Source organism: Alloyangia pacifica (assembly GCF_020524285.1).
GTDB lineage: Bacteria > Pseudomonadota > Alphaproteobacteria > Rhodobacterales > Rhodobacteraceae > Salipiger > Salipiger pacificus_B.
The window spans coordinates 281,010-390,891 of sequence record NZ_JAIVKX010000004.1; the positions used below are offsets into that span (position 1 = coordinate 281,010).

Here is a 109,882-nt window from a genome sequence, read left to right on the forward strand (position 1 = left end):
CCACCCGCCCCGGTTGCGGCAGACTAACCCTCGTATTTTTGCACGAAGTCCATTTTCAGGAGAGATAGTCATGGCAGGTATTGCCACCAACGCGGGCATGCGTCCGCATACGGCCCCCATTGCATCGCACGACATCCTTGGCGCCTTCGAGGCGCTGCGCGGCGATCTCGGCACCATGCAGCACCCCGCGCCGGCGCTGCAGGTCGAATTCGTCATCGCCAATGACACCGAACTGACCTGGCGCCTCATGGGAACCGCCCTGCATGCCGGTGAATGGCTCGAAGGCGCCCTGCCGCCCGAGCTGATCTCGCGCTTCGAGGCCGTCGGCGCCACCGCCGAGACCCACAGGGGCGGGGTCGGCGCCTCGCTCGGCTTCCGCCACGATTTCCACGATGCGCGCGCGGGCCTGCTCAGCGCCTTCTTCGTCGTCTTCGGCGCCAGCCCCCAGGCCACCGCGGACCGGGTCGAGCTCTATGCCGGCGTGATGCCCAAGGCCGCGCTCGACGGTATGGCCCACGACGGCGACGAATTCGTCATGCGGATCGGCGAGAAGCTGGAAGACCGCGGCGGCGCACGCCGGGCGCAGCACACGCATATCACGCTGGGCAATCTCGACCTCGTGCTGACCGCCACCTATTCCGGCACCGAGCCGGGGGTTGTCGAACTGGCGGTCACCCACGCCGAGGTCTGAGCGACCGCCTCCATCGCGAGCACAGCCTGAACAAACCAAAAGGAGCGGGGCCGGGCCCCGCTCCTTTCACATTCGGTTGCGCTGCGGATCAGAGCTGCGCCATGACCTCGTCGGAGGCTTCGAAGTTAGTGGTGACGCGCTGCACGTCGTCGTCGTCTTCCAGCGCATCCACCAGCTTCATCAGCGTCTGCATGGAGTCGAGATCAAGCTCGGTGGTGGTGGTCGGCTTCCAGATCAGCTTGGTCGACTCCGACTCGCCGAGATCGGCCTCGAGCGCGGTGGCGACCTCGTTCAGGTCGGTGTCGGCGCAGTAGATGACGTGGGATTCCTCGTCGCTCTCGACATCCTCGGCACCGGCCTCGATCGCGGCCATCATGATGGTGTCGGCGTCGCCGGCGTCAACCTTGTAGACGATCTCGCCCTTGCGCTCGAACATGAAGGCGACCGAGCCGGTCTCGCCGAGGTTGCCGCCGTTCTTGGTGAAGGTCGAGCGCACGTTCGAGGCGGTGCGGTTACGGTTGTCGGTCATCGCCTCGACGATCACCGCCACGCCGTTCGGGCCGTAGCCCTCGTAACGGATTTCCTCGTAATCCTCGCCGTCGCCACCGATGGCCTTCTTGATGGCGCGCTCGATATTGTCCTTCGGCATGGACTGGCTCTTGGCTTCCTTGACGGCAAGCCGCAGGCGCGGGTTCTTTTCGGGATCGGGATCGCCCATCTTGGCGGCGATGGTGATCTCCTTGGAGAATTTCGAGAAGAGCTTGGCGCGCACCGCGTCCTGACGGCCCTTGCGGTGCTGGATGTTTGCCCATTTGGAATGGCCGGCCATGTGGACCCCTTGCCTCGTCTAAGTAGTGAATGTGGAATATCGCGGTCTCATACCGCACAGCCCCCTGCCCCCGCAAGCCCGCTGCCCCTGTTTTGCAGGGAGATGGGCGCGGCCTCACCCGAGCCGCCGCAACACCGGCCGGCCCCGCCCCGCGCTCAGAGCGGGAAGAACAGCGGGATCAGAGCCGAGGCGAGGATGCCCATGGTCAGGTTCAGCGGCACGCCGACCTTGAGGAAGTCCGAGAAGCGATAGCCGCCGGGGCCGTAGACCAGCGTGTTGGTCTGGTAGCCGATGGGCGTCGCGAAGCTGCAGGAGGCCGCCACCATCACCGCCACCACCAGCGGGCGCGGATCGAACCCGAGGTGATGCGCGAGGCCGATAGCGATCGGCGTGACGACCACCGCCACGGCGTTGTTGCTCACCGCCTCGGTCAGCACCGAGGTCATCAGGAAGACCGCCCAGATCAGCAGCGGCCCCGGCAGGCTCTCGAGCAGCGGCGCGATGGCGCCGACGATCAGTTGCACCGCCCCCGAGGCCTCGAGCGCCGCACCGATGGCGAGCATGGCGAAGATCAGCGCCAGGAGCTGACCCTCGACGAACGAAAACGCCTCGTCGCTGTCGATGCAGCGGGTGAAGAGCACCACCGCCACGGCAATCACCGCCAGCGCGAGGATCGGCGCGACACCGAGCGCCGCCAGCACGACGATGCCGCCCATGGCACCGATGGCCACCGGCGCATGGCCGCGGCGAAAGGCGCGCACCGAGGGGCGCGAGACGTCAACGAGGTCCATTTCCTCGGCGAGGCGCTTGATGTCCTCGGGCGCCCCCTCGAGCAGCAGCGTGTCGCCGACGCGCACCACGAGGTCGTCGATCTTGCGGCCGATGTTCTGGTTCCGCCGGTGCACCGCCAGCGGGTAGACCCCGAAGCGGCGGCGCAGGCGCAGCCCGCCGAGGCTGCGTCCGACCATCTTGCAGCCGGGCGAGATCAGCACCTCGACCGTGGTGGTCTCCTTGGCGGAGACCTGGTCGACGCGCTTGAGCGACCTGTTGCGCTGCAGCGACAGAAGCTCGGTCATCTGGGTGCGCAGCACGACACGGTCACCGACCTCCAGCGTCACCCCCTCGAGGTTGCGGCGCAGCGACTCGTCGCCGCGCACCACGTCGATCAGCCGCACGCCCTCGCGCTTGAAGAGCTGCACGCCCAGAACCTCGCGGCCGATCAGGTCGCTGTCGGGCGGCACCACCGCCTCGGTGAAGAACTTCATGCGCGAGCGGTCCGAGAGCATGCCCGCCATCGAGTGCCGGTCGGGAAGCAGGAAGCGCCCCACCACCGTCAGGTAGAGCATGCCCCAGGCCACCAGGATAATCGCCAGCGGCGTGACCTCGAAGATGCTGAAGGCCTCGAGCCCCTGCGCCCGCGCCACGCCGTCCACCAGCAGGTTGGTCGAGGTCCCGATCAGCGTGGTGGTGCCGCCGAGGATCGCCGCGTAGCTCAGCGGGATCAGCAGCTTGGAGGGCTGCAGGCCGAGCGATTTCGAGATCTGCACGAAGACCGGCAGCATCAGCACCACCACCGGCGTGTTGTTCATGAAGGCCGAGGCGACGATGACCACCGCCATGATCACCGCCATCGCCTTCTTCGGGCGGCGCTGCACCTGCGCCTGCGCGTAGGTGGCAAAGGTGTCGAGCGCGCCGGTGCGCACCAGCGCCCCCATCACCACGAACATCGCCGCGATGGTCCAGGGCGCCGGGTTCGACAGCACGGTCAGCGCGTCCTGGTAGGGCAGCACGCCCACGGCCAGCAGGAAGGCGGTGCCGCCGATGGCGACGACCTCGGTCGGATAGCTCTCGCGGACGAACAGGATGAACATGGCCAGCACCGTGCCGATGGTCACCCAGGCCTGCGCCGTTTGGCTCAGCTCGAGAAAATTCATGCTTTTTTGTCGCCTGTTAAGTCGCCAGTCACTGCGCGCCCGACCTTTCGAAGTGCGGCTCATTCTTAGCGGATGTCGCGGCGCTGACAAGCAAGCCGCGCGGGCGCGGCTGCACCAGCGCCATGCCTGCCAACATCATGAGCAGCGCCCCCCAGATCGCCCCGGTGTAGCTCTCGCCAAGGAAGAGCATGGCCCAGAAGAGGCCGAAAAGAGTTACCAGGTAGCTGACCTGCACGGCAAAGACCGTCCCCGCCGAGGTCACCACCGCCACGTAGCCCGCATAGGCCAGCGCATGGATCGCCGAGCCCGCCAAGACCGCGAGATCCGGCGCCCCCCAGGGCGGGCGCGGGTCAATGAACTGGCCGCTCAGCAAGGCCAGCGGCAGCGCGATCACGGCGCCAAGGGCCGAGGCCCCGGCGAGCAGCTTCACCGGATCGAGTCCGCGCGTGCTCCAGCGCCCCACCACGTTGCCCTCGAGCGCGTAGAAGACCGAGGAGATCAGCGCCACCGGGATCCAGCGCGCCATGCCGGGCTCCGGCAGGCTGGTCTCCGGAAGAACCAGCAGCGCCACCGCGCCCAGCCCCAACGCCAGCCCCGCCAGGCGGCGCCAGGAGAACCGGTCGTTGCCGAGCGCCAGTGCCAGCGGGAAGGCGAACATCGGCACCGCCGAGAGCAGGATCGAGATCAGCCCCGAGGGCAGGTGCACGGCGGCGGTGTAGGAAGAGATCCCGGGCAGGACCGTGCCCGCAAGCGCCACGAAGAGTAGCAGCGGCAGGTCACCGCGCCTGAAGCGCAGGCTGCGCCCGCGTAGCAGCGTCATCGCCCCGAGCAGCAGCGCGCCGAGCGCCAGTTGCCAGAACAGGATGCCGACATGGCGATAGCCTTCGGAAACGGCGGTCTTTGCCAGCGGCTGGCCCGCCCCCCAGAGTGCGCCGACCGCGATCAGCGCGAGAAAGGGCATGGCCCGGCGCATCAGGGGCCGGCCTGCTCCAGCCGCCCGCCCTGGCGCACCATGCGCACCGAGGTCGCCTTGCCGGTGCGGTCGTCGGTCTCGACCAGCACGCCCGAGAGCGTCGCCTCGCCGAGCGCCGGCTGGAATCGGGTCTTGCCCATGCCGGTGACGAAACGGCGCATGGGCTCGGCCTTTTCCATGCCGATCACCGAGTTGTAGTCGCCGCACATGCCGGCATCGGTCAGGTAGCCGGTGCCGCCCGGCAGGATCTGCGCGTCGCCGGTGGGCACATGGGTGTGGGTGCCGACGACGAGGCTGGCGCGCCCGTCGCAGAAATGCCCCATGCCCATCTTCTCCGAGGTGGCCTCGCAATGCATGTCGACGAGGATCATCTGCGCCTGCCCGCCCAGCGGATGGCGCCGCAGCACCTCGTCCACCGCCGAGAAGGGATCGGCGAAGGCGCGCTTCATGAAGACCTGCCCCAGCACCTGCAGCACCAGCACCTTGCGCCCGCGGCGGTCGGTGAAGAGCGCGGCGCCCCGGCCCGGCGCCTGCTTCGCGAAGTTCAGCGGCCGGATGATGCGCGGCTCGCTCTCGATGAAGGTGAGCATTTCCTTCTGGTCGAAGGCGTGGTCGCCCAGCGTCACCACGTCGGCCCCGGCCTCGAGAATCAGCTTGGCATGGGCGCCGGTGAGCCCGGTGCCGCTCGAGGCGTTCTCGCCGTTCACCACGACGAAATCGAGTTTCCAGTCTTCGCGCAGGCGGGGCAGGGTTTCGGCGATGGCGGCCCGCCCGGCGCGGCCCATCACGTCCCCAAGAAAGAGTGTTCTCATGTGAGCATGGGTACGCGCGGCGGGCGGGAAAGCAAAGCCCCTTTTGAGCGCGGCGCCCTGCCCCGGCGACGCACCGGCGGCACGCCTGGGACCGCCTCCGGCGGGCGTATTTGGAAAGAGAAGAAGGGAACCGCCCCTGCGCTAGCGGCAGCGCAGCGCCGCCTCGGACCCGGCCTGCGACCACGGGCCAAGATCCTGCAGTGCGATCTCTGCCCCGCGCAGCCGTGCCGAGACCAGCCGCGAGAAAGAGCCGTCGGCCAGCACCATCTCGGGGCCCGCGCCGCAGTCGCGCAGGCCGCCCGAGATGAAATCCCAGCCAATGCGGTGGTTGGTCAGACCCGGCCGCGCCGCGACCTCGCGCAATTGCGGATCGCCGGGACGGTAGCGCACCACGCGCAGGGTCTTTGCCAGATGCGGGCGGTCGACATAGGCCAACTCCAGCGCGCCATCGTCGTCGAGATCGGCGCCGCCCAGCGGGGCGAGCCAGCGGTAACGCTGGCCGATGAAACCGGTCGCGGCGAGCAGGCCCGCGTGGGTGTAGAGCGCCAGCCGGGCGCCTTTCGAAAGATCGCTCTCGACCACCAGCGCGGCCCAGCCACCCTCGGGCAGCGGCACGACGCGCGGGGCGATGTCCTCGAAGACGCGGGTGTCCGGCAGGCGCAGGAGCACCGGGCCTTGGGGACCGTCGAGCCGCAGCGCGCCCCATTCCACCGCATCCCCGAGCACGCCGTGATCGTAGCGGGTGGTGGGCTCGGCATAGCTGGCGGCGGGGGATGTCTCGGCGCGGGCAACGCCGAAAGAAGGGCTCAGCGCCAGCCCCGGGACGATCCACAGGGCCAGCGCCGCAGCACACGCGCGGATCAGCTCGCGCGGGGATCCGGGCGCGCGGCTCAGATCTGCTTTTCCGGCATCTGCACGATCAGCCCGTCGAGCGCGTCGCTCACCTTGAGCTGGCAAGTCAGGCGCGAGCGGTCGGCGTCGGGCTGGAAGGCAAAGTCGAGCATGTCCTCTTCCATGTCGTCCTTCGGCGGCAGCTTCTCGACCCAGTCGGGATGCACGTAGACGTGGCAGGTCGAGCAGGCGCAGGCGCCGCCGCAATCGGCCTCGATGCCGGGGATGTTATTGTCCCGCGCGCCTTCCATCACGGTCAGGCCGTTCGGAACCTCCACGACATGCTCGGTGCCGCCAAACTCGATATAGGTGATCTTCGCCATCGGCCTTGTCTCCATCATTCGTCAGGGCGCGTTGTAGCCTTCGTCGTGGGGGCGGGTCCAGAGGCCAGCACTGTGCTTTCCGTGCCGAAAGCAAAGCCCGCGCCCTGCAGATCATCCGGCAGGCAGCGCCCCGCCCTTCCCCGGTTCCGCGGCACTTGCTAGGGTCCGCCGCAAAAGACGACTTGAGACCCGAGCCATGCCCCTCTCCCTGCCCCGCGCCCGCCTATCTCGTGCCTGCCTGCCCGCCCTGCTTGCAGGGCTCGCCGCCTGCACCGCGCCGCAGGCGCCAGGCGAGCAGGCGCCCCTGCCCCCCGAGCGCGCCGCGGACGGCAGCTGCTGGGCCCGGGAACACATCCCGGCGGTCTACGAGCAGGTGCAGGGCGAGGTGCTGGTGGTCCAGGCCGAGATCGCCGAGGACGGCACGGTGCTGCGCGCGCCGATCTATCGCCGCACCAAGGTGCCCAAGCTGGTGCGCCCGCGCGGCGAGATGCGCTTCGAAGCCCCCTGCCCGGCGCAGACGACCCCCGAATTCATTGCCTCGGTGCAGCGTGCGCTGGCCGCGCGCGGCGAGTTTTCGGGCGCGGTGACCGGAGAGATGGACGCCCCGACCCGTGCCGCGGTGCGCCGCTACCAAGCGGCGCGCGGGCTCGACAGCGGGCAGATCTCGCTCGAGACCGCGCGGGCGCTCGGCCTCGTTGCCGTGGACCTCTCGGAGCTTGAGGATTCGGCCACTTAGCGCGGAATGAGGATCGCCTGACCGCACAAGCGAGAGATCGCCGCCGGTTTCGCCAAGAGGAAATGCCGAATTTTTAGTCACTTGCCGACGTTTATGGATGCGAATTCCGGAACGTAAAGAGAACAAGTAAGCGGAAATCCGCCGGTTCCAAAACAGTCACCATTTCTTCGATTTTTTGAAAGCGCCGTGTTAACCATTCTTCTCCCGAGGCCGCCGCGGGAACAGTGGCGCCGAGCAGAACAACAAGATTTCGAGGGACACATGCGCGTGGAAAACGCCACCCTGAAGTCGCGGGCCATGCCGGTCGCCTGCGCGCTTCTTCTGATGATCACCGCCGCCTGCTCCAGCACGCCCGAGATCCAGCGCCTGTCTGATCTCGAGCTGAGCCCGGACCGCCAGGAGCTTGCCCTGCGCGAAGCGCAAAAGCTGCAATCCAAGGGCCAGCGGGTCTGGTGCGTGCCCTACGCGCGCAATCTCAGCGGCATCAACATCCGCGGCAATGCCGAGACCTGGTGGGGCCAGGCCAAGGATCTCTACCAGCGCGGCAAGCAGCCGGCGATCGGCGCGGTCATGGCGTTCAGCAAGACCTCGCGCCTGCCGATGGGCCATGTTGCGGTGGTCTCGGAGGTGGTGTCGCCGCGCGAGGTGATGGTCGATCACGCCAACTGGCACCGCAATCAGGTCTCGCTGAAGATGGCGGTGGTCGATGTCTCGCCGCGCAACGACTGGTCCGAGGTCCGGCTCGAGAGCAACCCCGGCGCGCTCGGCAGCATCTACCCGGTGACCGGCTTCATCTACCCCAGCCGGCTGAACTGAGCTCTCTCGACCTTTCCCGAAATGACGAACGTTCCGAAATGACGAACGTTCCGAAATGACGAACGGCGCGGCCCAAGGGACCGCGCCGCGTTGTTTTCGGGGGATGCGCCGCCCCCGTGGGGGCGATGCACCAGACCTCAGTCGTCAGCCACGCAGAGCTGCTTCTGGGTGCCGAGCCCTTCGATGCCCAGCTCGACCGTGTCGCCTGCCTTCAGGTAGCGCGGCGGCTTGAAGCCGAGACCGACGCCCGGAGGCGTGCCGGTGGAGATGATGTCGCCCGGCTCCAGCGTGAAGAACTGCGACAGGTAGGAGACGAGGAAGGGCACGCGGTAGACCATGGTGGCGGTCGAGCCGTCCTGCACGCGCTCGCCGTTCACCTCGAGCCACATGCCGAGGTTGTCGAAATCGCCCACTTCGTCGGGGGTCACCAGCCAGGGGCCGGTCGGGCCGAAGTTGTCCGAGGACTTGCCCTTCACCCACTGGCCCGCGCGCTCGGCCTGAAACTCGCGCTCCGACACGTCGTTGATCAGGCAGAAGCCCGCGACGTGGTCCATCGCATCCTCTTCCTTGACGTATTTCGCGGTCTTGCCGATGACGAAGCCGAGTTCGACCTCCCAGTCAGTCTTGACCGAATTGCGCGGGATGATGATCGGGTCGTTCGGGCCGCAGATCGCCGAGGTGAACTTGGCGAAGATCACCGGCTCCGGCGGCACGTCCATGCCGCTCTCGGCGGCGTGGTCGGCGTAGTTGAGGCCGATGCAGATGAACTTGCGGGTGCCGCCGACGCAGGCGCCAAAGCGCGGTTCGCCCTCGACCAGCGGCAGCGAGGCCGGGTCGATCGACTTCAGCGTGTCGAGGTCGGTCAGCACACCGCCCGCGATGTCCGAGACGTGGCCCGAGAGGTCGCGCAGCTTGCCGTCGGCGTCGATGAGGCCGGGTTTCTCGGCGCCGCGTGCGCCGTAACGTGCGAGTTTCATGGGGAGTTCCTTCTGAAGTCTTAGGTGGTCCAGCCGCCGTCGATGACGTGGGCCTGACCGGTGGTGAAACCGGATTCGTCGGAAGCGAGATAGGCGACCAGCGCGGCCACCTCGTTCGGGTCGCCCACCCGGCCCATCGGCTGGCGGCCGATGAAGGCCTTGAGCGCGCCCTCGTAGTCGCCGGTGTCGCGCAGGCGCTGGTGCAGCGAGGGGCTGTCGACCGTGCCCGGGCAGATGGCGTTGCAGCGGATGCCCTGGGTCACGTAGTCGGCGGCAACCCCCTTGGTCAGCCCGACGACCGCGGCCTTCGAGGCCGAGTAGACCAGACGGTTGACCGGCCCGGTGATCGGCCCCGCGACCGAGGACATGTTGATGATCGAGCCGCCGCCGCGCTCCAGCATCCCGGGCAGGAAGGCGCGGATCATGCGGAACTGCGCCTTGGCGTTGAGATCGAAGGCGAAATCCCATTCATCCTCGGTGGCTTCGAGAAGCGTGCCGGCGTGCACGATGCCGGCGCAGTTGAACAGCACGTCGACCGGGCCGACCTCTTCGGCAAAAGCCGAAATGGCTGCGCCGTCGAGCACGTTCAGCGCCTTCGCGGTGATGCCCTCGATCTTGCCGAGCTCTTCCAGCGCCGCCTCGTTGATGTCGGTGGCGATGACCTCGGCGCCCTCGGCGGCGAAACGCTCCGCCGTGGCCCGTCCGATCCCCTGCCCGGCGGCGGTGATCACCGCTTTCTTGCCGGCAAGTCTTTGTTCCAGGTTCATTCTTCCTCCTTGATCCCTCATGCGTGCATCACGCGGCCGGCAGACAGGCCGGACCGATCGGCTCGAAGCTCTTGTAGGTCAGGATAAACTCCCGATGCCCAAGAGCCTCGGATTTGGTCAAAGCGCCTCCTGCCACCGCGACCACGAGATCGCGGATCTCGCGGCCCACCTCCTCGATGCTGCGCTTCCCTTCTATGATGTCGCCGGCGTTGACGTCCATGTCCTCGGCGAGGTTTCTGTAAGTCTGCGGGTTCGCGCAGATCTTGATGACCGGAGAAATGGCGGAGCCGACCACAGAGCCGCGCCCGGTGACGAAAAGCGACAGATGCGCGCCGCTGGCGATCATCTCGACGATTTCGGCATTGTCCGAAATGTTCGGGAAGCCGAAGCGGACGTCGCCGTCGGGCACCACGTCCATCAGGTAGAGCCCGCCGCGCGGCGGCACGTCGCCGGGCTTGATCAGCCCGGAGATCGGGCTGTCGCCGGATTTGACGTAGGCGCCGAGGCTCTTTTCCTCGATGGTCGACAGCCCGCCCGCAGCATTGCCCGCGGCGAAGCTGCCGTAGCCCAGGGTGGCGTAGTAGCGCTCGGCCTTCTGCACGCTGTCGCGCAGCGCCCGGCCCAGTTCGGGGGTCACCGCGCGCGCGGCCATGATCTCCTCGCAGCCGATGAGCTCGCCGGTCTCCTCGAAGATGCAGGCGGCCCCCTCCCCCACCAGTAGGTCAAAGGCCTTGCCCGCCGCCGGATTGCCGGAGATGCCCGAGGTGCCGTCGGAGCCGCCGCAGACCGTGCCGATCACCAGTTCGTCCACGCCCATCCGCGCCCGCGGCACCTCGGCGACCTCTGCCAGCGCGCCGCGCACCCAGTCGCGGCCCATCTGCACGGTCGAGGCGGTGCCCCCGGCCTTCTGGATCACCAGCGTCTTCACCGGGCGGCCCGAGGCCGAGACGGCCTCGGAGGCGCGCACCTTGTCGAAGCTCTCGCAGCCGAGGCTGACGAAGAGCACCGCGCCGACGTTGGGATGTGTGCAGAGCCGGTCCATCATTCGCGCCGCGTACTCATTGGGGTAGCAGCCCGGGAAGCCGATCAGTTGCACGTCTTCTTCGGGAAAACCCGAAACGATCTTCGAGGCCACGAAATGCGCGCATTCCACCAGGTAGGCGACGATCACCGTATTGCGGATGCCTTTGCGCCCGTCCTGCCGCAGCCAGCCGTTCATTGCGCCACCCCCGCCGAAAGACCGTCGGCGTCCTGCAGCATATGCGTCGGCGTATAGGCCGAGCGGATGTTGTGCACGTGCACATGCGCGCCCGCCGGGATGGCCTCGGTCGCGATGCCGATGGGCATGCCGTATTTCAGGATGCGATCTCCGGCTGCGATGTCGTGGCGCGCGATCTTATGGGCCAGCGGGATTGGCCGCGCGAGCATCACCGCCCCGCCCTCGAGCGGCACCTCGGTACCTTCGGGGGCCCTTTCGCGGGCGACCAGCACATTGTCCGAGGGGCTGAGCAGCAGAAAGGGGCCGCGCATGGCGCTACCCGGCTTCGGGGCGGTGTCAGTCATGGTGAAAGACCTCCTGGGCCTCGGCCCACCACTCGCCCTCCTGCCGGGTGTCGAGCGGGCGCTGCAGCGGCATGCAATGCGACCACCAGTCCTGCGTCACCGGGTCCGCCGCCATCTTCGCCATATCCGCCTCGAAGGCGCTTCCGATATACTCGAAATAGGCGAAGAGCAAGTTCTCCGGCTCCTTGAGGAAGATCGAGTAGTTGCGGATGTTGCAGGCGGAAATCATCTCGAGCACCTGCGGCCAGACGGCGGCGTGCAGGCGCTTGTACTCGGCGATCCCCTCGGGATCGACGGCAATGATCTGGCCGTGGCGTTGGACGGTCATGTCGGCTCCTGTGGGTAGCGCGGGCAGCGCGGGGAAGGCAGCGTCCGACCCTCGCTACGCTCGGCGTTATTCATATCCGGATGCATCATTTATATCTAAACACCACTGGCCGAACCTGTCAATTCGGGGCACTCCGGAATGTTGGCGCTCACAAAGGCAGATGTCGCGATGCGGCGGGCCGGGGATGCCTCCGGCGGGGATATTTGGGCCTGGAAGAAGGGCGGAGGTGGCGCGTCGGCCCGAGGCCGTGCCTCGCGGGATCGGCGCTGCAGGCACGAAAAAGCGCCCCGGCATCGCGGGGCGCTTGATGGAGATCGCTTGGGCTTGTGTCCCCGTGGGGACAGCGTGTCAGCCCTCGGCGGCCTTGCGCATCTCCTCGCCGAACTGAACCCGCAGCTTCTTGCGGATCGCCGCGGCGCGGTGGCGCTTCTTCTCGAGCTCCGTGGTCACCTCGAGATCCGGCACCTCGGCGGGCCGTCCTTCGTCATCCACCGCGACCATGGTGAAATAGCACGAGTTGGTGTGCCGGCGGGTGCGCTTGCGGATGTCCTCTGCCTCGACGCGGATGCCGATCTCCATCGAGGTGCGGCCCGCGTGGTTCACCCGCGCGCGGAAGGTCACCAGCTCGCCCACGTTGATCGGCTGCTTGAAGGTCACCTGGTCCACGGAAAGCGTCACCGCGTAGCGCCCGGAAAACCGCGAGGCACAGGAAAAGGCCACCCGGTCGAGCAGGTTGAGCAGCGCGCCGCCGTGCACCTTGCCGCTGAAATTGGCCATATCCGGCGTCATCAGCACGGTCATCTCGAGTTCGCGGGGATCCATGGCTTGCTCCATCACTGGCCTTGTTGTCCGAAGCTCAGCGCTAGCACAGCGCCGGGACCGGATGCCGCAACATTCGAACGGACCACGGCGGATTCCGGCGTGCACGGGCATCCGCGCATCGCAGTGCACTTTTAGCGGGTGCCCCCTATGGGCATTCTCGCCAAGGGTAGCGGCGGTGCGGGTCGCCGGCCCTCGTCGCGCCCCGAGAGGCCGAAACAGTGGCCTTTTGGCCACCGCCGGGAAACCCCACACATTCCCCCCGGCTTATCCACGTGGACGCTACGTAAACCTCGGGATGACTCGGTTGAGCGGCGCGCTTCGGATCGCCATCCTCGGCACTTCAGACATCACCGCAAAAGGAGTGCCTCATGGCCCGGATTCTTCTGATCCTTCCCGACCAGGACCAGCGCAGCGCGCTGGATCGCATCCTCGCCGAGGGCGGCCATGATGCCTTTCAGACCGCCACTGCCGTGGATGCCCGGCCGCTGATCGAAAGCGGCCAGTATGATCTGGTGATGCTGGATCCGGAACTGCCCGACCAGGACGGGTTCGACTTCCTGCGCGACCTGCGCGCCGGCAACACCCGGCAGCCGATCGTCGTGCTGAACCGCTACGCACGGGTCGCCACCACGCTGATCGCCAAGGCGCTCGGCGCGAGCGGCATCCTGACCATGCCCTTCACCCGCGGCGAGTTCTTCTCGACCATCGACGACGCCATCGCGGCCTGACGCCGCCCTGCGGCAGGCCGGCGGCCCTGCCTGCCGCCCTGTCGAGGAGGAGAGGCGCAAGCCCTGCGCCCCACCTAAGCGTCATCGCCCTCAGACAGAATTTTGAAGCCCGCCGCGCCGCGCCCGGTGCAGACAGCAGACCGAGCGGGCAGTGCAGAGCACCCGCCCCCCGACTGAGGCTGAAGCCCGGCCTCAAAGCCGCGGGAGCGGCGCTCTTCGAAACGCGATATCGCAGTTCTTTGCGATGCTGGCTTCTTCCAGCGCATCCATCCTGCCCTTCAGCCGCGCGACCTCGGAGGCATTCGCGTCGTTGCCCCCGACAAGCATTGCGGCGGGCCAGAACAGCACGATCGCAACGCTCGCCACGACGGCGTCGTTGCGCGCCTTGCGGTTTTGAAGGCTGAAGGTCTGCGCGGAGCGTTCGGAGATGCGCAGCGCCTCCTGGGTGACCTGGCTGCAGGAATACGACTGGAACTGCAGCGGAGAAACATACTGACCGGAAATATACTCAGACTTCGTCGCACAACCCGAAGTTACAACACAGGCAGCGAGCCAAATGGCTGCAAGCTTGAAGTTCATATCTTCATTCCCTTAACAGATAGCCCCCACAAAAGGCGGATTTCCGCTCATGAAATCAACCTTGCGTAGTTTTTGCTTTCACTTCTCTCGCGAGGGATGTGCCCCTACGGCAACAGCCCCTATCAGGGACATGGGCGCCCATTTGCCGTCGAGACCGCGAAGACGACCGCATTGAATATTGGGGAAAATTGGGTTTACGCCGCGCTGCAGCGGTCATGCGCGATCCCCCTCCCTTCTAGGGGCGACCATCGCACGCCGCCAAGACGCCGAGGGCCCGGGCCCCTCGCGGGACCCAGGACACATGCAAGTTTCAAGCCAGTGATGAACCCGGATGCCTACGTCGCCTCGGGCAAAGGCGCCTTGCGGAATTCCAGCCCGCAGTCCTTCTGAATACTCGCGCTTTGCAGGGCATCCATCTGCCCCTTGAGGCGCGCCAGTTCGGCGGCATTCGCACCGTTCCCGCTGACGAAGAAGGCCGCGGGCCAGAAAAGCACCAAGGCGACGCCGGTCGCGACAGCGTCACTGCTGGCTGTTTTGTTCTGAACGAGCATCGCACGCGCCGAATATTCGGAAACACGCTGCGCTTCCTCGGTGATCTGGCTGCAAGAGTATGACTGGAATTGCATCGGCGACACATATTGCGCCGCGATATCTGTGGATTTCTTCGCGCAACCCGAGATCGCAACACACGCAATTAGCCCAAGGGCGACATTCAAATAACTCATATTAAAATTCCCAGAAATGGACATATTCAAAATAAACGTGGACCAATAGCCACGTTTTCAAAGCCTTGCCCTAGGATCATATGCGATTTTTGACATGATTTCACCATATTTCGCACATGCGTCCTGATCGCGCACGCAGAAGAGTGATGCGCGACCATGTGGCCCGAGGCGCGCTGACGCAGGGGGCGGCGTTTTGCAACTGACGGGGGCCGGCAGCGAAACGCTGCCACGCATACGGGAGCCCCCGCACGGATGTCTGGGCTCAGCCGCTCATCACCTGAGAGCGTGACGTATTCGACTGCTGTGACACCAGCCAGTCACCGAAAAGCCGCGCTTCTTCCGAGGCGCCGGGATGCAGCTTGAGATAGAACGGCTGCGGCGCGGCAATGCAGTCTTCAACCAGCGGCACGAGCTGACCGCTCTCGAGCAGCGGACCAACGAGGCCGTCCCAGCCGAGCACGGCCCCCGCCCCGTCCTGCGCCAGCTGCAGCGCGATCATGTAGTTGTTCACGCTGACCTTCCGGCCCCTTGGTGCCGGTTGCCCGATGGCTTCGAACCACTCTGTCCAGCCGGTCCAGCCGGGTTCGGCGACGAGATGGATCAACGGCGCGGTGCGCAGCCGGTCGATCCCGAAAATCCCGTGGGTGTCGGCAAACCCCGGCGCGCCGAGCGCGAGGATCCGATCGCGGAACAGCGGCCGATAGTCACCGTTATCGTCCGGCACCTCACCGTAGTGCAGGCTGATGTCCAGGCGCTCCGCCCCCCGCCCCACGTCGCTGACGGACTGCGAGATGACGATGTCGGGATTCTCGCGCCAGAAGCCGCTGATCCGAGGTGTCAGCCAGAAGGCGCTCATCGCCGTGGTCACCCCCACCACCACATCCTCGCGCTCTGCGCGGTGGCGCATGTCGCGGACGGTGTCCGACATGCCCTCGAGCCCCTTGCGCACCGAGACGAAGAGGTAGGCCCCGACTTCGGTCAGCTCGACCCCGCGGTGACCGCGATCAAAGAGCTTCCGGCCGAGATCGGACTCCAGATGCCGGATCTGGTGGCTGACCGCCGTGGGGGTGACATTCAGCTCTGCCGCGGCCTTCTTGAAGCTCAGATTTCGCGCAGCCGCCTCGAAGCAGAGCAAGGAGGTCATCGACGGAAGGTCGTAGGGACGCGCCATGGTGTCGCCTTTGGGACAGAAGATGTCGGAAACGGGAAGAGATGATTTCATCTCATCCCAGTTGAGAATTTATGCCATTGAAAGGTCGGCATTTGAAAGAGGAAAGACGAGAAGACTTCACCTCAAAAAGTAGGCTGCCGATGACCTCGCCCCTTTCCGACCTGCTCGCCCGCCGCCAGCCCGGTTATGCTCTGGAAGGCCCGTTCTATTCCGACCCGGAGGTTTACCAGCGCGATCTCGAGACGCTCTTCTACCGCGAGTGGCTTTTTGCCATTCCCGCCGCGCAGCTCACCAAGACCGGCGCCTACACGCGCATGAAGATCGGCGCCTATGACGTGATCCTGGTGAAAGGCGCGGACGGCGAGATCCGCGGCTTCCACAACTCCTGCCGTCACCGCGGTTCGATGATCTGCAAGGGCCGCGAGGGCCAGGTGGCCAAGCTGGTCTGCCCCTACCACCAGTGGACCTACGAGCTTGACGGCCGCCTGCTCTGGGCGCGCGACATGGGGCCGGAGTTCGATCCCTCGAAGCACAATCTGCGCCCCGTGCACGTGCGCGACCTGTGCGGGCTGATCTACATCAGCCTCGCCAAGGACGCGCCGGACTTCGCGCCCTTCGCCGCGCTCGGCACGCCCTACCTGCAGGTGCACGACCTGCACCGCGCCAAGGTCGCCCACCAGTCGACGATCATCGAAAAGGCCAACTGGAAGCTGGTCTGGGAAAACAACCGCGAATGCTACCATTGCGCGGGCTCGCACCCGGCGCTGTGCAACTCCTTCTCGCTCGATCCCGAGATCGCCGGGGTGAATCCCGACGGCTCGATCTCGCCGAAGCTGCAGGGTCATTTCGACCGCTGCGCGGCGGCCGGCGCCCCGGCGCAGTTCGAGATCGACGCGGGCGGCCAGTTCCGCTTTGCCCGCATGCCGCTGCAGGAAACCGCGGTGAGCTACACGATGGACGGCAAGGCGGCCTGCGCCCGGCCGCTGGGCCGCGTCGCCCTGCCCGACGCGGGCTCGCTGATGGTCTTCCATTACCCCTCGACCTGGAACCACTTCCTGCCCGACATCTCGATGACCTTCCGCGTCACTCCGATCGGCCCGGAAGAGACCGAGGTCACCACCACCTGGCTCGTTGACCGCGACGCGGTCGAAGGCGTCGACTACGACCTGAAGCGCCTCACCGAGGTCTGGCTGCACACCAACGACGAGGACCGCGAGATCGTCGAGGCCAACCAGCAGGGCGTCAACTCGCCGGCCTACGTCCCCGGCCCCTACAGCCCGGTCGAGGAATCCGGCGTCGCCCAGTTCATCGACTGGTACGCCCAGAAGATGCAGCGCGGCCTCGCGCCCACGGCGCTGGCGGCAGAGTGATGGGCTTCGCACGGCAAGAGCCCAGGCTCGCCTTCTGGACCGATACGGAGGCGCTTGAATGCGTCTCCTACCTGCCGGAAACGCCGGGCACGGCGACCTTCACCTTCCAGGCACCCTCGGGTGCGCTCTTCAGCTACAAGCCCGGGCAGTTCATCACCCTCGAGCTGCCAGTGCCCGGCGGGCCGCTGCACCGCACTTACACGATCTCCTCCTCGCCTTCGCGCCCGACCTCGCTGACGGTGACCGTCAAGGCACAGCCGGACTCCCTCGGAACCCGCTGGATGCTCGACAACCTGCGCCCCGGCATGCGCATCAAGGCCAGCGGCCCGCGCGGCGAGTTCACCTACTTCAACGCGCCGGGGAAGAAATACCTCTTCATCTCCGCCGGGTCGGGCATCACCCCGATGATGTCGATGACGACGCATATGTACGACGGCGGGCGCGACGCTGACGTCGTCTTCGTCAACTGCGCCCGCCGCCCCTCGGAAATCCTGTTCCGCGAGCGGCTCGCGCACATGGCGTCGCGCATCTCGGGCATCGAACTTGCCTGGGTGGTCGAAGGCACCGACCGCTTCCAGCCGTGGACCGGCTACAAGGGCCTGTTCAACCAGTTGATCCTCGGCCTCGTGGCGCCCGACTACCTCGAGCGCGAGGTGTTCTGCTGCGGCCCCGAGCCTTTCATGCAGGCGGTGCGCGAGGCCCTCGCCGGGCTCGGCTTCGACATGGATCACTACCACCAGGAAAGCTTCGGTGCGCCCGAACCCGTCGCGCTGCCGCTCCCGGACGATGACCTGCCCGAAGACGGCGTCATGGCGGAGATCCATTTTGCCGCCTCCGACGTGACAAGCACCTGCGCCGAGACCGAAACCGTCCTGTCAGCGGCCAAGGCGGCGGGCATCAGTATCGCCTCGGGCTGCACCTTCGGCATTTGCGGCACCTGCAAGGTCCGCAAGACCGAGGGCGAGGTGCACATGGTCCACAACGGCGGCATCACCGACGACGAAATCGAGCAGGGCTACATTCTGGCCTGCTGCTCGAACCCCAAGGGAAAGGTCTCGCTCGACCTGTGACCCGGAGCCGGGCGCGCCAGCCCCGCCCCGGCCCGCCCCCGACCGCGCGAGCCTGCACAAATCCGCGGACGCCTGACAGCCGGCCTACTGACCTTTTGCCCGGTACCCGATGCGCGCCATGAAGCGCTCCATTTCCTGCTGCGGCGGGCGCTTGCCGGTGTAGATTTCGACGTAGCTCGGGAAACGGTCCAGGCGTTCCTCGACCGGCTCGTCGACCCGCATCGAGATATAGCCGACCTGCACAAGGTAGATGGTCCGGGCACGCACGTCGGCATCTTGCTCCCCGTGCCCCCAGGCCAGCAGCATGTCGCGCAGCGCCGCGAGCCGCTCCGCATCCGCACGTTGCACCCGGGCCAGCACATCCGGATCCTGCTGCGCCCAGGCCCGCACGGCCAGCTCCAGCCGGGTGTCGAAGACCGCATCCGACAGGAAGGTGCTGATCACGTTCAGCATCGCCTCTGTCTCGGTTGCGGCATAGTCACGGCTCGCCGCCAGCAGCGCGCCGGTGGTGCTGGCCTCCCAACGGTTCAGCAGCATTGCGAGCAATTGCCTGCGGTCCTTGAAGAACCAGTAGAAGCTGGTCCGCGAAAGGTTCAGCGCGGTCGCCAGCGGCATGATCTTCACCGCGTCGACGCCCTTCTCGATCAGGGTCTCATAGGCCGCATCGAGCCAGAGCTCTGGAGAGCCGCGCCAGCCGCGGTCGGGGTGTGATTCTTGGGTCATGGGGCTCCGATATGCGCAGAAGGGCCGGCATCACAGCCCGCGTTAGCACAGCCGCCCATTAAATGTACATAACTGTCATCCCCAATCAAGCTCCTCCCCACGACATTCGAGTTCTCGACTGGAGAATGCCCGAGCCAAAATTGACCAACATTGTACAAAATTAACTAATTAAATCATATACTAAACACCTAGATTCCGCCATCCTTCCGAGATCGACGCGGATCCACAAGGCATCATGAGCCAAAATCACTCGTGATCTTAATATTGACACCTATGCACATTTTGTAAAAGTCAGGGTCAGGCACTCAGCAAACGCCCCTCCGCAGAAGGCACCCAACATGTCGAACGATCCGCTCCTGCAGCCGTACCAGCTCAAGCACCTGACGCTGAAGAACCGCATCATGATCACCAGCCACGAGCCGGCTTACCCCGAGGATGGCATGCCCAAGGAGCGTTACCGCGCCTACCACGTGGAGCGGGCGAAAGCGGGCGTAGCGCTGACCATGACCGCAGGCTCGGCTTCGGTCGCGCGCGACAGCCCGCCGGTGTTCAACAATATCCTGGCGTGGAAGGACGAAGTCGTCGGCCATATGGCCAAGCTCGCGCAGGAATGCCACGACGAGGGCTGCGCGGTGATGATCCAGCTCACCCACCTCGGCCGCCGCACCCGCTGGGACAAGGCCGACTGGCTGCCGGTGGTCTCCACCGGCCACGAGCGTGAAGCTTCGCACCGCGCCTTCCCCAAGAAGATGGAAGACTGGGACATCGCACGGATCATCGAGGACTACGCCGAGGCCGCAGAGCGCATGCAGGCCGCCGGCCTCGACGGCATCGAGATCCAGGCCTACGGCCACCTGATGGACCAGTTCTGGTCGCCGCTGACCAACGAGCTCGACGGCCCCTACGGCGGCAGCCTCGACAACCGCCTGCGCTTCACCTTCGACATCCTGTCGGAAATCCGCAAACGCTGCGGCGACGCGTTCCTCGTCGGCGTGCGCTATACCGGTGACGAGGACCTGCCCGGCGGCCTCACCCGCGAGGATGGGCTGACCATCTCGCACAAGCTCAAGGACAGCGGGCTGGTCGACTTCCTCAACGTGGTGAAGGGCCATATCGACACCGACCCGGGGCTGACCGACCTGATCCCGATCCAGGGCATGCGCAACGCGCCGCATCTCGACTTTGCCGGCGACATTCGCGCTGCGACCAACTTCCCCACCTTCCACGCCGCCAAGATCCCCGACGTCGCCACCGCCCGCCACGCCATCGCCAGCGGCAAGCTCGACATGGTGGGCATGACCCGCGCGCAGATGGCCGACCCGCATCTCGTGCGCAAGGTGATCGAGGGGCGCGAGGATGACATTCGCCCCTGCGTCGGCGCCAACTACTGCCTCGACCGCATCTACCAGGGTGGCATGGCGCTCTGCCTGCACAACCCCTCGACCGGGCGCGAGATCGAGCAGCCGCACACCATCGAGAAGGCCGAGGTGAAGAAGCGCGTGACCATCGTCGGCGCCGGCCCGGCCGGGCTCGAAGCCGCCCGCGTCGCCGCCGAGCGCGGCCACGCGGTGACGGTCTTCGAGGCCGCCGACCAGCCCGGCGGACAGATCCGCCTCACCGCCCTGCAGGAACGCCGCCGCGAGATGTCCTCGATCGTCGCCTGGCGCTTCGACCAGTGCGAGAAGATGGGCGTTTCCTTCAACTTCAACACATTCGCGGATGGGGCCGACGTGCTCGCGAGCAATCCGGACGAGGTGATCATCGCCACCGGCGGCCTGCCCCACACCGAGGTGCTGAGCGCCGGCAACGAGCTGGTGGTGTCCGCCTGGGACATCCTGTCGGGCGACGTGAGGCCGGGGCAGAACGTGCTGGTGTTCGACGATGCGGGCGACCACGCCGGCCTTCAGGCGGCGGACCTGCTGTCCGAGGGCGGCGCACGGGTCGAAATCGTCACCCCCGACCGGGCCTTTGCACCCGAGGTCATGGCGATGAACCTCGTGCCCTACATGCGCAACCTGCAGAAGCGCGACACCACCTTCACCGTCACCTGGCGGCTGAAGTCGGTCACCCGCGAGGGGAACCAACTGAAGGCGGTGCTCGGATCGGACTACGGCGATGTCACCCGCGAACGGCTGGTCGACCAGGTCGTGGTCAACCACGGCACGCGCCCGCTCGACGACGTCTATTTCGAGCTGAAGCCGCTGTCGCGAAACCTCGGCGAGGTCGATTACGACGCGCTGGCGACGGGCGGCCTGCAGGCGGTCGAAAGCAACTCCGAGGGCCGCTTCCGCGTCTTCCGCATCGGCGACGCCGTCTCTGCCCGCAACACCCACGCGGCGATCTACGACGCGCTGCGCCTCACCCGCGGCCTCTGACCGGCCAAACGCCCTCGCGACACATCAAGGCAGACTGCGGGCCGGCCCAGGACGGGCCCGCAGTCTCTACATATGGAAGCATTGTCCGAAGTGGCGCCCTATAGCAGCATTGGTCCCCGTCATACGGGTGATCGAGCACGATGGAAGGTTCGTCTCTTCATCTGCCGCCTCCAGAGGAGCGGTCACGACCTTATCTTCGCGTCGACGGAAGCGGCAGCAGGCCACTCTCCCCCTCCATCCTCCTGCCTAGCTGCACAGAAAAGCGCCTGACCTCACACGACAAAAGACCCCGTCATCATGCTCAGCGCATGCGGGAAGTGGTCAGCAAACAGGGTGAGATAGGTGGGGCACTTACGGGGGCATTTCTACCGCCCTCGGGCCGGAAGTCTCGTAACTTCGGTATGTTAGGAGATATTGGCTGGGGCGGTAGGATTCGAACCTACGGTGCGCGGTACCAAAAACCGGTGCCTTACCACTTGGCTACGCCCCAACCGTGGCGCGGGATTTACGCCAGCCTCCGGGAGGGCGCAACCCCCTTCTGGGAAAAATCCTGCACTTTTTTGCTTCACCTCGGGGAACCCTCCTCCGGGCCTCGGACGGAGCCGCCCGCTGCCCGTCGCTCGGGTCCCTTTTCCGCACTTTCGGGGTGATGAAACGCGTATTGCCCGCGCCCGGCTCTCTTGGCGGCATAGAGCGCGACGTCGGATGCCTCGAGCACTGCCTCGGCGGTGCTGAGGCGCGCACCTGCCTGCCTCAGGGCGATCCCGATGCTGGCGGAGACCCGGGCCGCCCTGCCGTGAGCTTCGGCCTCAAAGCCGATCGGCGCCTCCAGCCGCGCGATGAGCCGCGCCGCCAGTTCTCCGAGCCGCACCCTGTCGGTCACGCCGACAAGGACAATAACAAACTCGTCGCCGCCGATCCGCGCCACCGTATCCTCCTGCCGGGTGACCTCGAGCATGAGCGCCGCGACCCGGGCCAGGACCCTGTCGCCCGCGCCGTGGCCCAGCGTGTCGTTCACCTGTTTGAAGAAATCGAGATCCACATGCATCACGGCAAAATCCATGTCGCGCCGCAGGAGGTCGGTGAGCGCCCGGGTGAGCGCCCGGCGGTTTCGAAGACCGGTCAACGGGTCGGTGAAGGCGCGCTCCTCGGCCGCGAGCATGGCGCCGCGCAGGCGTCGATTGAGGGTGCGCGACGCTTCCATTGCGGCGGATTTCGCCTCGACCAGGTAGAGCATGTCGATCGCCAGGTCGGTGGCGGCGAAATCGCTGCTGGTGAGCGCGTGATCGCGCACCGCCTCGACCAGGCCAAGGCCGAAGGAGAGGTTCAGCACGGCACCGCCGGCGCCATCGGGCACGGCAAGCCCGCGCAGCGTGTCGCCCTGCCCCGCAAGCCGCAGCTGCAGACGCCGCCCCGCAAGCGACAGCAGGTCGGGCAGGGTCGCCACCGTGCGCGGACGGAACACCACGAAGACCCGGGAGAAGTGCGTATCGCGAAGCTCCTGCCCCGCAAGCACCCGCTGCAGGGTCGGCCCCAGCCCCTGCACCCGCCCCGAAGCGTCGAGCCGGGCATGCATGGGGCACAAAATGTCGAGACTTGCCTGGTCCATGAGGAGCGGCGTCATTTCCGCCCTGCCCCCGGCCCGCCAGGCTGCCGTCCCGCCCCATGCGCGCCGAGATCAAAGGCCCGCCCCTCGGAATAGGCGGTCTCGATCACCGCGATCTGAATCACCTCGGCCTCCCCCGGCCCCTCCTCCAGCTCAAGCAGGACCAGCGCACCGTAATCGTCCGCCATGGCACGCAGGACCCCGGCCAGCACGCGGGAATAGCCCCGGTTCGTCGGCCCCTTGCAGCGGCAGACAAGGGTGAAGCGGCGCGGTGCGGTCTCGGTCAGTTCCAGCGGCGGCAGGTCGAGGTCGGGCACCGCCAGTCGGGCCCGCCCGGGCAGCTCCTCCAGCGAGTGCAGGAAGTCGATGAAATCCTCGCCGCCGTAGCGCATCAGGCGGCGCAGCCGCTCGTTGTGGGGGTGTGCCATGAGATAGGTCCCGATATCCTCGAGAATCGCCGCCCGCGACTTGCCGAGCTCCACCTCGGCACGGGTCAGGATCTGGCCGATGAGCTGCGACTCATAGTCGAGCATCGCCTCGAACTCCGGCAGATCGAGATGCGCCGCATCGGCCACGTTCTGCCAGCAGTCCTGCCCGTAGGTGTCCTGCACGAAGCATTGCAGCGTCCGCGCGACCAATCCGTGCATGCGCCGTTCCATAAGCAGCCCCCCGGACCCCAGGCCAATCGCCTTGCCCATAGCCGCGTGCTGCAGACCGTGAACCCTGCCACGTCTCCCTATCGAAGAACCAAGACGCAGCCTTCCGCGTCACATCCGCTCAGCATCATGACCCGGCACGGCGCGCAGCTCAGCCAACCGTTCCAGTGGCGCGCACCGTTGGGCCAGCCCTGTCAGGCTAGCGCGGGGCTCTTAAGATTTTCGCAATGGATAAAATACGAGAGGAATTCCGCCTCAAGCCTCGATGGCGCAGAGCCAGCGCGGCAGATGCCCGATGTCGGGAAGCACCACATCCGCGAGGTGACGCAGCTCATCGGCTTCGGCGGGCCCGGTCAGCACGCCGACGGTCATCATCCCCGCCGCACGCCCGGCCTGCAGGTCGTGGGTGCTGTCGCCGACCATCACCACCTGCCCGGGCGGCAGACCGATTGCCGCGGCGAAGGCGAGCAGCGGCGCGGGCGAGGGCTTCGCGCCGTGGCCGCTGTCGAAGCCCGCAACGAAGTCGAACCGGTCGCCAACCCCGACCTGCGCGAGGTGCGCATGGGCCACGGCCTCGTTGTCGTTGGTCATCACGCCAAGGCGCAGCCCAGCCCCGCGCAACGAATCCAGCAGTGGCGCCAGCGGCACCGCCTCGGCCAGCGGCGCCCGCGCCGCCTCTTCGGACAGGAAGCGCTCGAGGGCATCGGGATCGGTCCGCCCCAGCGCGCGGCACAGGCTGTCCGCCGCCTCGCGGCTGGTGCCGGCGATCACCGGGCTGTCCTTGAAGAAGACCCCTTCCGCCAGATCGAAGCGCAGCGCCTGCGCCATAGCCTCGACCAGGTCCGCATCGCCCCCGGCAAGCTGCCGCATGACTTCCTGCAGCCAGGCGCTCCAGGTCCGGGTGAAATCGAACAGCGTGCCGTCCTTGTCGAACAGCACCGCCGCGGCGCGCATGCGGGGCGTAGTGCTCATGTCCAGTGCACCTCGCCGCCGCCCGGCAGGTGCTGGCGCGCCTGGAACGGCAGGTCATAGGCCAGCCCCGCCTCGTCGCAGAATCCGCGCACCCAGGCGTCATCCATCAGCAGGAAGTCAAGCACGGCGCCCTGGAACGCCGGGTCCGACAGGCCGGTGCGGAAATCCTCGGCTGAAGCGCCGGTGGCGCCCAGGAAAACCGGGAGCAGCTCGTCGTTCGCCGCCAACCAGGCCGCCGCCTGCAGGCCGATCAGCTCGGCCTCGTCACGCCCCACCATCTTTGCAACTCCCCGTATTCAGAAAGGCTTTCTTAACCGGTTCTCATAAAGACTGAGCGGCGAAACGGATGCAAGCCCGGGCGGGGCGGCGCGACAGGCACGGGCACGCGACAAGCGTGAGCGCGGGACTGAAAGCTGTGCTCGGAAGGCTGTGTTCGAAAGGCTGTGCTGGGAAGGCTATGGCCCGAAGGCTGCGGCAGGAATTTGGCGTCAGAAGGACGCCGACGAGACCAGGAAGGCGACGTCAGGAATGGCAGGACGCATACTTATCGTCGAAGGCACGGCGAGCCACAGGATCCTGTTGCGGGCCAGGCTGACCTCCGCCTTCTATCAGGTACTCTCGGCACAAAGCGGGCACGAGGCATTGCACATGTTGGGGAAAGCCCGGGTCGACCTCGTGCTCGCCGCGGCCGATCTGCCGGACATGTGCGGCAGTGGCTTCTGCACCCGCCTGCATGCCTTGCCCGGCCAGGCGGAACTGCCGGTGGTCCTGCTGATCGACGACGACCGGATCGAGGAGCGGCTGGCGCTGCTCGCGGTGGGGGCCGACGATGTCCTTGCCCGTCCGGTCGAGGATATCCTGCTGCTTGCGCGGATTCGCAGCCTGCTGCACCGCAGCCGGGCGCAGGACGAGCTGCCGCTGCGCGCCGACGCGCGGCGCGCGCTCGGCCTGTCCGAGGCCCCGCCGAGCTTCGACCGGCCCGCCCGCATTGCCCTTGTCCCGCTGGATCGAACCCGCGACCTCGGCGCCATGGCGGCGCGCCTGCAGATCGCGCTCGGCGCGCAGGTCAGGCAGGCGGAGCCGGATCAGCTGTTGCGGCGCGATGCCGCCTCGGCAGAGGCGGTGGTCCTGGTCGACTCCGATGCCGATCCGGGCGCAGGGCTTGCGCTGCTGTCGCAATTGCGCACCGCCCCGGCGCAACGCCGCGCCGCGCTGCTCTACGTCACGCAGCCGGGCCGCGATACCACCGCCGCGCAGGCGCTCGATCTCGGCGCGGATGACCTGCTGCGTGCGGGGCCCGACGCGCTGGAGCTCGCGCTGCGCCTGCCCCGGCTGATCCGCCGCAAGCGCACCGCCGAGCGGCACCGGGCGGCCCTGCGCAGCGGGCTGCGCGCGGCGATGATCGACCCTCTCACCGGGCTCTACAACCGCCGCTACGCCCTGCCCGAGGTGAGCCGCAGGGCGCAGCTGTCCATCCAGCGCGGCGGCCAGCTTGCGCTTCTCGTCGCCGATCTCGACCACTTCAAGCAGGTGAACGACCGCTGGGGACACAGCGCGGGGGACAAGGTTCTGACCGCAACGGCGCAGGCGCTCATGGCGCAGCGCCGCGGCGGCGACCTCGTGGCGCGCCTCGGCGGAGAGGAGTTTCTCATCGCTCTGCCCGACGCCACGCGGGAGGACGCTCTCGAGACCGCGCGGCAGCTTTGCGAGACCGTGGCCCGGCTCACGTTGCCGATGCCCGGCCCCGAGACCCCTGCACATCTGCTGTCGCCGACGGTCAGCATCGGGATCGCGATGATGGAAGAGCCCAGCGAAGCGGTCTCCACCGGCCTCCTGCGCGCCGATCGTGCGCTCTACGCGGCGAAGCGCGCAGGGCGCAACCGGGTCGAAATCGCTCCAAAGCAGGGGTTTTGGCAAGGGCCGCAGCTCTGCGCCGCCCCTGACCCGTCGTGCCCGCCGGATCAGTCCGCCGGTTTGCGCGGGATTCGCCGGGCCAGTTCGTCGAGCTCCGCCTCGAGCCGGTCGGCGTAGGCCAGGCGCGCCTCCGGCGACAGGGCGGAGACATAGTCCACCAGCACCTGCTGGCCCATCTTCTGCCGTTCCGCCGCGCGGGCATCCTGCGCGCTCAGCATCTGCGCGAATGCGGCACTGTCGAAGGGCTCGGCCCGCAACATCTCGAGCGCAGTCCGGTAATCGCCAAAGGGTTTGGGCCGCGGCCGGTCGCCCTGCTTGCGCTGGAAGGAGCTGAACAGCTCGCGCCCCAACTCGCGCCGCTGGTCCTGCGAGAAGGCCTGCGTGTAGGGGGTGATAAAGTCGCGCCCCCGCGGCGGGCCACCGCGCTCGGGTCCGCCGTGCCGCAGCAGGCCGCCGGCGACCACGCCGACCACCGCCAGGTTGAGCGCCAGGGACGCCAGCAGGAGCCAGCGCATCCACCTTGGAGACCGCACGGGGCCCTGGCTGCCGGGGGCCTGAAGGGGTTCATTCGTCATCGTCAAAGTCCCAACATCGCGTAGTCAAATCCGCTCGCCGGATCGAGGGCCGAGAGCGTGTTGCCGCTGTCCGCCGACAGCAGCGTGGTCATGGTCTGCGGCGAAGCGACGCCGATCCAGACGCCCGCCGCGCAGGCCGCTGCGAGCCCGGCCAGGGCCGGCCACCCACCGAAGGCGCGCAGCGCCTCGCGCCAGCCGCCGCCACGGAGGCGGGGCATCGGCGCGGGCGCCGGGCGCGGCGCGGGCTGCTGCTCGAGCGCCATCGCCTCCATCCGGGCCAACCAGTCGCCGGAGGGCAGCGGCGCGGTTCGCCGCTCTGCCTCGAACAGGCCGTCCAGCATCGCCTCTTCCGTCTTGGACCGATCAGTCATCGTCATACCCCAGCTCTGCGCGCCGCCCGGCCAGCAGGCCCTCCAGCGCCTTGCGTCCGCGCGCGGTCAGACTTTCCACCGCACGCACGCCCAAGTCCATGATCCCGGCGATTTCCGGGTTCGAAAGCCCCTCGAGATGCCGCAGCACCACGGCCTGGCGCTGCCGCTCGGGCAAAGCGTCCAGCGCCTCCTGCAGCGCGCCGCTCCGGGCGCGGCCCTGCAACGACGCCTCGGCGCCGGGTCCGGGATCGGCGGGCTCGGCGATCTCGTCGAGATCCACCGTGCCGCCACGCCGCTTGCGAATCCGGTCGATGCAGAGATTCGACACCACCCGGTAGAGCCATGTCGAGACCTTCGCCTCACCCTCGCGCCAGCCCGGCGCCGCGCGCCAGAGCCGCAGCAACGCCTCCTGCGCCACGTCCTCCGCCTCGGCCCGATCGCCGCCGAGCATCCGCACGGCATGGCCAAAGGCGCGCGGACCCAGGCGCTGAACCAGCGCCCGCGCCGCAGCCTGATCGCCCGCGGCATAGGCCGCGAGCAAGCTCTCGTCGCTTTCCGTGCTCATCGCGTCATAGGGCATCCGGTCCATCCCTTGCGCTAGCCCGATGTTCCGGGCTGCGCAAGGACCGGGCCGCATCGCGCGGCCCGGTCCTCGGGTCCTCAGTACTGCCAGAAGTCCTGCATGCCGCCACCGCGCGGGCCCTGCCCGTCGCGCGGGCCGTCACCGTTCTGCGGGCCGCGCTTGAAGCCCTGGCCACCGCGATCGTGGTCGCGATCCCCGTGCCACTGGCGCTGGTCACCGTCGTGGCGCATCATGCGATCGCCCTTCGGGCCCATGTTCTGCTCCACGCCGCGCTGCGGGCCGCGCATCGGGCCAGCCGCAGCCAGCTCATCGGCGCTCACCTGCCCGTCTTCATCTGCGTCGAAACGGTCGAAGAACCCCATCGGCCCCCGCGCCTGCATCTCCTCGAGGCTCAGCTTGCCGTCCTCGTCGGCATCGAAGCGCTCGAGCATCCGCTGCTCCATGCGGGCCTGGCGCCGTTCCAGCTGCTGCGCCTCACGCGCCGCCTTGCGGGCATCGGCAAAGGCGATCAACTCATCGCCTTCCAGCAGGCCGTTGCCGTCGGCATCCGCCACGGCATAGGCATCGGCAAACCCCGCGGCGGGCCCATGCGCCGCGAATTCCTCGCGGCTGATCGCGCCGTCGCCGTCGGCGTCGAAGCTCTCGAACATCTGCGTCATCGGCGCCGGGCGCTCGCCGCGCGGCCCCATGGGCTTGGCGTCGGTTGCAGCAAAGGCAAGGCTCGCCGTTCCCAGGACCACCAGGGCGGCACCGGTCATCAGTTTGTTCATGCGTGTCATCGCTGCGATCTCCTTATTCCATCGCGTCTCATGCCGGCGGCCTCCTTGCCGTCCGATCACTAGCTTTCACGCAGGGCGCCGGAACTTCCGTCGCCGGAGGACAGATTTTTTTCGCCCGTCGCCCCGCAGCGATCCGCGCTGACCAAAACCTCCGTCAAAAACCCGCTGCCAATCACCGCCCGCAACCACCGCCGAAAACCTGCATCCGCAAGACCGCTTTGCGACATCACGCCGCTGCGCGCTCCTGTCCTCTTTAAATGACGCGGCGCTTGCGTCACCTTTCAGGGCATGACTTCGAAGGTGCCCCCGATGACTGAGCTATCGCCGGACCGTAAGGCCGAGCAGGAGACCGAGCGCGAGACCTGGCCCGCCGTCTGGCGCGGCTTCCGCGGCCGCTGCCCGAGCTGCGGCAACGGCCCGATCCTGCGCTCCTACCTCAAGGTGCGCGACCATTGCCCGGTCTGCCGCGAAGAGCTGCACCATCACCGCGCCGACGACGGACCGGCCTATCTGACCATCCTCATCGTCGGCCACATCATGGCGCCGGCGCTGCTCTGGGTGTTCACCACCTGGCGGCCCGAGCCGCTGATCCTGATCACCATCTTCCTTATTGGCTGCATCGGGCTTTCCCTCTACCTTCTGCCGCGACTGAAGGGGGCGATCGTCGGCTTCCAGTGGGCGCGCGAGATGCACGGCTTCTCACGCGAACACTGACACCGCGGCGCGCCTCCCCGACGCAGACACAAGACGCAGGGGAATGCGCATGAGCAGCGACAAGACAGCCATCCGCGACGCCGCCACGGTGATCGTGCTGCGCGACCGTGACAGCCGCCCCAGCGTGCTGATGGGCCAGCGCGGCGCGGGCGCGGCCTTCATGCCCAACAAGTTCGTCTTTCCCGGCGGCGCGGTGGATGCCGCCGACGCCGAGGTGAAGCTCGCCGCCCCCTTGCCCGCGGTCTGCGCCGCGCGGCTGGCCGAAGACGCCCCCGCGGGCCGCGCCCCGGCGCTGGCGGCAGCGGCGATCCGCGAGCTCTGGGAGGAGACCGGACAGATCCTCGGCTGGCCGGGCAAGTGGCCGGGAGCGCCCGAGGACTGGGAGGGGTTTGCCGAGACCGGTCACCGCCCCGACGCCTCGGCGCTGCAGTTCGTGTTTCGCGCGATCACCCCGCCGGGCCGCCCGCGGCGCTTCGATGCGCGTTTCTTCCTCGTCGATGCCGAGGCGCTGAAATCCGATCCCGACGATTTCTCCGCCGCCTCGGACGAGCTGTCGCACCTGCAGTGGGTGCCGCTGGAGGAGGTGCGCCGCCTCGACCTGCCCTTCATCACCGAGGTTGTCCTGGCCGAGGTCTCCGCACGGGTTTCCGACCGACGTGCCCCGAGCTCGGTGCCCTTCTTCCGCAACGACGACGAGGAAAGCCTGTTCCTGCGACTCAATGGCCGTGCGCCCGGCGCGCCGGACGAGAGCAGGCCGAAGCGTCAGCTGCGGATCAGAAGGTAGTAGGCCCCGGCAAGCAGCGCCGCGAGCAGCGCGAGGTTGAACATCAGCCCCGCGAGCACCCCCAATTGCCAGTAGCGGCGACGTGCCTTTGCGTCGATCGCTTCGAGGTGACGGGCGAGACGGTCCTCGGCGCGGGCCAACGCCGGCGTGTCGAGCCGCATGGCGAGCTTGGGATGGCCCGTCATCCCCTGCGCCGCGCGCAGCGTGGCAAGGTCGCGCCGGGCCCACCTCGGCAGCCGGTGCGCCGCGCGCCGGGCGCGCGCCTCGAAGCTGCCCTTGCCGAGGCCGAGGCGGCTCTCGAACAGCGGCATCAGCCGCGCGCCGATCTTGGGGTCTGTCTCCATGGCGCAAATCTCCGGCATTTGCCGGCCGCGCGCAAGCGGCCGCCGGCCCGCGCGGGCAAAACGGCAGGATTTTCATCGGGCGTGACGGCCAACCTCCTTCGAAGGAGGTTGCAAATCTCTTCGAAGAGATTTGCCCCAGACCCCCGGCGTTTTGCTCTTTTCGGTGCCGCGCCTGCGGCCTAGACAGGGCGCATGCTGAACATGATCCGCCACGGCTCTGCCACCGACCAACCGCCGCTCCTGATCGTCCACGGGCTTTTCGGCTCCGCCCGCAACTGGGGCGTGATCTCGAAACGGCTCTCGGACCAGCGCGAGGTCATCGCGGTGGACCAGCGCAACCACGGCGAAAGCCCCTGGAGCGACCGCCACGGCTACGAGGACATGGCGGCCGACCTCGCCGAGGTGATCGAGAGCCTCGGCAGCCGCGCCGACGTGCTGGGCCACTCCATGGGCGGCAAGGCGGCCATGGTGCTGGCGCTGACCCGGCCCGAGCTGGTCAACCGGGTGATCCTCGCCGACATCGCGCCGGTGACCTACACCCATGACCAGAACCAGAATATCGCTGCCATGCGCACGGTCGACCTGGCCACGGTCGAAAAACGCTCGGATGCCACCGACCAGCTCGCAAAGGTGATCGGCGATCCCACCCTGCGCAGCTTCTTCACCCAATCGCTGGACCTGAAGGAAAAGCGCTGGAAGCTGAATCTCGACGTGCTCGAGGCCGAGATGCCCAAGATCATCGGCTTCCCGGAGATCGAGGGCCGCTTCGAGCGCCCCGCGCTGTTCCTGTCGGGGGCCGAGTCGGACTACGTCCGGCCCGAGCACCGGGACCGCATCCGCGCGCTGTTCCCGAGTGCGAAATTCGCCAAGCTGCCCGGCTGCGGCCACTGGCTGCACGCCGAGAAGCCGCGCGAGTTCGAGGCGGCGGTGCGCGCCTTCCTCGATCTTACCGCCTGAGACAACCCGATCGGGCGGCGACCGCTGCCCATTCAACAGGCTGACGCAGCGTCGGATTTTTCTTTTCCGAAGCGGCGCTTTCCTGTTTTGAAATCCCCCGGCTGAGCACTTGCGCGAAGCGCCCCTGCGTCCCTTCTAGTTTCCGAAATGCTTATGTTCCGGACAAGCGAAGGGACGCCGTGACCACCGACACTCACAGCTCACACCGCCAGGGCTCACTCCCCGTCGAGCAGATGCAGCTTGCCCTCGAGCCAGGGCAACTGGCGCTGCGCCGGGGTGATCACCAGCTCGCTGACCAGCTGGCGCATGGTGTGCGCCACGTCGCGCGGCACCCGGTCGGCCCAGTCGGCGGCGGCGAAGAGCGAGATGGTGCGGGAAAACGGCGTGATCGGCAGCGGGTGCGCCTCGATGCGGTCATGCACGCGGGCGGCGCGCATGTAACCGAGCGGCGTGGTGATGCCCCAGCCCACGCCGCGGGCCACCAGCGTCATCAGCGACAGGTGCGCCCCGATCTCGAAACGCTCGGCGAACTCCAGCTTGAGCCGCGACAGATGCGCCTCGATCTGCCGTCCGATCATCTGGTCGCGGTCGTAGCGCAGCATCGGCAGCGCAGACATAAGCGCCTCGGTCCCGCCCGCCTCGCGCGCCCGGCCGCGCGGCGCCACCAGCAGGAAGGGATCGCGCACCAGCGGGTATTCGATCACGCCCGGCGTGGCGGTTCCGGGGCTGGCAGCGATGGCGATGTGCAGGTGGCGGTCGACCATCGACTGCATGATCTCATGGCTCGGGGCGGTGACCAGCTTGAAGCGGCAACGGGTCATGTTCTCGGCAAGGATGGTCACCAACTGCGGCGTCAGGTCGTTGTCGAAATCGTCGATCACCCCGAGGTTGAGCTGCGACAGATGCGTGAGATCCATCACCGTCAGCTCGTTCTGCGCCAGCCGCAACTGGCCCAGCACCGCCTGCGTCCGGATCAGGAAGGAGCGCCCCGCCGGGGTCAGCTGCATCGGGCGCCGCCCGTGATCCACCAGGTCGACGCCGAGCGCGCCCTCGAGATTGCGCAGCTGCTGGCTCACCGCCGGCTGGCTCAGCCCCGTGCGTTCGGCCGCCTGCGCCACCGAGCCGTTTGCTGCCAGCGCCTCGAAAACCTCGAGACCGCGCAGGCTGATCCCCTTCATCAGCATAAAGCCATTCCTCACCTGTTGCGGGACCTGTCCCGGTCCGCCGTGCCCTGCCTCGCCGGGACGATGCCACAGATTCAGCTTTTCCGAAACTCCTCAAGATCAGGCAAGATCCCTTCCCCATGACCGTGACCCATCTCAAGCCCGCCCCGGGCCTGCCGCCGCAGGCCGCCACCGACACCGCCGATATCGTGCAGATCATGCTCGCCCGGCTGCGCGCCGAGGGCGAGGCGGCAGCGCTCGACTATGCCGCCCGGCTCGATGGTTGGGACGGCGAGATCGTTCTGCCCGCCGCCAGGCTCGCCGAGGCGCAGCGCGCGCTGCCGGTCACGCTGGTCGAGGACATCGCCTATGCCCACGCCAATATCCGCGCCTTTGCCGAGGCGCAGCGGGCCTCGGTTCAGGAGTTCGAGGTCGAGCTGCGTCCCGGGCTGCGCGCCGGGCAGCGGCTGATCCCCGTGGGTTGCGCCGGATGCTACGTGCCGGGCGGGCGCTACGCGCATATCGCCTCGGCCCTGATGACCGTGACCACGGCGCGCGCCGCAGGCGTGGACCGGGTGATCGCCTGCTCGCCGCCGGGCAAGGAGGGCCTGCCGCCCGCGATCCTGCACGCGCTGCATGTGGCGGGCGCGGATGAAGTGCTGGCGCTCGGCGGGGTGCAGGGCATCGCGGCCATGGCCTTCGGGCTCTTCGGCCTGCCGCAGGCGGATATCCTCGCCGGGCCCGGGAATCAGTTCGTCGCCGAAGCCAAGCGGCAGCTTTTTGGACCGGTGGGGATTGACATGGTGGCGGGGCCGACCGACGTGATGATCCTGGCCGATTCCAGCGCCGACCCCGAGCTGGTGGCGCTGGACCTGCTGGGACAGGCCGAGCATGGCGGCAATTCGCCGGTCTGGCTGGCCACCGATCACCGCCCGCTGGCCGAGCGGGTGCTCGCCCGCCTGCCGGGGCTGGCCGAGACCTTGCCCGAGCCCAACCGCACCGCCGCCCGCGAGGCCTGGGCGCAGCTCGGCGAGGTGATGCTCTGCGGCAGCCGCGAGGAGATGGCCGCCCTCGCCGACCGCTATGCCCCCGAGCACCTGCACGTTCAGGCGCGCGACCTGGCGTGGTGGCGGCAACGGCTGCGCGCCTATGGCTCGCTGTTTCTCGGGGCAGAGACCACCGTGGCCTTCGGCGACAAGGCCGCCGGGCCGAACCACGTGCTGCCCACGGGTCGCGCCGCGCGGCACACCGGCGGGCTGTCAGTGCACAAGTTCCTCAAATGCGTCACATGGCAGGAGGCGGCGCCCGAGGCCCTGCCCGACCTCGCCCGTGCCAGCGCCGGGATCAGCCGTGCCGAGGGCATGGAAGGCCATGCCCGCAGCGCCGAGGCGCGGCTGGCGCAGAAACCCTGCCGGGCGGCGGGCTGAGGATCGAGGTGGATCGCCGGGCTCAGGGCCCGCTACGTCAGAGACCGGTGCACATGCGCTCGGCGCGCGACACGAAGGCCGAGTAGCGGCGCCAGAAGTCCCGGTCGGAGTTGCGGTCCGACTGGCGCACTTCCTGCGCCGAGTGCGGGTCGCGGTAGAAGCGCACCGCGCGGCGCTGGTCGCCGCCGCTCAACTCGTCATCCGCGGCCGCCTGGATGCAGCCGCAGAGCGCGTCGTTGCGGGCCTTGCGATCCGAGGACATGCAGGCCTTGCTGACCGGTCCCGTCGCGTAATACCTGCCGGAGTTCGAACCGCCACCGCAGCCCGCCACCAGCGCCAGAATCGTCACCAGGTAAATCGGTTTCATCCGCCTGCTCTCTCACTGCCCTTTGCGCCGCGGGTCTTGCGCCCGCGCTTTCGGAATTTGACCAAGAATGCCCCAAGCGCGCGACGGTTTCAATTCACCGATTCGTTGCTGGACAGGCGCTGCCGCAACGCTAGGCGCCGCGCGGGATCACGCGCGGAGGAAGAAGTTGCAGAAGGGGCGCTGCCTCTTTTTGCCTGCGGCCAATTCACCCCGGCGTATCTGGCCGGCGTATTTGGAAGGGGAAGTCGGGCGCGGGGCGGAACGGGAAAGCGCCCGGTTGCAGCGCGGTGGCCCCCGTTCCGGCAAGGCTGCGCCGGTGTCTCGGGCGGGCGGAAGCGCGGATGCGGGCGGCACTTCGGCGCGGCGATGCCGCCTGCCCTTCGATCCGGCTTGACCGGACGCCAAAAGCCTTACATATCGGGCCAATCATGACCGATCTCGCGCATATCCGTAACTTCTCCATCGTCGCCCACATCGACCACGGGAAATCCACCCTGGCCGACCGGCTGATCCAGCTCACCGGCACCGTCGCCGAACGCGACATGCAGGAGCAAATGCTCGACTCGATGGATATCGAGCGCGAGCGGGGCATCACCATCAAGGCCAACACCGTCCGCATCGAATATCCGGCGCAGGACGGCGAGACCTACGTGTTGAACCTCATCGACACGCCCGGCCATGTCGACTTCGCCTATGAGGTCGCGCGCTCGATGCACGCGGTCGAGGGCTCGCTGCTGGTGGTCGACGCCACCCAGGGGGTCGAGGCGCAGACGCTGGCGAACGTGTACACGGCGATCGACGCCGACCACGAGATCGTGCCGGTTCTGAACAAGGTCGACCTGCCCGCGGCGGAACCCGACCGGGTGAAGGAACAGATCGAGGACGTGATCGGCATCGACGCCTCCAACGCCTGCCTGATCTCGGCCAAGACCGGCATCGGCATCCCCGATGTGCTGGAAGCCATCGTGCAGCGCCTGCCCGCCCCGGCGGAAGGCGACCGCAACAAGCCGCTGAAGGCGATGCTGGTGGATTCCAAGTACGACCAGTACCTCGGCGTGATCTGTATCGTGCGGATCATCGACGGCGTGCTGAAAAAGGGCGACCGCATCCGCATGATGAAGACGGGCGGCACCTATGATGTCGACGACGTCGGCGTCTACCGCCCCAAGATGACCAACGTGAAGGAGCTCGGCCCGGGCGAGATCGGCTATCTCAACGCCTCGATCAAGCAGGTCCGCGACACCCGCGTCGGTGACACGATCACCCACGAGAAAAAGCAATGCGCCGAGCCGCTGCCGGGCTTCAAACCCTCGGTGCCGGTGGTCTTCTGCGGCCTCTTCCCGGTCGATGCGAACGACTTCGAGGACATGCGCGACGCCATCGAGAAGCTGGCGCTGAACGACGCGTCGTTCACCTTCGAGATGGAAACCTCGGCGGCGCTCGGCTTCGGCTTCCGTTGCGGCTTCCTCGGGCTGCTGCACCTCGAGGTGATCCGCGACCGTCTCGAGCGCGAGTATGGCATCGACCTGATCACCACCGCGCCGTCGGTGATCTACCACCTCTACACCAAGGACGGCGAGCGCCGCGACCTGCACAACCCCGCCGACATGCCCGACATGTCGACCGTGGACCACATCCAGGAGCCGCGCATCAAGGCCACCATCATGGTGCCCGATGAGTATCTCGGCGACGTGCTCAAGCTCTGCCAGGAGCGCCGCGGCATCCAGATGGACCTGACCTATGTCGGCGGCCGCGCGATGACCGTCTACGACCTGCCGCTCAACGAGGTGGTGTTCGACTTCTACGACCGGCTGAAGTCGGTGACCAAGGGCTACGCCTCGTTCGACTACGAGATGATCGGCTACCGCGAGGACAACCTCGTGAAGATGTCGATCCTGGTGAACGACGAGCCGGTGGACGCGCTGGCCATGATGGTGCACCGCGAGCGCGCCGAGATGCGCGGCCGCGCCATGTGCGAGAAGCTCAAAGAGCTGATCCCGCGCCACATGTTCAAGATCCCGATCCAGGCGGCGATCGGCGGCAAGGTGATCGCGCGCGAGACCCTGTCGGCGATGCGCAAGGACGTGACCGCCAAGTGCTACGGCGGCGACGCCACCCGGAAAAAGAAGCTGCTCGAGAAGCAGAAGGCCGGCAAGAAGAAGATGCGGCAGTTCGGCAAGGTCGAAATCCCGCAGGAGGCCTTCATCTCCGCACTCAAGATGGACAGCTGATCCGGGCAATCCGGGTTCGCAGCAGATGGCAGGCCGGGGCAGATGCGCCCCGGCCTTTCACGTTGGGGCCTTTCTCGTTGCGGCGTGCGTGCCCCCCTCTTCACCGCATATCCGCATGGGAGCTTTCCGATGCCCGCACCGAAGACATCTCTCGCAGCGCTGATGCTGCTGGTTTCCGCCCCGTCCCTCTCGGCCGCGATCTGCGACTACCGGCCGAGCCGGCTGGTCGGCGACACGGTGAGCGGCGCGGCGGCCGCCGCCACCGGCGCGGTCGCGCAGGTTACTGGTCACGTCACGGGCCAGCACCGCGGAGACGGCGGCTTCTACACGCTGGTCAATGCCACCAACGGGCTCACGCTGCTGAGCGGCAAGCTCGCGGCCTCGGGCGGCGCAGCGGGGCTGCTGGAGGGCGGCAGCGCAGCGGCGGCGGCGGCCATGGCCAACCCGATGGTCTGGGTCCCGGCGCTGATCCTTGGTGCCGGAGGCGCAGGCTACGAGGCGACCTGCGCCTATTTCGTCGACGAACGGATCACCGATTACGAGCACGTGCTGATGATCATGCGCGACTTCGAGGCGCATTCCGACCCGAGCTACTTCCGGCTCGAAGAGGACACGCTGAACCCCTTCATCGAGATCCACGACGAGGCGGGCACCCGTGCCACCTATCGCATCGAGGATCTCTACATCGTCGACGGCATGCTCAAGCACCGCAACTGGGGGCCGAACCGCAAGATCGGCCGGGTTGTCTTTGTGCCCAACGACGCGCCCAGCGAGGCTGTGCCCGAGGGATCGGTGGTCGAGATGCCGGCGCCGGCTGTGACGACGCCCGATGTGGCGGCCACCGAGGCCCCGGCCCTCGAGCGGCCGGCCACGGAACCCGCAATGCCAAGCGCGCCCGCCGCAGCTGCCGCGCCCGTCGCGGACGAGCCCGCAACCGAGTAGAGCGCCAGACACCCCAACGAAAAGAGCCGCCCCCGAGGGGGCGGCTCCAGGATGACCGTGTATGAGGGGGATCACTCGGTCATCGTCTCGGGACCGGCGGGCGCGCGCTCTTGCAGCATCGCGAGGATGCGCTCGTTGAGCTCGGGGTCGGCCTGCGCCGCCTGGCCGATCTGGTTGTAGGTGTTCACGTCCATGCCCTCGGTCTCGTTGACCGCGTCGGCCATTTCGGCCTGGGCTTGCTCGACCAGCGCCTGCTTGCCCTCGGGCTCTTCCTCGGCGTCGATCTGGGTCATGTAGTCCTGCTGGACCGCCTGAACCTGCGACGCCGCGTCGACGAAGGCGCTCAGCTGCTCTTCGCTGAACTCCAGCGATGGTGCGGCGGGGGCCTCGACAGGCGCTTCGGGAGTCGCGGTCTGGGCCATCACCGGTGCCATGGGCGCGGCGACGAGAGCTGCGATGACGGTCGACTTAAGCAGGGTGCTCTTGAGGTTCATAGAAGTCTCCTTCCGTGGGTCTTGGCGCGGGAGCATCCCGCGACTTCTCCCCAGAGCTAGGTGGGCCCGGTCGCTGCCGCAATGCGGCGAGGCGAAATCTGCGCGTGCAGGCAGGGACTTGCCGGGATCGTCCCACAAAGGCAGCGGTGAGCCGCCCGCCAAATTCGCCCCGCGGAACCCCGCCGGACAATCAGCGCCGAAAGGCAAGGATGCGCCTGTCGCATCACCCGTGCGTGAGCCGCCCTTTTCCCGTGCTACACTCTATCCCGTTCAAGGGAGGATGACTCATGAAACATCTTGCCGCCGCGCTGGCGCTCTGCCTTGCCGCATCACCCGCCCTCGCCTTTCACTGCCCCGCCGACATGTCGAAGATCGACGCCGCACTCGACGCGGGCCCCGAGCTATCCGATGCGGAGCTTGCCCGCGTCCGGCAGCTGCGCGCCGAGGGAGCACGTCTGCACGCCGCCGGGCAGCACCAGCAATCGGTCGACACGTTGGCCGAGGCCATGCGGATCCTCGGCATCCAGTGACCCGAGATCGCCCCGGGCGCGCGACGGAAAGCGACGAAACCCCTTCCTCCTCAGCCGCTTCGGGTCCATGGTGAACCCCTACGGCCCGCCGCGCCGGGCCGCCGCAGATGCAGGGAGGGCATCTTGGACCCACGCGCCGCCACAACCGTCTACGCCCGCTGGGCGCCGATCTACGACCAGACCTTCGGGGCAATCACCCAGGCCGCCCGCCGCGCCGCCGTGCGCAAGGTCACCGGCCCGGAGGGCGCGAAGGTGCTCGAGGTCGGCGTCGGCACCGGCCTGTCCCTGCCGCTCTTGCCGCGCCACATGCGTATCACCGGTGTCGACTACAGCGCCGAGATGCTCGCGCAGGCCCGGCGCCGGGTGGCGCGCATGAACCTGCCCCACATCGAGTCGCTGCAGCAGATGGACGCGCGCCAGCTCGGCTTTGCGGATGCCAGCTTCGACCGGGTGGTGGCGATGCACATGATCTCGGTGGTGCCCGAGCCCGAGCGGGTGATGCGCGAGATGGTCCGGGTGCTGAAACCGGGCGGGCAGCTCATCATGTCGAACCACTTCGCCCGCAAGCAGGGGCCGCTGGCACATCTGTCGCGCCGCACCGCGAAACTCGCCGACCGCATCGGCTGGCATTCGGATTTCGACATCTCGGTGGTGCTGGACACGCCCGGGCTGAGACTGCTCGAACGCCGCGCCCTGCCACCGGTGGGGATGATGACGCTGCTTGTGCTGGAGCGCACCGATGCCGTGCCGCCGGCGAACAGCCCGGTGCGGCCGAGCGCCTGAGCTTCCAGATCAGGTGAGCACGATCAGACCGGCACGATCAGACCGGCGCAACCAAACCGGCGCGATCAGACCGGCGCGCGATCAGGCCAGCATCTGCCCGTCGCCGCAGACCGAGACCGCCTGCCCCGAGATCGTCCGTCCCCGCGGGCTCGCAAGAAAGAGGATCTGATCGGCGATCTGCTGCGGCGTCACGTATTCCTTGAGCGAGGTGTAGGAAAATGCCGCCGCCTCGACCTCGTCGAAGCTCTTGCCGAGCCGCTGCGCCTTGGCCTCGAGCACCCGACGCTGGCGGTCCCCGGCGACGATGCCCGGCAGGATCGCATTGGCGCGGATGCCGTCCTTGCCCAACTCGATCGACAGCGACTTGGTAAAGCCGATCACCCCCCATTTCGCCGCCGCATAAGGTGTGCGCAGCGCGAAGCCCACCCGCCCCGCCATCGACGAGAGGTTGAGGATCGAGGCATTGCCACTGGCGCGCAGCGCGGGCACCGCGTGACGCACGCAGTGGAACTGCGAGGTGAGGCAGACCGAGAGGCAGCGCTCCCAGTCCTCCGGCGCGATCTCTTCCACCGGGCTTGTCGGCCCGGCGATCCCGGCGTTGTTGACCAGCACGTCGAGCCCGCCGAGGTCGGCGATGGCCGCCTGCATGAAGGTCTCTATCTGCCCGGCATCGGAGACGTCGCAGCGCTGCTGCCACACCTCGGGCGGCAGCCCTGCCAGCGCGGCCGCGTCGATGTCGCAGGTCGCGACGCTGGCGCCCTCGGCGAGGAACCCCTCGACGATCGCCCGCCCGATGCCCTGCGCCCCGGCGGTGACGATGACCCGCGCGCCCTCGAGACCCAGATTCACGGCAGGATCCTCCGGCGGCTGTCCTCCATCTCCTCGGCGGCATAGGCGCGGATCAGCTCGGCGGCGACGCGGATGTCCTCGGTCACCGCCTGCGCCGCCGCCGCGCCGTCGCGGAGGCGCAGCGCCTCGCAGAGCTGGCGGTGGTGGGCGCGCGAGTGGTGGGTGCGCGAGCGGCCGAGTTCCTCTTCCACCGGCATCTCCGCCTGCACCCCGATATCGTAGTTGATGATCGGCCCGGCCTTCAGCCAGAGCATCGTGATCACCTCCATCAATATCTGCGAGCCCGCGGCGCGATAGAGCGCGAAATGCAGGTCCTTGTTGGCCGCCACCGCCTCTGGGCTGCCGTAGGCCGTGTCGAGCAACGCCTCGAAGCGCTCGGCCAGCTGCAGGATCTCCTCGATCTGCTCCGGCGTGGCGCGGTCGGCGGCGAGCCGCGCGGCCTGCGCCTCGGCGAGGATGCGCATCTCGGTGAGATCGGCGAATTCCTCGGCGCTCATCAACGGCACCTGCACCGCGCGTTTCGGCTCGACCAGCAGCGCCCCGCCCGCGGCGAGCCGGCTCACCGCCTCGCGTACCGGCATCATCGAGACACCCAGACGCTCCGCGAGATCGCGCAGCGAGATGCGGTCGCGCGGCTTGAGCTGCCCCGAGAGCAGCATCTCGCTGAGGGTTTCATGCACCTGTTCTGACAGTGTGCGGGGGCGCGCCTCCGGCGGCCGCTCGTGAGTTTCAACCATTTTCCCCGGCTCTCCCCGTTGACTCTTTGCGAGTCCTTCTGCAACTGTGATCTCAGATCACACCAGAACGGGCAAGACCGCAACCGTTGATCCCGCGGCAAGGGAGGAATGACTGCCACGGGAACTCGGGTCACCAGAATCTGGTGTGATCTTTGCACCATAGCCGCTGCAGGCCTGAAGGGGGAGGATCACAATGCATCTGAAACAGGACCATGTCCGTCCACCGGCCCGCCCGGCGCCGCGGACCTGAGCCGGGACAGCAGCATGGCAAAGACCCGCAAGGTGATCGTGACCTGCGCCGTGACCGGCGCGATCCACACCCCCTCGATGTCGCAATACCTGCCGGTCTCCGCCTCGGAGATCGCCGAGGCCGCCATCGGTGCCGCCGAGGCGGGCGCCGCGGTGGTGCACCTGCATGCCCGCGATCCGAGGGACGGCCGCCCCGACCAGACGCCCGAGGCCTTCACGCCCTTCCTGCAGGTGATCAAGCAGGCCTCGAACGTGGTGGTGAACATCACCACCGGCGGCGCCCCGACGATGACCATCGAGGAGCGCATCTGCCCGGCTCAGACCCACCGGCCCGAGATCGCCTCGCTCAACATGGGCTCGATGAACTTCGGCCTGTTCCCGATGCTGCAGCGCTTCCCGGACCTCGAGCACCAGTGGGAGCGCGACTACGTCGGCAACAAGGACATCATCTTCAACAACAGCTTCGGGCAGATCGAGCATATCGTCACCACGCTCGGCGCGCTCGGCACCCGCTTCGAATTCGAGTGCTACGACACGGCGCATCTCTACAACCTCAAGCACTTCCTCGATCAGGGGCTGGTGAAGGGACCGCTGTTCATCCAGACCGTCTTTGGCCTGATGGGCGGGATTGGCGCGCATCCGGACGACGTGCTGCACATGAAGCGCACCGCGGACCGGCTCTTCGGTGACCAGTACCGCTGGTCGGTGCTCGGCGCCGGGAAGAACCAGTTGCCCATTGCCGCCATGGCCGCCGCGATGGGCGGGCACGTGCGCGTCGGGCTCGAGGATTCGCTCTGGGCCGGACCGGGGCAGCTGGCGCGCAGCAACGCCGAGCAGGTGGCCAAGGCGCGGCAGATCATCGAGGGGCTGGGCCTGGAGCTGGCGACGCCGGAAGAGGCCCGCGAGATCCTCGACACGAAAGGCGCGGAGGCGGTCGGTTTCTGAGCCGGTCCCGCGCGGTCATCCCCCCGGGAGAGAAGCATGCTCCCAGACTGCCCCCGTCGCCCCTCATAGCGCCGGGGGCTCTTTTTGTCTGGTTCAGTGAACCGAGCCGCGCGGAATCAAGGTCGAAGGCCGCCGGGCAAGCGCCAGCCCGTCCCGGCGGGTTGGCGCACTTGCCACCGGGCACCGCGTTCGGACGGCACACGGAGTTGGCTGGAATAAAGTGCTGACTACAATCGTCTTGGCGCCACCCTAGGGGCAGGCTCCCGCCCGACGCACGTAGCCCCCTGCCCTCAGGGTTTCCGGAACAGCCGCGTCAGCTCGAACAGCTGGTCCAACCGCTCGAACCGCTCGCGCGCATCGGGCCAGCGTTCCTCCTGCGCAGCGGCGACCAGCGCCTCGACCAGCGACAGGGTGGAGATGTTCGAATCCCAGGCCGAGGGGATCTCGACCCAGCAGTTGAACGCATGCTCGGCGACGCTGGCGATCGGGCTCGACCACTGGTCGGTGATCAGGATCACGTGCATTCCGCGCGCCGCGGCGATCTCGGCCAGCCGCTGCAGGTTGTCCTCGTAGCGGCGGATGTCGAAGATCAGCAGAGTGTCGCCCTCCTCCATGTCCAGCACGTAGTGCGGCCATGTGGCGGACGACGAGGTCAGATGGGTGACCCGCGCCCGGATCGCCTGGAAATGGGTGAAGGCATATTCCGCCAGCGAGCGGGTGATCCGCCCGCCGACCACGTAGAGCCGCCCCTCGGTCGAGGCCAGCCGCTTCGCCGCCGCGTCGAACTGCGCGGCGTCGATATTGGTGAAGGTCTGCCGCAGGTTCTGCGTCACCGCCTCGGCGAAGCGGTTGAGCAGGTGCGACTCCGGCGCCTCCGAGGCCCAGACCGCGCGCCGCGCCTCGGGGCCCGAGACCTTGGCCTGCAGCTCCGAGAGCAGCGCCGCGTGAAAGGCCGGGTAGCCCTTGAACCCCAGCTTCTGCACCATCCGCGCGACGGTGGGCGTCGACACACCGGCGTTCGATGCAGCCGCGGTGATCGAGGCGATCCCCGCGCCGGGGTAATCGTCGAGCAGCGCCTGCGCGAACTTGCGCTCGGAATTTGTCAGCTGCGCGTAATGCTCGCGGATGAGCTGGCGCACGGTGCCGGACGGGCTGGTGTCCACGGGCGTCCCTTCGTCTCCGGTCCAAAATTTGAGCAGATTTCGGCACCACTTAGCGGCAGGTCACATCCGCCGAAATCCTCTTTGGAAAATTATTGACGCATTATCCATCGCGTGGAAAGGTTTTTCCAAACGCGAGGAGGCAGACGTGTCGCAGGAAGACGCCAGTGCATTTGAAGTGAGCAGAGCCCTCGGCAAGGGACCGGCACTGTTTCTCTGCGAGCATGCTTCGAACAGGATTCCCGCGCGCTACGACGGGCTCGGCCTGCACGAGGAAGACCAGCGCAGCCACGCCGCCTGGGATCCGGGTGCGCTGGCACTGGCGCAACGGATGGCCGAGGCGCTCGACGCGCCGCTGGTCGCTGGCACGGTCTCGCGCCTCGTCTACGACCTGAACCGCCCGCCCGAGGCCGTCTCGGCCATGCCCGGCAAGACCGAGACGGTGGACGTTCCGGGCAACATCGACCTCTCGCCCGAGGAGCGCGCCCACCGCACCCGCGAGATCTACGACCCCTTCTGCGCCGCGGTGACCGGCACCGTGGTGACCCGCAAGACCCTGGGCACGCCCTTTGCCCTGATCACCGTGCACAGCTTCACGCCGACCTGGTTCGACATTCCCCGCGAGGTCGAGATCGGCATCCTGCACGACGCGGACAGCCGCCTTGCCGACTACATGCTCGACGAGGCAACCCGCCTGCCCGGCCGCCGCATCGCGCGCAACGATCCCTACGGTCCAGAGGACGGCGTGACCCATTCGCTGAAACTGCACGGCATCGAAAACGGGCTGCCGAACGTGATGATCGAAGTGCGCAACGACCTGCTCGCCGACGAGACCGGGATCGAGATGATCGCCGGGGAACTGCTGACCCTGCTGCGCCCGGCGCTGGCGGGTCTTGGACTGATGGAGGCCGGACATGCCTGAGGCCATGGTCTGTTACGTGCGGATAATCGACAAGATGAATCGCGCCATCGGGCGCTTCGCCATGTACCTGCTCTTTGCGCTGATCGGCGTGCTGATCTGGTCCTCGGTGTCCAAGACCTTCTTCACCCCCACGCTCTGGACGCTGGAGACGGCGCAATTCATCATGGTCGCCTACTACGTGCTGGGCGGCCCCTACTCGATCCAGATGGGATCGAACGTGCGGATGGACTTCTTCTACGGCGACTGGTCGCCGCGCCGCCGCGCCATCGTCGACGTGATCACCATCTGGTTCCTGCTGTTCTACCTCGGCGTGCTGCTCTGGGGGGCGATCAGCTCCACCGCCTACAGCTTCGGCTATTTCGGCACCGAGCCCTTCAAGTTCTTCGGCGAGCTGATCTGGGCCTTCGTCACCGGCGGGCCCGACGCGGCGGGCGAGCTGATGGGCTATCTGGAACGCAGCCCGAGCGCCTGGCGCCCCTACGTCTGGCCGGTGAAGGTCATCCTGTGCTTCGGCGTCACGCTGATGATTTTGCAATGCGTCGCCGAGTTCTTCCGCGACATCGCCCGCATCCGCGGAGAGGACATCTGATGTCGCAAGACCTGATCGCAATCGTCATGTTCTCGGGCATGCTGGGCCTGCTGCTGACAGGGCAGCGCGTGTTCGGTGCCATCGGGTTCGTCGCCGTCGTGGCCGCGCTGTGCCTGTGGGGCGACCGGGGCGGCTTCGACCTGGGCTTTGCCGCCTCGATCAAGCTGATGAAATGGTACCCGCTGCTAACCCTGCCGATGTTCATCTTCATGGGCTACGTGCTGTCGGAATCGAAGATCGCCGACGACCTCTACAAGATGTTCCACGTCTGGATGGGCGGCCTCTCGGGGGGCCTCGCGGTGGGCACCATCGGGCTGATGGTGCTGATCTCGGCAATGAACGGCCTGTCCGTGGCGGGCATGGCCATCGGCGCGACCATCGCCCTGCCCGAACTGCTGAAGCGCGGCTACGACAAGCGCATGGTCACGGGGGTGATCCAGGCGGGATCGAGCTTGGGCATCCTCGTGCCGCCCTCGGTGGTGCTGGTGCTCTACGCGATGATCGCCCGCCAGCCGGTGGGTCAGCTCTGGCTCGCGGGCATCATTCCGGGGCTCATCATGGCGGCGGCCTTCATCGTCTACATCGTCATCCGCTGCAAGCTGAACCCCGAACTGGGTCCGATCCTGCCCAAGGCCGACCGCGACATTCCCATGGCCGAGAAGCTGCGCCTGCTGCGCGCCGGGCTGCTGCCTCTGGTGATCTTCTTCGTGATGATGGTGCCCTTCGTGCGCGGCTGGACCTCGCTGGTGGAAAGTTCGGCCATCGGCGCCGTCGCCGCCTTCGTCGCCGCGGTCATCAAGGGCCGGATGACCCGCGAGGTCTTCGAGAACTCGGTGCGCAACACGCTCGGCGTGTCGTGCATGTTCATGTGGATCATCCTCGCCGCCCTCGCCTTCGGCGCGGTCTTCGACGGGCTCGGCGCGGTCAGCGCCATCGAGGAGCTGTTCACCGAGAAGCTTGGCCTGTCCCCCTGGATGATCCTCATCCTGATGCAGCTGAGCTTCATCGTCATGGGCACCTTCCTCGACGACACGGCGATGCTGGTGATCGTGGCCCCGCTCTACGTGCCGCTGGTCGGACACCTCGGGTTCGACCTTGTGTGGTACGGTGTGCTCTACACCATCACCTGCCAGATCGCCTACATGACCCCGCCCTTCGGCTACAACCTCTTCCTGATGCGCGCCATGGCCCCGCCGCAGATCGGCCTGCGCGACATCTACACCTCGATCATCCCCTTCGTGGCGGTGATGACCGTGGTGCTCGCCATCATCATGATCTTCCCCGAGCTGGCCCTGTGGCTGCCGGACCTCGTCTACCAGAACTAACAACGAGACCCCCGCAAAGAGGGGCACAGACCTCAACCACGCAACAGGAGAGACAAGATGACACTGACACGACGCAAGATCCTGAGCGGTGCCGCACTGGCCGCTCCGGCTGCGCTCGCGGCGCCCTCCATCGGCCGCGCGCAGGAGCCGATCAAGTGGCGCTTCCAGACCTACGCGGGTGCCGCCCTCGGCGAACAGGTGACCAAGCCGATCGTCGACTACATCAACACTGCCGCCCAGGGCGAGCTGGAGATCGAGCTCTACTACGCCGACCAGATCGTGCCCACCGGCGAGCTGTTCCAGGCGCTGCAGCGCGGCACTATCGACGCCGTGCACTCGGATGACGACTCCATGGCGTCGCCGACCCCGATGCGCGTCTTCGGCGGCTACTTCCCGTTCGCCACCAAGCACATCCTCGACGTGCCGGTGCTCTTCGAGCAATACGGGCTCGCCGACATCTGGCGCTCGGAATACGAGAAGGTCGGCGTGACCTGGCTTTCCGCTGCCGGTCAGGATCCGTGCAACTTCAACACCAAGAAAGAGATCACCAGCCTTGCCGATCTCGACGGGCTGAAGCTCTACACCTTCCCCACCGCGGGCCGCTTCCTGAGCCAGTTCGGCGTGGTGCCGGTGAACATCCCCTACGAGGATGCCGAGGTCGCGGTGCAGACCGGCGAGCTCGATGGCATGGCCTGGTCGGGCATCACCGAGGACTACACCGTCGGCTGGGCGAACGTCACCGACTACTTCCTGACCAACAACATCTCGGGTGCCTGGATCGGCTCGATCTTCGTCAACCAGCAGCGTTGGGCCGACCTGCCCGAGCACCTCAAGACGCTGGTGATGTCGGCGATCAAGGCCGCCGACACCTACCGCAACCAGTGGTACTGGGGCGGCGAGGCCAAGCTGCGCGCCACCGGCGACAAGCTGCAGCTGCGCTCGGTGCCGCCGGAAGAATGGGCCGAGGTCGAGAACGCCGCCAAGGAGTTCTGGAAGGAGATCGCCCAGGAAAGCGAAATCCACGCCAAGGTCGTCTCGATCTTCGAGGAGTACAACGGCGTCATCAACCAGGCGGGCCCGCCCTACACCTTCTGAGGCCAGATGCCCTAGCGACACCCGGCCTCCGCGCAGCTTGCGCGGGGGCCGGACCTGTAGAAGAGTTTGATCAAATCTCCGCGCCCGCCGCGCGGCCCAAGGACAAGACCAGCAAGGAGCACGCGGAATGACCGCCCCCCTGACCTTAGACGACCTGAAGAACGCCGCCGCTTCCGGCGAGATCGATACCGTCCTCGTGTGCGTGGTGGACATGCAGGGCCGTCTGCAGGGCAAGCGCTTCCATGTCTCCAACTTCCTCGAGCATGCGATCGAGGAGACGCATTGCTGCAACTACCTCTTCGCCACCGACCTGGTGATGAGCACCCCCGAGGGCTTCGCCTCCACGAGCTGGGCCTCGGGCTATGGCGACTACGTGATGAAGCCCGACCTCGCGACGCTGCGCCGCGTGCCCTGGCTCGAGGGCACCGCGATGATCCTCTGCGACGTGATGGACCACCACACCCACGCGCCGGTGCCGGAATCCCCGCGCCAGATGCTGCAGAAGCAGATCGCCCGCGCCGAGGCCATGGGCCTCACGCCGATGATGGCAACCGAGCTGGAATTTTTCCTCTACGCCCGCTCCTACGACGAGATCCGCCACAGCGGCTGGCGCGATCTGGAAACCCTCTCGCCCTACAACCAGGACTATTCCATCCAGCTCACCAGCCGCGAGGAATACGTCATGCGCCCGGTGCGCAACCACCTCTACGCCATGGGCGTGCCGGTGGAATGCAGCAAGGGCGAGGCCGAGCACGGCCAGGAAGAGCTGAACATCCGCTACGCCGACGCGCTGACCTGTGCCGACCACCACGCGATCTCCAAGCACGCGGTCAAGGAAATCGCCCACCAGCAGGGCCACGGAGCGACCTTCATGGCGAAGTGGCAGGCCGACAAGGTCGGCAGCGCGGCGCATATCCACCAGTCGTTGTTCAAGGGGACGGAAAACGCCTTCTACGACAAGGACGGCGCGCATTGCATGTCGCAGACCATGAAGCACTACGTTGCGGGCCTGCTGAAATACGCCCCCGAGGTGACGCTCTTCATGGCGCCCTACATCAACAGCTACAAGCGCTTCGCTCCCGGCACCTTCGCGCCCACCAAGACCGCCTGGTCGGTGGACAACCGCACCGCCGGCTTCCGTCTCGTCGGCGAGGATACCAAGGGCGTGCGCATCGAGTGCCGCATTCCCGGCTCGGACATGAACCCCTACCTCGCCTGCGCCGCGCAGCTTGCTGCAGGGCTTGCCGGGATCGAAGAGAAGCTGGAGCTGCCCTCCCCCGCCCAGGGCGACGTCTACGGCATGGATGACGTGCCGGACGTGCCGAACACCCTGCGCGCCGCGATCGACGCCTTTGCCGGCTCGGACATGCTGCGCGCCGCCTTCGGCGAGGATGTCATCGAGCATTTTGCCCATGCCGCCCGGATCGAGCAGGAAGACTTCGACCGCGCGGTCACCGACTACGAGCTGGCGCGCGGCTTCGAGCGCGCCTGAGGAGGCTCTCATGACGACACTGAACAACATTTCCCCCATCGACGGCTCGGTCTTCGCCTCGCGCGAGACGCTGCCCCTCGACATGGCGCGCGAAGCCGCGAAATCGGCTCGCGCCGCACAGGCCGCATGGGCCGCCCGCCCGCTGGCCGAGCGCGTCGAGCTGGTGATGAAGGGCGTCGCCGAGATCGGCGCGCAGAACGAGGCGATCGTGCCCGAGCTGGCGCAGATGATGGGCCGGCCGGTCCGCTACGGCGGCGAGTTCGGCGGCTTCAACGAGCGCGCCTCCTACATGGCCGAGATCGCCGAGGGCGCGCTGGCCGACATAGAGGTCGGCGACAACGCCACCTTCAAGCGCTACATCAAGCGCGTGCCGCATGGCGTGGTCTTCGTGGTCTCGCCCTGGAACTACCCCTATATGACCGCGATCAACACCGTTGCCCCGGCACTCATCGCCGGCAACACCGTGGTGCTGAAGGGCGCGACGCAGACGCTGCTGGTCGGCGAGCGGCTGGCCAACGCCTTCCACAAGGCCGGCGTGCCCGAGGCGGTGTTCCAGAACCTCTATCTCGACCATGACACGACCTCGGCGCTGATCGCCGAGGGCGCCTTCAATTTCGTCAACTTCACCGGCTCTGTCGGCGGCGGCAAGGCCATCGAGCGCGCCGCGGCGGGCACCTTCACCGGGCTCGGGCTCGAGCTCGGCGGCAAGGATCCGGGCTACGTGATGGAGGACGCGGATGTGGAGGCCGCGGTCGACACGCTGATCGACGGCGCCATGTTCAACTCCGGCCAGTGCTGCTGCGGCATCGAGCGCATCTACGTGCACGAGAGCCTCTTCGACGCCTTCGTCGAGAAGGCCGTGGCAGTGGTGAAGGGCTACAAGCTCGGCAACCCGCTCGACACGGAGACCACCATCGGCCCGATGGCCAACGTCCGCTTTGCGCAGGAGGTTCGCGCGCAGATCAAGGAGGCGCTGGAGATGGGGGCCAAGGCCCATATCGACACCTTCCCCGAGGACGACGGCGCCGCCTACCTGACGCCGCAGATTCTGACGAACGTGACCCACGAGATGCGCGTCATGCGCGACGAGAGTTTCGGCCCGGTCGTCGGCATCATGAAGGTGAAGGACGACGCCGAAGCGATTGCCCTGATGAACGACAGCCCCTTCGGCCTCACCGCCTCGCTTTGGACGCAGGACGTGGCGCGTGCGCAGAAGGTCGGCGACGCCATCGAGACCGGCACCGTCTTCATGAACCGCGCCGACTACCTCGATCCCGGCCTGTGCTGGACCGGCTGCAAGCAGACCGGGCGCGGCGGCGGCCTGTCGGTCATCGGCTACCACAACCTCACCCGCCCAAAATCCTACCATCTCAAGAAGGTGACGAAATGAGCCTCACCGCCAATTGGTCCTACCCTACCGCCATCAAGTTCGGCGCGGGCCGCATCGCGGAACTGCCCGCCGCCTGCGCGCAGGCCGGCATCACCAGGCCGCTGCTGGTCACCGACCGCGGCCTCGCCGCGCTGCCGGTCACCGAGAGCACCATCGCCGTGCTTGAAACCGCCGGCCTGCATTGCGGTCTTTTCTCGGATGTCGATCCCAACCCCAACGAGCGCAACCTCGCCGCGGGCGTCGCGGCCTACAACGCGGGCGGCTACGACGGGGTCATCGCCTTCGGCGGCGGCTCCGGCCTCGACCTCGGCAAATGCGTGGCCTTCATGGCAGGTCAGACCCGGCCGGTCTGGGATTTCGAGGACATCGGTGACTGGTGGACCCGCGCCGATGCCGACGCCATCGCCCCCATCGTCGCCGTGCCGACCACCGCTGGCACCGGCTCGGAGGTCGGGCGCGCGGGCGTTCTGACCAACTCCGAGACCCACGAGAAGAAGATCATCTTCCACCCCAAGATGCTTCCTGCCGTGGTGATCTGCGACCCCGAACTGACTGTCGGCATGCCCAAAGCGATCACCGCCGGCACCGGGCTCGACGCCTTTGCGCATTGCGTCGAGGCCTTCTCCTCGCCGCACTACCACCCGATGAGCCAGGGCATCGCGCTCGAGGGCATGCGGCTCGTGATCGAGTACCTGCCCCGCGCCTATGCCGACGGCACCGACATTGAGGCCCGCGCCCAGATGATGAGCGCCGCGGCCATGGGCGCCACCGCCTTCCAGAAGGGCCTCGGCGCGATCCACGCGATGAGCCACCCCATCGGCGCACACTTCGGCACCCATCACGGCACCACCAATGCCGTCTGCATGCCCGCCGTGCTGAAGTTCAACGCGGACGCCATCCGCGACCGCTTCGACACCGCGGCAAGCTATCTCGGCATCGAGGGCGGCTTCGACGGCTTCTGCGCCTTCGTGGACCAATTCAACGACAGCCTCGGCGTGCCCAAGGGGCTGACCGCGCTCGGCGTGACCGAAGAGTCGATCCCCGAGCTGGTGAAAGGCGCGATCAAGGATCCGTCCTGCGGCGGCAACCCGATCGAGCTGACCGAAGAGAACCTCGAGGCGCTGTTCCGCGCCGCGATGTGAGGCTCTTGATTTGAGCAACGCGGGCCGGGGCGCAAACTCCGGCCCTTTTCGTCTCCGGGCGACGGGAGCAGGCGCCGGGCGAGCGCCGGCCCGTGGGATGGCGCCGCCACATTTGAGGTCAGCGCTTTATTCCGGCCAAGCCCGGAAGACACTCGAACCTCGTGCTTAATGACCAAAGCGCCAGCCCGCCGGGACGGGCCGGCGCTCACGACACTCTCTTCGCCGTCTCCACACATTGCGCTACACTGGACACATTGCGCTACACTGGCGCCACCCACCGGGAGGATCCGCCCATGCATGCGCCCACGCCCTTCACCCTCATGGCCCGCAACAACGCCTGGGCGAACGAGACGCTCTACACCGTGCTCGCGGCGCTCACCGAGGAGGAGTTCACCGACCCGCGCCCGGGTTTCTTCCCCTCGCTCAGCCAGACGATGAACCACATACTGCTGGTGGATCTCTACTACATCGACGCGCTGGAGCGCGGCGGGCTCGGACTCTCGCTCTACAACCGCGCGCAGATCGACGACCCGGCGCAGCTCGCGGAGATGCAGGCCGCGACCGACCTGCGCCTGCTCGCGCTCTGCGAGGCGCTCACCCCCGCCATGCTGCACGAGGAACGGCTCACCCAACGCCGCTCCGGCCCGGTGCACGAAAAGGTCGAGCCGTTGCTCCTGCACCTCTTTCAGCACCAGATACACCATCGCGGCCAGGCGCATGTGCAGTTGCAGGACACCGGCTACGCACCGCCGCAACTCGACGATTTCTACCTCGAGCACGGCCGCGTCGCCTCGGCCAAGGCCTGGTTCCCGCACTAGGCCCCGGCGTCACATATCGCACCCAACCACCGCGGCGCTCTCGCCCCGGGCCGCGCGCCGTGGTATCCGCCGCGCAATGACGCTCCTACCCTTCCTGTCCCGCCACGCCCGCTGGCTGATGCTGATCGGCCTCGCCGTCGGCATTGCCCTGCCGCAGCTGGCGCAGTTCGTGCGGCCCTGGCTGTCCGAGCTGGTGGCGGTGATGCTTTTCGCCGCCGCCCTGCGCATCGGCCCGCGTGCGGCGCTCGGTGCCATCCGCGACCTGCGCGGCTCGATCGGCGCGCTGCTGGTCTTCCAGCTTCTCTGCCCAATGGCCCTGATCGGACTCGCCGCTGCCGCCGGCCTGCTGGCCAGCCCCGCGGCGCTGGCGCTGATCCTGATGCTGGCCGCCGCGCCCCTGGCCAGCAGCCCGAACCTGACGCTGATGGTCGGCGGCGATCCCGGTCCGGCGCTGCGCATGCTGATCCTCGGCATGCTGATCCTGCCCACCACCACGCTGCCCGTCTTCGCGCTGCTGCCCGCTTTCGGCGGTGCGGCGGGCATTTTCGGTGCCGCGCTGAAGCTCCTCGCGGTGATCCTTGCGGCGACCGGGCTGGCCTTCGCGCTGCGCCCGCGTCTCCTGCCAGCCCCCGGCCCCACGGCCCTGGCGCAGATCGACGGCGCCTCGGCGCTGCTGATGACGGTCATCGTGCTCGCCCTCACCTCCGAGATCCGTCCTGCCCTTCTGGAGCGCCCGCTGGAACTGCTGGGCTGGATGGCGCTGGCCTTCCTGGCCAACCTCGGCCCGCAGATGCTGACCCTCTGGCTGCGCGCCCGCGGCGGACGCAGCGAAGCGTTGGAGGCGCTGGCGATGATTTCCGGGAACCGCAACATCGGGCTCTTCCTCGCCGCGCTGCCCGCCACGGTGACCGACCCGCTGCTGCTGTTCATCGGCTGTTACCAGGTGCCGATGTTCCTGACACCGCTGATCATGACACCGCTCTACCGCCGCGCCCGCCGCCGCGCAGCAGAGGCCGCCCCCGGGCTTGGCTTCGCCGGTGAGCACGCTATCACAGGCGCAGAGAACGGAGACCGCAATGCCCCTGAATCCCGCCGATGACGCCTTTGCCGAGACCCTGAGCCGCGCGCTGCCCGGCGGCACGCTGCGCCGCGCCGAGCCGCGCTACCTCGAAGAGCCGCGGGGACGCTGGCAAGGAATCTCGGGCTGGGTGGCGCTGCCGCGCAACGTCGAGGAGGTCTCGGCCATCGTCCGCGCCTGCAACGACGCCCGTGTCGGCCTGCTGCCCTATGGTGGCGGCACCGGGCTCGTTGGCGGGCAGATCGCCCCCGAGGGCCCCGCCCCGCTGGTCCTCTCGCTCGAGCGCATGTCGGCGGTCCGCGCCACCTACCCCGAGGAAAACGTGCTGGTGGCCGAGGCCGGCGCAGTGCTGGCCGACGTGCAGGCCGCGGCGCTGGAGGCAAACCGACTCTTCCCGCTCTCGCTCGCCTCCGAAGGCACGGCGCGCATCGGCGGGCTGCTCTCGACCAACGCCGGCGGCGTCAACGTACTGCGCTACGGCAACGCGCGCGAGCAGGTGCTGGGGCTCGATGCGGTGCTGCCCGACGGGACGATCTGGCACGGGCTGAAACGCCTGCGCAAGGACAACACCGGCTACGACCTGCGCGGGCTGCTGCTCGGCGCCGAGGGCACGCTGGGGGTGATCACCGCCGCTGCGCTGAAGCTCTCGCCGGTGCCCGCCGCCACCGCCACCGCGCTGCTGGCCGTGGAAAGCCCCGCCGCCGCGTTGTCGCTGCTGGCACTCGCCCGCGACCAGCTCGGCGAGATGGTCAGCGCCTTCGAGCTGATCGGCCGCATGGGGTTCCGCTTCCTCGCCGAGGCGCTGCCCGAGGTGCGCCAGCCCTTCGCCGAGGCCCCCGCCTGGTGCGTGCTGGTGGAGCTCGGCCTCGCGCAGGGCATGGACCCCGAGGGCGCGCTTGAGACCCTCTTCACCGCGGGCATGGAGGCCGGGCTCATCAGCGACGGGCTGGTGGCCCAATCCGAGGCCCAGGCCCTGCAGTTCTGGGAGATCCGCGAGCGCATCCCCGAGGCCAACCGCCACATCGGGGCCATCGCCAGCCACGATGTCTCGCTGCCGCTGAGCGTCCTGCCCGCCTTCATCGACACCGGCCTGGAGCGGCTCGCGCAGGTCGGCGATTTCCGGGTGAACTGCTTCGGCCACCTTGGCGACGGCAACCTGCACTACAACGTCTTCCCGCCGCAGGGCCGGAAGAAACAGGACTACCTGGACGTGCGCGCCGGGGTGCAGCGCTGCGTGCACGATCTGGTCAACGAGATGGGCGGCTCGGTCAGCGCCGAGCACGGCATCGGGCGGCTGAAGGTCGATGATCTGGAGCGCTATTCGGATCCCGCCAAGCTGGCGGCGATGCGGGCCATCAAGGCGGCGCTCGACCCGAAGGGGATCATGAACCCCGGCGCGGTGATCCGCGCCTGACAGCCGCAGACCTGACAGCGGGGCGGCGCAGCGCCGCCCCGGCGCTCTTCACGCGGGCGACTTGTACGCCTGCGCCGCGCTGCCGGCCTTCTTCTGTATCTCCATCAGCTCGTCGGCCGAGAACGCCCGGACGGTCTGGATATTGCTCACCATGCCCGAGGCCCCGACGCCCATCAGGCTGGCCAGCAGGTCGTGCACGTCGCTCGTCTCGACGATCACCATCCAGTCGGTCGGGCCGGTCGTGGCGTAGTAGGACAGCATCTTGCCGCCCGATGCCTCGACGACCGAGCGCGCCCCCTCGGCGCGGTCGCTGGGATTGGCGATCATGCCCTTCAAGGCCGCCGCCGTGTAGCACCCTGTCACTATGAATATCGGCATAACGAGTCCTCCCGGGTAGGATCCTCGGGTCGTCCTCTGCACCACGCAGGCCGGTCCGGCCCGCATCCTCCCGGTCACAGGATACCACAGGCTGCCGGATCGGCGGTGACCTGAAGCGTGTCAGATGCCGAGGCTCAGCCGCACGAGCGGCTGCCGGTGCGCGCGGCGCGTTCCGAGCGGATCACCTCGAGCCCTTCCTCGACCGCGGTGCCCGAGTAGACCGCCGCGTCGACGGTGACGTCATCCCGTGCGTTGCGCTCGCGCAGAACCCGCGCCGCATCCATGGTCCTGCCCGCGTTGCGCAATACCACCACGCGCTGCAGCTCGGTCGTGCTGGTGCTGCCGCCCTGCGCCGCCTCGGCGCCGTCGAGGGCGACCAGCGCCTCCTCGTGCCGGCACGCGATGGCGAGCTCCGTCACCTCGGAGAACACCAGCGGCGAGACATTGGGGGCGGCGGGCGGCGGCGCCGAATGGGTGCAGGCGGCCAGCAGGAGCGGCCCGAGGACCATGCAGGCCGGCACGCCGGCAATCCGGGACAGGAGGGGCATGGACATGGTCGGTTCCTTCTCTGAGATTGTCCTGCGGCACGCATCACGCGGGAGCGCATCGGATCATACTGCATCATACCGGATCATAGCGGGCCTCGCCCATCCGCGCAGCCGATCGCTCGATGCTGCGCAGGTTTCGCGCCCAGTTCAAGGCTTTGGGCGCCCGCGGCACCGGGTCGGCGCGCAGGCGTGGCCCGGCTACACCGCTGCGTGCGCTGCCCCGTCCGCGCCACGGGCGCGCGTCAGCCCCACCACGGGCCGTGGTGCACGTCCTTGCCATCGACGCGGTCGAAGCCGTGACGCCCGAAGAAGTCGCGCTGCGCCTGGATCAGCGCGGCGGTGCCGCGCGGCTGGCGCAGCGTGTCCCAGAACGACAGCGCGGCGCCGAGCACCGGCAGCGGGTAGCCCGCCGCGATGGCCTCCGACACCAGCCGCCGCAGCGCCGGGATGCCGCGCTCGAGCACCGGTGCGAAGCGCGGCGCGAGGAAGAGCTGGCCCTCGGGCGGGCTCTCGCGGAAGGCGTCGGCGATGTCATCGAGCAGCCGCGCCCGGATGATGCAGCCGGCGCGCCAGATCTCGGCGATACGCGCGAAATCGAGCTGCCAGTCGTATTCGGCCGAGGCGGCGGCGAGGATGCGGAAGCCCTGCGCGTACTCGAGGATGCGCGCCGCCAGCAGCGCCGCTTCCAGTTCCTCGACGTCCGGCGTGAACCCGCTGCGGTCCGCCCCGAGCGTCGCGCCCGCGACCTCGCGCAGGTCCTTCTCCGCCGACCACGCCCGCGCCGCGACGGCGCCCTCGATCATCGTTGCCGACTGCCCGAGCTTCACCGCCTCGATGGCGGTCCAGCGGCCCGTGCCCTTCTGCCCGGCCTTGTCGAGGATGGCGTCCACCATCGGCCCATCGCCCTGCGGGTCGTCGTAGGACAGCACCTTGCCGGTGATCTCGAAAAGGTAGCTCTCCAGCGCCCCCTCGTTCCAGCGCGCGAACTGCGCGCCGATCTCGGCGGGCGAGTGCCCCGCGCCGTGGCGCAGCAGGTCGTAGACCTCGGCGATCATCTGCATGTCGGCATATTCGATGCCGTTGTGCACGGTCTTGACGAAGTGCCCCGCACCATCGGGGCCCATGCGGTCAGCGCAGGGCGCGCCGTCGAACTGCGCGGCGATCTTCGACAGGATCGGTTGCAGACCGGCCCAGCTTTCCTCGGAGCCGCCGAACATCATCGACGGGCCATGCCGCGCGCCGTCCTCGCCGCCCGAGACCCCGAGGCCGACGAAATGCAGCCCGTGTTCGGCGAGCTGCGCGCTGCGCGCACGGGTGGCATGGAAATCGGCGTTGCCCGCGTCGATCACCGTGTCGCCCTCCGACAGCAGCGGGATCACCTGCTCGAGGAAGGCATCCATCGGCGCGGTCGACGGGATCATCGCCAGCAGCAGTCGCGGCTCGGGCAATGCGTCGATCAGCCCCTCGAGCGTGTCCAGAGCGGTGACGTGATCCGCAAACGGCGCGGCCCGGGTCACGAATTCTGCAATCGGCTCCGGGCTGCGGTTCGACACCGCGATGTCGATGCCACTGTCGGCCATGTTGAGCGCCAGCGCCGCCCCCATCGTGCCCAATCCGTAAATGCCGATCTGCGGGTCTGCCATGCCAGCCTCCTGTGTCTCTACCGCGAAAGCTAGCGATAACAGGCGCCAAGGCAAGCTGGCGACCCGCGCGTCCATCGCACAGGCGCTGTGCATCCTCGATACGCAGGGAGGCACCGCCCCCTGACACCAAAGAAGCCGGGCGCTGCCGCCCGGCTTCTTCTTTTTCAACATGCGCCCGGGCGAGACCCGCCGCCAGGCGGGCAGGGCCGGAGTCCCCCACGCCCCCGGCTCAGCCGCCGAGGCACCAGCGCATGATCGCCTTCTGCGCGTGCAAACGGTTCTCCGCCTCGTCCCAGATCACCGACTGCGGTCCGTCCATGACCTCCGAGGTGACTTCCTCGCCGCGGTGCGCCGGCAGGCAGTGCATGAAGAGCGCGTCCTTGCCGGCGGCTTCCATCAGCTTCTCGTTCACCTGGTAGGGGCGCAGCATGTTGTGGCGGCGTTCCTTGGCGCTCTGCGCGTCATGCATCGACACCCAGGTGTCGGCGACCACGAGATCGGCGCCCTCGACCGCCTTGAAGGGATCCCGCTCGATGGTGATGGTGGCGCCTTCGTTGCGCGCATGGCCGACGAATTCCATCTCGGGATCGAGCTGCACCGGGCCGGTGAAGGTCAGGTCGAAGCCGAAGCGTCCGGCGGCATGCAGGAAGGACGAGCAGACGTTGTTGCCGTCGCCGCACCAGACGACCTTCTTGCCCTTGATCGGGCCGCGGTGCTCCTCGAAGGTGAGGATGTCGGCCATGATCTGGCACGGGTGGGTCCGGTCGGTCAGCCCGTTGATCACCGGCACCGTCGCGAATTCCGCCATCTCGGTCAGCACCGCCTCGTCGAAGGTGCGGATCATGATCATGTCGACGAAGCGCGACAGCACCCGGGCGGTGTCGGCGATGGTCTCGCCGTGGCCGAGCTGCATGTCGTTGCCCGAGAGCACCATGGTCTGCCCGCCCATCTGGCGCACGCCGACGTCGAAGGAGACACGCGTCCGGGTCGAGGGCTTCTCGAAGATCAGCGCCACCATGCGCCCGGCGAGCGGCGTCTCGTCATCGGCCATCGCCTTGGGGCGGCCGTTGCGGCTGTCCTTGATCGCCTTGGCGGTGTCGATGATCGCCCGCAGGTCGGCCGGGTCGGTTTTGTGGATGTCGAGGAAGTGGTTCATCTGTCGGGTCTTTTTTGTTGGGCCGGAGACCTGGGGGCGCTGCCCCCGCCCGCCTCTCGGCGGGCGCCCCCGGGATATTTCGGCCTAGAAGAAACTCAGGCGGCGGCCTCCAGGGCCGAGGCGGTGGCGTCGAGGCGATCGACCGCCTCGGCGATCTCCTCCTCGGTGATGGTCAGCGGCGGCAGCAGGCGCACGACGTTGTCCGCCGCGGGCACGGTGATCACCAGCTTGTCGTAGCCGGCCTTGACGAAATCCGCCGGGGCGATCTTCGTCTTGAGGCCGATCATCAGGCCCTGGCCGCGGACCGCCTCGAAGATCTCCGGATGCGCGGCGACGAGCCCCTCGAGCTTCTGGTTCAGCAGCCCGGCCTTGCGGCTCACCTCATCTAGGAAGCCGTCCTCGGTCAGCACGTCCATCACCGCGCCGCCGACGGCACAGCCGAGCGGGTTGCCGCCATAGGTCGAACCATGGGTGCCGACGGTCATGCCGGAGGCCGCCTCTTCGGTGGCCAGCACCGCGCCGAGCGGGAAGCCGCCGCCGATGCCCTTGGCGACCATCATGATATCGGGCGTGATGCCGGCGTATTCATGGGCAAACAGGCGCCCGGTCCGACCCATGCCGCATTGCACTTCGTCGAGGATCAGCAGGACCTGCTTGTCGTCGCAGAGCTTGCGCAGCGCCTTGAGCTGATCGTCTGCCAGCGGGCGGATGCCGCCCTCGCCCTGGATCGGCTCGATCAGGATGGCGCCGGTCTTCGCGTCGATGGCCGCCTCGATCGCCTCCAAGTCGCCGAACGGCAGGTGCTTGAACCCCGGCAGGATCGGGCCGAAGCCCTTGACCATCTTCTCGCTGCCCGCCGCGGCGATGCCCGCCGAGGAGCGGCCGTGGAACGAGCCGGTGAAGGCGATGATGTCGGTCTTCTCGGGCGCGCCCTTCTCGTACCAGTACTTGCGCGCCATCTTCACCGCCAGCTCGCAGCTCTCGGTGCCCGAGTTGGTGAAGAAGACGGTGTCGGCAAAGGTCGCGGCCACGAGCTTGTCGGCCAGCGCCTGCTGCTGCGGGATCTCGTAGAGGTTCGAGACGTGCCAGAGCTTGTTCGCCTGCTCGGTCAGCGCCGCCACCAGCGCCGGATGCGCGTGGCCGAGCGCATTCACCGCGATGCCGCTGCCGAGGTCGAGAAAGCGTCGTCCGTCCTCCTCGATCAACCAGCAGCCTTCACCCTTCACGAAATGAAGGGGCGCGCGCGAATAGGTCGGCAGGACGGAGGGGATCATTGCGGCTTCCTCTGCGATGAGGCCCGATTGGTGCCAAGGGCCCGGGGCCAAGTCAAGTTTTCAAGGGGGTGTCTGACGGACAAACGAACAGGCGCGCCCGAATTGGGCACGGAAGGAGGAGCTCAGGCTCGTCGGATTCGGATCGCTTGCGTCATGCGCAGGCTCTTGCCGGGTTTCCCGGCGTAAATCAAGCACCTTGCGCGGATCAGCCGGCAAAAGGGTCGTCCGGGTAGCCGACGCCCATCAGGTAGAGCCCGTCCGGCGGGCAGACCGGCCCGCAATCGGCACGGTCAGCGGCCTCGAGCGCGGTCTTCACCTCGGCCGGCGCCCAGCTGCCCGCGCCGACCCGCTCCAGCGTGCCGACGATCGAGCGCACCTGGTTGTGCAGGAAGCTGCGGGCGCGCAGATGGAAATGGTACTCGGTGCCCGCGCCGGTCTCGACCTGCTCGATGCGGCATTCGTCCAGCGTCTTCACCGGCGAGGCGGCCTGGCACATGGTCGAGCGGAAGGTGGTGAAATCATGCAGGCCGATGAGATGCGCCGCGCCCTCGCGCATCGCCTCGAGCGACAGAGGGGACATCACCCGCCAGACCTGCCCCTTTTCCAGCGTCGAAGGCGCGCGGCGCACCAGCACCCGGAAGAGATACCGCCGCTCCATCGCCGAGAAGCGCGCGTGCCAGTCGTCGCCCACCGCGGCGCAGGCGCGGATCGCCACCGGCGCGGGCTTGAGGTGGAAGTTCAGCGCCTCGCCGAGGCGGAACGGGTCCCAGACCTTCTCCATGTCGCAATGCGCCACCTGTCCGCGGGCGTGCACGCCCGCGTCGGTGCGCCCGGCGGCGGCGATGGTGTGCGCGCGCGTCTCGAGTTTGCCGAGCGCAGACTCGATCGCCCCCTGCACCGAGGGTTGATCCGCCTGACGCTGCCAGCCCGCGAAGGGCCCGCCGTCATATTCCACCAAAAGCGCGTATCTGGGCATGCCCGCCCCTTAGCGCGGCGCCGCGCCCCCATCAATCCCCGAGAGAGGCCGCATCTTCGTCTAGATCCAAATATCCCGGGGTGAATGCGCCGCAGGCGAAGAGGGGCAGCGCCCCTGCCCTGTCCCCCGTTCCGCGACGCTTGCCCGCAGCACTGGCAACCCGCGCCCTGCGCCTCTATCTCTAGGGAAACGCAGAACGAGGGGCGCCACCTTGGTCATCGGAACCATCGCCGACACGCTCACCCGCGGGGTCGGCAACGTCACCGACACGCTGTCGGAAACCTTCTTCGAGCCGGTCGTGCGCATCGGTGTGACCGGGCTGTCGCGCGCCGGCAAGACCGTCTTCATCACCTCGCTGGTCGCCAACCTGCTCGACCGCGGGCGGATGCCGCAGCTCGCCGCCGAGGCGGAATCGCGCATCCTCACCGCCTACCTGCAGCCGCAGCCCGACGACACCGTGGCCCGCTTCGACTACGAGAGCCATCTTGCCGCGCTCACCGCGCGCGAGCCGCGCTGGCCCGACAGCACCCGCGCCGTCTCGGAGCTGCGGCTCTCGCTCAAGGTGCGCCCCACCGGCATGCTGGCCGGGCTGCAGGGGCCGCGCACGGTGCATCTCGACATCGTCGACTATCCCGGCGAGTGGCTGCTCGACCTCGGCCTGCTGGACCAGAGCTTCGAGCGCTGGACCGAGAAGACGCTGAAGCGCCTGCCGCAGCGGCCCGGCTCTGAGCCCTTCCTGGCGCTGCTCGGCGGCGTCGATCCCAACGAGGAGTTCTCAGAGCCCAAGGCCAAGGCGCTCGCCGAGGCCTTCACCGGCGCGCTGCACATGGCGCGCGAGGCGGGGTTCTCCGACTGCACCCCCGGGCGCTTTTTGCTGCCCGGCGAGAAGGCCGGCAGCCCGGCGCTGACCTTCGCGCCAATGCCGAAACCGGAAAATCCCGCCCGCCGGGGCCTCTGGCGCGAGATGGAACGGCGCTTCGAGGCCTACAAGGCGCAGATCGTGAAGCCCTTCTTCCGCGATCACTTCTCGCGCATCGACCGGCAGATCGTGCTGGTGGACGCGCTCGGCGCGATCCACGCCGGACCGCCCGCGCTCGACGACCTGCGGCGTACGATGGCGGGCATCCTCAAGGCCTTCCGCCCCGGCTCCAACGCCTGGCTGACGCAGCTCCTGCGCGGGCGACGGGTAGAGAAAATCCTCTTTGCCGCGACCAAGGCCGACCACCTGCACCACAGCCAGCACGCGCGGCTCACCGCGATCATGGAGGCGCTGACCCGCGAGGCGCGCGACCGGGCGCGCTTCGCCGGGGCCGAGACCTCGGCCATGTCGATCGCCGCGCTGCGCGCCACGGTCGAGCAGACGCTGCCGCACAACGGCAGCGAGCTCGACTGCGTGCGCGGCACGCTGCTGAACCCCGACGGCTCGCGCGGGCGGCAGGCGGCCTTCTACCCCGGCGCGCTGCCCGAGGATCCGTCGCACCTGCTGACTCCGGCCCGCGAGGGCGCGGAGGGATGGCTCGACGCCGATTACGAGATCATGCGCTTCGCGCCGGCGCCGCTGACGCTGAAACCCGGCGAGGGCCCGCCGCACATCCGCCTCGACCGCGCCGCGCAGTTCCTCGTGGGGGACCGGCTGTGAGCCCGCTGTTGCGCCCCGCCCGCCCCACCGACGCCGGCAGCCTCGGCGCGATGATCACAAGCGCCGTCGAGGCCCATGCCTGGAAGCCCCTGCTGCACAGCGGCGCCGAGGATATTGCCCACGCCGGGTCGATGATCGAAAGGGGCTGGGTCACCGTGGCCGAGGGTGGCGCAGGCGAAGTGCTCGGCTTCCTCGCCCGCGAGGCCACCTACATACATGCGCTCTTCGTCGCCCCCGGCTCCCAGGGCCGCGGCATCGGCCGGGCGCTCCTGCAAGACGCCCAGCGCGCCGCACCCCGGCTCGAACTCTGGACCTTCGTCGCCAACACCCGCGCCCAGCGCTTTTACGAGCGCGCGGGTTTTGCCGTGACAAAGCGCGGCGATGGCTCGGCCAACGAGGAAGGCCTGCCCGATCTTCTCTACGTCTGGGAGGCCCCCGGCATCGGGACCGCCCCCCGCAGCATGGAGGCCCGCGCATGAGCGATCTCCCCCCCGGCGGCCCGCGCAAGCAGGGTCCGATCCTGTTCGATCTCGACGAGGCGCAGCCGGCCCTCACCCCCTCCGAGGCGCCGCCGGTGCCCGAACCCAACCTGCCGAATCCGCAAGGTCAGGCGATGACCACCGCGGCGGCGCTGGCCGCCCGGCGCCCGTCGAAGCTGGCGCGCTGGTTCTGGGCGCTGGCCGGCACGCTGATCTCCGCCCTGATCTCCATCGCCGCCTGGCGCTTCGCCACCGATCTCATCGCCTCGGTGCCGCTGCTCGGCCTTGCCGTGTCGGTGCTGATGGCGCTGGTGGTGCTGGTCGGGCTTGCCATCGTGGTCAAGGAAATCGCCGCCATCTCGCGGCTGGCCAAGGTCGACGCGCTGCACCGGGCCGCCGATGCGGCGCTGGCCGCGGAGGACCTCAAGGCCGCGCGCAAGGTGGTCGATCAGCTCTCGAGCCTCTACGCCGGGCGCGAGGACACCCGCTGGGGCCGCGAGCGGCTGAAGGAGCGCGGCGCCGAGGTTTTCGACGCCTCGGGGCTGATCGGATTGGCCGAGACCGAGCTGCTGGCGCCGCTGGATGCCGCCGCCCGGCGCGAGGTCGAGGCTTCGGCGCGGCAGGTGGCGACGGTGACCGCGCTGGTGCCGCTGGCGCTGGCCGACGTGATCGCGGCGCTCTCGTCCAACCTGCGGATGATCCGCCGCATCGCCGAGATCTACGGCGGGCGCTCGGGCACGCTCGGAAGCTGGCGTCTGACGCGGGCGGTGATGTCGCATCTCGTCGCGACCGGCGCGGTGGCCGTGGGCGACGACATGCTCGAGCCGGTGCTCGGCGGCGGCATCCTCGGCAAGCTCTCGCGCCGCTTCGGCGAGGGGCTGGTGAACGGCGCGCTGACGGCGCGGGTCGGCGTCGCGGCCATCGAGGTCTGCCGCCCCCTGCCCTTCACCCGCCGCAAGCGCCCCTCGGTGCGCGAGATCATCCGCACCGCGCTGGCGGGCTTCGTGATCAAGGAGACCGGCAAGGGCTGAGGCGTCGCGTTTCGGGCAATTTGATCCGGCCCGATTTGATCCGGGCCGATTTGATCAGGGACAAGGCGCGCTTGGCGCGGCATGGTCAGGCTCGTGCCGCAAGCAGGAGCCAGCCGATGACCCGCCAGCCCGATGATGCCAGCGATCTTCCCCAGCCCGACGGCCACGGCCGCCTGCGGGACGTCGTCTACGGCGCCATCGACGGATCGGTCACCACATTCGCCATTGTCGCCGGTGTCGCGGGCGCGGAGCTGTCGCCCTACATCATCCTTGCCCTCGGCTTTGCCAACGTGCTGGCCGACGGCTTCTCCATGGCGGCGGGCAACTACTCCGGCACCAAGGCCGAGCTCGACGATCTGCGCCGCCTGCAGCAGCTCGAGCGGCGGCGGATCGCCTCCGAGCCGGAGACCGCACGCCGCGACCTGCGGAGGCAGCTGGCACGGCAGGGGCTGTCGGGAGAGGTGCTCGAGGCCGCCGCGGCGCAGATCGCCTCGGACCCGGCGCATTGGAGCCGCCAGTTGCTGGCGGGCGATCACGGGCTGTCGGAGATCGACCCGCAGCCGATGCGCGCCGCGCTGGCCACCTTTGCCGCCTTCCTCGCCGCCGGGCTGGTGCCGATGCTGCCTTTCGTGCTGGCGCTGGAGAATGCCCTCGCCACCGCCACCGGGCTCACCATGGCGAGCTTCTTCGCCATCGGCGCCTACAAGAGTCGCTGGTCGCTGACCCCTTGGTGGCGCTCCGGACTCGAGACGATGGCCATTGGCGGGGTGGCCGCGGGGCTGGCCTTTGCGGTTGGACGGCTCTTCGCGCTCTAGGCGCCGCGCGGTCCACAGGCAAGGAACCGACCAGACGGAACCGACCAGCGCCACATAAGGAGTTTTCGCGCGGCGCTGGCCGGAAGACGCCCCGATACCAGGGGCTTGGCGGGAGGAAACCCTCGCCCGGACCATCCGTGAGTGGCAGCGGGTCCGATCTTCAGGGCGAGGACTACAACAGGACGCCGGCCCTAATAGGCTGGCGCTACAGCGGGCGCAGCGGTTTCGGTCCCTCCGCTCCAGCCCGATGCGGAGCCGCCGGCTCCGCTTCCCGGGGCGGCGGGGGACTCACTGGCCCCACCAACCCTCAGGGTTCCGACCCCGACCACCAGGCCGAGGATCATCAGGACCGCGATCAGCAGGCCGCCGGTGAGCGTTCCGGCGCTTTCCGCTGGGCACGTGTCCGCCAAGCTCATTGCAGTCTCGGACCGCAGGTCCGAGCCGTAAGGGCTGTTTTGGTGCAGCCCGGAGTCACGATAGGCCATAACGCCTCCACGGGTTCGGATGCGCGCCGGGTACCAGTTGAGTGTCGGGAGGGGCGCCGCATTTGCGGTACAAAACCCGATCCACCGGCAAAGATCCTGCAAATCCGGCGCGCGCGCGGATTCTGGCGCGGTGCCGCCGGAGCCCGCGGCGGCGTTGGCGCATCCTCGCCACCGCGCGAGGGAACCGGCGGCGCCGCGCCGGTTTTCCCCGCGCCGCGAGGTGGATTTCCGCGCATTTCCCCAGCGTCAACGGGCTGCGCGCAACCACTGGACCATCGCGAGTCGGATGCCTATAAGGCGCCCATGATGCCCCGCAATGCGATCATCATTCGAATTACATGCCCGGCGCTCTGATCAATAGAGCCGCCGGGACAAGGCGTATGGACCGCCGCGCCGACCTTTCTCAGACATCTCCGACATAACTTCCGGGACCGCAGAACATGTGCGCCGACACCACCACCCAGACGCCTGACTACAAGGACACGCTGAACCTTCCGAAGACCGACTTCCCGATGCGCGCGGGCCTGCCCAAGCGCGAGCCCGAGTGGCTGGAACGGTGGGCGAAGATCGGCGTCTACGACCGCCTCCGCGACAAGGCCGAGGACGGCTCGCGCACGCCCTTCACGCTGCACGACGGCCCGCCCTACGCCAACGGTCACCTGCACATCGGCCACGCGCTGAACAAGACGATCAAGGACATGATCGTGCGCTCGCACCAGATGATGGGGCATGACGCGCGCTACGTGCCCGGCTGGGACTGCCACGGCCTGCCGATCGAGTGGAAGATCGAAGAGCAGTACCGCAAGAAGGGCAAGAACAAGGACGAGGTGCCGGTCATCGACTTCCGGCAGGAATGCCGCAAGTTCGCCGAAGGCTGGGTCGACATCCAGCGCGAGGAGTTCAAGCGCCTCGGCATCACCGGCAACTGGGACGATCCCTACCTCACCATGGCGTTTCACGCCGAGCGGGTGATCGCGGAAGAGTTCCAGAAGTTCCTGATGAACGGCACGCTCTACCAGGGCTCGAAGCCGGTCATGTGGTCGCCTGTCGAGAAGACCGCGCTGGCCGAAGCCGAGATCGAGTACCACGACCACAAGTCGCACACGATCTGGGTGCCGTTCGAGATCGTCTCGGGTGGCCACGTGGCACTGCCGCAGGGCGAGGATGACGACTACGCGGGCGCCGACACCGAGCTGCTGGCCGAGGGGCTGCACAAGGCGCGCGTGGTAATCTGGACCACCACCCCCTGGACCATCCCCTCGAACAAGGCCATCGCCTTCAATCCCGCCATCGAATACGGCCTCTACGAGGTCACCGGCACGCCCGAGGAATGCTGGTGCTCGGTCGGCGATCTCTACGTCGTGGCCGACAAGCTGGCCGGCGACGTGTTCAAATCCGCGCGCCTCGAGCCCGGGATGTACGCCCGCAAGCGCGGCGTCTCGGCGGACGAGCTGTCGAGCCTCACCCTCGCCCACCCCTTCGCCGGCCTCGACGGCGCCGAGGGCTTCTGGGACTACGAGGTGCCGATGATCGACGGCGAGCACGTGACCGACGACGCGGGCACCGGCTTCGTGCACACCGCACCTTCGCACGGCGCCGACGACTATGAGTGCTTCGTCAAGCGCAACTGGATCGACCGGATGACCCACAACGTGGGCGAAGAGTCCGAGTTCCTGCCGCATGTGCCGTTCTTCGCCGGGCTGACCGTCTTTGACCACAAGGGCAAGGAAGGCAAGGCCAACGGGGCCGTGATCGCCAAGCTGGTCGAGGCGGGCGGCATCATCGCGCGCGGCCGCGTCACCCACTCCTACCCGCACAGCTGGCGCTCCAAGGCGCCGGTGATCTTCCGCAACACGCCGCAGTGGTTCGCCGCCATCGACCGCGACGTGAACGACGGGCAGGACGCGAACGGCAAGACCATCCGCGACCGCGCCCTCACCTGCATCGATCAGGTGAAATGGACGCCGCAGTCGGGCCGCAACCGTCTCTACTCGATGATGGAAGCCCGTCCGGACTGGGTGCTCTCGCGCCAGCGCGCCTGGGGCGTGCCGTTGACCTGCTTCACCAAGAAGGGCGCGCTGCCCACCGACGAGGGCTTCCTGCTGCGCGATCCCGAGGTCAACGCCCGCATTTGCGACGCCTTCGAGACCGAAGGCGCCGACTGCTGGTACGCCGAAGGCGCGAAGGAGCGCTTCCTCGGTGCGGGCTACAACGCCGATGAATGGGAGCAGGTCTACGACGTGCTCGACGTGTGGTTCGATAGCGGCTCGACCCATGCCTTCGTGCTGCGCGACCGCGCCGACGGCACCAAGGACGGCATCGCCGACGTCTACATGGAGGGCACCGACCAGCACCGCGGCTGGTTCCACAGCTCGCTGCTGCAGTCGGTCGGCACCACCGGTCACGCGCCCTACCGCAACGTGGTCACCCATGGCTTCACGCTGGACGAGAAGGGCAACAAGATGTCCAAATCCCTCGGCAACACCATCGTGCCCGAAGAGGTGATCAAGCAGTACGGCGCCGACATCCTGCGCCTCTGGGTCGCCCAGACCGACTACACCGCCGACCAGCGCATCGGGCCGGAGATCCTCAAGGGCGTGGCCGACGGCTACCGCCGCCTGCGCAACACCATGCGCTTCATGCTCGGCGCGCTCGGCCACTTCGAGGAGAGCGACCGGGTCGAAGCCGCCGACATGCCCGAGCTGGAGCGCTGGGTGCTGCACCGCCTTGCCGAGCTGGATGACGTGGTGCGCGAGGGCTACCGCGCCTATGACTTCCAGCACGTGTTCCAGCAGGTCTTCACCTTCTGCACCGTGGATCTGTCGGCCCTCTACTTCGACATCCGCAAGGACGCGCTCTACTGCGACGGCGACACCCCCCGTCGCAAGGCCGCGCGCACGGTCATGGACCTGCTGTTCCACCGGCTGACCACCTGGCTCGCGCCGGTGCTGCCCTTCACCATGGAAGACGTCTGGCTCGACCGCTTCCCGGGCGAGGACAGCTCGGTGCACCTGCAGGACTTCCCCGCCACGCCGCCCGCGTGGCGCGATGCCGCGCTGGCCGAGAAGTGGGGCAAAGTCCGCCAGGCCCGCCGCGCGGTCACCGCGGCGCTGGAAATCCAGCGCACCGAGAAGGTCATCGGCGCCTCGCTCGAGGCCTTCCCGGTGGTGCATGTCGAGGATGCGGAGATGTTGGAGGCGCTGAAATCGGTGGCCTTCGAGGACATCTGCATCACCTCGGACATCGCGCTGACCGCCGACCCGGCGCCGGCCGAGGCCTTCCGCATGGCCGATGTGCCGAACGTCGGCGTGGTCTTCGAGAAGGCCGAGGGTGAGAAGTGCCAGCGCTGCTGGAAGATCCTGCCCGACGTCGGAACCCACAGCCACGCATCCACCTGCGCCCGCTGCGACGAGGCACTGGGCTAAGGCCCTCTGCTCCGTGCCGCTGCGGCGGCACGGACGAGAGGTGAGACTCTAAGAAAAGACGAAAGGGCTGCGCGGATCGCGCGGCCCTTTTGCGTGACGGGCCAGCCGGCTCAGTTCCCCGCCCGGCGCATCATCATCTCGTGGACCGCCTGCATGCCGCGCGCCGCCATGTCGGAGACCTCGGCGGCATGGATCTGCAACGCGGCGACCATCTCCGGATCCTCCGAGGTCTGGGTGACGATGATTCCGGACTCGGCCACCTCGATCTGCGTGTCGATCGCCTCGGGCCGGGCGAAGAAGATGTCGAGCGTCGGGCTCTGGATGAAGACCTGCGGGTCGTCTCCCGCCTCGACCCGCCCGAGCATCCCCGTGACATGGCCGATCAGCACGTCCATCACCTCGGGGTCCGAGGAGCGGGTGACGGTCCTTATGCCGTCCGGCAGGTTGGTCACCTCGCGGGAAAAGGTCCGGAAGTTGCGGAACATGGTCGCCAGCTCGGCGCTCTCTTCAGGGCTGGCGTTGCGCCCGTGCAGGCCGGGCATATTGACCTCGTCATGGCCCGTGCCGTCGGCGCCGTGGCCGTGCATCATGCCGCCGCCCATACCTCCGCCCATGCCGGGGCCGTGCGTCTGAGCCGCGGCGCTGCCGGCACCCAGAAGCACCGCAGCAACGGACAGTGCGCGGGCCGGACGCAGGACCGATGAAAACATTGCAAAGGACTGCATCGGCTCTCTCCCATAGCGTGCACCCCATGGATACAGCCAAGGCAGGCCGCGACCAAACCTTATATGCGTTATCACGCATCTGTTCCCAGAACCCGGCGGACACCGCCCCATAAAGCAAAAGGCGCCCCCTGCGGGACGCCCCTAGTTTCGCCGCCATGCCATGGGCGTCAGCGGGTCGGAATGCTGACCCGAAGCTGCACCGTTTCAACCCCGGGGTTGTCACCGTAGATCTCGGCGTTGGAGCGGTGATCGTAGCTCAGGCCGACGCGCCAGCCGCGCGCCGTCTCGTAGCCCAGCTCGATCCCCGAGCGGAACTCGATCGGGCCGCCGAGATCGAAGCCACCGTTGTCGAAGTAGAGCCCCGGCATCGCGTGCAGCTCCGCGTAGAACGGGCTGTATCCGAGGTTCATCTTGTAGGTCGCCCCGTAGCCGATCCAGCTTTCGCCGTCCTCGCTCACCGACACGCCCACCGCCGTCCCGAAGGGGCCGTACATGCGGCCGAAATCGTAGCGCAGGTAAGCCTCGGCCTTGGTGTCCGCCTGGCGATCGACCCATTGCCCCATCGAGAAGGCGGCGCGCGGCTGGGTCTCGCTCGGGCCGAGACAGCCGTTCGACGTGCCGCAGTGGTTGACCCCCATGTCGGTCAGGCCGCCGATCAGCATGAGCACTGCAAAGGTTCCGTTGGCCATTCTGCCCTCCTGTCCGTCGCGACACAGGCCGCGCTCTTATTGTACCGGGGCTTGCATGGCGCAGGAACACGGCGCTGTCCACCCGGGGCCCCAGACAGGGCGCGCGCCGCATCCGCCGCGCAACAGCGCGCTCAGCGTGACAGCTGGCCCAGCAGCCCCTCGGCCGCGATCTCGACAAGGTCCAGCGCCCCGTCGAAATCCCTCGTGAAATAAGGGTCCGGCACCTCCGTCGCGCCGGTCTGCGGCGCGTAATCGGTGAAGAGCGCCAGCCGCGCCTTGCCGCCCGCGGGACGGATCGCCTCGAGGTTGGCCATGTTCGAGCCGTCCATCGCCACGATCAAATCGAAGTGATGAAAGTCCTCCGGCGTCACCTGTCGCGCCCGCAGCCCCGACAGGTCGTAGCCCCGTGCCTTCGCCGCCCGCTGCATCGGACCATAGGGCGCCTCGCCCACGTGCCAGTCGCCGGTGCCGGCGCTGTCGATCTCCAGCGGCAGCGCCCGCGCCTCGGCCATGGCGCGCAGCACCCCCTCGGCCGAGGGCGACCGGCAGATATTGCCCAGACAGACAAAGAGGATACGGTGGGTCATGCGGGTCTCCTTCCAGATCCGTGATAGCGCGAAGGCGCCCGGGATACAAAGCGGCCGGCGCAGCACCGCGGATCGGATAGGCAATCCCGCCAGACACGCAGGCGGACACGAAGGCAGACAAGGGGCAGCAATGGCAGCGCAGGGCAGCACCGCAGAGAAGATCGTCATCCTCACCGGCGCCGGGATTTCCGCCGAAAGCGGGCTCGGCACCTTCCGCGACGAGGGCGGCCTCTGGGCCCAGCACCGGATCGAGGACGTGGCCACCCCCGAGGGCTTCGCCCGCAACCCGCAGCTTGTGCACGATTTCTACAACGCCCGCCGCGCGCAGGCCGCAAAGGCCGCGCCCAATGCCGCCCATGCCGCGCTGGCGCGGCTGCAGAAGGAGCACCCCGGCGAGGTCATCCTCGTCACCCAGAACGTCGACGGGCTGCATGAAAAGGCCGGGGCCGAGGCGATCCACATGCACGGCGTGCTCGACGGCGCGCTCTGCGCCGCCTGCGGCGCGCGGTGGCAAGCGCCGCTGGTCATGGGCCCCGCGGATGGCTGCCCGGAATGCGCCCGCCCGGCGACCCGCCCCGACATCGTCTGGTTCGGCGAGATGCCCTACTTCATGGACGAGATCGCCGAGCACCTCGAGAGCTGCGACCTCTTCGCCGCAATCGGCACCTCGGGGCAAGTCTACCCGGCGGCGGGATTCGTCCAGGAGGCGGCCTATGCCGGGGCGCATACGGTGGAGCTGAATCTCAGCGACAGCGACACCTCGCACAGCTTCGCCGAACACCGGGTCGGTCCGGCCAGCCGGCTCGTTCCGCTCTGGGTCGAAGAGCTCCTGGCGCGCTAGGCTCAGCGGCTCAGATCGACCGGCACCTCGACGCGAATCTCCCCTGCCCGCTCGAAGGTCAGCAGGAGATCGAGCGTCGCGCCCTGTTCGAGCGGTTCCGACAAACCCATGAGCATCACATGGTCGCCGCCGCGGGCGAGGGCATGGCTGCCGCCGGAGGGAATCACCACGCCGCCCTCATGGCCGGTCATGGTCATCACCCCGCCATCGCTCTCGGAGCTGCCATGCAGCATGGTCTTCGCGGCGATTCCGGCGCTGGCGGCGAGCAGCCGGTCATCCTCGGCGCCGTCGTTGCGCAGCACCATGTAGACCGCGGCGGAGCTCGCGGCGGGCATCGCGGCCCAGACGTGGGCGTCTTCTACAAGAATATCTGCAAGCCCCGGTCCCGCTGTGGACAGCGCCAGTACGGCCGCGGCAAGAAACTTCAGGCGCATTCTCAGCTATCCTCCCCAAGTGAGCGCAATGCTTGGGGATTCGTGGACCATCCACAAGGCTACCGCAAGGGCATCCCATGTGGACAATACATGTGTAGCCGCCGCGCCGCAGCACGGAAAACCTGCGTCAATGCAATGAAAGCAAAAGAAAACAGCCCCGGAGCGCGGGGCTCCGGGGCTGTGGAAATCTCTGTGGGCAGGATCAGGCCTGAGCGGCCTGTGCCTTCGCGATTTCTTTCTTCACTTTCAGGGCATTGGCGCTGAGTTCGACGTCCTTCGCCTTGGCGAGGAACTTGTCGAGGCCACCACGGTGGTCGACCGAACGCAGGGCCGAAGCCGAGATGCGCAGTTTGACGCCGCGGCCGAGGGTCTCGGACTGCAGGGTCACATCATTCAGGTTCGGCAGAAAGCGACGCTTGGTCTTGTTGTTGGCGTGGCTCACGTTGTGGCCCGTCATCGGGCCTTTGCCGGTCAGTTCGCATACGCGCGACATTGGGTCCATTCCTTCATGTCTCGGGGCGAAAGCGGGCCTTCCGCCAATATCAAAGGGCGCCGCTTTCACAGCGCCCGGAATCTGGTCGGGCTTCTCTAGCTCCAAGCCCCATCGACGTCAAGGGCCCTTGCCGGCAAAGCCCCGCAGATAGGTGTGCAGGATTTCCTCGGCCGCGCGGGCCGGGCTCAGCCCGCCCTCTTCGACCTGCCGTGCGAGCGCCTCCATGGCGCCGCGCACGGGCTCCTGCCGCAGCCGCGCGAGCAGCCCCTCGCGCACCTCGGCCTCGAACCAGTGGCGCGCCTGCTCGGCCCGCCGCGCGGTGAACTGCCCGGCCTCGCGCCGCCAATCCGCCAGCGCCTGCATCTCCTCCCAGGCCCGCGCCAACCCCGACTCCTCCAGCGCCGAGACGGTCAGCGCCTTGGGAAAGCCCTCGGGGTCCTGCGGACGTTTGCGCAAGAGCCGCAGCGCCCCGGCGTAATCGGCGCAGGTGCGGGTGGCGGCGCCCTTCAGCTCGCCGTCGGCCTTGTTGACGAGGATGATGTCGGCGCTCTCCATGATGCCGCGTTTCACCCCCTGCAACTCGTCGCCGCCGGCGGGGGCCAGCAGCAGCAGGAAGAGATCGGACATGTCGGCCACCATGGTCTCGGACTGGCCGACGCCCACGGTCTCGATCAGGATCACGTCGAAGCCCGCCGCCTCGCACAGACCGATGGCCTCGCGCGTGCGCCGCGCCACGCCGCCCAGCTGCGACTGCGCCGGCGAGGGCCGGATGAAGGCATTGCGGTCGCGCGACAGCCGCTCCATCCGGGTCTTGTCGCCGAGGATCGACCCGCCCGAACGCGCCGAGGAGGGATCCACCGCCAGCACCGCCACCTTGAGACCCTGCGCGGTCAGCATCATGCCGAAGGTCTCGATGAAGGTGGACTTGCCCACGCCCGGCGTGCCCGAAAGCCCGATCCGCAGCCCCTGGCGGCCACTGCCGCGCAAACGATCAAGCAAGGCCGTCGCCTGCGCCCGGTGATCGGCCCGCCCGCTTTCCACAAGCGTGATCGCCCGCGCCAGCGCCCGCCGCTCGCCCGCCTCGATGCGCGCCGCCAGATCCTCGATATCCATGCCACCTCGCTCCGTTTGCCCCGATTTGCGCCGCCCGCGCCGGCAATGTCCACCCGCCGGGTCTTTCTTCTAGGCAAAAATATCCCGGGGGAGCCGCCCCGGGCGGCGGGGGCGGAGCCCCTTTCGGCGCCGCGCCCGTGTCTGCCGCCGGCATAGGGAGCGCCCCGCCTGCCGCGGGCCAAGGACCGCAGACAAAAGAACAGGAGGGGCTCTGCCCCCGAGGCGCTGCGCGCCTCTCCCCCGGGATATTTGGACCCAGAAGAAGGGCTCAGGTGCCGCGGGGCTTGGCGCGCAGCGTGGGGTCGGCCTCGCGCGGGTCCTCCGGCCAGGGGTGGCGCGGGTATTGCGCCTTCATGTCCTTTCGCACGTCGGCGTAGGAGCCTTGCCAGAAGCCCGGCAGGTCCATGGTGGTCTGCACCGGGCGCCGGGCGGGCGAGAGCAGCGTCACCCGCAGCGGCAGCTTGCCGACCATCGGGTGCGTGCGCTGGCCGAACATCTCCTGGATGCGCAGGGTGATCTCGGGGTGCTCACCGGAGTAGTCGATGGGAATCTCGCGCCCGAGCGGCGTGGTGAACTTGCCCGGAACCTTGGCGTCGAGTGCCTGCATCTGGCCCCAGTCCAGCCGCGCGCGCAGCGCCGGAAGCAGGTCGAAGCGCTTCCAGTCCTCGGCACTCTTCACGCCGCCCAGGAAGGGCAGCAGCCAGTCCTCGATCCCGGCAACCAGCGCCTCGGACCCCATGTCCGGCAGGTCGAGGCCCGCGGCGCGGCCGATCTCCACCCGGGCGCAGAAGCGGCGGGCGGCGTCCGAGTGCGGAATCCCGAGGTCCCTCACGCCATCCAGCATTGCCAGCGCGACAGCCTCGGCCGGGGCGTCCTTCCATTGCCGGTCATCCAGTGCCAGCACGCCGAAGCGCTCCTGTCGCCGGGCGATCACCCGGCGGTCGCGCTTGGACCATTCGCAGACGTCGTGCCAGCCGATCTGCTCGGCGAAGAGCCCGCGCAGCTCCGACTCGGCGATGGGAATGGCCTGGCGGATGCGCGCCTCGCGCGGGTTGCCGTCGGTGTCGGTGACCACGATGAGCCGGGTCTGCGCCAGCGGGTCGGCCTCGTCCATCACCGCGCCCTTGCCGCCCGAGAGCTGGTAGCGCGGCGCATCGCCCTTGCGGCGCAGCCCGATGCGGTCGGGATAGGCAAGCGCCGCCTGCGCGGCGGGCGACAGCCGCTCGCCCTGCCCCTGTCCGGCGGCGCGCGACAGACGTTTCGCCTCCTGCTTGATGCGCTCGAGCGCGGCGCGGGTGACCTCATAGGGGCGGCTCTCGGTGAAGCGGCGCAGGTCGCGGATGGCTTCGAGGCGGTAGCTCAGGTCGGACGGCGCGCCGCGCAGCGGGTCGCGCTCGGCCAGCAGCGCGGCGAGCGGCGCGGCCTCGGGGCCGGCGAGGCTGAGCATATGCGCCAGGCGCGGGTGCAGCGGCAGCCGGGCGAGCTGCCTGCCATGGGCGGTGATGCGCCCCTCGCCATCGAGCGCGCCGAGCATCTGCAGCAGGGCCTGCGCCTCGGCAAAGGCGCCCGGATGCGGCGCGGTGAGGAAGGGCAGGTCTTCGGGCGTGGCGCCCCAGAGCGCCAGTTCCAGCGCGAGGCCGGCAAGGTCGGCCGTCTCGATCTCGGCCGGCGGAAAGGCCTGAAGCGCGCCCTCCTCGCCCCTCGTCCAGAGCTTGTAGGCAATGCCCTCGGCGACGCGACCGCCGCGGCCGGCGCGCTGCGTGGCCTCGGCGCGGGTGACCTTTTCCGTCACCAGCCGCGACATGCCCGATCCGGGATCGAAGCGCGCGCGCCGGGCGCGGCCGCCGTCGATCACCACGCGGATGTCCTCGATGGTCAGCGAGGTCTCGGCGATGGAGGTGGCCAGCACCAGCTTGCGGCCCTGCGTTTCGGGGCGGATCGCGGCGCGCTGCGCGCCGAACTCCATGGCGCCGAAGAGCGGGCGAATGGTGATGTGTTTCGGCAGGCGTCCTTTCAGCAGCCCCTCGGTGCGGCGAATCTCGCCCTCGCCCGGCAGGAAGGCCAGCAGCCCCCCCTCGGTCTCGGAGACGGCCTGCACGATGAGATCGGCCATCGCCTGCTCGAAGCGTTGGGTCTTGGGCACCGAGCAGTCGAGCCAGCGCGACTCCACCGGGAAGCTGCGCCCCTCGGAGGTGACGACCGGCGCCTGCATCAGCTCGCCCACCGGCCCGGCGTCGAGCGTGGCGGACATGGCGAGCAGGAGCAGGTCGTCGCGCAGGGCCCCGGCGATCTCGAGGCAGAGCGCGAGACCGAGGTCGGCATTGAGCGAGCGCTCGTGGAATTCGTCGAAGATCACCGCGCCCACGTCCGACAGCTCGGGATCGGACTGGATCATGCGCGTGAGAATGCCCTCGGTCACCACCTCGATGCGGGTCGCCTTGGAGGTCTTGCTCTCGCCGCGAATGCGGTAGCCGATGGTCTCGCCCGGCGCCTCGCCCAGCGTCTCGGCCATGCGCGTGGCGGCGGCGCGGGCGGCGAGCCGGCGCGGCTCGAGCATGACGATGCGGCCCGGCGTCAGCCCCGCCTCGAGCATGGCGAGCGGCACGCGGGTGGTCTTGCCCGCGCCCGGCGGCGCCTGCAGCACGGCGCGGCCCCGCGTGCGCAGGGCAGAAATGAGCTCGGGAAGGGCGGCGTCGATGGGCAGTTTCATGCGCGAGGTTATGCGGGATCGCGGGCGTGGCGTCGAGGGGCGGGACTTGGGGGCTCGGCCCTCGCCGGGGTTCGTCTGCCTAGAAGAAAGCGCCGGCCTTCAGTTGGAGGCGACGCGGAAGACGCAGCCGTCGGAGATGAGCTGCGGCGGGGTCAGGCACAGGCCCTTGGCGACGGTGAAGGCGGCGAGCACCTTGGGCACGTAGTCGCGGGTCTCGGCAAAGGGCGGCACGCCCTGATATTTCGGGATCGAGTTTTCGCCGGCATTGTAGCCCGCGAGCACGAGGATCGGGTCGCCGTCGAAACGCTCCATGAGAAAGTCGAGGAAGGCCACGCCGCCGCGGATGTTCTGCACCGGATCGAGCGCATTGGCGACTCCGAAGCGGGCCGCGGTCGCGGGCATCAGTTGCATGAGGCCCTGCGCCCCTGCCCGGCTGACCGCATCGCTGCGCCCGCCGGATTCCACCGCCATCACGGCCAGCGCCAGCGCCGGCGAGACGCGGGTGCCCACCGTCGCCTTGAGCAGTTCGATACCGTAGCCAGACGCGATGTCCTGCAGGTGCTGCAGCCGCGGCGCCCCCACCCCGGTGCCGACCGGGGGCTTGCCGAGGCTGAGCAGCGCAGGCTCGAGCCGCCCCGGCCCGGAGGCCGAAAGTTCCGGCGAGACCGCCTGCCAGAACCAGTCGTAGCTGCCTGTCCCCTCGGCGCGCCCGGGCGTCCCCGAAGATCCGGGCGTGTCTGCGGCACCGGCCTGCGGCAGCGGCAGCGGTTTCGGCGGCGGGGCGACGATCTGTACCGTGATGCGCTTCTTCGTCCCCGGTTTCGGAGGGGTCACACGCTTGGGCTCGAACTCGGGAAAGGGCGGCGGGCTCTGCGCCGGCAGCGGGCTCGCCAAGAGCACCATTCCCGCGACAAGCGCGGAGGCCCGAAGAAGGGGATGTCGGAGCGCACCTGTGGTCACTGCTGCCTCGCTTGCCTCGCCGGACCCTTGGCCGGCACCTGGCCCGGCATTTGGTCTGGCTTCTGATCTGCCTCTTCCCGGGCCCGCCTGCTGGCAGGGGACCGGATGCTGCCATCGCCCGGATCTCCGCCCGGGTCGCAGCGACCTAATGTCCGCGCGAAACGCCGCCCGGGCACCTCGCAGTGGATTGGAAACGAGTCTCGCACAGATTGAACAGACAACCAAGATTCTCCGCGAAACGCGCAAAAAATGCTGCCCGAACAGCGACTTCCGGCGTGGTTTTGCCAGATTGCGCCCGCCGAATGAAGACTTTTCAATAATAATCAACTACTTAATGGAATGTCCCAAAAAACTTTACGGACTGCAAAAACAATCCGATTCCGCCAAAGTCCCGCCTCATTCCGACGGCTTATTGAGGTCAGGCCGCGAGGGACAGGGTTGTGAGAGAGCCCGACAGATCACCCCGAAACGGTTGATGAGAGAGATCAAACTGGATTTACGGAGAGACACAATGCTGAAATTCATCAAAACCTTCCGCAACGACGAAGATGGCGCAGTCACCGTGGACTGGGTCGTGCTGACCGCCGCCGTGGTCGCCATGGCAGCCGGCGCCTACTCGCTGATCAGCAGCAACATGACCACCGCGCTCGAGAACGTCGGCACCAGCCTGTCCTCTGCCGCCAGCGGCACGTTCCCCACCGAAGAGTAATAGCCGGACGCCCGACAACGAACGGGTCTCCACGGCCAGCGATGCCGCCGCCGGACCAAGGTCCAGCGGCGGCATTTTCCTTGGCGGATGGTATCACGGCAGCGTGCACGCTAGGCCTCCTGCCTGGCGCAATTACGTCACTCACGAGACCTCAATCCGCCGCCATGAAGGCCCAGAACCGGCCATCTTTCACCACAATCCGGGCGTAGCATCGTCATTGGACGCGCGAGGGAAACCGGCGCACGGGAAATGCGACGGGCCGGCCCGGCCCCCATTCGAGAGGGACAGACATGCGACTGGTATTCGGACTGGTTCTGATCGCGGGGCTCGGCCTGGCCGGCTTCGCCGTCTACTTGGCCCAGAACTACATCGGCGCCTATCAGACGGCGCTGCAGGAAGAGCGCAAGAAAACCGTGGACGCCGTGCCCACGAAGCAGATCTACGTCACCACCCGCGCCATCGCGCACGGCCAGATCATCACCCCCGAGGACGTCCGGCTCGCGCCCTGGCCGGTGGAAATCCTGCCGCAGGACGCCTTTGCCGCCGATGCCGACCTCTTCAAGGAGGGTGACCTGCCCCGCGTCGCGATGCGCCCGCTCGAGAAGTTCGAAGCCGTGGTGCCGACCAAGGTCAGCGAGCCCGGCGGCGATGCCGGGCTGACCTCGCGACTCGAGAAGGGTCAGCGCGCCTTTGCCATCAAGGTCGACGTGCACACCGGCGTGTCCGGCTTCCTGCGCCCCGGCGACCGGGTCGATGTCTACTGGACCGGGCGCATGCCGACCGAGGATGGCTCCCGCGCCCGTGGCGAGTTCACCAAGCTGATCCAGGCCGGCGTCCGGCTGATCGCCATCGACCAGACCTCCGACATGGAAGATTCCGACGTGAACATCGCCCGCTCGGTCACCGTGGCCGCCAGCCCGCAGGAGATCGCCTCGCTGGCGCAGGCGCAGAGTACCGGCCGACTGTCGCTGTCGCTGATGAACGCCAACGACCAGACCGTCGCCGATGTCATCGAGGTCGACCAGCGCGTGATGCTCGGGCTCGAGCTTCCCGAGGAGCAGAAGAAAACCGCGATCGCCCAGACCTGCACCACCCGCGTGCGGCGCGGCGGCGAAGTGGCCGAGATTCCGATCCCCTGCACGAACTGACCCGGAATCAACAGCTTGCACAGACGACAGGAAACGGGGCGCCAGCTTGGCGCCCCGTTTCCTGTTGCATCATCCTGCAGCGTTGTTGCGCTGGATCCACAACAGGCGACACCGCGAAGTCATTGATTCTTGCATGGAAACAGGTTTCCGCGCAGACTGCTCGCAAAGGCGGGCGCCACGACCCGCTCCCGAGGCGTGATCGAAAGGCAGGTCACATGAAAGCTGACAATTTCCTCAAGGCGGCCCTTCTGGGGCTGGCGCTGAGCGTGACTGCCCTCCCCCCGAGCGCGCAGGCCGACAATCTGCGGGTCGTGCGGACCGGCACGGAAAGCACGCTGAACGTGCCGATGAACCGCGCCGTGGTGGTCGAAAGCGACTCGCCCTTCGCGGAGCTCTCCATCGCCAACCCCGCGATCGCCGACATCTCGTCGCTGTCGGACCGGACCATCTACGTCCTCGGCAAGACGCCCGGCACGACGACGCTGACAATTCTCGACGAGAACGGCCGGCTGATCACCAATGTCGACGTGCGCGTCGCGGCGGATGTCACCGAGTTCAAGGAACGCCTGCGGCAGATCCTTCCGGGCGAGAACATCGAGGTGCGCACCGCCAATGACGGCATCGTGCTGTCCGGCACCGTCTCCAGCACCCAGAAGCTCGACCGTGCGCTGGACCTTGCACAGCGCTATGCACCCGAGCGGGTGTCGAACCTGATGTCGGTCGCCGGCGTGCAGCAGGTCATGCTCAAGGTGCGCTTTGCCGAGATGCAGCGCTCGGTCGCCAAGACCCTGCGCAGCTCGCTGTCGCTCAGCGGCGACCTGCTTGGCGGCGACCTGGGGCTGAGCTCCGAAACCGGCACCTGGATCGACGGCGACAACGCCCTCGGCTCGGCGGTGGACGTCGCCGATGGCACCGAGGGTGCCGCGGTCTTCGGCTTCAACGCCGGCGGGCTCGAGGTGGGCATCCTGCTCGAGGCGCTCGAATCCAAGGGCGTGGTCCGCACGCTGGCCGAACCCAACCTGACCGCCCTTTCCGGGCAGGAGGCGAAGTTCCTCGCGGGCGGCGAATACCCCGTCCCTGTCGCGCAGGACGAAGGCACGATCTCAGTCGACTTCAAACCGTTCGGCGTCGAGCTGAACTTCATCCCGCGGGTTGTCGACGGCGACCTGATCAACCTCGAGCTGCAGGCCGCGGTCTCCTCGATCGACACCACCAACGGTGTCGACACCGACCAGATCCGCGTCGATGCCTTCCGCCGCCGCGAAACCTCGACCACCGTCGAAATGCGCGACGGCGAGAGCTTTGCCATCGCCGGCCTGCTGCAGGACGATTTCACCGACCTGAACGGTCAGGTGCCCTGGCTGGGCGACGTGCCGGTACTCGGCGCGCTGTTCCGCAGCGCCGAGTACAGCCGCCAGCAATCCGAACTGGTGATCATCGTGACACCGCACCTGGTGACCCCGACCCGCGGCCAGGCGCTTGCCCTGCCGACCGACCGGGTGAAGCCGCCCTCCGAGCGCGACCTGTTCCTCTATGGCCGCACCGCCGCCGAGGGCAGCCGCCCGGTGAAGGGCGCGGCCGGCGAGGTCGCCAAGCAGGATTTCAACGGCTCCTACGGCTATGTGATGGATTGACCCGATGCAGGCACGCAAGCAAAACACCGGCCTTTCCATGATCCGCGCCACGGGCGCAGCCGCGGGCCTTGCCCTGCTCGCCGCCTGCTCGGCGCAGGAAAGCGGTTCGGGCGTGGATGACGGCGCCTTCGGCAACGCCACGATGACCAACACGCTGGTGATGACCGGTCAGCAAGGCTACGTGCACGACCTCTCGGCCCGCTTTGCGGCGGAAGTGCCCAGCATGGTCAACTTCGCCTTCAACAGCAGCCTGCTCGACGCTTCGGCGCAGGCTGTGCTGCGCCGCCAGGCCGACTGGATCCGCCAGTTTCCGGAAGTGCGCTTCCGCGTCTACGGCCATACCGACCTCGTGGGCAGCAGCAGCTACAACAAGGCGCTCGGCCTGCGCCGCGCCCAGGCCGTGGTCGGCTACCTATCGACGCTCGGGATTTCCCGCAGCCGCCTCGAGGCGGTGGTATCCTTCGGCGAGACCCAGCCGCTCGTCGTCACCGAGGGCCGCGAACGCCGCAACCGGCGCACGGTGACCGAGGTTTCGGGATTCGTCGCGAACCACCCGTCGCTGCTTGATGGAAAGTATGCCGAGGTGATCTATCGCGAGTATGTGCGCAGCGCTCAACCCGCGACTGTGCTCAGCGGAACATCACTCTCGCAAGACGGCGGCGGCTCCTAACAGCCGCCCCGTCATCGTCCGACAATACCGTACAATTACGATTTTTCGGACAAAATGTTGCCCCACTTGACCGACATTTTCTGCTTCAGCGGGTCGCTCCCGGCACGACCTTCGAGTCGGGGGGACGAGCGGCGGACGTGGTGTGTGTTGTCGTGATGCGCGTCCCTGCCACCGCCCCCGCGAGAGGCAAAGGACAAGAACAATGACCACCATTCCCGAGCAGCAGCCCGCCCCTGCCCCGATCCTGGCCTGCACCGTCAGCCGCGACGTGCAGACCTTCGACCTGCTCATCGAGGACATGGAAGAGCTGCTCGGCGAGGCCTGGGGGGACCTCGGCTTCGAGGATGCGGTGACCTTCCTCGGTCAGCCCGACGCGGCCTCGCTGGAATTCATCGCCCTCGCCATCGACAGCGAAGACGAGGATAACCTTCCGCTGCTCGGCCAGGTCATCGCCGCCGCCACCGCACGCGACATCAAGGTGGTGCTGATCGCCGAGGACGTGACCCCGGCCTCGCTCCACAAGCTGCTGCGCGGCGGCGCCGACGAGTTCGCCCCCTACCCGCTGCCCGAGGGCGAGCTGGAATCGGCGGTGACGCGGCTGCGCGCCCGCGCCGAGGCCGCGCGCCTCGCGGCCATCCCCGCAGAGCCGGAGGCGCCGGTGAAGCTCAAGGGCGGCGGCGACGGCGTCCTGATCGCCGCCCAGGGCCTCTGCGGCGGCTGCGGTGCCACGACCTTCGCGATGAATCTCGCCTGGGAACTGGCGACGGTGCGCAAGGACAGCGCCCCGCGGGTCTGCCTGATCGACCTCGGCCTGCAGTTCGGCACCATCGCCACTTACCTCGACCTGCCGCGACGCGACGCGGTCTTCGAGCTGCTGAGCGATATCCCCAACATGGACGGCGACAGCTTCGGCCAGGCCCTGCAGCGCTACGACGACACGCTCAGCGTGCTCACCGCCCCGCCGGACCTGCTGCCGCTCGACATGCTCTCGGCCGAAGAGGTGAAGACGCTGCTCGACACCGCGCGCGAGCATTTTGACTTCGTCGTGGTCGACATGCCCACGACGATCACCCATTGGACCGAGACGGTGCTGTCCGACGCGCAGGTCTACTTCGCGCTGATCGAGCTCGACATGCGCTCTGCGCAGAATGCCCTGCGCCTGAAGCGCGCGCTGCAATCCGAGGACCTGCCCTTCGAAAAGCTGCGCTTCGCGCTGAACCGCGCGCCGAAGTTCACCGATCTGCAGGGCAAGACCCGCGCCAAGCGCATGGCCGAGGGTCTCGGCATCGAGATCGGCCTGCACCTGCCCGACGGCGGACGGCAGGTTCAGATGGGCGGCGACAATGGCCTGCCGCTGGCCAAGCAGGCGGGCAAGAACCCGCTGCGCAAGGAAATCGCCAAGCTGGCCGGCGAGCTTTACGCCATCGGCCAGTCGGATGCGGAAGCCGCGTGATAGGAGCCCGCAATGTTCTCGCGTTACAAGAAACCCTCCGCCAAGCCGGACACCCCTGCCCCGGTCGAGACCCCGAAGCCGCAGATGGTGCCGGTCGACACCGTGTCGCGCCCGCAGGCAACGCGGAAACCCACGCCCAAGCGCGCCGCCGAGGCCGCGCCGCAGGATCGTGAGAAGAAGCGCAAGGAGCGCATGGGCGAGCTGAAGCTCGAACTGCACCGCGCCCTGCTCGACAACCTCAACCTTGCCGCCATCGACCAGGCCAGCGAGGCGGAGCTGCGCGATGAAATCGCCGCGATCGCCACCGAGACGCTGCAGGACAAGGGCATCGTGCTGAACCGCGACGAGCGCAGCACGCTGAACCAGGAACTCTACGACGAGGTCAAAGGGCTCGGCCCGCTCGAGGCGCTGCTCAAGGATGACACCGTCTCGGACATCCTGGTCAACGGCCCGCACCAGATCTTCGTCGAACGCAGCGGCAAGCTGCAGCTCTCCGACGTGACCTTCAAGGACGAGCGCCACCTGATGCGGATCATCGACAAGATCGTGTCGGCCGTGGGCCGCCGCGTCGATGAATCCAATCCCTATGTCGACGCCCGTCTCGCCGACGGTTCGCGCTTCAACGCCATGGTGCCGCCGATCGCCGTCGACGGCTCGCTGGTGTCGATCCGGAAATTCAAGAAGGACAAGCTGGGCATCGACGACCTGGTGCAGTTCGGCGCCTTCACCGAGGAGATGGCCGTCTACCTTCAGGCCGCCGTCGCCACCCGCCTCAACATCATCGTCTCCGGCGGCACCGGCTCGGGCAAGACCACCACGCTCAACGCCCTGTCGTCCTTCATCGACGATGCCGAGCGCATCCTGACCATCGAGGACACCGCGGAACTGCAGCTGCAGCAGACCCACGTGGGTCGCATGGAAAGCCGCCCGCCGAACGTCGAGGGCAAGGGCGCTGTCACCCCGCGCGACTGTCTGAAGAACGCGCTGCGGATGCGCCCCGACCGCATCATCGTCGGCGAGACCCGCGGCGAGGAGGTCATCGATATGCTGCAGGCGATGAACACCGGCCACGACGGCTCGATGACCACGATCCACGCCAACAACCCGCGCGACGGCATCTCCCGTCTCGAGAACATGATCGCCATGGCCGGTGTCGAGATGCCGCTGAAAGCGATGCGCAGCCAGATTTCCTCGGCCGTGAACGTGCTCGTGCAGGCCAGCCGCCTGCAGGACGGCTCGCGCCGAATGACCTCGATCACCGAGATCACCGGCATGGAAGGCGACGTGATCTCGATGCAGGAGGTCTTCCGCTATCAGCGCGTCGGCCTCACCCCCGACAACAAGATCATCGGCCATTTCACCGCCACCGGCGTGCGCAGCCACTACTCCGAGCGCTTCCGCATGTGGGGCTACGATGTGCCGCCCTCGATCTACGAACCCTTCCGGCCGGAGTAAGCCATGCTCACCGCAGAACCGATCATCTACGGGCTGATCTTCATCGGCGTGCTGGTGCTGGTCGAGGGCGTCTACCTCGTCGCCTTCGGCAAATCGATCCGGCTCAACAACAAGGTCAACCGCCGGCTGGACATGCTGAGCAAGAACACCTCCCGCGAGGATGTTCTGGCGACGCTCCGCAAGGAGATGGACCAGCATACCAACAACCGCGGCATCCCGCTCTACTCGCTGCTGGCCGACCGGGCGCAGAAGGCGGCGCTCGCCTTCACGCCGCAGCAGCTGATCCTCATCATGATCGGCGTCAGCGTCTTTGCCTTCTTCGCGCTGACCGTCGGGACCGAGACCTCGCTGCCGGTGCGGCTGGTGATGGGCATCCTGATCGGCGTCGGCGGCGTCTACATGTGGGTCAACGGCAAGGCCAAGAAGCGTCTCGCCCTGATCGAGGAGCAACTGCCCGACGCGGTCGAACTGATGGTGCGCAGCCTGCGCGTCGGCTACCCGTTCAGCTCGGCGATCAGCATCGTCTCCAAGGAGATCAAGGATCCGCTGGCCACCGAGTTCGGGGTGATCTCGGACGAGGCGACCTATGGCCGCGACATCGGCGAGGCGCTCAAGCACATGGCGGAACGGCTCGACATGCAGGATCTGCGCTTCCTTGCGGTGGCGGTCAGCATCCAGCAGCAGTCGGGCGGCAACCTCGCCGAGATTCTCGAGGGCCTGGCCAAGGTGATCCGCGCCCGCTTCCGGCTGTTCCGCCGGGTGAAGGCGATCACCGCCGAGGCGCAATGGTCCGGCAAGTTCCTCTCGGGTTTCCCCGTCTTCGTGCTGCTCGCGATCCAGGTGCTGGACCCGCACTACTACGACGAGGTGCTCGACCACCCGTTCTTCATCCCCGCCTGTTTCGCCGTGGCCGTCTTCCTGGTTCTGAACCTGATCGTCATGCGCATCCTGGTGAACATCAAAGTCTGAGGAGCATGCCATGCTCGATACCCTCAACGCCCTGATCACCGCAAAGCTCGGCCCCGCCGGCCCGCTGCTGGTGGTTGCCGGCCTCGCCTTCCTGCTGATCCTCGCAAGCATCCCGCTTATGCTGCGTTCGCGTCCCGATCCCATGGACAAGCTGCGCGAGACCGCGCGGCAGAAGATGGAGAAGGACACCCGCGCCGTGCTGCGCGACACCAAGCGCAACGAGAAGCTGAACCGCTACGCGCAGTATCTTGAGCCGACCACCGAAGAGGAACTCGGCGCGGTCCGCAAGAAGCTGATGCAGGCCGGCTATCGCAGCCGCGACTCAGTGCGGCTCTACTATCTCGCGCAGATGTTGCTCGGCCTCGGCCTGCTCGCCGTGGGCTCGCTTTACTACCTGCTGGTGCTCGACACGCCCGAGACGCCGCTTACGACCAAGCTGATGTGGATGCTCGGGCCCGGCGCCGCCGGCTACCTCGCACCCAAGTACTGGATCACGCGCCGCGTCGAGGAGCGCCGCCAGCAGATCGAGGAAGGCTTCCCCGACGCGCTCGACATGATGCTCGTCTGTGTCGAGGCGGGCCAGTCGCTGGACCAGTCGATCAACCGCGTCGCCAAAGAGCTGCACGCCTCCTATCCCGCGCTGGCCGATGAGTTCGAAATCGTCTGCCACGAGCTGAAGGCGGGCAAGGACAAGGCCAGCGTGCTTGCCGACATGGGCGACCGCTGCGGGGTGAACGATGTGTCGTCCTTCGTGATCGTGCTCAACCAGGCGGCAAGCTTCGGCACCTCGATCGCCGACGCCCTGCGAGTCTACGCCGGCGAGATGCGTGACAAAAGGGTCATGCGCGCCGAGGAAAAGGCAAACAAGCTGCCGACAAAGATGACGCTCACCACTATGATGCTGACGGTGCCCCCGTTGATGATCATCCTCGTCGGACCGTCGATCGTGGGCCTCGGCCAGTTCAGCGCCAACTTCTAGACCCGGCAGAATGAATCCACGTCCAGTTTGTGCCACCGTCGCCCTGCTCTGCCTGGCCGCCTGTTCCACGGGCGGCCTTGGTGGTTTCGGCGCGCCCGAGACGCTGGAGCAACAGGACGGCACGCCCTTCGCACCGACGCTCGATCCGAGCGGTCAGGAGGTGGACCAACTGCTCGTCGGGCACCGGCTGATGCAGGCGGGCGAGTCGGAGCTTGCGCTCGAGGCCTATACCCGCGCCGCGGGCACCCACGGGCTCACCGCAGAGGTGCTCAGCTCGCTCGGCTCCGCCAACCTCGCCCTCGGAAGGCTCGGGCAGGCCGAGACGTTGCTTCGCCGCGCCGTGGAGGTCGAGCCGACCTGGCCCGAGGCGTGGAACAATCTCGGCGTGGCGCTGATGAACAGTGGCCAGACATCGGAGGCCGCCGAGATTTTCCGTCGCGCCTATGCCCTCGACAACGGAGAAAGTGACGCAATTCGCGACAATCTGCGCTTGGCGCTCGCAAAGCGCGACGATACCGGTTATGATCCGGCGCAAAATCAAGACTATAGGCTGGTCCGCCGGGGCAGCGGAAGTTTCCTTATCCGGCGCAACGACTGAGACCGCAAAAGCGGCGCAGACAGGCCAGCGCAAGAGGTAAGAGCAGCAAGAGGACGCAGGAAATGCGCCACCCGAATGTTTTGATCGCCCTCGCGGCGGGTATTCTGGCCCTGTCCGCCTGTGGCAAGGATATCGACAAGGACGCGGTGGATCGCGAATTTTCCGGCGTCAACGCCATCGACGGTGCCGGGCTGACCGAGGTCATGCTTTCCGCGGGCGATCCCGACGAGGCCGTGGCCTATTTCTCGCGCAGCGCCGAACAGGATCCCTCCCGCATCGACTTCCAGCGCGGGCTGGCCAAATCTCTGGTGCGCGCCAAGCGTTACCCCGAGGCCACCAGCGCCTGGACCCAGGTCATCGCCCACGAGGGCTCGACCAGCGACGACCAGGTCTCGCTCGCGGACGCGCTGATCCGCAACAACAACTGGGACCGCGCCGAGCAGGTGCTCGACGGCATCCCCCCCACCCACGAGACCTTCCAGCGCTACCGGCTCGAAGCGATGATCGCCGACAGCCACCAGGAGTGGAAGAAGGCGGACAGCTTCTACGAGGTCGCCTCCGGGCTGACCACCAAGCCGGCCTCGGTGCTGAACAACTGGGGCTACTCCAAGCTTTCGCGCGGCGATTATGCCGATGCGGAACGGCTGTTTTCAGATGCCATCCGCCACGATCCCAAGCTCTTCACCGCCAAGAACAATCTGGTTCTGGCACGCGGCGCGCAGGGCAACTATACGCTGCCGGTGGTGCAGATGACGCAGGTCGAGCGGGCCGAGCTGCTGCAGACGCTGGGCCTTGCCGCGGTCAAGCGCGGCGACGTCGAGATCGGCAAGGGGCTGTTGCGCGACGCGCTGGAGACCCACCCGCAGCACTTCGAAGCCGCCGCCCGCGCCCTCGACGCGCTGGAAGGCCCGGTCACGAACTGAGGCGTCAGACATGTTGGTGATCTCCGCAACCGCCGCGATCTGGTTCCTGCCCCCGGTCCTGGCGGTCTGCCTCTGGGTCTGCTTCACCGACATGAAATACATGCGGATACTCAACAAGGCGGTGATCTGCCTCTTCGCGATCTTCGTGGTCGTCGGGCCCATCGTGCTGCCGCTGGACATCTACGCCTGGCGTTATCTTCAGATGCTCGCGGTGCTGGTTGCCGGGATCGCGCTCAACGCCGGCGGCGCCGTCGGCGCGGGGGATGCCAAGTTCGCCGCCGCCGCCGCGCCCTTCATCCACCTCGGGGATCTGCGTTTCGTCATGGCGCTCTTTGCCGCGACACTGCTCGCGGCCTTCACCAGCCACAGGCTGATACGCGCCACACCGCTGCGCCGGCTCGCCCCCGACTGGAAGAGCTGGGAGAGCGGAAGCCGCTTTCCCATGGGGCTGGCGCTGGCCGGCACCCTGGCGCTCTACCTGGTGCTCGGCGCGCTCTACGGCGCGGCGCCGACGCCCTAGCCCGCGATCTCGCGCGTGCGGGCGACCGCGGCGTCGAGCCCCCTGTCCACCACGCCCTGCAACCCGGCGTCCTGCAGTGCCAGCAGCCCCGCCGCGGTGGTCCCCGCGTAGTCGACCATCTCCTGCACGTGCTGCTGCGGTGTCGGCGCCTCCTGCGCCAGCATCTCGCCCGAGGCCAGGAACAGCTGCCGCACCGCCATGTCCGCGACCTCGGGGGCAACGCCCCGCCGCGCCGCATAGTCCGCCATCGCCGCCGCAAATTGCGCGACGAAGCCTGGCACCGGGCCGGTCATCGCGGTGAAGATCTCGATCTGCGACTCGTCCGCGACCTCCGCCGCCTTGCCGCAGGCGCCCAGGAGTTCGGTCACCCGCGTGCCATCGTCGGTCGAGACCTCGCCGCACCAGGGCGAGAAGGCCAGCCGCCGCGCCGCCGCCGGACTCGACATCGCCCGCACCACGCGCGTGGCGCCCGTGTGTTCGGCGATCCGCGCCCGCGACACCCCCGCCATCACCGAGATCACCAGCGCGCCCGAGGCATCGATCCGCAGCGCCTCGAACAGCGCCGGCGGCACCGACAGAATCACCACTTCGCAGGCCGCGGCCAGCGCCTGCGCGTCGGCGGTCACCTGCACCGCCTCGGGCAGATCGCCCCGCGCGCCCGAGCGGTTGGCGACCCACAGCGCCCCGGGAGGCACCACGCCGCTGTCCAGAAAGGCGGTCACCATACTCCGCCCCAGCATGCCCGTCCCGCCGATCACCCCGACCGTCATTCCATCCGTCATCGCGCTCTCCTGTTCGTTCCCGGCAGCCTCCCCCACCCACCGCTTTCGCGCAAGCCGCCCCGGCAATTCCCGCGCCGAGACAAGCTCTTGCCACAATGCTGGAGTTTCCTGAGCCGCAACAACGCGGGCCATGGCGCCGGACTGGCTCCGGACCACGACACGCCCCTTGGCGCACCCGAGCAACACACCCGAGCAGGACAGAGACAGGGCAGAGCACCGATGAACATGCAGACCTCCGGCGTGATCGCGCCCCCGGCCCCGAAGCGCCTCGAAGACATGGTCCTGCCGCGCACCATGATGCGCGACATCGTCCTCAAGACGCTGTTCCGCAAGAACACCAACGTGGTCAGCGATCTCGCGCAGGCGATCTGCCTGCCGATCGTCATCACCCAGGAACTCGTCGACCTGGCCCGCGGCCAAGGGCTGATCGAGGCGATGGGCACCCGTGGCGACGCGGTCAGCAGCGAGATGCACTACCAGCTCACCGACAGCGGCAGGGCGCGCGCCCTCGACGCGCTGTCGCAGTCCGAATACTTCGGCCCGATGCCGGTGCCGCTCTCGGCCTACCGCGAACAGGTGCAGCGCCAGTCGATCCGCAATATCCAGGTCACCCGCGAGGCGCTGACCGGCGCCATGGGTCACCTCGTGCTGCCGCCCGACCTGCTCTCGCATCTGGGTCCGGCGGTGAGCGCGGGCCGCTCGATCCTGATGTACGGCCCGCCGGGCAACGGTAAGTCCTCGATCTCCAACGGCATCCGCGAAGCCCTGGGCGACCGCATCTACGTGCCGCGCGCCATCGAGTATTCCGGCCAGGTCATCACCGTCTACGATCCCATCGTGCACAATGCTGCCGAGACCGAGATCGAGGATCCGACCCGCCTGCGCCGTACCACGCGCTTCGACACCCGCTATGTGCTTTGCGACAGGCCCACGGTGATCACCGGCGGCGAGCTGTCGCTCGACATGCTCGATCTGGTCTACAACCCGACCGCGCGCACCTACCAGGCGCCGCTACAGCTCAAGTCCACCGGCGGCCTCTTCATCGTCGACGACCTTGGCCGCCAGGCCGAGCCGCCGCAGAAACTGGTCAACCGCTGGATCGTGCCGCTGGAGGAAAGCAAGGATATCCTTGCCCTGCAGTCGGGCGAGAAATTCGAGGTGCCCTTCGACACGCTGGTGATCTTCTCGACCAACTTCCACCCCAACGAGATCTTCGACAAGGCGGCGCTGCGCCGGATCTTCTTCAAGATCAAGATCGACGGGCCGAACCAGCAGGACTTCCTGAAGATCTTCGCCATGGTCGCGCGCAAGAAGCAGATGGGGCTCGACGAGGACTCGCTCGTCTACCTGCTGAAAAGCAAGTATCCGACCATCGACAACGTCTACGCCAACTACCAGCCGGTGTTTCTCATCGACCAGATGAAGGCCATCTGCGACTTCGAAGGCTGGCCGCACAAGATGACCCGCGAGCTGGTCGACCGGGCCTGGGCGAACCTCTTCGTGCGTGACGAAACCATCGTGAAATGAGGCCCCGGGAGGGGGTGCGAAATTTCCGCCACGGCAGGTGATTTTTCCGCTTGACCCTCCCGGCCCATAACCATATTCAGCGCTCACTTCTTGGCGGAGTAGCTCAGTTGGTTAGAGCAGCGGAATCATAATCCGCGTGTCGGGGGTTCAAGTCCCTCCTCCGCTACCAGAAGTCCCCCATCATCGACAAGACTACCCGATCTATAGGGGATAGCGCCTTTGGGCGTCCTTGAGTCGTTCCTGGGTCATGGCCACAGGAAAACGCGCGCCGAGGCGCGCGCCGGGTCTCGTCTGCAAGTCGGGCCAGGTCAGCCCGGCGGATGCAGCCCGAAGCTGCGCTCCAGCACCTCGCCTGCCTCGAGACACAAGTCCTCGCGCCAGGGCGGCGCGACCAGCTGCACGCCCGAGGGCACGCCCGCCTCCACCCCGGAACAGACCGACAGCGCCGGAAGGCCGAGCAGCGGGATCCCGATCTGCGGCACCTGGGCCTCCCACAGGCGCGCGATGGCCTCGGGGCCATTCAGGTCTTCATCCTGCGCGAAGGGCAGCGCGGCGGAGACCGGCATCAGCACGAGCGGGTAGTCAACGAGGAAGGCGCGCCACGCCCGGATCAGCCGCGCGCGGCGGCTGAACAGCTCGCTGAACTTCGCAAGGTCGATGCCCCGCGCCCGCTCCTCGTAGAAGGACAGCAGCGCGATGGCCCCCGGATCACCCTCGAGCCTTGCCGCCGCCAGCTTGTCGGAATGCGCGTCCGAGAGCCACAGGTCGATCTGCAGCTCCACCGCCTCGCGGATATCGGGCACCTGCGTCGGCTCCTCGACCTGCCATCCCGCCTTGCGCAGGACCTCGGCGGCGCGTTCGAGATCGGCGAGGATGCGCGGGTCGGTCGCGATGCCGCCGGGGCGCTTCATCAGCGCCACACGTGGCACCACGGCAGGACCGGTGAGCGGCACCGGCGCGCTCCAGGGATCGTCGGGCGCATAGCCCGCCATGCCCTCGAGTCCCAGCCGCAGATCATCGACGCGGCGAGCCAGCGGCCCCGCCACGGCCATGAGCTGCGGGCCGATGGCGCGGTCCGGTCCCGAGTGGTTGAAGGCCGGCACCCGCCCCGGCGTCGGCCGCAGCCCCTGCACGCCGCAGGCGTAGGCCGGATAGCGGATCGATCCGGCGATGTCGGTGCCATGGGCGATATGCCCCAGCCCCGCCGCCGTGGCCGCCCCGGCGCCGCCCGACGAGCCGCCGGGTGTCAGATCTGGGTTATGCGGGTTGCTGGTGGTGCCATGCAGCTTGTTGGAACTGAACCAGCGGTAGGAGAAGGCCGGGCAGTTGGTGCGCCCCACCACGATGGCCCCCTGCGCGCGCATATTGCGCAGGAAGGGGCTGTCCTCGGTGGCGATCAGGTCCTTGGCCAGCGTCGTGCCATTGGTGGTGGCATAGCCCTTCTGGTCGGCGATCACCTTGACCGTCACCGGCACGCCTGCCAGCGCGCCGCCCTCGTCGCCCGCGGCGATGCGGGCATCGAGCGCCTCGGCGTCGCGCATGGCCTCCTCTCCGGTGTCCTGCACGATGGCATTGATGCCGGGGTTCAGCCGCGCCACCCGGTCGAGCGTGGCGCGGGTCACCTCGGCCGCCTTCAGCGTGCCGGCGCGGACGCGGACGGCGAGCTCGCGGGCGGTGAGGTCGTTGGGGTCTGTCATCAGGCTGGGTCCGGGATCAGAGGGAGGAAAGCCGCTCGCGGATCGCCCGCACCACGAAGCGGCGCTCGGGGATGCTGGCGACATGCGGGGTGATGAGCACCTTCGGGTGCGCCCAGAGCGGGTGGTCCTGCGGCAGGGGCTCGGTCTCGAAGACGTCCATCGAGGCCCCCGAGAGGTGCCCGCTGTCGAGCTGCGCAATCAGGTCGTCCTCGACCACCTGCCCGCCGCGACCCATCTGCACCAGCGCCGCGCCCTGCGGCAGCTTCGACAGGAAGCCTGCATCGATCAGCCCGCGCGTGGCCCCGGTCAGCGGCAGCACGTTCACCAGGATGTCTGTCCGTGCAAGAAAATCATCCAGCCCGTCGCCGTGGAAATGCGCCACGCCCGGCTCCGCCGGATCGGGCGCGCGGCGCGAATACCCCGCCACCGGATAGCCCAGCCCCATCAGACCCTTGGCGATGGCGCGGCCCATGTGGCCGAAGCCCAACACGCCGACGCGGCGATAGGTCGGCGAGAGCCCGGTGACCGTGCGCGCCCACTCTCCCCGTTGCTGCTGCGCCACGTAGCGGCCCATGTCGCGGTGGTGCCAGAGCACGTGGAAGGCGGCGAAGCCCGCCATCTGCAGCGCCTGGTCGGCATCCTCGACCCGGTAGACCGGCACATGCGCGGGGCGCGACGGGCACGCCATGATCGCGTCGGTGCCCGCCCCGGCCGAAAAGATCGCCTTGAGGCCGGTCATGCCCTCGAAGACATCGTCGGGCGGAATGAAGGTGAAGACGAAATCCACCTGCGCCGGATCCGTGACGTCCTCGCGACGCATCACCGTCAGCTCGGGCGCATCCTCGGCAAAGATCCCGTTGAAGTGCGGCCAGAGGTCGACGCCGCCGGTCGTCGTGATGACGCCCCTCATGCGGCGCCCGCCTTGGCCCAGTCGGCGCCGGGCACGGCGGCCAGGAGCTGCCGCGTGTAGTCTTGTTGGGGCCTCAGGAAAATGTCGTGCACGGTTCCGATCTCCACCAGTTTTCCCTTCTGCATCACGGCGATCCTGTCGCAGAGCTGCGCCGCCACCCGCAGATCGTGGGTGATGAAGAGGATCGACAGGTCGAAACGCTCGCGCAGATCGCGCAGAAGGTCCAGCACCTGCGCCTGGATCGACACGTCCAGCGCCGAAACCGCCTCGTCGGCGATGATCAGCTCGGGGTCCATGGCGAGCGCGCGCGCGATGCCGATACGCTGGCGCTGGCCGCCGGAGAATTCATGCGGGAAGCGGCTGGCCGCCTCGGCGCCAAGGCCGACGATCTCCAGCAGTTCGCGCGCGCGGGCCTGCGCCTGCGCTTTCGGGAAGCCCTTGGTGATGGGCCCGTCCGTGAGGGCCCCCATGATGCGCTGGCGCGGGTTGAGCGAGGCATAGGGATCCTGAAACACCATCTGCACCTTGTGGCGCTGTTTGCGCAGCTCCTCCTCCGACAGCGCCGCCAGATCGGTGCCGCCGACCAGCACCTGCCCGCCGTCCGGCGTCACCAGTCGCACCGCGGTGCGGCCCAGCGTCGACTTGCCCGAGCCGGATTCGCCCACCAGCCCCAGCACCTCGCCGCGCCCCACGGTGAGCGAGACGTCATCCACCGCACGCACCTCGCGCACCGGGCGGAAGAAGCCACCCCCGGTGCGGTAGACCTTGCGCAGCCCCTTGATCTCCAGCGCCGGCACCTCGCGCGGGGCACGGGCGGGGGGCAGCTTGCCGGTGGGGATCGCGTCGAGCAGGCGGCGGGTGTACTCGTGCTGCGGATCGGTGAGCACCGAGGCGGCGCTGCCACGCTCGACCACCCGGCCCTCGCGCATGACGATCACCTGGTCGGCGATCTCGGCCACCACGCCGAAGTCGTGGGTGATGAACATCACCGCCATGCCATGCCGCTCGCGCAGGTCGAGGATCAGCTTGAGGATCTGCGCCTGCGTGGTGACGTCGAGCGCCGTCGTGGGCTCGTCGGCGATCAGCAGTTTCGGTTCCAGCGCCAGCGCCATGGCGATCATCGCCCGCTGCCGCTGCCCGCCCGAGAGCTGGAAGGGATAGGCGCGGATGATCTTCTCCGGATCCGGCAGCCCGACCTCGCGGATGAGGGTCAGCGCCTTGTCGCGCCGCTCCTGCTGGGAAAAGCGGTCATGTGCGGCGAAGACCTCGGCGATCTGCTCGCCGATGCGCATCAGCGGGTTGAGCGCGGTCATCGGCTCCTGGAAGATCATCGCGATGCGCTCGCCGCGCAGCGCCTGCTTCTCGGCCTCCGGCAGGCGCAGGATGTCGCGCGCCTCGAACATGGCACGGCCGGACTTCACCGTCACGCCCGGCGGCAGCAGCCCCATCAGCGCATTGGCGGTCATCGACTTGCCCGAGCCGCTCTCTCCGACCACGCAGAGGATCTCGCCCTTCTCGATGGCGAAGGAGATGTCCTCGACCGCGAAGGCCCGGTCGGCGCCCTGCGGCAGACCGATGCTGAGGTGTTCGATGGAGAGCGCGCTCATGCCTTGCCCTTCCGGCTGAGGTGGGGGTTGAGGGCATCGTTCAGACCCTCGCCGATGAGGTTCAGCGCCAGCACCGTGATGACGATGGCGATGCCCGGAAAGAAGCTGAGCCACCACGCGCTGCGGATCACCGTACGCGCCGCGCCGATCATGTAGCCCCAGCTCATCGCGTTGGGATCACCGAGGCCGAGGAAGGACAGCGAGCTTTCCAGCAGGATCGCGGTAGCGACCATCAGCGAGGCCATGACGATGATCGGCGAGACAGTATTCGGCAGAACCTGCGTCATCAGGATACGCGGGCGCGACAGGCCCGCCAGCCTTGCGGCGTCGACGAACTCGCGCTTGCGCACCGACATGACCTCGGCCCGCACCAGACGCGCCACCGGCGGCCACGACACGATGGCGATGGCGATGGTGATCGAGGCCAATGTGGGCTCGAAGATCGCCACCAGCACAATAGCCAGCGCGAAGTTGGGGATGGTCTGGAAGAACTCGGTGAAGCGCATGGCGCCCTCGTCCACCCAGTTGCCGTAAAAGCCCGCCAGCGCCCCCAGCGGCACGCCGATCAGCAGCGCCACCAGCGTCGACACGAGGCCCACCAGCAGCGACACGCGCGCGCCATAGGCCAGCTGCGAGGCGACGTCGCGGCCCAGCGTGTCGGTGCCGAGCGGCAGACCGTCCATGCTGAAGGGCGCAAGGAACGGGCGCTGTACCATCTGCCACGGATCATGGCTGAACAGCAGCGGGGCGAAGATGGCGATGGCGATCACCGCCACCAGAAGCACCACGCCGATCATCGCGCCGATGTTGGAGGAGAAACGTTTCCACATGATCTGAGCCCTCCCTTACGCGCGCGCGCCGATGCGCGGATCGACAAGCCGGTAGACGATGTCGGTCACGATGTTGAACAGGATCACCATGGCGGCCGAGACGAGAAAGACGCCGAGGATGGTGTTGTAGTCGCGCGCCGCGAGGCTCTCGAACATCAGCCGCCCGATGCCCGGCCAGGCAAAGACGGTCTCGGTCAGCACCGCGCCGCCCACCAGTTGGCCCGCCTGCAGGCCCGCCAGCGTCACCACCGGCAGGATCGCGTTGCGCAGGATGTGGCGGCGGCGGATCGCCGGGCCGGAAAGGCCCTTGGCCTTGGCGGTCTTCACGAAATCGAGCTGGCTCACCTCGAGCATCGAGGCGCGGGTCATGCGCATGTAGACGGCCATGAAGAAGAGCCCCAGCGTAAGCGCCGGCAGCACGAGGTGCTTGGCGATGTCGATCACCCGCGCCATGCCGGTGTAATCCGCGCCCACCGTCTCGTAGCCGAAGCCGGGCAGCCAGCCGAGCCAGACCGAGAACACCAGCACCGCCATCAGCGCCGCCCAGTAGAGCGGCGTGGCGTAGAACAGCAGCGCCAGCGTGGTCAGCAGGCTGTCCGACGGCTTGCCCACCCGCGCCGAGGCGGCGACACCGAAGGCGATGCCGAGCACTAGCGAGATCACGAAGGCGGTCAGCGTCAGCAGCAGCGTCGCCGGGAGCCGGTCGAGGATCAGCTCGGAGACCGGCGCGCCTTGCCGGAAGGAATAGCCGAGGTCGAACTGCAGCACGCCGCCGACGTATTTGCCGAGCTGCACGTAGAAGGGCTGGTCGAGACCGAAGCGTTCGCGCAGTTGCTCGATCATCTGCTCGTCGGCGGCCCCGGCCTCGCCCGCCAGCACAACCGCCGGATCACCCGGCGCTGCGTGCAGCAGGCAGAAGTTCAGGACCGCGATGGCCAGGAGTGTCAGGAACGCCTTGAACGCCCGTGACAGGATGACGGTGAATATGCTCATTGGCCCCCGTTCGACACGCCGGTCGTCCCGTTGGTTCCTGCCCCCAAGGCGGTCATGCCGGGGGCGACGTGAGGGCGGGCCGCGCGGGCCCGCCCCGATATGCGAGGATTACTCTTCGATCCAGGCGTCGCGCGGACCGTCGTTGATGCCGATGGCGGTGGTCACCAGGTCCTTGACGTCGCAGCGGTAGATGGTCGGGAACTCCAGCTCCTGCAGCCAGGCCACCGGCACGTCGTCGACGATCTCCTTCTGGATCTCGGCGTAGGCCGCGGCGCGTTCCTCGGGGGTGACCATCGTGGCCGCCGCCGCCCATTTGGCGTCGAGCTCGGGGTTCTCGTAGCCCTCGACGTTGTTCCAGGGGCTGCCCTTCTTGATGCGGTCGGCGGTGTAGTTGCGCGACACGCCAAGCGCCGGATCGCCGTATTGGTAGAGGTAGGTGAAGGCCAGATCGTAATCCCACTGCGAGGTCTTCTCGTTCCAGCCCGCCACGTCGGTGCTGTCGATCTCGGCGTTGATGCCGACCTCCGACAGGTTCTGCCGCACCGCCTCGGCCCAGCGTTGCCAGGTCTCGCCATAGGGCAGCGGCAGGATACGCACCGGCGCGCCGTCGTAGCCCATCTCCTCGAGCAGCGCCTCGGCCTTCTCGGGATTGTAGTCATACGGGGTGACGTCGTCGCTGTAGAAGTTGGTCGACGAGGCGACCGGCCCGGTGGCGACCTTGCCGAAACCGTTCCACACCACGTCCTTCACGAAGTCGCGGTCCATGGCGTACATCACCGCCTGACGGAAACGCACGTCCGAGGTCGGCCCTTCGCGGTTGTTCATCCACATCCACGCCAGCGGCGCGAAGAACTCCCAGCCCGCGCCGGTGGAGCAGACGCCCTCCATCTCGGTCAGGCGCGGCACGTCCCAGTTCTCGACCGAGCCGCCGGGCAGCACGTCCACTTCGCCGGTCTCGAAGGCCACGGCGCGGGCGGCGGCATCGGGGATCACCCGGTAATAGACCTCGTCGAGGTAGGGCTTGCCCTCGAGGTAGTAGTCCTCGTTCTTCACCAGGTGGATGTAGCTGCCCTTCTCCCAGGTCTCGAACTTGAACGGGCCGGTGCCGATGGGCGTCGCGTTCATCTCGTTGGTGGCGTAGTCGGTGCCCTCGTAGATGTGCTTGGGCACGATCGGCATGGTGCCGGCCTCGAAGGCGTTGATGAACGGGCCGAAAGGCTCCTTGAGCTGGAACACGACGGTGGTGTCATCGGGCGCGGTGATGCTCTCCACGTAGGCCAGCGAGGCGCGCAGGCGGGCGTGGGTCTCGCGCAGGAAGACATCGGCCGAGAACACCACGTCATCGGCAGTGAAAGGCTCGCCGTCGTGCCAGGTGACGCCCTCGTGCAGGTTGAAGGTGTAGGTCAGACCGTCGTCCGAGATCTCCCAGCTCTCGGCAAGGCTCGGCTGCGGCTCGAGGTCGGAGTTGTAGCGCAGCAGGCTCTCGTAGATGTCGCCCGCCACGAGCTGCGTCGGGCCGTTCTGCACGAGGCCGAGCATCAGCCCCGGCGGCTCGGGCTGCACGACGATGTCGAGGCGGCCGCCCTCCTGCTGCGCGGCAAGCGGCGCGGCGAGGGTGGCGGCGATAAGGAAGGTGGTCGCTCTGAGTTTGGTCATGGGGATCCCTGTCGGTTCTGGTTGTCTGCTTTTCTTCGAAAGTCAGGCCCCGGTCGCTGCCCGGGGCGGGCAGTTGCTCAGCCCAGGTAGCCCGGGGCGTGAGCGTCGAGCCGGCGCAGCTGCGCGGCCCATTCTGGATCGGGCTTGCCGCGAAGCTCGATGGAATCGTAGGCGCGCTGGTACTGGCCGGCGGCATGGGCGGCGACCCCGTCCGGCAGCACGTCGGGGGTCAGCCCCATGCCGAGCGCGGCGACCTGCGCCTTGCACGACCGCTCGAGGTTCAGCGCCAGCTTCACCGCCTCGGCCACCGAGCGGCCAAGCAGCAGCGTGCCGTGGTTGCGCAGCAGCATGACCTGCTTGTCTCCAAGGTCGGCGACGATGCGCTCGCGCTCGGCGAGGTCGAGCGCGATGCCTTCGTAGGCGTGATAGGCGATGCTGTCGTGAAATTGCGCCGACCATTGGTTGAGGCTGAGCAGCCCCTCCTTGACCGACGAGACCGCGACCCCCGCGACGGTATGGGTGTGCAGCACGCAGACCGCGTCGTGACGCGCCATGTGCACGGCGGAATGGATGGTGAAGCCCGCGGCGTTGACCCCGGCGCCATAGGGGTCGTCGATCACGGCGCCGGTCTCGTCCACGGTCACCAGGTTCGCGGCGGTCACCTCGTCGAAGCGCAGCCCGAACGGATTGAGCAGGAAGCGTTTCTCGCCACCCGGACCGTCCGGCAGCCGCGCCGAGATATGGGTGTAGATGCCGTCGTCCATACCCTCCAGCGCGATCAGCCGGTAGGCCGCAGCCAGATCGCGGCGGAGGTGCGTCACGTCGGGGGATTGCGTGCCGTCGCGCATTGCGGCCCTCCCTGTCATTCCCTGAGGCGCTCACCTTGGAGGCGAGTCACAATTGCATGATTTGAAGCCAGACTAAGGGCAGCGCCCCCGCCTCGGTCAAGAGAATTGTCGACAATCTACAGGTCGACACTTACTCTGAAGAAAATTCAGGCGACCGCTCCGCATGGCAATCCGCATGGCAAACTCTCCCAGATCCACAGGTTTCGAGCCGCTCGACCGCGAGGGCCTCGTGCAGCGCGTGGCGACCCGGCTCAGCAAGGCCATCGTCACCGGCCAGCTTGCGCCCGGCGCGCGGCTGTCGGAGTCGGTCGTGGCCCGCGAGCTCGGCGTCAGCCGTGCCCCGGTGCGCGAGGCCGCGCGCCTGCTGGAGAACTCCGGCCTCGTCACCTACCGCGCCAATCGCGGCTTCTTCGTGCGCGAGACCTCGGTCGAGGCGCTGAACGACCTCTACGAGCTGCGGCTGGTGATCGAGACCGCCGCCGCCCGCCGGGTCATCCGCGACGGGCTCGACGGCACCATCGACCGGCTGGCCGCGCAGATCGCGGTGCTGCACCGCGTTGCCGAGGACGAGGCCGACATGCTCACCCAGGTCGAGGCGGACATGGAGTTCCACCGCCTGCTCTGCGCGGGCAGCGGCAACCCCAAGTTCCTGCACGTCTTCGAGCAGATCGCCGCCGAGACCGAGTTTTCGATCATGGTGATCGGGCGGCTCTACGACGACGCCCGGAAGATCGCCGAGACCCATGAGCCCATCCTAGATGCCATTCGCCGCGGCGACCCGGAGGCCGCCGAAGCCGCGCTGCGCCTGCATATCGGCGAGGCGCAAGAGCTGGTGACCCGCCAGTTCCGCGACCTCGACCGCAACGCGGACTGAGTCAGCTCAGCGGGTGGAAGCAGGCGACCTGCGTCTTTCCGCCCGCAGTCTCCAGTTTCGGCACCTCGGCCCGGCAGCGGTCCGTCGCACGCGGGCAGCGCGCGGCAAAGGCGCAGCCCGGTGGCGGGTTCAGCGGGTCGGGCAGTTCGGTCCCCTTCTGCTCGGGCGCGGTCAGCGGGCGCCCCACGACGGGCGCGCTGTCGGCGAGCAGCTTGGTATAGGGATGGCGCGGCGCGCGGAACACTTCCTCGGCCGGGCCCAGCTCGACCACCGAGCCGAAGTAGAGCACCGCGATGCGGTCGCTGACCGCCTCGACCACCGCCAGATCGTGCGAGATGAAGAGATAGGTCAGCCCGAACTCGGCCTTGAGATCGGCCAGCAGATTCAGCACCTGCGCCTGCACCGAGACATCCAGCGCCGAGACCGGCTCGTCGAGGATCAGGATGCTGGCCTGCGCCGCCAGCGCCCGCGCAATGCCGATGCGCTGCGCCTGCCCGCCGGAGAACTCGTGCGGGTAGCGTTCGAGGAACTCCTCGCGCAGGTTCACGCTGGCGAAGATCTCGGAAATCCGCCGGTCGCGCTCGGCCTTGCCCATGCCGTGCAGGCGCTTGAGCGGGGCCTCCATGATCTGCCGGATGGTCTTGCGCGGGTTGAGCGAGGAGATCGGGTCCTGAAAGACGTACTGGATGCGCTTGCCGAAGATGGCCGGATCGGCGTTGTCCAGCGCCGCGCCGTCGATCTCGATGCTGCCCGTGGTGGGCGCGATCAGCCCCACCAGAAGGCGGGCCAGCGTGGACTTGCCGCAGCCGCTCTCGCCGACGATGCCCAGCGTTTCGCCCTGCGGCACGGCGAGGGTGATCGGATGCACCGCGTGCACATGGCCCACCGGGCCGCCGAACAGGCGCCGCCCCACGGCGAAGGATTTCGACAGGTCTGTCAGCTTCAGCGCGATGCTCATTCGGCGGCCTCCTGCAGCGGCGCTTCGGGATGGATGCAGCGCACGGCGCGCGGCCCGGCGCGGTGCAGGTCGATCTCGCCCGCCAGGCAGTCGGGCTGCGCGCGGGTGCAGCGCTCGGCAAAGGCGCATCCCTGCGGCAGCCGGTCGACCACCGGAGGCAGCCCGGGGATCGCCTCGAGCCGCCGCTTGCCGGTGCCGAGCTCGGGCACGCAGGCCATCAGCCGCGCGGTATAGGGATGCAGCGGCGTGTCGAGGATCGCCTTGGTCGGACCCTCCTCGACGATGCGCCCGGCGTACATCACCGCCACCCGGTCGCAGAGCTGCGCCACCACGCCGAAGTCATGGGTGATGAAGACGATGGCCAGCCCGCGCTCACGTCGCAGGTCGTCGAGCAGCGCGAGGATCTGCGCCTGCACCGTCACGTCGAGCGCGGTGGTCGGCTCGTCGGCAATGATCACGTCGGGCTCATTGGCCAGCGCCATGGCGATGCCGATGCGCTGGCGCATGCCGCCCGAGAGCTCGTGCGGGTAATCACTGAGCCGCTTCTCGGGGTTCGGGATACGCACCGACTTCAGCAGCTCCAGCGCCCGGTCGTGGCCGTCCTTGCGCCCAATCGGGCGGTGCGCGCGGATCGCCTCGATGAGCTGGTCGCCGACCCGGTAGAGCGGGTGCAGCGTCGCCAGCGGGTCCTGGAAGATATAGGCCACATTGCGCCCGCGCATGTCGCGCAGACGGCCGTAGGGCGCGCCGATCAGGTCCTCGCCCTCGTAGCGCACCGCGCCGCCGGTGATCACCCCGGGCGGCGAGGCCACCAGTCCCATGACGCTGAGCGCGGTGACCGACTTGCCCGAGCCGCTCTCGCCGATGAGCCCGAGGCATTCGCCGGGCTTTACGTACAGCGACACGCCGCCCACCGCGCGGTAGACTCGGTCCTTGACGTGGAACTGGGTCTGCAGCTCCTGCACCTCGAGCAGCCCCTGCCCCGCGCTTTCCGGCACCGGGCCTTTGCGGTCCACCCGGGTCGCCGCCATGGGCCGCGACAGCGCGCCGGACTTCAACCGCGGGTCGAGCGCATCGCGCACCCCGTCGCCGAGCAGGTTGATCGACATGACGATGATCAGGATCATCAGCCCCGGCACCACCGAGGTGTGCGGGTTGGTGATCAGCGCCGAGCGCGCCTCGCCCAGCATCGAGCCCAGATCCGCCTGCGGCGGCTGCGAGCCGAGGCCGAGGAAGCTGAGCCCCGCCGTCTCGAGGATCATCCAGCCGATCGTCGTCGACATGGCGATGACGATCACCGGGATCACATTGGGCAGGATCTCCGACAGGATGATGCGGGTGTTCGACAGGCCCGAGAGACGCGCCGCATCGACGAACTCACGGTGCGCAAGACCGACGGTGATGCCGCGGATGTTGCGCGCGAAGAAGGGCACGTTGACCGCCGCCACGGCGATCAGCGCATTGAGCAGCCCCGGCCCCAGCGCCGCGACGATGGCCAGCGCCAGCAGGATGTAGGGAAAGGCCATGAGCATATCGACGCCGCGCATGATCAGGTTGTCGGTGCGGCCGCCGTAGAACCCCGAGATGATGCCGACCGCCGCGCCGATGGTGGCCGCCGCAATGGCCGCGGCAAAGCCCACCGCCAGCGACAGCCGCGTGCCCCAGAGCAGCCGCGACAGCAGATCTCGGCCAAGGTGATCGGTGCCCAGCAAAGCGCCCTCGGAAAACGGCGGCTGGAAGCGCGCGCCGGTGTTGGTGACATCGGGATCGGCCAGCGGCAGCAGCGGGGTGAGCAGCGCAAGCAGCACCACGAGGACCATGACGATGCCCCCGGCCAGCGCCAGACGGTTGCGGGCGAGGAGTTTGAGAAAGCCGCTCATGTCTTGATCCTCGGGTCGAGCAGGCTCTGCGCCACGTCCACGGCGATGTTGAACAGCACGTAGCAGGCCGCCACCAACACCACCCCGCCCTGCACCAGCAGGATGTCGCGCTTGAGGATCGCGTCGACCAGCATCCGCCCGACCCCGGGCCATTGGAAGACGATCTCGATGTAGACCGCGCCCGACAGCACGAAGCCCGCCTGAATGCCCAGCACCGGGATGATCGAGACCATGGCCGCCTTCAGCGCGTGGCGCCAGATCACCCCGCGCTCATGCACCCCCTTGGCCCGCGCGGTGCGGATGAAATCCTGCCGCAGCACCTCGAGCATGGCCGAGCGCGACAGCCGCGCGATCACCCCGGTCGCCACCACGGCGAGGGCAATGGCGGGCAGCGTCAGGTGGCGGATCAGCGCCCAGAGGTCGCGATCGCCGTAGATCGGCCACATGCCCGAGACCGGGAACCACTTCAGCTTCACCGCGAAGATCAGGATCATCATCATGCCAAGGAAGAACGACGGGATGGAAATCCCCAGCAGCACCGCGAAGGTGATGCCCTTGTCGCCCCAGCCATACTGGTTCGCCGCCGAGATCACCCCCGCCACGATACCGAAGATGGAGCAGAGCACGAAGGCCGTGCCCGCCAGCACCAGCGTCGCCCCGAAGCGCTCCACCACCTCGTCGAGCACCGGCCGGTTGAGCGAGAAGGAGGTGCCGAAATCGCCGCCCATCATATTGCCGAGCCAGATGAAATACTGCTGCACCAGCGGCTTATCGAGGCCAAGGTCGCGGTTCAGCTTCTCGACGTTCTCCGGCGTCGCATAGGACCCTAGGATCGCCGTCGCCGGATCGCCGGGGATCAGCGCCATGATCGCGAAGACGATCACGGTGATCCCCAGCAGCACCGGGATGGCCGAGAGCAGTCGCTTGAGGATGTAACCCGTCATGGCAGCTCCATCTGCGGCGGACGCCCTGCGCCCTTCGTCTTTCGGAAATTACTCTGGCACGTCGCGACCCCGAGCGGCCGCGCGGAAACTACTCTGGCGCGTCGCGGCCCCGTGGGGCCGCGACGGGGGCTGCGCCCCTCTCTCAACGGTGGATCAGTTCTTCACCACGTCATCCAGCAGCAGGAAGAAGGACGGCTGCAGCGTGAAGTTCTCGACCCGCTCCGAGGTCACAGCGTTCTGTTTCCAGTTCGCCACGAAGACCCAGGGGGCGTCCTCCTGCACGATGGTCTGCATCTGCTTGTAGAGCTCGGCGCGTTCGTCCTGATCCGTGGCGACACGGGCGGCTTCCAGCAGCTCGTCGACCTCGGGGTTGGAATAGTAGCCCGAGTTGAACCCGCCCTTGTCCGGCCAGGCATCGCTGCGCAGCGCGAGGAAGGGCAGCGTGTCGGGATCGTTGGTCATCCAGGCCATCTCGGCCATGTCGGCCTTGCCCTCGAGCCCGGGGTTCACCTCGCCGAGGAAGGTGTTCCACTCGTAGGTCTCGATCTTGGTGTCGAAGCCCACGGCATTGAGGTCGGCCTGAATGGCGGTGCCCATGGCGATGGGATCGAGCATGCCCGAGCCGCCCTCGGTGACGTAGAAGGTCAGCTCCGCACCCTCGGCCCCGGCCTCGGCGAGCAGTTCCTTGGCCTTCTCGGGGTCGTAGGGATAGGGCTCGAGATCGTCGTTATAGGCCCAGGCAAAGGCCGGCGGCGTCGGCCCGGCGGCGACCTCGGCGGTCCCCTCCAGCACGTCGTTCACCAATGCCTCTTTGTTGATCGCGTAGTTCGCCGCCTGCCGCACCAGCTTGTCGGCGAAGGGGCCTTCCTTGGCGTTGAGGATCAGGAACCAGACGTGCGGGCCGGCCTGTTCGTGCAGCGTGTAGGCCTCGCCCTGGAACTCGCTGAGCGCCACGGGCGGCACCTCGACCATCAGGTCGATCCCGCCGGCCAGCATCTCGGCGGTGCGGGTGTTGGCGTCGGTGATCGGGCGGAACACCACTGCCTGCAGTTCGGGCGCGCCGTCCCAGTAATCGGGGTTGGCCTCGATCACCACCGCCTCGTTCGAGCGCCACTCGGCAAACTTGAACGGCCCTGTGCCCGAAGGATTGCGGCCAAAATCCGCGCCGTATTGCTCGACCGCGGCGGGCGAGACCAGCAGGCCGGTCGGATAGGCGAGGTTCGACAGGAAGGGCGCGTAAGGTTCCGAGAGGGTAAACTTGACGGTCAGATCATCCACGGCCTCGACGCTCTCCACCGAGGAGAAGAAGAAGGCCAGCGGGAAGGGGCCGGTGTCGTGAAACGGGTGGCTCTCGTCCAGCATGCGGTCGAAGTTGAACTTCACCGCCTCGGCGTTGAACGGCGTGCCATCATGGAAGCTGACGCCCTCGCGCAGGGTGAAGGTATACTCCGTGCCGTCCTCGGAGATGGTCCAGTCGGTGGCCAGCGCCGGCTCGACCTCCAGCGTGCCGTCCTTGTAGCGCACGAGGCCGTCGTAGACGTTCATCAAAATGCGGAAGTCGTTCACCGCGGTCACGGCGGCGGGGTCGAGCGACTTCGGCTCGGCGATCTGCCCGACGATGAGAACCCCCGGCGGCGTTTGCGCCTGCGCGCCCGTCAGCGTGCCGAAAGTCAGGGTGAGGGCCGTGCCCGCGGCCAGCAGGCCCCGGCGGGTGAAGGACGTGATGGACATTTCGTGACCTCCCAGATGGTCAGGATGAATTATTTATCATGATAAATTGCATGAGGCCAAATTTTCATGATAAATTCAACCCTGCAGCAGACAGGGACCGCGAATGACCATTTCCATCCTCGCCTACGACGAAAAATCGGGCAGCTACGGCGGCGCGGCCACGACCGGCAGCCTCTGCGTCGGCGGCTGGGTGCTGCGCGGTGATGCCGAGGCCGGGTTGAGCGCCTCGCAGGGCTCCCTGCCCTCGACCATGTGGGGCACCGCGGTGCTCGATCTGATGCGGCAGGGGCTCTCTGCCGACGCGGCCGTCGCGCAGGTCGTCGCGCCCGACACCGGCAAGTCGCAGCGCCAGCTCTCGGCGCTCGATCCGCAGGGGCGCACGGCGAACCACACCGGGACCGAGAGCATTCCCACCGCCGGGGTCCGGCAGGCGGGCAACGTGATTGTCTCGGGCAACCTGCTGTCGTCGGAGGCGGTGCTCGATGCCTGCCTCGACGGGTTCCTCGCCTCCACCGCGCCGTTCGATCAGCGTCTGCTGGACGCGCTCGACCGCGCCGCGGCCACGGGCGGCGACAGCCGGGGGCTGCTCTCGGCCGCGCTGCTTGTGGTGAGCCGTCATGCCGCGCCGCTGACCCTGCGCATCGATCATTCGGAAACGCCGCTGCGCGACCTGCGGACGCTGCATGGCCATGCCACCGCCGGCGCCTATGCCGACTGGGCCGCGACGGTGCCGACACTGGACGCGCCCTTCCTTGGCGAGCCCTTCCCCAAGATCGTCAGCCAATAGGCCAGCCGGGCTTCGGGCTGTTCGGACGCTGGGCTACTCGGCGATGAAGCGCTTCATCACCACGGCCTCCTGATCCTCCATCATCCGCCGCGCCATCTGCATGTGATCGCGCATGATCTCGCGCGCCGCTTCGGCCTGCCCGTCCCGCAGCGCCGCGATGAGCTGCATCTGATGGTCGCGCCCGCGCCGCCACAGCTCCTCGTTGGGCTGGGCGTAGAGCTTCTTGTAGACGGTGAGGTCGGTGAGGATCCGAGCCATGAAACCGATGAAGAAGCTCAGCAGCGCATTGTCGGAGAACTCGGCGAGGCAGGCATGGAAGCGCAGCGAGGCAACGTGCTGCGCGCGCTCCTCCTCGGCATCGGCGGCGGGGTGCGCGTAGTCGGCCATGATCGCCTCGAGCTGCGCCAGCTGTGCGGCGTCGAGCCGACCGGCGAGCGTGGCGGCGACCTCGGGCTCAAGCGCCACGCGGAGCTGATAGATGTCGTCGATCGAGACGTTGCGAAAGTAGAAGTAGTTGGCCAGCAGGGCGCGCGCGCGGTCGGTGCTGACCTCGCCGACGAAGCTGCCACCGCCGGGACCGGTCTTGGTGACCACCAGCCCCTGCGCCTGCAGCAGCCGCATGGCCTCGCGGATGGTGCCCTTCGACATGCCGAAATGCGCGATCATCTCGGCCTCGCCGGGCAGCCGGTCGCCGGGCGTCAGCCCCTTTTCGACCACCCAGTCCTTGATGGCCTCGGCCACCCGCACCGGGCGGGAGCGGCGGGGGATCCCGCCTTGTTCTGCGTCGCTCATGGCCCCGTCTTTCGCGAAAGGCGCCCAGATTTCTTAGTGATGCCTGGCGGGCGCGTCCTCTCCGCCATTTATCATGAGAAATTCGGAGACGACAACGGGCCACGCCGAGATCGCGCGTGGCACCGCTGACCGAACAGGCGCCCTGCCCTCGTGGCAAGACGCCGGATCGGCTCAGCGCTTGCGGAAGGTCAGGTAGTGCGGCGTGCGGCCTTCGCGCAGCGCCTTCTGCTCGTAGCGGGTCGAGATCCAGTCGCCCCAGGGCGCGCGCCAATCGGCCGGCCCCTCGGCCAGCCATTCAAAGCCCGCCTTCGGCACTTCCTCGAGGGTCTGGCGCACGTAGTCGGGAATGTCGGTCGCCACGCGGAACTCGGCACCCGGCTTCAGGGCGCGCGCCAGCGGCTCGAGGTGTTCCTGCGTCACGAAACGCCGGCGGTGGTGGCGCTTTTTCGGCCAGGGATCGGGATAGAGCAGGAACGCCTTGTCGATGCTCTCGTCGGGCAGCACATCGAACATGTTGCGCGCGTCGCCGGGATAGACCCGCAGGTTCTCGACGCCCGCGGCGCGGATCTTGCCGAGCAGCATGGCGACGCCGTTGATGTAGGGCTCGCAGCCGATGATCCCCATGTCCGGATGCGTCGCGGCCTGGTGCACCAGGTGCTCTCCGCCGCCGAAGCCGACCTCGATCCAGACCGGCTTGCCGCCGAACATCGCCCGGAGGTCGAGGTTCTCGCGCTCGGGGTTCACCTCCCAGTCGACCGCGCCCGGCGACAGCTTCGCCAGGTCCTCTTCGAGGTAGGTCTCCTGGCTCGGGCGCAGGGACTTGCCCTTCACGCGGCCGTAGAAATTGCGCCAGGGGGCGCCGGGATGCTTGTTCGAGCTGGTCATGCGCCGCGATTTAGCGGCGAAGCGGGCGCGGAGCAATCCTCTCCGCGCCCTTTTGTGCAGGGTCCGGCCGGACCCTGCTGCGTCAGTAGGGCAACGGATGCGCCTTGTGGGTCGCGTCAATGCGCTCCAGCAGCTCGTCAGGCAGCGTGACATCCGCCGCGCCGAGCAGCTGCTCGAGCTGGCCAACGGTGGTCGCGCCGAAGATCGACGAGGCCACGAAGGGCCGACGCGCCGACCAGGCCAGCGCCATTTGCGCCGGCTCCAGCCCGAACTCCTTGGCCAGATCGATGTAGGCCGCGACCGCCGGGAACACACGGTCGGTCTTGCGCCCGCCGAGATCGCCGTTGATCGCCATGCGCGAGCCCTCGGGCACGGCGCCATCCTGATACTTGCCGGTCAGCAGACCGGCGCCCAGCGGCGAATAGGGCAGCAGGCCGACGTCCTCGTTGACCATCAGCTCACCGAGGTCGGTGTCGGCCATGCGGTAGAGCAGCGAGTATTCGTTCTGCACCGAGGCGACGCGCGGGCCACCCACCTCGTTTGCCATGCGCAGCCATTCCGCGGTGCCCCAGGCGCTGTCGTTGGACAGGCCGAAGGCGCGGATGGTGCCGCGCTCGACCTCGCGCTGCAACGCGCCGAGTGCGTCGGCCATGTGCTGGCGGGTCGCCTCGCGGTCCTGTTTCCACGGCGCGAAGGTCCAGTTCTGGCGGAACGCATAGCTGCCGCGGTTCGGCCAGTGGAACTGGTAGAGGTCGATGTAGTCGGTCTTCAGCCGTTTCAGCGAGGCTTCGACCGCCACCGGGATCGTCTCGGAGCTGATCGGGGCCTCGTCCCGCACCAGCTTCGACGGGCCGGTGTGCTTGCTGGCGAGGATCCACTCGCTGCGGCGGCCGCTCTTCTCGAACCAGTCGCCGAGAATGCTCTCGGTTCGCCCCACGGTTTCGGCCTTCACCGGGTTCACCGGGTACATCTCTGCGGTGTCCATGAAGTTGATGCCGGCATCGAGCGCGCGCTCGATCTGCGCAAAGGCGTCCTCGGGCGGCGTCTGGTTGCCGTATGTCATGGTTCCGAGGCAGAGCTCGGTCACCGACATGCCTGTGCGGCCCAGCGGATTCTTTTTCATCTTTTGTCTCCTGTTAGCGCTCGGCGCGACACTAGTGCCTCGATCCGCGAAGCCAAGACCCCGAGGCGCACAGTGACTCCGCGGCAGGGCACCTTGCCTATCCGGCGGGCACTGGCGGCAGGCGCAGGGGTTCAGAACCGCCGCCGCACCAAGGCCACCCTGCGTACACCCCGGGCTCGGCAAGCCCTCCGCGCCGCTGCACTGGCAAGCCCGGACAACATCCGCTAAGAGCGCGACAACTCCAGATTCATTCGCGGGACGAACATGGCACGTCATCTGATCACCTCGGCGATCCCCTATATCAACGGGATCAAGCATCTCGGAAACCTCGTGGGCAGCCAGCTTCCGGCCGACCTCTTCGCCCGCTACCAGCGCGCCCGCGGCAACGAGGTGCTGTTCCTCTGCGCCACCGACGAGCATGGCACCCCCGCCGAGCTCGCCGCCGCCAAGGCCGGCAAGCCGGTCGCCGAATATTGCGCCGAGATGCACGAGACCCAGTCGAAGATCGCCGAGGGCTTCCGCCTCAGCTTCGATCACTTCGGCCGCTCGTCGAGCCCGCAGAACCACAAGCTGACCCAGCATTTCGCCGGGGTGCTGGCCGAGCGCGGGCTGATCCGCGAAGTATCGGAAACGCAGATGTACTCGCCCACCGACGGGCGCTACCTGCCGGACCGCTACATCGAAGGCACCTGCCCCAACTGCGGCTTCGAGGACGCCCGCGGCGACCAGTGCGACAACTGCACCAAGCAGCTCGACCCGGTGGAGCTGATCAACCCGCGGTCGGTGATCTCGGGCGCGACCGATCTCGAGATGCGCGAGACCAAGCACCTCTACCTCTGCCAAAGCCAGATGAAGGACGAGCTGGAGGCCTGGATCGACAGCAAGACCGACTGGCCGGTGCTGACCACCTCGATCGCCAAGAAGTGGCTCAACGACGGCGACGGCCTGCAGGACCGCGGCATCACCCGCGATCTCGACTGGGGCATCCCGGTGAAGAAG

The 109,882-nt window shown here is 67.9% G+C and carries 108 protein-coding genes and 2 tRNA genes (1 of these 110 running past the window's edge); 49 read left to right on the plus strand and 61 right to left on the minus strand.

All coding sequences use genetic code 11. The annotated features are described in order from the left end of the window. Positions 1–70: 70 nt before the first annotated feature. A complete protein-coding gene (locus tag LC039_RS07685; RefSeq protein ID WP_226622870.1) occupies positions 71–691 on the plus strand; it encodes a hypothetical protein in 621 nt (206 codons plus the stop codon). An 88-nt stretch (positions 692–779) separates the two neighbouring features. On the opposite strand, the gene LC039_RS07690 is transcribed toward LC039_RS07685, so the two are convergent. The 6 genes from LC039_RS07690 to LC039_RS07715 form a co-directional block, all read right to left on the minus strand. Continuing rightward, positions 780–1,520: a YebC/PmpR family DNA-binding transcriptional regulator gene (locus LC039_RS07690; protein ID WP_226622872.1), complete on the minus strand. Its 741-nt coding sequence runs from the start codon at positions 1,518–1,520 to the stop codon at positions 780–782. A gap of 155 nt (positions 1,521–1,675) precedes the next feature. Beyond that, a complete protein-coding gene (locus tag LC039_RS07695) occupies positions 1,676–3,454 on the minus strand; it encodes an SLC13 family permease (RefSeq protein WP_226622874.1) in 1,779 nt (592 codons plus the stop codon). 28 nt (positions 3,455–3,482) lie between these two features. Then, entirely contained in the window at positions 3,483–4,415 is a 933-nt protein-coding gene (locus LC039_RS07700; protein WP_226622875.1) for a DMT family transporter, read from the minus strand. Between the two features lie 11 nt (positions 4,416–4,426). Beyond that, a complete protein-coding gene (locus LC039_RS07705) occupies positions 4,427–5,239 on the minus strand; it encodes a TIGR00282 family metallophosphoesterase (protein WP_226622877.1) in 813 nt (270 codons plus the stop codon). A 141-nt stretch (positions 5,240–5,380) separates the two neighbouring features. Beyond that, the gene (locus LC039_RS07710) at positions 5,381–6,196 is read right to left on the minus strand and encodes a VCBS repeat-containing protein (RefSeq protein WP_319003710.1); all 816 of its coding nucleotides are present in this window, start codon (positions 6,194–6,196) and stop codon (positions 5,381–5,383) included. Next, entirely contained in the window at positions 6,130–6,453 is a 324-nt protein-coding gene (locus LC039_RS07715; protein WP_226622879.1) for a 2Fe-2S iron-sulfur cluster-binding protein, read from the minus strand. Before LC039_RS07715 ends, LC039_RS07710 begins: the two co-directional genes overlap by 67 nt. A 196-nt stretch (positions 6,454–6,649) precedes the next feature. On the opposite strand from LC039_RS07715, the gene LC039_RS07720 reads away from it, so the two are divergent. Beyond that, the gene (locus LC039_RS07720; protein WP_226622880.1) at positions 6,650–7,189 is read left to right on the plus strand and encodes a peptidoglycan-binding domain-containing protein; all 540 of its coding nucleotides are present in this window, start codon (positions 6,650–6,652) and stop codon (positions 7,187–7,189) included. A 261-nt stretch (positions 7,190–7,450) separates the two neighbouring features. Beyond that, a complete protein-coding gene (locus tag LC039_RS07725) occupies positions 7,451–8,005 on the plus strand; it encodes a CHAP domain-containing protein (RefSeq protein ID WP_226622882.1) in 555 nt (184 codons plus the stop codon). A gap of 137 nt (positions 8,006–8,142) precedes the next feature. Here the strand turns inward: LC039_RS07725 and LC039_RS07730 are convergent, their stop codons facing one another. The 6 genes from LC039_RS07730 to LC039_RS07755 all read right to left on the minus strand — a co-directional run bounded on the left by LC039_RS07730 (position 8,143) and on the right by LC039_RS07755 (position 12,462). Further along, complete coding sequence (locus LC039_RS07730; protein WP_226622883.1) at positions 8,143–8,982, minus strand: fumarylacetoacetate hydrolase family protein; 840 nt, start codon at positions 8,980–8,982, stop codon at positions 8,143–8,145. Positions 8,983–9,002: 20 nt separating this feature from the next. Further along, complete coding sequence (locus LC039_RS07735) at positions 9,003–9,749, minus strand: SDR family oxidoreductase (RefSeq protein WP_226622885.1); 747 nt, start codon at positions 9,747–9,749, stop codon at positions 9,003–9,005. Between the two features lie 28 nt (positions 9,750–9,777). Next, entirely contained in the window at positions 9,778–10,968 is a 1,191-nt protein-coding gene (locus LC039_RS07740; protein WP_226622887.1) for a UxaA family hydrolase, read from the minus strand. Further along, a complete protein-coding gene (locus LC039_RS07745; protein ID WP_226622889.1) occupies positions 10,965–11,312 on the minus strand; it encodes a UxaA family hydrolase in 348 nt (115 codons plus the stop codon). Before LC039_RS07745 ends, LC039_RS07740 begins: the two co-directional genes overlap by 4 nt. Beyond that, positions 11,305–11,640: an L-rhamnose mutarotase gene (locus LC039_RS07750; RefSeq protein WP_226622890.1), complete on the minus strand. Its 336-nt coding sequence runs from the start codon at positions 11,638–11,640 to the stop codon at positions 11,305–11,307. The genes LC039_RS07745 and LC039_RS07750 overlap by 8 nt, the downstream gene beginning before the upstream one ends. A 348-nt stretch (positions 11,641–11,988) precedes the next feature. Beyond that, complete coding sequence (locus tag LC039_RS07755) at positions 11,989–12,462, minus strand: acyl-CoA thioesterase (protein WP_226622891.1); 474 nt, start codon at positions 12,460–12,462, stop codon at positions 11,989–11,991. A gap of 368 nt (positions 12,463–12,830) precedes the next feature. Here LC039_RS07755 and LC039_RS07760 point away from each other — a divergent pair, with 368 nt between their 5' ends. Beyond that, the gene (locus LC039_RS07760) at positions 12,831–13,190 is read left to right on the plus strand and encodes a response regulator (protein WP_226622892.1); all 360 of its coding nucleotides are present in this window, start codon (positions 12,831–12,833) and stop codon (positions 13,188–13,190) included. Positions 13,191–13,382: 192 nt separating this feature from the next. On the opposite strand, the gene LC039_RS07765 is transcribed toward LC039_RS07760, so the two are convergent. The 3 genes from LC039_RS07765 to LC039_RS07775 all read right to left on the minus strand — a co-directional run bounded on the left by LC039_RS07765 (position 13,383) and on the right by LC039_RS07775 (position 15,716). Continuing rightward, the gene (locus LC039_RS07765; protein WP_226622894.1) at positions 13,383–13,769 is read right to left on the minus strand and encodes a hypothetical protein; all 387 of its coding nucleotides are present in this window, start codon (positions 13,767–13,769) and stop codon (positions 13,383–13,385) included. A 335-nt stretch (positions 13,770–14,104) separates the two neighbouring features. Further along, entirely contained in the window at positions 14,105–14,494 is a 390-nt protein-coding gene (locus LC039_RS07770) for a hypothetical protein (RefSeq protein ID WP_226622896.1), read from the minus strand. 262 nt (positions 14,495–14,756) lie between these two features. Beyond that, positions 14,757–15,716: a LysR family transcriptional regulator gene (locus LC039_RS07775; protein WP_226622897.1), complete on the minus strand. Its 960-nt coding sequence runs from the start codon at positions 15,714–15,716 to the stop codon at positions 14,757–14,759. Between the two features lie 89 nt (positions 15,717–15,805). Here LC039_RS07775 and LC039_RS07780 point away from each other — a divergent pair, with 89 nt between their 5' ends. Continuing rightward, a complete protein-coding gene (locus tag LC039_RS07780; protein WP_226622899.1) occupies positions 15,806–17,035 on the plus strand; it encodes an aromatic ring-hydroxylating oxygenase subunit alpha in 1,230 nt (409 codons plus the stop codon). Then, a complete protein-coding gene (locus LC039_RS07785) occupies positions 17,035–18,105 on the plus strand; it encodes a hybrid-cluster NAD(P)-dependent oxidoreductase (protein WP_226622901.1) in 1,071 nt (356 codons plus the stop codon). Before LC039_RS07780 ends, LC039_RS07785 begins: the two co-directional genes overlap by 1 nt. Before the next feature lie 84 nt (positions 18,106–18,189). Here the strand turns inward: LC039_RS07785 and LC039_RS07790 are convergent, their stop codons facing one another. Continuing rightward, complete coding sequence (locus LC039_RS07790; protein ID WP_226622910.1) at positions 18,190–18,828, minus strand: TetR/AcrR family transcriptional regulator; 639 nt, start codon at positions 18,826–18,828, stop codon at positions 18,190–18,192. A 338-nt stretch (positions 18,829–19,166) separates the two neighbouring features. Between LC039_RS07790 and hpbA the strand changes: the two genes are divergently transcribed. After that, positions 19,167–21,203, plus strand: a complete 2,037-nt coding sequence (hpbA, locus tag LC039_RS07795) for an N-methyl-L-proline N-demethylase HpbA (RefSeq protein WP_226622912.1) — start codon at positions 19,167–19,169, stop codon at positions 21,201–21,203. A 415-nt stretch (positions 21,204–21,618) separates the two neighbouring features. Here hpbA and LC039_RS07800 read toward each other — a convergent pair. From LC039_RS07800 to LC039_RS07820, 5 genes are all read right to left on the minus strand, one after another. Next, positions 21,619–21,693 (minus strand) — tRNA-Gln (locus tag LC039_RS07800). A gap of 75 nt (positions 21,694–21,768) precedes the next feature. After that, complete coding sequence (locus tag LC039_RS07805; protein WP_226622913.1) at positions 21,769–22,827, minus strand: sensor domain-containing diguanylate cyclase; 1,059 nt, start codon at positions 22,825–22,827, stop codon at positions 21,769–21,771. Further along, positions 22,824–23,456, minus strand: coding sequence for a heme NO-binding domain-containing protein (locus LC039_RS07810; RefSeq protein WP_226622915.1), 633 nt, complete (start codon positions 23,454–23,456; stop codon positions 22,824–22,826). Before LC039_RS07810 ends, LC039_RS07805 begins: the two co-directional genes overlap by 4 nt. Before the next feature lie 264 nt (positions 23,457–23,720). Beyond that, positions 23,721–24,437 carry an HAD family hydrolase gene (locus tag LC039_RS07815; RefSeq protein WP_226622920.1) on the minus strand — a complete coding sequence of 239 codons (717 nt, stop codon included), beginning with the start codon at positions 24,435–24,437 and terminating at the stop codon, positions 23,721–23,723. Beyond that, positions 24,434–24,715 (minus strand): DUF3572 domain-containing protein, encoded by a 282-nt coding sequence (locus LC039_RS07820; RefSeq protein WP_226622922.1) that lies wholly within the window; start codon positions 24,713–24,715, stop codon positions 24,434–24,436. The genes LC039_RS07815 and LC039_RS07820 overlap by 4 nt, the downstream gene beginning before the upstream one ends. Positions 24,716–24,965: 250 nt before the next feature. Between LC039_RS07820 and LC039_RS07825 the strand changes: the two genes are divergently transcribed. After that, positions 24,966–26,468, plus strand: coding sequence for a diguanylate cyclase (locus LC039_RS07825; protein WP_226622923.1), 1,503 nt, complete (start codon positions 24,966–24,968; stop codon positions 26,466–26,468). On the opposite strand, the gene LC039_RS07830 is transcribed toward LC039_RS07825, so the two are convergent. From LC039_RS07830 to LC039_RS07845, 4 genes are all read right to left on the minus strand, one after another. Then, positions 26,399–26,926, minus strand: coding sequence for a periplasmic heavy metal sensor (locus tag LC039_RS07830; RefSeq protein ID WP_226622925.1), 528 nt, complete (start codon positions 26,924–26,926; stop codon positions 26,399–26,401). The two genes, LC039_RS07825 and LC039_RS07830, sit on opposite strands and share 70 nt — an antisense overlap. A gap of 2 nt (positions 26,927–26,928) precedes the next feature. Further along, positions 26,929–27,297 (minus strand): hypothetical protein, encoded by a 369-nt coding sequence (locus LC039_RS07835; RefSeq protein WP_226622926.1) that lies wholly within the window; start codon positions 27,295–27,297, stop codon positions 26,929–26,931. Then, a complete protein-coding gene (locus LC039_RS07840; RefSeq protein WP_226622928.1) occupies positions 27,290–27,877 on the minus strand; it encodes an RNA polymerase sigma factor in 588 nt (195 codons plus the stop codon). The genes LC039_RS07835 and LC039_RS07840 overlap by 8 nt, the downstream gene beginning before the upstream one ends. Positions 27,878–27,957: 80 nt before the next feature. Next, complete coding sequence (locus LC039_RS07845; protein WP_226622930.1) at positions 27,958–28,659, minus strand: EF-hand domain-containing protein; 702 nt, start codon at positions 28,657–28,659, stop codon at positions 27,958–27,960. A gap of 309 nt (positions 28,660–28,968) precedes the next feature. On the opposite strand from LC039_RS07845, the gene LC039_RS07850 reads away from it, so the two are divergent. After that, positions 28,969–29,373 carry a DUF983 domain-containing protein gene (locus LC039_RS07850; protein ID WP_226622931.1) on the plus strand — a complete coding sequence of 135 codons (405 nt, stop codon included), beginning with the start codon at positions 28,969–28,971 and terminating at the stop codon, positions 29,371–29,373. 49 nt (positions 29,374–29,422) lie between these two features. Next, positions 29,423–30,157, plus strand: a complete 735-nt coding sequence (locus LC039_RS07855; RefSeq protein WP_226622933.1) for an NUDIX hydrolase — start codon at positions 29,423–29,425, stop codon at positions 30,155–30,157. Here the strand turns inward: LC039_RS07855 and LC039_RS07860 are convergent. Next, positions 30,136–30,501, minus strand: a complete 366-nt coding sequence (locus LC039_RS07860; RefSeq protein ID WP_226622934.1) for a hypothetical protein — start codon at positions 30,499–30,501, stop codon at positions 30,136–30,138. The genes LC039_RS07855 and LC039_RS07860 overlap by 22 nt on opposite strands. A gap of 192 nt (positions 30,502–30,693) precedes the next feature. Here LC039_RS07860 and LC039_RS07865 point away from each other — a divergent pair, with 192 nt between their 5' ends. Then, positions 30,694–31,458, plus strand: coding sequence for an alpha/beta fold hydrolase (locus LC039_RS07865; RefSeq protein ID WP_226622936.1), 765 nt, complete (start codon positions 30,694–30,696; stop codon positions 31,456–31,458). 215 nt (positions 31,459–31,673) lie between these two features. Here LC039_RS07865 and LC039_RS07870 read toward each other — a convergent pair whose 3' ends face one another. Further along, complete coding sequence (locus LC039_RS07870) at positions 31,674–32,642, minus strand: LysR family transcriptional regulator (RefSeq protein ID WP_226622938.1); 969 nt, start codon at positions 32,640–32,642, stop codon at positions 31,674–31,676. Positions 32,643–32,761: 119 nt separating this feature from the next. On the opposite strand from LC039_RS07870, the gene hisD reads away from it, so the two are divergent. Continuing rightward, positions 32,762–34,048, plus strand: coding sequence for a histidinol dehydrogenase (gene hisD, locus LC039_RS07875; RefSeq protein WP_226622940.1), 1,287 nt, complete (start codon positions 32,762–32,764; stop codon positions 34,046–34,048). Between the two features lie 37 nt (positions 34,049–34,085). Here hisD and LC039_RS07880 read toward each other — a convergent pair whose 3' ends face one another. After that, complete coding sequence (locus LC039_RS07880) at positions 34,086–34,415, minus strand: hypothetical protein (protein WP_226622941.1); 330 nt, start codon at positions 34,413–34,415, stop codon at positions 34,086–34,088. Between the two features lie 428 nt (positions 34,416–34,843). On the opposite strand from LC039_RS07880, the gene lepA reads away from it, so the two are divergent. Beyond that, complete coding sequence (gene lepA / locus LC039_RS07885; RefSeq protein WP_226622947.1) at positions 34,844–36,646, plus strand: translation elongation factor 4; 1,803 nt, start codon at positions 34,844–34,846, stop codon at positions 36,644–36,646. A gap of 129 nt (positions 36,647–36,775) precedes the next feature. Continuing rightward, the gene (locus LC039_RS07890) at positions 36,776–37,588 is read left to right on the plus strand and encodes a hypothetical protein (RefSeq protein WP_226622949.1); all 813 of its coding nucleotides are present in this window, start codon (positions 36,776–36,778) and stop codon (positions 37,586–37,588) included. 71 nt (positions 37,589–37,659) lie between these two features. Here the strand turns inward: LC039_RS07890 and LC039_RS07895 are convergent, their stop codons facing one another. After that, entirely contained in the window at positions 37,660–38,082 is a 423-nt protein-coding gene (locus LC039_RS07895; RefSeq protein WP_226622951.1) for a DUF4168 domain-containing protein, read from the minus strand. A gap of 287 nt (positions 38,083–38,369) precedes the next feature. Here LC039_RS07895 and LC039_RS07900 point away from each other — a divergent pair, with 287 nt between their 5' ends. After that, positions 38,370–38,612 (plus strand): hypothetical protein, encoded by a 243-nt coding sequence (locus tag LC039_RS07900; RefSeq protein ID WP_226622953.1) that lies wholly within the window; start codon positions 38,370–38,372, stop codon positions 38,610–38,612. A gap of 123 nt (positions 38,613–38,735) precedes the next feature. Continuing rightward, positions 38,736–39,395: a class I SAM-dependent methyltransferase gene (locus LC039_RS07905; RefSeq protein ID WP_226622955.1), complete on the plus strand. Its 660-nt coding sequence runs from the start codon at positions 38,736–38,738 to the stop codon at positions 39,393–39,395. A gap of 81 nt (positions 39,396–39,476) precedes the next feature. Here LC039_RS07905 and LC039_RS07910 read toward each other — a convergent pair whose 3' ends face one another. Both LC039_RS07910 and LC039_RS07915 read right to left on the minus strand, forming a co-directional pair. Then, positions 39,477–40,244 carry an SDR family oxidoreductase gene (locus LC039_RS07910; protein ID WP_226622957.1) on the minus strand — a complete coding sequence of 256 codons (768 nt, stop codon included), beginning with the start codon at positions 40,242–40,244 and terminating at the stop codon, positions 39,477–39,479. After that, positions 40,241–40,981, minus strand: coding sequence for a GntR family transcriptional regulator (locus tag LC039_RS07915; protein WP_226622958.1), 741 nt, complete (start codon positions 40,979–40,981; stop codon positions 40,241–40,243). The genes LC039_RS07910 and LC039_RS07915 overlap by 4 nt, the downstream gene beginning before the upstream one ends. A gap of 264 nt (positions 40,982–41,245) precedes the next feature. Here LC039_RS07915 and LC039_RS07920 point away from each other — a divergent pair, with 264 nt between their 5' ends. Beyond that, positions 41,246–42,175 (plus strand): 3-keto-5-aminohexanoate cleavage protein, encoded by a 930-nt coding sequence (locus LC039_RS07920; protein ID WP_226622960.1) that lies wholly within the window; start codon positions 41,246–41,248, stop codon positions 42,173–42,175. Positions 42,176–42,465: 290 nt separating this feature from the next. Here LC039_RS07920 and LC039_RS07925 read toward each other — a convergent pair whose 3' ends face one another. Continuing rightward, complete coding sequence (locus LC039_RS07925; protein ID WP_226622962.1) at positions 42,466–43,338, minus strand: MurR/RpiR family transcriptional regulator; 873 nt, start codon at positions 43,336–43,338, stop codon at positions 42,466–42,468. A 145-nt stretch (positions 43,339–43,483) separates the two neighbouring features. On the opposite strand from LC039_RS07925, the gene LC039_RS07930 reads away from it, so the two are divergent. From LC039_RS07930 to LC039_RS07975, 10 genes are all read left to right on the plus strand, one after another. After that, positions 43,484–44,257: an N-formylglutamate amidohydrolase gene (locus tag LC039_RS07930; RefSeq protein WP_226622974.1), complete on the plus strand. Its 774-nt coding sequence runs from the start codon at positions 43,484–43,486 to the stop codon at positions 44,255–44,257. Beyond that, positions 44,250–44,846, plus strand: coding sequence for a TRAP transporter small permease subunit (locus LC039_RS07935; RefSeq protein ID WP_226622975.1), 597 nt, complete (start codon positions 44,250–44,252; stop codon positions 44,844–44,846). Before LC039_RS07930 ends, LC039_RS07935 begins: the two co-directional genes overlap by 8 nt. Beyond that, entirely contained in the window at positions 44,846–46,171 is a 1,326-nt protein-coding gene (locus LC039_RS07940) for a TRAP transporter large permease (protein WP_226622977.1), read from the plus strand. Before LC039_RS07935 ends, LC039_RS07940 begins: the two co-directional genes overlap by 1 nt. 57 nt (positions 46,172–46,228) lie before the next feature. Further along, positions 46,229–47,266, plus strand: coding sequence for a TRAP transporter substrate-binding protein (locus tag LC039_RS07945; protein ID WP_226622982.1), 1,038 nt, complete (start codon positions 46,229–46,231; stop codon positions 47,264–47,266). Between the two features lie 127 nt (positions 47,267–47,393). Beyond that, the gene (locus tag LC039_RS07950; RefSeq protein WP_226622984.1) at positions 47,394–48,758 is read left to right on the plus strand and encodes a glutamine synthetase family protein; all 1,365 of its coding nucleotides are present in this window, start codon (positions 47,394–47,396) and stop codon (positions 48,756–48,758) included. A gap of 10 nt (positions 48,759–48,768) precedes the next feature. Then, positions 48,769–50,148 carry an aldehyde dehydrogenase family protein gene (locus tag LC039_RS07955; protein ID WP_226622991.1) on the plus strand — a complete coding sequence of 460 codons (1,380 nt, stop codon included), beginning with the start codon at positions 48,769–48,771 and terminating at the stop codon, positions 50,146–50,148. Then, complete coding sequence (locus LC039_RS07960; RefSeq protein WP_226622998.1) at positions 50,145–51,290, plus strand: iron-containing alcohol dehydrogenase; 1,146 nt, start codon at positions 50,145–50,147, stop codon at positions 51,288–51,290. Before LC039_RS07955 ends, LC039_RS07960 begins: the two co-directional genes overlap by 4 nt. A gap of 293 nt (positions 51,291–51,583) precedes the next feature. Continuing rightward, complete coding sequence (locus LC039_RS07965; RefSeq protein ID WP_226623005.1) at positions 51,584–52,108, plus strand: DinB family protein; 525 nt, start codon at positions 51,584–51,586, stop codon at positions 52,106–52,108. A gap of 76 nt (positions 52,109–52,184) precedes the next feature. Next, positions 52,185–53,207, plus strand: coding sequence for a hypothetical protein (locus tag LC039_RS07970; RefSeq protein WP_226623007.1), 1,023 nt, complete (start codon positions 52,185–52,187; stop codon positions 53,205–53,207). Next, positions 53,185–54,600 (plus strand): FAD-binding oxidoreductase, encoded by a 1,416-nt coding sequence (locus tag LC039_RS07975; RefSeq protein WP_226623008.1) that lies wholly within the window; start codon positions 53,185–53,187, stop codon positions 54,598–54,600. Before LC039_RS07970 ends, LC039_RS07975 begins: the two co-directional genes overlap by 23 nt. Before the next feature lie 48 nt (positions 54,601–54,648). Here LC039_RS07975 and LC039_RS07980 read toward each other — a convergent pair whose 3' ends face one another. From LC039_RS07980 to truA, 6 genes are all read right to left on the minus strand, one after another. Further along, the gene (locus tag LC039_RS07980) at positions 54,649–54,978 is read right to left on the minus strand and encodes a GYD domain-containing protein (protein ID WP_226623010.1); all 330 of its coding nucleotides are present in this window, start codon (positions 54,976–54,978) and stop codon (positions 54,649–54,651) included. A gap of 134 nt (positions 54,979–55,112) precedes the next feature. After that, entirely contained in the window at positions 55,113–55,532 is a 420-nt protein-coding gene (locus LC039_RS07985) for a hypothetical protein (RefSeq protein WP_226623011.1), read from the minus strand. Between the two features lie 236 nt (positions 55,533–55,768). Then, a complete protein-coding gene (gndA, locus tag LC039_RS07990) occupies positions 55,769–57,169 on the minus strand; it encodes an NADP-dependent phosphogluconate dehydrogenase (RefSeq protein ID WP_226623013.1) in 1,401 nt (466 codons plus the stop codon). A 229-nt stretch (positions 57,170–57,398) separates the two neighbouring features. Continuing rightward, complete coding sequence (gene argF / locus LC039_RS07995; protein WP_226623015.1) at positions 57,399–58,325, minus strand: ornithine carbamoyltransferase; 927 nt, start codon at positions 58,323–58,325, stop codon at positions 57,399–57,401. A gap of 95 nt (positions 58,326–58,420) precedes the next feature. After that, the gene (locus LC039_RS08000) at positions 58,421–59,599 is read right to left on the minus strand and encodes an aspartate aminotransferase family protein (RefSeq protein ID WP_226623017.1); all 1,179 of its coding nucleotides are present in this window, start codon (positions 59,597–59,599) and stop codon (positions 58,421–58,423) included. A 205-nt stretch (positions 59,600–59,804) separates the two neighbouring features. Next, complete coding sequence (gene truA, locus LC039_RS08005) at positions 59,805–60,575, minus strand: tRNA pseudouridine(38-40) synthase TruA (protein ID WP_226623024.1); 771 nt, start codon at positions 60,573–60,575, stop codon at positions 59,805–59,807. A gap of 211 nt (positions 60,576–60,786) precedes the next feature. Between truA and LC039_RS08010 the strand changes: the two genes are divergently transcribed. The 5 genes from LC039_RS08010 (at position 60,787) to ileS (ending at position 68,449) form a co-directional block, all read left to right on the plus strand. Beyond that, positions 60,787–62,214, plus strand: a complete 1,428-nt coding sequence (locus tag LC039_RS08010) for a YcjX family protein (RefSeq protein ID WP_226623025.1) — start codon at positions 60,787–60,789, stop codon at positions 62,212–62,214. After that, a complete protein-coding gene (locus LC039_RS08015) occupies positions 62,211–62,693 on the plus strand; it encodes a GNAT family N-acetyltransferase (protein WP_226623027.1) in 483 nt (160 codons plus the stop codon). The genes LC039_RS08010 and LC039_RS08015 overlap by 4 nt, the downstream gene beginning before the upstream one ends. Next, positions 62,690–63,724: a YcjF family protein gene (locus tag LC039_RS08020; protein ID WP_226623028.1), complete on the plus strand. Its 1,035-nt coding sequence runs from the start codon at positions 62,690–62,692 to the stop codon at positions 63,722–63,724. The genes LC039_RS08015 and LC039_RS08020 overlap by 4 nt, the downstream gene beginning before the upstream one ends. A gap of 116 nt (positions 63,725–63,840) precedes the next feature. Next, a complete protein-coding gene (locus tag LC039_RS08025) occupies positions 63,841–64,539 on the plus strand; it encodes a VIT1/CCC1 transporter family protein (protein ID WP_226623030.1) in 699 nt (232 codons plus the stop codon). Positions 64,540–65,464: 925 nt separating this feature from the next. Next, the gene (gene ileS / locus LC039_RS08030) at positions 65,465–68,449 is read left to right on the plus strand and encodes an isoleucine--tRNA ligase (protein WP_226623032.1); all 2,985 of its coding nucleotides are present in this window, start codon (positions 65,465–65,467) and stop codon (positions 68,447–68,449) included. A 110-nt stretch (positions 68,450–68,559) separates the two neighbouring features. Here ileS and LC039_RS08035 read toward each other — a convergent pair whose 3' ends face one another. From LC039_RS08035 to LC039_RS08045, 3 genes are all read right to left on the minus strand, one after another. Beyond that, positions 68,560–69,174, minus strand: a complete 615-nt coding sequence (locus LC039_RS08035) for a hypothetical protein (RefSeq protein WP_226623034.1) — start codon at positions 69,172–69,174, stop codon at positions 68,560–68,562. Between the two features lie 167 nt (positions 69,175–69,341). Continuing rightward, positions 69,342–69,863, minus strand: coding sequence for an acyloxyacyl hydrolase (locus tag LC039_RS08040; RefSeq protein WP_226623035.1), 522 nt, complete (start codon positions 69,861–69,863; stop codon positions 69,342–69,344). 131 nt (positions 69,864–69,994) lie between these two features. Then, a complete protein-coding gene (locus LC039_RS08045) occupies positions 69,995–70,450 on the minus strand; it encodes a low molecular weight protein-tyrosine-phosphatase (RefSeq protein ID WP_226623037.1) in 456 nt (151 codons plus the stop codon). A 130-nt stretch (positions 70,451–70,580) separates the two neighbouring features. Here LC039_RS08045 and LC039_RS08050 point away from each other — a divergent pair, with 130 nt between their 5' ends. Next, a complete protein-coding gene (locus LC039_RS08050) occupies positions 70,581–71,291 on the plus strand; it encodes an NAD-dependent deacylase (protein WP_226623039.1) in 711 nt (236 codons plus the stop codon). 2 nt (positions 71,292–71,293) lie between these two features. Here LC039_RS08050 and LC039_RS08055 read toward each other — a convergent pair whose 3' ends face one another. The 5 genes from LC039_RS08055 to LC039_RS08075 all read right to left on the minus strand — a co-directional run bounded on the left by LC039_RS08055 (position 71,294) and on the right by LC039_RS08075 (position 76,944). After that, positions 71,294–71,725 (minus strand): copper chaperone PCu(A)C, encoded by a 432-nt coding sequence (locus tag LC039_RS08055; RefSeq protein ID WP_226623040.1) that lies wholly within the window; start codon positions 71,723–71,725, stop codon positions 71,294–71,296. A 202-nt stretch (positions 71,726–71,927) separates the two neighbouring features. Then, a complete protein-coding gene (rpmB, locus tag LC039_RS08060) occupies positions 71,928–72,218 on the minus strand; it encodes a 50S ribosomal protein L28 (RefSeq protein WP_092429714.1) in 291 nt (96 codons plus the stop codon). Between the two features lie 117 nt (positions 72,219–72,335). Further along, positions 72,336–73,331 (minus strand): methylmalonyl Co-A mutase-associated GTPase MeaB, encoded by a 996-nt coding sequence (gene meaB / locus LC039_RS08065; protein ID WP_226623046.1) that lies wholly within the window; start codon positions 73,329–73,331, stop codon positions 72,336–72,338. A 268-nt stretch (positions 73,332–73,599) separates the two neighbouring features. Further along, positions 73,600–76,041, minus strand: a complete 2,442-nt coding sequence (gene hrpB / locus LC039_RS08070; protein WP_226623048.1) for an ATP-dependent helicase HrpB — start codon at positions 76,039–76,041, stop codon at positions 73,600–73,602. Between the two features lie 99 nt (positions 76,042–76,140). Then, positions 76,141–76,944 (minus strand): lytic transglycosylase domain-containing protein, encoded by an 804-nt coding sequence (locus LC039_RS08075; protein WP_226623049.1) that lies wholly within the window; start codon positions 76,942–76,944, stop codon positions 76,141–76,143. A gap of 568 nt (positions 76,945–77,512) precedes the next feature. Here LC039_RS08075 and LC039_RS08080 point away from each other — a divergent pair. The 11 genes from LC039_RS08080 (at position 77,513) to LC039_RS08130 (ending at position 88,059) form a co-directional block, all read left to right on the plus strand. Continuing rightward, positions 77,513–77,710: a hypothetical protein gene (locus LC039_RS08080; protein WP_226623051.1), complete on the plus strand. Its 198-nt coding sequence runs from the start codon at positions 77,513–77,515 to the stop codon at positions 77,708–77,710. 290 nt (positions 77,711–78,000) lie between these two features. Further along, entirely contained in the window at positions 78,001–78,858 is an 858-nt protein-coding gene (gene cpaB, locus LC039_RS08085) for a Flp pilus assembly protein CpaB (RefSeq protein WP_226623052.1), read from the plus strand. A gap of 215 nt (positions 78,859–79,073) precedes the next feature. Next, complete coding sequence (locus LC039_RS08090) at positions 79,074–80,492, plus strand: type II and III secretion system protein family protein (protein ID WP_226623054.1); 1,419 nt, start codon at positions 79,074–79,076, stop codon at positions 80,490–80,492. Positions 80,493–80,529: 37 nt separating this feature from the next. Further along, positions 80,530–81,162: an OmpA family protein gene (locus LC039_RS08095; protein WP_226623055.1), complete on the plus strand. Its 633-nt coding sequence runs from the start codon at positions 80,530–80,532 to the stop codon at positions 81,160–81,162. A 202-nt stretch (positions 81,163–81,364) separates the two neighbouring features. Next, the gene (locus tag LC039_RS08100; protein WP_226623057.1) at positions 81,365–82,615 is read left to right on the plus strand and encodes an AAA family ATPase; all 1,251 of its coding nucleotides are present in this window, start codon (positions 81,365–81,367) and stop codon (positions 82,613–82,615) included. A 12-nt stretch (positions 82,616–82,627) separates the two neighbouring features. After that, on the plus strand, positions 82,628–84,070 hold the full coding sequence (locus LC039_RS08105; protein WP_226623062.1) for an ATPase, T2SS/T4P/T4SS family: 1,443 nt from the start codon (positions 82,628–82,630) through the stop codon (positions 84,068–84,070). A gap of 3 nt (positions 84,071–84,073) precedes the next feature. Further along, positions 84,074–85,039, plus strand: a complete 966-nt coding sequence (locus tag LC039_RS08110; protein WP_226623077.1) for a type II secretion system F family protein — start codon at positions 84,074–84,076, stop codon at positions 85,037–85,039. 10 nt (positions 85,040–85,049) lie between these two features. After that, entirely contained in the window at positions 85,050–86,018 is a 969-nt protein-coding gene (locus LC039_RS08115) for a type II secretion system F family protein (RefSeq protein WP_226623082.1), read from the plus strand. Positions 86,019–86,028: 10 nt separating this feature from the next. Beyond that, a complete protein-coding gene (locus LC039_RS08120) occupies positions 86,029–86,616 on the plus strand; it encodes a tetratricopeptide repeat protein (RefSeq protein ID WP_226623083.1) in 588 nt (195 codons plus the stop codon). Between the two features lie 62 nt (positions 86,617–86,678). Next, the gene (locus tag LC039_RS08125; protein ID WP_226623085.1) at positions 86,679–87,539 is read left to right on the plus strand and encodes a tetratricopeptide repeat protein; all 861 of its coding nucleotides are present in this window, start codon (positions 86,679–86,681) and stop codon (positions 87,537–87,539) included. A 10-nt stretch (positions 87,540–87,549) separates the two neighbouring features. Further along, positions 87,550–88,059 (plus strand): prepilin peptidase, encoded by a 510-nt coding sequence (locus tag LC039_RS08130; protein ID WP_226623087.1) that lies wholly within the window; start codon positions 87,550–87,552, stop codon positions 88,057–88,059. On the opposite strand, the gene LC039_RS08135 is transcribed toward LC039_RS08130, so the two are convergent. After that, positions 88,056–88,841, minus strand: a complete 786-nt coding sequence (locus LC039_RS08135; protein WP_226623096.1) for a pyrroline-5-carboxylate reductase family protein — start codon at positions 88,839–88,841, stop codon at positions 88,056–88,058. The two genes, LC039_RS08130 and LC039_RS08135, sit on opposite strands and share 4 nt — an antisense overlap. Positions 88,842–89,060: 219 nt before the next feature. Here LC039_RS08135 and LC039_RS08140 point away from each other — a divergent pair, with 219 nt between their 5' ends. Both LC039_RS08140 and LC039_RS08145 read left to right on the plus strand, forming a co-directional pair. After that, positions 89,061–90,368 (plus strand): ATPase, encoded by a 1,308-nt coding sequence (locus LC039_RS08140; protein WP_226623098.1) that lies wholly within the window; start codon positions 89,061–89,063, stop codon positions 90,366–90,368. Between the two features lie 92 nt (positions 90,369–90,460). Beyond that, positions 90,461–90,537 (plus strand) — tRNA-Met (locus LC039_RS08145). 139 nt (positions 90,538–90,676) lie between these two features. Here LC039_RS08145 and LC039_RS08150 read toward each other — a convergent pair. The 7 genes from LC039_RS08150 to LC039_RS08180 all read right to left on the minus strand — a co-directional run bounded on the left by LC039_RS08150 (position 90,677) and on the right by LC039_RS08180 (position 98,909). Continuing rightward, positions 90,677–92,065, minus strand: coding sequence for an amidase family protein (locus LC039_RS08150; protein ID WP_226623100.1), 1,389 nt, complete (start codon positions 92,063–92,065; stop codon positions 90,677–90,679). Between the two features lie 16 nt (positions 92,066–92,081). Beyond that, positions 92,082–92,975: a 2-hydroxyacid dehydrogenase gene (locus tag LC039_RS08155; protein ID WP_226623102.1), complete on the minus strand. Its 894-nt coding sequence runs from the start codon at positions 92,973–92,975 to the stop codon at positions 92,082–92,084. Beyond that, entirely contained in the window at positions 92,972–94,582 is a 1,611-nt protein-coding gene (locus tag LC039_RS08160; protein ID WP_226623104.1) for an ABC transporter ATP-binding protein, read from the minus strand. Before LC039_RS08160 ends, LC039_RS08155 begins: the two co-directional genes overlap by 4 nt. Further along, complete coding sequence (locus LC039_RS08165; protein ID WP_226623105.1) at positions 94,579–95,412, minus strand: ABC transporter permease; 834 nt, start codon at positions 95,410–95,412, stop codon at positions 94,579–94,581. Before LC039_RS08165 ends, LC039_RS08160 begins: the two co-directional genes overlap by 4 nt. A gap of 15 nt (positions 95,413–95,427) precedes the next feature. Beyond that, positions 95,428–96,405 (minus strand): ABC transporter permease, encoded by a 978-nt coding sequence (locus LC039_RS08170; protein WP_226623107.1) that lies wholly within the window; start codon positions 96,403–96,405, stop codon positions 95,428–95,430. A 108-nt stretch (positions 96,406–96,513) separates the two neighbouring features. Continuing rightward, complete coding sequence (locus LC039_RS08175) at positions 96,514–98,061, minus strand: ABC transporter substrate-binding protein (protein ID WP_226623109.1); 1,548 nt, start codon at positions 98,059–98,061, stop codon at positions 96,514–96,516. A 77-nt stretch (positions 98,062–98,138) separates the two neighbouring features. Then, entirely contained in the window at positions 98,139–98,909 is a 771-nt protein-coding gene (locus LC039_RS08180; RefSeq protein WP_226623110.1) for a class II aldolase/adducin family protein, read from the minus strand. Between the two features lie 175 nt (positions 98,910–99,084). On the opposite strand from LC039_RS08180, the gene LC039_RS08185 reads away from it, so the two are divergent. Next, positions 99,085–99,783, plus strand: coding sequence for a GntR family transcriptional regulator (locus LC039_RS08185; protein ID WP_226623112.1), 699 nt, complete (start codon positions 99,085–99,087; stop codon positions 99,781–99,783). A 1-nt stretch (position 99,784) separates the two neighbouring features. Here LC039_RS08185 and LC039_RS08190 read toward each other — a convergent pair whose 3' ends face one another. The 4 genes from LC039_RS08190 to LC039_RS08205 all read right to left on the minus strand — a co-directional run bounded on the left by LC039_RS08190 (position 99,785) and on the right by LC039_RS08205 (position 105,296). Beyond that, positions 99,785–100,741 (minus strand): ABC transporter ATP-binding protein, encoded by a 957-nt coding sequence (locus LC039_RS08190; RefSeq protein WP_226623113.1) that lies wholly within the window; start codon positions 100,739–100,741, stop codon positions 99,785–99,787. Next, the gene (locus tag LC039_RS08195) at positions 100,738–102,621 is read right to left on the minus strand and encodes a dipeptide/oligopeptide/nickel ABC transporter permease/ATP-binding protein (RefSeq protein ID WP_226623115.1); all 1,884 of its coding nucleotides are present in this window, start codon (positions 102,619–102,621) and stop codon (positions 100,738–100,740) included. Before LC039_RS08195 ends, LC039_RS08190 begins: the two co-directional genes overlap by 4 nt. Continuing rightward, positions 102,618–103,565, minus strand: coding sequence for an ABC transporter permease (locus LC039_RS08200; protein ID WP_226623117.1), 948 nt, complete (start codon positions 103,563–103,565; stop codon positions 102,618–102,620). Before LC039_RS08200 ends, LC039_RS08195 begins: the two co-directional genes overlap by 4 nt. Before the next feature lie 153 nt (positions 103,566–103,718). Beyond that, positions 103,719–105,296, minus strand: a complete 1,578-nt coding sequence (locus tag LC039_RS08205) for an ABC transporter substrate-binding protein (RefSeq protein WP_226623123.1) — start codon at positions 105,294–105,296, stop codon at positions 103,719–103,721. 103 nt (positions 105,297–105,399) lie between these two features. Here LC039_RS08205 and LC039_RS08210 point away from each other — a divergent pair, with 103 nt between their 5' ends. After that, the gene (locus tag LC039_RS08210; RefSeq protein WP_226623124.1) at positions 105,400–106,083 is read left to right on the plus strand and encodes a DUF1028 domain-containing protein; all 684 of its coding nucleotides are present in this window, start codon (positions 105,400–105,402) and stop codon (positions 106,081–106,083) included. A gap of 33 nt (positions 106,084–106,116) precedes the next feature. On the opposite strand, the gene LC039_RS08215 is transcribed toward LC039_RS08210, so the two are convergent. The 3 genes from LC039_RS08215 to LC039_RS08225 form a co-directional block, all read right to left on the minus strand. Further along, positions 106,117–106,875 (minus strand): FadR/GntR family transcriptional regulator, encoded by a 759-nt coding sequence (locus LC039_RS08215; RefSeq protein WP_226623126.1) that lies wholly within the window; start codon positions 106,873–106,875, stop codon positions 106,117–106,119. A 171-nt stretch (positions 106,876–107,046) separates the two neighbouring features. Then, entirely contained in the window at positions 107,047–107,760 is a 714-nt protein-coding gene (gene trmB / locus LC039_RS08220; RefSeq protein ID WP_226623127.1) for a tRNA (guanine(46)-N(7))-methyltransferase TrmB, read from the minus strand. 82 nt (positions 107,761–107,842) lie between these two features. Continuing rightward, on the minus strand, positions 107,843–108,883 hold the full coding sequence (locus LC039_RS08225; RefSeq protein WP_226623133.1) for an aldo/keto reductase: 1,041 nt from the start codon (positions 108,881–108,883) through the stop codon (positions 107,843–107,845). Positions 108,884–109,147: 264 nt separating this feature from the next. Between LC039_RS08225 and metG the strand changes: the two genes are divergently transcribed. After that, positions 109,148–109,882 carry the start of a methionine--tRNA ligase gene (gene metG / locus LC039_RS08230; RefSeq protein ID WP_226623144.1) on the plus strand. 975 nt of this gene lie beyond the right edge of the window, so only the first 735 of its 1,710 coding nucleotides appear in the window; it begins with the start codon at positions 109,148–109,150; its stop codon lies beyond the right edge, outside the window.

What these genes read in the sequence shown, in the direction of transcription:
- LC039_RS07855 (WP_226622933.1), top strand. Translation starts at nt 29,423, where the DNA reads ATGAGCAGCGACAAGACAGCCATCCGCGACGCCGCCACGGTGATCGTG.
- LC039_RS08210 (WP_226623124.1), top strand. Translation starts at nt 105,400, where the DNA reads ATGACCATTTCCATCCTCGCCTACGACGAAAAATCGGGCAGCTACGGC.
- LC039_RS08185 (WP_226623112.1), top strand. Translation starts at nt 99,085, where the DNA reads ATGGCAAACTCTCCCAGATCCACAGGTTTCGAGCCGCTCGACCGCGAG.
- LC039_RS07970 (WP_226623007.1), top strand. Translation starts at nt 52,185, where the DNA reads ATGACGCTCCTACCCTTCCTGTCCCGCCACGCCCGCTGGCTGATGCTG.
- LC039_RS07965 (WP_226623005.1), top strand. Translation starts at nt 51,584, where the DNA reads ATGCATGCGCCCACGCCCTTCACCCTCATGGCCCGCAACAACGCCTGG.
- LC039_RS08160 (WP_226623104.1), bottom strand. Translation starts at nt 94,582, where the DNA reads ATGAGCGCGCTCTCCATCGAACACCTCAGCATCGGTCTGCCGCAGGGC.
- LC039_RS07770 (WP_226622896.1), bottom strand. Translation starts at nt 14,494, where the DNA reads ATGAGTTATTTGAATGTCGCCCTTGGGCTAATTGCGTGTGTTGCGATC.
- LC039_RS07810 (WP_226622915.1), bottom strand. Translation starts at nt 23,456, where the DNA reads ATGCACGGATTGGTCGCGCGGACGCTGCAATGCTTCGTGCAGGACACC.
- truA (WP_226623024.1), bottom strand. Translation starts at nt 60,575, where the DNA reads ATGCCCAGATACGCGCTTTTGGTGGAATATGACGGCGGGCCCTTCGCG.
- LC039_RS07690 (WP_226622872.1), bottom strand. Translation starts at nt 1,520, where the DNA reads ATGGCCGGCCATTCCAAATGGGCAAACATCCAGCACCGCAAGGGCCGT.
- LC039_RS07835 (WP_226622926.1), bottom strand. Translation starts at nt 27,297, where the DNA reads ATGACTGATCGGTCCAAGACGGAAGAGGCGATGCTGGACGGCCTGTTC.
- LC039_RS08135 (WP_226623096.1), bottom strand. Translation starts at nt 88,841, where the DNA reads ATGACGGATGGAATGACGGTCGGGGTGATCGGCGGGACGGGCATGCTG.
- LC039_RS08205 (WP_226623123.1), bottom strand. Translation starts at nt 105,296, where the DNA reads ATGTCCATCACGTCCTTCACCCGCCGGGGCCTGCTGGCCGCGGGCACG.
- LC039_RS07980 (WP_226623010.1), bottom strand. Translation starts at nt 54,978, where the DNA reads ATGCCGATATTCATAGTGACAGGGTGCTACACGGCGGCGGCCTTGAAG.
- LC039_RS07850 (WP_226622931.1), top strand. Translation starts at nt 28,969, where the DNA reads ATGACTGAGCTATCGCCGGACCGTAAGGCCGAGCAGGAGACCGAGCGC.
- LC039_RS08055 (WP_226623040.1), bottom strand. Translation starts at nt 71,725, where the DNA reads ATGCGCCTGAAGTTTCTTGCCGCGGCCGTACTGGCGCTGTCCACAGCG.
- LC039_RS07780 (WP_226622899.1), top strand. Translation starts at nt 15,806, where the DNA reads ATGACCTCGCCCCTTTCCGACCTGCTCGCCCGCCGCCAGCCCGGTTAT.
- LC039_RS08170 (WP_226623107.1), bottom strand. Translation starts at nt 96,405, where the DNA reads ATGAGCATATTCACCGTCATCCTGTCACGGGCGTTCAAGGCGTTCCTG.
- LC039_RS07960 (WP_226622998.1), top strand. Translation starts at nt 50,145, where the DNA reads ATGAGCCTCACCGCCAATTGGTCCTACCCTACCGCCATCAAGTTCGGC.
- LC039_RS07725 (WP_226622882.1), top strand. Translation starts at nt 7,451, where the DNA reads ATGCGCGTGGAAAACGCCACCCTGAAGTCGCGGGCCATGCCGGTCGCC.
- LC039_RS08195 (WP_226623115.1), bottom strand. Translation starts at nt 102,621, where the DNA reads ATGAGCGGCTTTCTCAAACTCCTCGCCCGCAACCGTCTGGCGCTGGCC.
- LC039_RS07880 (WP_226622941.1), bottom strand. Translation starts at nt 34,415, where the DNA reads ATGAAACCGATTTACCTGGTGACGATTCTGGCGCTGGTGGCGGGCTGC.
- LC039_RS07955 (WP_226622991.1), top strand. Translation starts at nt 48,769, where the DNA reads ATGACGACACTGAACAACATTTCCCCCATCGACGGCTCGGTCTTCGCC.
- rpmB (WP_092429714.1), bottom strand. Translation starts at nt 72,218, where the DNA reads ATGTCGCGCGTATGCGAACTGACCGGCAAAGGCCCGATGACGGGCCAC.
- LC039_RS07860 (WP_226622934.1), bottom strand. Translation starts at nt 30,501, where the DNA reads ATGGAGACAGACCCCAAGATCGGCGCGCGGCTGATGCCGCTGTTCGAG.
- LC039_RS08040 (WP_226623035.1), bottom strand. Translation starts at nt 69,863, where the DNA reads ATGGCCAACGGAACCTTTGCAGTGCTCATGCTGATCGGCGGCCTGACC.
- LC039_RS07715 (WP_226622879.1), bottom strand. Translation starts at nt 6,453, where the DNA reads ATGGCGAAGATCACCTATATCGAGTTTGGCGGCACCGAGCATGTCGTG.
- LC039_RS07750 (WP_226622890.1), bottom strand. Translation starts at nt 11,640, where the DNA reads ATGACCGTCCAACGCCACGGCCAGATCATTGCCGTCGATCCCGAGGGG.
- LC039_RS07720 (WP_226622880.1), top strand. Translation starts at nt 6,650, where the DNA reads ATGCCCCTCTCCCTGCCCCGCGCCCGCCTATCTCGTGCCTGCCTGCCC.
- LC039_RS07985 (WP_226623011.1), bottom strand. Translation starts at nt 55,532, where the DNA reads ATGTCCATGCCCCTCCTGTCCCGGATTGCCGGCGTGCCGGCCTGCATG.
- LC039_RS08045 (WP_226623037.1), bottom strand. Translation starts at nt 70,450, where the DNA reads ATGACCCACCGTATCCTCTTTGTCTGTCTGGGCAATATCTGCCGGTCG.
- LC039_RS07935 (WP_226622975.1), top strand. Translation starts at nt 44,250, where the DNA reads ATGCCTGAGGCCATGGTCTGTTACGTGCGGATAATCGACAAGATGAAT.
- LC039_RS07940 (WP_226622977.1), top strand. Translation starts at nt 44,846, where the DNA reads ATGTCGCAAGACCTGATCGCAATCGTCATGTTCTCGGGCATGCTGGGC.
- LC039_RS07815 (WP_226622920.1), bottom strand. Translation starts at nt 24,437, where the DNA reads ATGAGCACTACGCCCCGCATGCGCGCCGCGGCGGTGCTGTTCGACAAG.
- cpaB (WP_226623052.1), top strand. Translation starts at nt 78,001, where the DNA reads ATGCGACTGGTATTCGGACTGGTTCTGATCGCGGGGCTCGGCCTGGCC.
- LC039_RS08190 (WP_226623113.1), bottom strand. Translation starts at nt 100,741, where the DNA reads ATGAGCATCGCGCTGAAGCTGACAGACCTGTCGAAATCCTTCGCCGTG.
- LC039_RS08215 (WP_226623126.1), bottom strand. Translation starts at nt 106,875, where the DNA reads ATGAGCGACGCAGAACAAGGCGGGATCCCCCGCCGCTCCCGCCCGGTG.
- LC039_RS07920 (WP_226622960.1), top strand. Translation starts at nt 41,246, where the DNA reads ATGGCAAAGACCCGCAAGGTGATCGTGACCTGCGCCGTGACCGGCGCG.
- LC039_RS07790 (WP_226622910.1), bottom strand. Translation starts at nt 18,828, where the DNA reads ATGACCCAAGAATCACACCCCGACCGCGGCTGGCGCGGCTCTCCAGAG.
- LC039_RS08165 (WP_226623105.1), bottom strand. Translation starts at nt 95,412, where the DNA reads ATGTGGAAACGTTTCTCCTCCAACATCGGCGCGATGATCGGCGTGGTG.
- LC039_RS07895 (WP_226622951.1), bottom strand. Translation starts at nt 38,082, where the DNA reads ATGAACCTCAAGAGCACCCTGCTTAAGTCGACCGTCATCGCAGCTCTC.
- LC039_RS08140 (WP_226623098.1), top strand. Translation starts at nt 89,061, where the DNA reads ATGAACATGCAGACCTCCGGCGTGATCGCGCCCCCGGCCCCGAAGCGC.
- LC039_RS07700 (WP_226622875.1), bottom strand. Translation starts at nt 4,415, where the DNA reads ATGCCCTTTCTCGCGCTGATCGCGGTCGGCGCACTCTGGGGGGCGGGC.
- LC039_RS07805 (WP_226622913.1), bottom strand. Translation starts at nt 22,827, where the DNA reads ATGACGCCGCTCCTCATGGACCAGGCAAGTCTCGACATTTTGTGCCCC.
- LC039_RS08000 (WP_226623017.1), bottom strand. Translation starts at nt 59,599, where the DNA reads ATGATCCCCTCCGTCCTGCCGACCTATTCGCGCGCGCCCCTTCATTTC.
- gndA (WP_226623013.1), bottom strand. Translation starts at nt 57,169, where the DNA reads ATGGCAGACCCGCAGATCGGCATTTACGGATTGGGCACGATGGGGGCG.
- LC039_RS08155 (WP_226623102.1), bottom strand. Translation starts at nt 92,975, where the DNA reads ATGAGGGGCGTCATCACGACGACCGGCGGCGTCGACCTCTGGCCGCAC.
- LC039_RS08175 (WP_226623109.1), bottom strand. Translation starts at nt 98,061, where the DNA reads ATGACCAAACTCAGAGCGACCACCTTCCTTATCGCCGCCACCCTCGCC.
- LC039_RS08100 (WP_226623057.1), top strand. Translation starts at nt 81,365, where the DNA reads ATGACCACCATTCCCGAGCAGCAGCCCGCCCCTGCCCCGATCCTGGCC.
- LC039_RS08130 (WP_226623087.1), top strand. Translation starts at nt 87,550, where the DNA reads ATGTTGGTGATCTCCGCAACCGCCGCGATCTGGTTCCTGCCCCCGGTC.
- LC039_RS07760 (WP_226622892.1), top strand. Translation starts at nt 12,831, where the DNA reads ATGGCCCGGATTCTTCTGATCCTTCCCGACCAGGACCAGCGCAGCGCG.
- LC039_RS08020 (WP_226623028.1), top strand. Translation starts at nt 62,690, where the DNA reads ATGAGCGATCTCCCCCCCGGCGGCCCGCGCAAGCAGGGTCCGATCCTG.
- LC039_RS08120 (WP_226623083.1), top strand. Translation starts at nt 86,029, where the DNA reads ATGAATCCACGTCCAGTTTGTGCCACCGTCGCCCTGCTCTGCCTGGCC.
- LC039_RS07870 (WP_226622938.1), bottom strand. Translation starts at nt 32,642, where the DNA reads ATGCTGATGAAGGGGATCAGCCTGCGCGGTCTCGAGGTTTTCGAGGCG.
- LC039_RS08075 (WP_226623049.1), bottom strand. Translation starts at nt 76,944, where the DNA reads ATGGTGCTCTTGGCGAGCCCGCTGCCGGCGCAGAGCCCGCCGCCCTTT.
- LC039_RS08105 (WP_226623062.1), top strand. Translation starts at nt 82,628, where the DNA reads ATGTTCTCGCGTTACAAGAAACCCTCCGCCAAGCCGGACACCCCTGCC.
- LC039_RS08150 (WP_226623100.1), bottom strand. Translation starts at nt 92,065, where the DNA reads ATGACAGACCCCAACGACCTCACCGCCCGCGAGCTCGCCGTCCGCGTC.
- lepA (WP_226622947.1), top strand. Translation starts at nt 34,844, where the DNA reads ATGACCGATCTCGCGCATATCCGTAACTTCTCCATCGTCGCCCACATC.
- meaB (WP_226623046.1), bottom strand. Translation starts at nt 73,331, where the DNA reads ATGGATATCGAGGATCTGGCGGCGCGCATCGAGGCGGGCGAGCGGCGG.
- LC039_RS08115 (WP_226623082.1), top strand. Translation starts at nt 85,050, where the DNA reads ATGCTCGATACCCTCAACGCCCTGATCACCGCAAAGCTCGGCCCCGCC.
- LC039_RS08225 (WP_226623133.1), bottom strand. Translation starts at nt 108,883, where the DNA reads ATGAAAAAGAATCCGCTGGGCCGCACAGGCATGTCGGTGACCGAGCTC.
- LC039_RS07735 (WP_226622885.1), bottom strand. Translation starts at nt 9,749, where the DNA reads ATGAACCTGGAACAAAGACTTGCCGGCAAGAAAGCGGTGATCACCGCC.
- LC039_RS08035 (WP_226623034.1), bottom strand. Translation starts at nt 69,174, where the DNA reads ATGCAGTCCTTTGCAATGTTTTCATCGGTCCTGCGTCCGGCCCGCGCA.
- LC039_RS07785 (WP_226622901.1), top strand. Translation starts at nt 17,035, where the DNA reads ATGGGCTTCGCACGGCAAGAGCCCAGGCTCGCCTTCTGGACCGATACG.
- ileS (WP_226623032.1), top strand. Translation starts at nt 65,465, where the DNA reads ATGTGCGCCGACACCACCACCCAGACGCCTGACTACAAGGACACGCTG.
- LC039_RS08095 (WP_226623055.1), top strand. Translation starts at nt 80,530, where the DNA reads ATGATCCGCGCCACGGGCGCAGCCGCGGGCCTTGCCCTGCTCGCCGCC.
- LC039_RS07775 (WP_226622897.1), bottom strand. Translation starts at nt 15,716, where the DNA reads ATGAAATCATCTCTTCCCGTTTCCGACATCTTCTGTCCCAAAGGCGAC.
- LC039_RS07865 (WP_226622936.1), top strand. Translation starts at nt 30,694, where the DNA reads ATGCTGAACATGATCCGCCACGGCTCTGCCACCGACCAACCGCCGCTC.
- LC039_RS07975 (WP_226623008.1), top strand. Translation starts at nt 53,185, where the DNA reads ATGCCCCTGAATCCCGCCGATGACGCCTTTGCCGAGACCCTGAGCCGC.
- LC039_RS07820 (WP_226622922.1), bottom strand. Translation starts at nt 24,715, where the DNA reads ATGGTGGGGCGTGACGAGGCCGAGCTGATCGGCCTGCAGGCGGCGGCC.
- LC039_RS07845 (WP_226622930.1), bottom strand. Translation starts at nt 28,659, where the DNA reads ATGACACGCATGAACAAACTGATGACCGGTGCCGCCCTGGTGGTCCTG.
- LC039_RS07915 (WP_226622958.1), bottom strand. Translation starts at nt 40,981, where the DNA reads ATGGTTGAAACTCACGAGCGGCCGCCGGAGGCGCGCCCCCGCACACTG.
- LC039_RS07830 (WP_226622925.1), bottom strand. Translation starts at nt 26,926, where the DNA reads ATGACGAATGAACCCCTTCAGGCCCCCGGCAGCCAGGGCCCCGTGCGG.
- argF (WP_226623015.1), bottom strand. Translation starts at nt 58,325, where the DNA reads ATGAACCACTTCCTCGACATCCACAAAACCGACCCGGCCGACCTGCGG.
- LC039_RS07695 (WP_226622874.1), bottom strand. Translation starts at nt 3,454, where the DNA reads ATGAATTTTCTCGAGCTGAGCCAAACGGCGCAGGCCTGGGTGACCATC.
- LC039_RS07825 (WP_226622923.1), top strand. Translation starts at nt 24,966, where the DNA reads ATGGCAGGACGCATACTTATCGTCGAAGGCACGGCGAGCCACAGGATC.
- LC039_RS07900 (WP_226622953.1), top strand. Translation starts at nt 38,370, where the DNA reads ATGAAACATCTTGCCGCCGCGCTGGCGCTCTGCCTTGCCGCATCACCC.
- LC039_RS07840 (WP_226622928.1), bottom strand. Translation starts at nt 27,877, where the DNA reads ATGCCCTATGACGCGATGAGCACGGAAAGCGACGAGAGCTTGCTCGCG.
- LC039_RS08080 (WP_226623051.1), top strand. Translation starts at nt 77,513, where the DNA reads ATGCTGAAATTCATCAAAACCTTCCGCAACGACGAAGATGGCGCAGTC.
- LC039_RS07765 (WP_226622894.1), bottom strand. Translation starts at nt 13,769, where the DNA reads ATGAACTTCAAGCTTGCAGCCATTTGGCTCGCTGCCTGTGTTGTAACT.
- hrpB (WP_226623048.1), bottom strand. Translation starts at nt 76,041, where the DNA reads ATGAAACTGCCCATCGACGCCGCCCTTCCCGAGCTCATTTCTGCCCTG.
- LC039_RS07685 (WP_226622870.1), top strand. Translation starts at nt 71, where the DNA reads ATGGCAGGTATTGCCACCAACGCGGGCATGCGTCCGCATACGGCCCCC.
- LC039_RS07950 (WP_226622984.1), top strand. Translation starts at nt 47,394, where the DNA reads ATGACCGCCCCCCTGACCTTAGACGACCTGAAGAACGCCGCCGCTTCC.
- LC039_RS07745 (WP_226622889.1), bottom strand. Translation starts at nt 11,312, where the DNA reads ATGACTGACACCGCCCCGAAGCCGGGTAGCGCCATGCGCGGCCCCTTT.
- LC039_RS07945 (WP_226622982.1), top strand. Translation starts at nt 46,229, where the DNA reads ATGACACTGACACGACGCAAGATCCTGAGCGGTGCCGCACTGGCCGCT.
- LC039_RS07740 (WP_226622887.1), bottom strand. Translation starts at nt 10,968, where the DNA reads ATGAACGGCTGGCTGCGGCAGGACGGGCGCAAAGGCATCCGCAATACG.
- LC039_RS08050 (WP_226623039.1), top strand. Translation starts at nt 70,581, where the DNA reads ATGGCAGCGCAGGGCAGCACCGCAGAGAAGATCGTCATCCTCACCGGC.
- trmB (WP_226623127.1), bottom strand. Translation starts at nt 107,760, where the DNA reads ATGACCAGCTCGAACAAGCATCCCGGCGCCCCCTGGCGCAATTTCTAC.
- LC039_RS08200 (WP_226623117.1), bottom strand. Translation starts at nt 103,565, where the DNA reads ATGACGGGTTACATCCTCAAGCGACTGCTCTCGGCCATCCCGGTGCTG.
- LC039_RS08090 (WP_226623054.1), top strand. Translation starts at nt 79,074, where the DNA reads ATGAAAGCTGACAATTTCCTCAAGGCGGCCCTTCTGGGGCTGGCGCTG.
- LC039_RS08110 (WP_226623077.1), top strand. Translation starts at nt 84,074, where the DNA reads ATGCTCACCGCAGAACCGATCATCTACGGGCTGATCTTCATCGGCGTG.
- LC039_RS08025 (WP_226623030.1), top strand. Translation starts at nt 63,841, where the DNA reads ATGACCCGCCAGCCCGATGATGCCAGCGATCTTCCCCAGCCCGACGGC.
- LC039_RS08180 (WP_226623110.1), bottom strand. Translation starts at nt 98,909, where the DNA reads ATGCGCGACGGCACGCAATCCCCCGACGTGACGCACCTCCGCCGCGAT.
- LC039_RS07730 (WP_226622883.1), bottom strand. Translation starts at nt 8,982, where the DNA reads ATGAAACTCGCACGTTACGGCGCACGCGGCGCCGAGAAACCCGGCCTC.
- hpbA (WP_226622912.1), top strand. Translation starts at nt 19,167, where the DNA reads ATGTCGAACGATCCGCTCCTGCAGCCGTACCAGCTCAAGCACCTGACG.
- LC039_RS07890 (WP_226622949.1), top strand. Translation starts at nt 36,776, where the DNA reads ATGCCCGCACCGAAGACATCTCTCGCAGCGCTGATGCTGCTGGTTTCC.
- LC039_RS08125 (WP_226623085.1), top strand. Translation starts at nt 86,679, where the DNA reads ATGCGCCACCCGAATGTTTTGATCGCCCTCGCGGCGGGTATTCTGGCC.
- LC039_RS07755 (WP_226622891.1), bottom strand. Translation starts at nt 12,462, where the DNA reads ATGGATCCCCGCGAACTCGAGATGACCGTGCTGATGACGCCGGATATG.
- LC039_RS07705 (WP_226622877.1), bottom strand. Translation starts at nt 5,239, where the DNA reads ATGAGAACACTCTTTCTTGGGGACGTGATGGGCCGCGCCGGGCGGGCC.
- hisD (WP_226622940.1), top strand. Translation starts at nt 32,762, where the DNA reads ATGACCGTGACCCATCTCAAGCCCGCCCCGGGCCTGCCGCCGCAGGCC.